97 protein-coding genes are annotated in these 109,431 nt (G+C 62.8%); 48 read left to right on the top strand and 49 right to left on the bottom strand.

The window, feature by feature from the left end:
• On the top strand, positions 1-835 hold an 835-nt coding region (locus CKO27_RS07450; RefSeq protein WP_200374242.1), incomplete at its 5' end, for an IS4 family transposase.
• A gap of 214 nt (positions 836-1,049) precedes the next feature.
• Here CKO27_RS07450 and CKO27_RS07445 read toward each other — a convergent pair.
• The 6 genes from CKO27_RS07445 to rpmH form a co-directional block, all read right to left on the bottom strand.
• Complete coding sequence (locus tag CKO27_RS07445) at positions 1,050-2,369, bottom strand: tyrosine-type recombinase/integrase (RefSeq protein WP_200374241.1); 1,320 nt, start codon at positions 2,367-2,369, stop codon at positions 1,050-1,052.
• Between the two features lie 345 nt (positions 2,370-2,714).
• Complete coding sequence (gene mnmE, locus CKO27_RS07440; RefSeq protein WP_200374240.1) at positions 2,715-4,052, bottom strand: tRNA uridine-5-carboxymethylaminomethyl(34) synthesis GTPase MnmE; 1,338 nt, start codon at positions 4,050-4,052, stop codon at positions 2,715-2,717.
• A gap of 19 nt (positions 4,053-4,071) precedes the next feature.
• The gene (gene yidC / locus CKO27_RS07435; RefSeq protein ID WP_200374239.1) at positions 4,072-5,745 is read right to left on the bottom strand and encodes a membrane protein insertase YidC; all 1,674 of its coding nucleotides are present in this window, start codon (positions 5,743-5,745) and stop codon (positions 4,072-4,074) included.
• The gene (gene yidD, locus CKO27_RS07430) at positions 5,738-5,974 is read right to left on the bottom strand and encodes a membrane protein insertion efficiency factor YidD (protein ID WP_207280642.1); all 237 of its coding nucleotides are present in this window, start codon (positions 5,972-5,974) and stop codon (positions 5,738-5,740) included. The genes yidC and yidD overlap by 8 nt, the downstream gene beginning before the upstream one ends.
• Positions 5,959-6,288 carry a ribonuclease P protein component gene (gene rnpA, locus CKO27_RS07425; RefSeq protein WP_242470782.1) on the bottom strand — a complete coding sequence of 110 codons (330 nt, stop codon included), beginning with the start codon at positions 6,286-6,288 and terminating at the stop codon, positions 5,959-5,961. The genes yidD and rnpA overlap by 16 nt, the downstream gene beginning before the upstream one ends.
• A 53-nt stretch (positions 6,289-6,341) precedes the next feature.
• Positions 6,342-6,476 carry a 50S ribosomal protein L34 gene (rpmH, locus tag CKO27_RS07420; protein ID WP_012972289.1) on the bottom strand — a complete coding sequence of 45 codons (135 nt, stop codon included), beginning with the start codon at positions 6,474-6,476 and terminating at the stop codon, positions 6,342-6,344.
• 280 nt (positions 6,477-6,756) lie between these two features.
• Between rpmH and dnaA the strand changes: the two genes are divergently transcribed.
• From dnaA to gyrB, 4 genes are all read left to right on the top strand, one after another.
• Entirely contained in the window at positions 6,757-8,112 is a 1,356-nt protein-coding gene (gene dnaA / locus CKO27_RS07415; RefSeq protein ID WP_200374238.1) for a chromosomal replication initiator protein DnaA, read from the top strand.
• Between the two features lie 195 nt (positions 8,113-8,307).
• A complete protein-coding gene (dnaN, locus tag CKO27_RS07410) occupies positions 8,308-9,408 on the top strand; it encodes a DNA polymerase III subunit beta (protein ID WP_200374237.1) in 1,101 nt (366 codons plus the stop codon).
• Positions 9,409-9,457: 49 nt separating this feature from the next.
• Positions 9,458-10,555 carry a DNA replication/repair protein RecF gene (gene recF, locus CKO27_RS07405; protein ID WP_200374236.1) on the top strand — a complete coding sequence of 366 codons (1,098 nt, stop codon included), beginning with the start codon at positions 9,458-9,460 and terminating at the stop codon, positions 10,553-10,555.
• A 274-nt stretch (positions 10,556-10,829) separates the two neighbouring features.
• Positions 10,830-13,235 (top strand): DNA topoisomerase (ATP-hydrolyzing) subunit B, encoded by a 2,406-nt coding sequence (gene gyrB / locus CKO27_RS07400; protein WP_200374249.1) that lies wholly within the window; start codon positions 10,830-10,832, stop codon positions 13,233-13,235.
• 98 nt (positions 13,236-13,333) lie between these two features.
• Here gyrB and CKO27_RS07395 read toward each other — a convergent pair whose 3' ends face one another.
• The 4 genes from CKO27_RS07395 to glyQ are packed head-to-tail and all read right to left on the bottom strand — an operon-like array spanning position 13,334 to position 17,631.
• Positions 13,334-14,050, bottom strand: coding sequence for a lysophospholipid acyltransferase family protein (locus CKO27_RS07395; RefSeq protein ID WP_200374235.1), 717 nt, complete (start codon positions 14,048-14,050; stop codon positions 13,334-13,336).
• Positions 14,047-14,619 (bottom strand): D-glycero-beta-D-manno-heptose 1,7-bisphosphate 7-phosphatase, encoded by a 573-nt coding sequence (gmhB, locus tag CKO27_RS07390; protein ID WP_200374234.1) that lies wholly within the window; start codon positions 14,617-14,619, stop codon positions 14,047-14,049. The genes CKO27_RS07395 and gmhB overlap by 4 nt, the downstream gene beginning before the upstream one ends.
• Positions 14,620-14,633: 14 nt before the next feature.
• Entirely contained in the window at positions 14,634-16,712 is a 2,079-nt protein-coding gene (glyS, locus tag CKO27_RS07385; protein WP_420825818.1) for a glycine--tRNA ligase subunit beta, read from the bottom strand.
• 13 nt (positions 16,713-16,725) lie between these two features.
• A complete protein-coding gene (gene glyQ, locus CKO27_RS07380; RefSeq protein ID WP_200374232.1) occupies positions 16,726-17,631 on the bottom strand; it encodes a glycine--tRNA ligase subunit alpha in 906 nt (301 codons plus the stop codon).
• A gap of 326 nt (positions 17,632-17,957) precedes the next feature.
• On the opposite strand from glyQ, the gene CKO27_RS24465 reads away from it, so the two are divergent.
• The 8 genes from CKO27_RS24465 to CKO27_RS07350 all read left to right on the top strand — a co-directional run bounded on the left by CKO27_RS24465 (position 17,958) and on the right by CKO27_RS07350 (position 24,595).
• The gene (locus CKO27_RS24465; RefSeq protein WP_338115933.1) at positions 17,958-18,239 is read left to right on the top strand and encodes a cation efflux transmembrane domain-containing protein; all 282 of its coding nucleotides are present in this window, start codon (positions 17,958-17,960) and stop codon (positions 18,237-18,239) included.
• Between the two features lie 4 nt (positions 18,240-18,243).
• Positions 18,244-18,504 carry a cation transporter dimerization domain-containing protein gene (locus tag CKO27_RS24925; RefSeq protein WP_276570137.1) on the top strand — a complete coding sequence of 87 codons (261 nt, stop codon included), beginning with the start codon at positions 18,244-18,246 and terminating at the stop codon, positions 18,502-18,504.
• Positions 18,501-18,845, top strand: coding sequence for a hypothetical protein (locus CKO27_RS24460; RefSeq protein ID WP_276570136.1), 345 nt, complete (start codon positions 18,501-18,503; stop codon positions 18,843-18,845). Before CKO27_RS24925 ends, CKO27_RS24460 begins: the two co-directional genes overlap by 4 nt.
• A 481-nt stretch (positions 18,846-19,326) precedes the next feature.
• A complete protein-coding gene (gene glnA, locus CKO27_RS07370) occupies positions 19,327-20,730 on the top strand; it encodes a glutamate--ammonia ligase (RefSeq protein ID WP_200374231.1) in 1,404 nt (467 codons plus the stop codon).
• A 152-nt stretch (positions 20,731-20,882) separates the two neighbouring features.
• Positions 20,883-21,401, top strand: coding sequence for a DUF4124 domain-containing protein (locus tag CKO27_RS07365; RefSeq protein ID WP_200374230.1), 519 nt, complete (start codon positions 20,883-20,885; stop codon positions 21,399-21,401).
• Positions 21,402-21,633: 232 nt separating this feature from the next.
• Positions 21,634-22,713: a nitrogen regulation protein NR(II) gene (gene glnL, locus CKO27_RS07360; protein ID WP_200374229.1), complete on the top strand. Its 1,080-nt coding sequence runs from the start codon at positions 21,634-21,636 to the stop codon at positions 22,711-22,713.
• Positions 22,706-24,157 carry a nitrogen regulation protein NR(I) gene (gene ntrC / locus CKO27_RS07355; RefSeq protein ID WP_200374228.1) on the top strand — a complete coding sequence of 484 codons (1,452 nt, stop codon included), beginning with the start codon at positions 22,706-22,708 and terminating at the stop codon, positions 24,155-24,157. Before glnL ends, ntrC begins: the two co-directional genes overlap by 8 nt.
• Before the next feature lie 21 nt (positions 24,158-24,178).
• Positions 24,179-24,595: a hypothetical protein gene (locus tag CKO27_RS07350; protein ID WP_200374227.1), complete on the top strand. Its 417-nt coding sequence runs from the start codon at positions 24,179-24,181 to the stop codon at positions 24,593-24,595.
• A gap of 119 nt (positions 24,596-24,714) precedes the next feature.
• Here the strand turns inward: CKO27_RS07350 and CKO27_RS07345 are convergent, their stop codons facing one another.
• Positions 24,715-24,939, bottom strand: coding sequence for a hypothetical protein (locus CKO27_RS07345; protein ID WP_200374226.1), 225 nt, complete (start codon positions 24,937-24,939; stop codon positions 24,715-24,717).
• Between the two features lie 105 nt (positions 24,940-25,044).
• Between CKO27_RS07345 and CKO27_RS07340 the strand changes: the two genes are divergently transcribed.
• On the top strand, positions 25,045-25,524 hold the full coding sequence (locus CKO27_RS07340; RefSeq protein WP_200374225.1) for a tRNA (cytidine(34)-2'-O)-methyltransferase: 480 nt from the start codon (positions 25,045-25,047) through the stop codon (positions 25,522-25,524).
• Between the two features lie 5 nt (positions 25,525-25,529).
• On the opposite strand, the gene CKO27_RS07335 is transcribed toward CKO27_RS07340, so the two are convergent.
• The 4 genes from CKO27_RS07335 to CKO27_RS07320 all read right to left on the bottom strand — a co-directional run bounded on the left by CKO27_RS07335 (position 25,530) and on the right by CKO27_RS07320 (position 28,066).
• Entirely contained in the window at positions 25,530-26,540 is a 1,011-nt protein-coding gene (locus CKO27_RS07335) for an NAD(P)H-dependent glycerol-3-phosphate dehydrogenase (RefSeq protein ID WP_200374224.1), read from the bottom strand.
• A complete protein-coding gene (secB, locus tag CKO27_RS07330) occupies positions 26,537-27,016 on the bottom strand; it encodes a protein-export chaperone SecB (RefSeq protein ID WP_200374223.1) in 480 nt (159 codons plus the stop codon). The genes CKO27_RS07335 and secB overlap by 4 nt, the downstream gene beginning before the upstream one ends.
• A 69-nt stretch (positions 27,017-27,085) precedes the next feature.
• Positions 27,086-27,517 (bottom strand): rhodanese-like domain-containing protein, encoded by a 432-nt coding sequence (locus tag CKO27_RS07325; protein WP_200374222.1) that lies wholly within the window; start codon positions 27,515-27,517, stop codon positions 27,086-27,088.
• Between the two features lie 180 nt (positions 27,518-27,697).
• Positions 27,698-28,066: an ArsR/SmtB family transcription factor gene (locus CKO27_RS07320; RefSeq protein WP_200374221.1), complete on the bottom strand. Its 369-nt coding sequence runs from the start codon at positions 28,064-28,066 to the stop codon at positions 27,698-27,700.
• A 131-nt stretch (positions 28,067-28,197) separates the two neighbouring features.
• Here CKO27_RS07320 and CKO27_RS07315 point away from each other — a divergent pair, with 131 nt between their 5' ends.
• The 16 genes from CKO27_RS07315 to gspD all read left to right on the top strand — a co-directional run bounded on the left by CKO27_RS07315 (position 28,198) and on the right by gspD (position 45,674).
• Positions 28,198-29,703 (top strand): murein hydrolase activator EnvC family protein, encoded by a 1,506-nt coding sequence (locus tag CKO27_RS07315; RefSeq protein ID WP_200374220.1) that lies wholly within the window; start codon positions 28,198-28,200, stop codon positions 29,701-29,703.
• Positions 29,700-31,031 carry a S41 family peptidase gene (locus tag CKO27_RS07310; protein WP_420825817.1) on the top strand — a complete coding sequence of 444 codons (1,332 nt, stop codon included), beginning with the start codon at positions 29,700-29,702 and terminating at the stop codon, positions 31,029-31,031. The genes CKO27_RS07315 and CKO27_RS07310 overlap by 4 nt, the downstream gene beginning before the upstream one ends.
• Positions 31,032-31,112: 81 nt before the next feature.
• Positions 31,113-31,667 carry a DJ-1 family glyoxalase III gene (locus CKO27_RS07305; protein ID WP_200374219.1) on the top strand — a complete coding sequence of 185 codons (555 nt, stop codon included), beginning with the start codon at positions 31,113-31,115 and terminating at the stop codon, positions 31,665-31,667.
• Between the two features lie 51 nt (positions 31,668-31,718).
• Entirely contained in the window at positions 31,719-32,765 is a 1,047-nt protein-coding gene (locus CKO27_RS07300) for an MraY family glycosyltransferase (protein WP_200374218.1), read from the top strand.
• Positions 32,762-34,651 (top strand): polysaccharide biosynthesis protein, encoded by a 1,890-nt coding sequence (locus tag CKO27_RS07295; RefSeq protein WP_200374217.1) that lies wholly within the window; start codon positions 32,762-32,764, stop codon positions 34,649-34,651. Before CKO27_RS07300 ends, CKO27_RS07295 begins: the two co-directional genes overlap by 4 nt.
• A gap of 28 nt (positions 34,652-34,679) precedes the next feature.
• On the top strand, positions 34,680-36,515 hold the full coding sequence (gene gspE / locus CKO27_RS07290; RefSeq protein WP_200374216.1) for a type II secretion system ATPase GspE: 1,836 nt from the start codon (positions 34,680-34,682) through the stop codon (positions 36,513-36,515).
• A gap of 69 nt (positions 36,516-36,584) precedes the next feature.
• Complete coding sequence (locus tag CKO27_RS07285) at positions 36,585-37,793, top strand: type II secretion system F family protein (RefSeq protein WP_200374215.1); 1,209 nt, start codon at positions 36,585-36,587, stop codon at positions 37,791-37,793.
• 87 nt (positions 37,794-37,880) lie between these two features.
• A complete protein-coding gene (gene gspG, locus CKO27_RS07280; RefSeq protein WP_200374214.1) occupies positions 37,881-38,309 on the top strand; it encodes a type II secretion system major pseudopilin GspG in 429 nt (142 codons plus the stop codon).
• Positions 38,300-38,782, top strand: a complete 483-nt coding sequence (locus CKO27_RS07275) for a GspH/FimT family pseudopilin (protein ID WP_242470781.1) — start codon at positions 38,300-38,302, stop codon at positions 38,780-38,782. Before gspG ends, CKO27_RS07275 begins: the two co-directional genes overlap by 10 nt.
• Complete coding sequence (locus CKO27_RS07270; protein ID WP_200374213.1) at positions 38,779-39,174, top strand: type IV pilus modification PilV family protein; 396 nt, start codon at positions 38,779-38,781, stop codon at positions 39,172-39,174. The genes CKO27_RS07275 and CKO27_RS07270 overlap by 4 nt, the downstream gene beginning before the upstream one ends.
• Entirely contained in the window at positions 39,171-39,887 is a 717-nt protein-coding gene (locus CKO27_RS07265; protein ID WP_338115929.1) for a prepilin-type N-terminal cleavage/methylation domain-containing protein, read from the top strand. The genes CKO27_RS07270 and CKO27_RS07265 overlap by 4 nt, the downstream gene beginning before the upstream one ends.
• A 38-nt stretch (positions 39,888-39,925) precedes the next feature.
• Positions 39,926-40,804, top strand: coding sequence for a type II secretion system minor pseudopilin (locus tag CKO27_RS07260; protein ID WP_242470780.1), 879 nt, complete (start codon positions 39,926-39,928; stop codon positions 40,802-40,804).
• A 298-nt stretch (positions 40,805-41,102) separates the two neighbouring features.
• The gene (locus tag CKO27_RS07255; protein WP_200374212.1) at positions 41,103-42,215 is read left to right on the top strand and encodes a PilN domain-containing protein; all 1,113 of its coding nucleotides are present in this window, start codon (positions 41,103-41,105) and stop codon (positions 42,213-42,215) included.
• Positions 42,212-42,823, top strand: coding sequence for a type II secretion system protein GspM (gspM, locus tag CKO27_RS07250; protein ID WP_200374211.1), 612 nt, complete (start codon positions 42,212-42,214; stop codon positions 42,821-42,823). The genes CKO27_RS07255 and gspM overlap by 4 nt, the downstream gene beginning before the upstream one ends.
• The gene (locus tag CKO27_RS07245; protein WP_200374210.1) at positions 42,820-43,410 is read left to right on the top strand and encodes a type II secretion system protein N; all 591 of its coding nucleotides are present in this window, start codon (positions 42,820-42,822) and stop codon (positions 43,408-43,410) included. The genes gspM and CKO27_RS07245 overlap by 4 nt, the downstream gene beginning before the upstream one ends.
• A 44-nt stretch (positions 43,411-43,454) precedes the next feature.
• Positions 43,455-45,674, top strand: coding sequence for a type II secretion system secretin GspD (gene gspD / locus CKO27_RS07240; RefSeq protein WP_200374209.1), 2,220 nt, complete (start codon positions 43,455-43,457; stop codon positions 45,672-45,674).
• Positions 45,675-45,848: 174 nt separating this feature from the next.
• Here gspD and CKO27_RS07235 read toward each other — a convergent pair whose 3' ends face one another.
• From CKO27_RS07235 to CKO27_RS07195, 9 genes are all read right to left on the bottom strand, one after another.
• A complete protein-coding gene (locus CKO27_RS07235; RefSeq protein WP_200374208.1) occupies positions 45,849-47,315 on the bottom strand; it encodes a glutamate synthase subunit beta in 1,467 nt (488 codons plus the stop codon).
• The gene (gene gltB / locus CKO27_RS07230; protein ID WP_200374207.1) at positions 47,308-51,963 is read right to left on the bottom strand and encodes a glutamate synthase large subunit; all 4,656 of its coding nucleotides are present in this window, start codon (positions 51,961-51,963) and stop codon (positions 47,308-47,310) included. Before gltB ends, CKO27_RS07235 begins: the two co-directional genes overlap by 8 nt.
• A gap of 586 nt (positions 51,964-52,549) precedes the next feature.
• Positions 52,550-53,638, bottom strand: coding sequence for a 3-dehydroquinate synthase (gene aroB, locus CKO27_RS07225; protein ID WP_200374206.1), 1,089 nt, complete (start codon positions 53,636-53,638; stop codon positions 52,550-52,552).
• A gap of 15 nt (positions 53,639-53,653) precedes the next feature.
• Positions 53,654-54,178 (bottom strand): shikimate kinase AroK, encoded by a 525-nt coding sequence (gene aroK / locus CKO27_RS07220; protein ID WP_200374205.1) that lies wholly within the window; start codon positions 54,176-54,178, stop codon positions 53,654-53,656.
• 351 nt (positions 54,179-54,529) lie between these two features.
• Positions 54,530-56,815, bottom strand: a complete 2,286-nt coding sequence (locus CKO27_RS07215; protein WP_420825819.1) for a type IV pilus secretin PilQ — start codon at positions 56,813-56,815, stop codon at positions 54,530-54,532.
• Positions 56,816-56,931: 116 nt separating this feature from the next.
• Positions 56,932-57,462 carry a pilus assembly protein PilP gene (locus CKO27_RS07210; RefSeq protein ID WP_200374203.1) on the bottom strand — a complete coding sequence of 177 codons (531 nt, stop codon included), beginning with the start codon at positions 57,460-57,462 and terminating at the stop codon, positions 56,932-56,934.
• Entirely contained in the window at positions 57,459-58,073 is a 615-nt protein-coding gene (locus CKO27_RS07205; protein WP_200374202.1) for a type IV pilus inner membrane component PilO, read from the bottom strand. The genes CKO27_RS07210 and CKO27_RS07205 overlap by 4 nt, the downstream gene beginning before the upstream one ends.
• Positions 58,074-58,119: 46 nt before the next feature.
• Complete coding sequence (locus CKO27_RS07200) at positions 58,120-58,737, bottom strand: PilN domain-containing protein (protein WP_200374201.1); 618 nt, start codon at positions 58,735-58,737, stop codon at positions 58,120-58,122.
• On the bottom strand, positions 58,738-59,811 hold the full coding sequence (locus tag CKO27_RS07195) for a pilus assembly protein PilM (RefSeq protein ID WP_200374200.1): 1,074 nt from the start codon (positions 59,809-59,811) through the stop codon (positions 58,738-58,740).
• Between the two features lie 504 nt (positions 59,812-60,315).
• Here CKO27_RS07195 and CKO27_RS07190 point away from each other — a divergent pair.
• Positions 60,316-60,930: a hypothetical protein gene (locus CKO27_RS07190; protein WP_200374199.1), complete on the top strand. Its 615-nt coding sequence runs from the start codon at positions 60,316-60,318 to the stop codon at positions 60,928-60,930.
• On the opposite strand, the gene CKO27_RS07185 is transcribed toward CKO27_RS07190, so the two are convergent.
• From CKO27_RS07185 to uvrD, 7 genes are all read right to left on the bottom strand, one after another.
• Positions 60,927-62,222, bottom strand: a complete 1,296-nt coding sequence (locus CKO27_RS07185; RefSeq protein ID WP_200374198.1) for a citrate synthase — start codon at positions 62,220-62,222, stop codon at positions 60,927-60,929. The genes CKO27_RS07190 and CKO27_RS07185 overlap by 4 nt on opposite strands.
• Positions 62,223-62,424: 202 nt before the next feature.
• Positions 62,425-63,357, bottom strand: a complete 933-nt coding sequence (gene mdh / locus CKO27_RS07180; RefSeq protein WP_200374197.1) for a malate dehydrogenase — start codon at positions 63,355-63,357, stop codon at positions 62,425-62,427.
• A gap of 98 nt (positions 63,358-63,455) precedes the next feature.
• A complete protein-coding gene (locus CKO27_RS07175) occupies positions 63,456-64,727 on the bottom strand; it encodes a malic enzyme-like NAD(P)-binding protein (protein WP_200374196.1) in 1,272 nt (423 codons plus the stop codon).
• Positions 64,728-65,101: 374 nt separating this feature from the next.
• Positions 65,102-65,302: a 50S ribosomal protein L31 gene (gene rpmE, locus CKO27_RS07170; protein WP_200374195.1), complete on the bottom strand. Its 201-nt coding sequence runs from the start codon at positions 65,300-65,302 to the stop codon at positions 65,102-65,104.
• 106 nt (positions 65,303-65,408) lie between these two features.
• On the bottom strand, positions 65,409-66,644 hold the full coding sequence (gene hemW, locus CKO27_RS07165; RefSeq protein WP_200374194.1) for a radical SAM family heme chaperone HemW: 1,236 nt from the start codon (positions 66,642-66,644) through the stop codon (positions 65,409-65,411).
• 25 nt (positions 66,645-66,669) lie between these two features.
• Positions 66,670-67,875: a 30S ribosomal protein S1 gene (locus tag CKO27_RS07160; RefSeq protein WP_200374193.1), complete on the bottom strand. Its 1,206-nt coding sequence runs from the start codon at positions 67,873-67,875 to the stop codon at positions 66,670-66,672.
• Positions 67,876-67,965: 90 nt separating this feature from the next.
• Positions 67,966-70,140 carry a DNA helicase II gene (gene uvrD / locus CKO27_RS07155; RefSeq protein ID WP_200374192.1) on the bottom strand — a complete coding sequence of 725 codons (2,175 nt, stop codon included), beginning with the start codon at positions 70,138-70,140 and terminating at the stop codon, positions 67,966-67,968.
• 696 nt (positions 70,141-70,836) lie between these two features.
• On the opposite strand from uvrD, the gene hemE reads away from it, so the two are divergent.
• Both hemE and CKO27_RS07145 read left to right on the top strand, forming a co-directional pair.
• Positions 70,837-71,901: a uroporphyrinogen decarboxylase gene (gene hemE, locus CKO27_RS07150; protein WP_200374191.1), complete on the top strand. Its 1,065-nt coding sequence runs from the start codon at positions 70,837-70,839 to the stop codon at positions 71,899-71,901.
• A 168-nt stretch (positions 71,902-72,069) separates the two neighbouring features.
• A complete protein-coding gene (locus CKO27_RS07145; protein ID WP_200374190.1) occupies positions 72,070-72,918 on the top strand; it encodes a peptidoglycan-binding domain-containing protein in 849 nt (282 codons plus the stop codon).
• 247 nt (positions 72,919-73,165) lie between these two features.
• On the opposite strand, the gene nhaD is transcribed toward CKO27_RS07145, so the two are convergent.
• From nhaD to glgC, 10 genes are all read right to left on the bottom strand, one after another.
• Positions 73,166-74,569 (bottom strand): sodium:proton antiporter NhaD, encoded by a 1,404-nt coding sequence (nhaD, locus tag CKO27_RS07140; RefSeq protein ID WP_200374189.1) that lies wholly within the window; start codon positions 74,567-74,569, stop codon positions 73,166-73,168.
• A gap of 229 nt (positions 74,570-74,798) precedes the next feature.
• Positions 74,799-76,199 (bottom strand): FAD-dependent oxidoreductase, encoded by a 1,401-nt coding sequence (locus CKO27_RS07135; RefSeq protein ID WP_200374188.1) that lies wholly within the window; start codon positions 76,197-76,199, stop codon positions 74,799-74,801.
• Positions 76,200-76,422: 223 nt separating this feature from the next.
• Complete coding sequence (locus CKO27_RS07130; protein ID WP_200374187.1) at positions 76,423-77,229, bottom strand: ABC transporter permease; 807 nt, start codon at positions 77,227-77,229, stop codon at positions 76,423-76,425.
• The gene (locus tag CKO27_RS07125) at positions 77,226-77,852 is read right to left on the bottom strand and encodes an ABC transporter ATP-binding protein (RefSeq protein ID WP_200374186.1); all 627 of its coding nucleotides are present in this window, start codon (positions 77,850-77,852) and stop codon (positions 77,226-77,228) included. The genes CKO27_RS07130 and CKO27_RS07125 overlap by 4 nt, the downstream gene beginning before the upstream one ends.
• Entirely contained in the window at positions 77,852-78,550 is a 699-nt protein-coding gene (gene trmB, locus CKO27_RS07120; RefSeq protein ID WP_200374185.1) for a tRNA (guanosine(46)-N7)-methyltransferase TrmB, read from the bottom strand. Before trmB ends, CKO27_RS07125 begins: the two co-directional genes overlap by 1 nt.
• Complete coding sequence (locus CKO27_RS07115; protein WP_200374184.1) at positions 78,537-79,799, bottom strand: DNA cytosine methyltransferase; 1,263 nt, start codon at positions 79,797-79,799, stop codon at positions 78,537-78,539. Before CKO27_RS07115 ends, trmB begins: the two co-directional genes overlap by 14 nt.
• Positions 79,796-80,224, bottom strand: coding sequence for a very short patch repair endonuclease (locus CKO27_RS07110; protein ID WP_200374183.1), 429 nt, complete (start codon positions 80,222-80,224; stop codon positions 79,796-79,798). The genes CKO27_RS07115 and CKO27_RS07110 overlap by 4 nt, the downstream gene beginning before the upstream one ends.
• A gap of 130 nt (positions 80,225-80,354) precedes the next feature.
• On the bottom strand, positions 80,355-81,152 hold the full coding sequence (locus tag CKO27_RS07105) for a thiazole synthase (RefSeq protein WP_200374182.1): 798 nt from the start codon (positions 81,150-81,152) through the stop codon (positions 80,355-80,357).
• Between the two features lie 59 nt (positions 81,153-81,211).
• Entirely contained in the window at positions 81,212-81,412 is a 201-nt protein-coding gene (gene thiS, locus CKO27_RS07100; protein ID WP_200374181.1) for a sulfur carrier protein ThiS, read from the bottom strand.
• 108 nt (positions 81,413-81,520) lie between these two features.
• On the bottom strand, positions 81,521-82,792 hold the full coding sequence (gene glgC, locus CKO27_RS07095) for a glucose-1-phosphate adenylyltransferase (protein ID WP_200374180.1): 1,272 nt from the start codon (positions 82,790-82,792) through the stop codon (positions 81,521-81,523).
• 317 nt (positions 82,793-83,109) lie between these two features.
• On the opposite strand from glgC, the gene glgB reads away from it, so the two are divergent.
• From glgB to moaE, 5 genes are read left to right on the top strand one after another with little or no spacing between them, the layout of a single operon-like run.
• Entirely contained in the window at positions 83,110-85,362 is a 2,253-nt protein-coding gene (glgB, locus tag CKO27_RS07090; protein WP_200374179.1) for a 1,4-alpha-glucan branching protein GlgB, read from the top strand.
• Positions 85,349-85,693 (top strand): DUF2288 domain-containing protein, encoded by a 345-nt coding sequence (locus CKO27_RS07085; RefSeq protein ID WP_200374178.1) that lies wholly within the window; start codon positions 85,349-85,351, stop codon positions 85,691-85,693. Before glgB ends, CKO27_RS07085 begins: the two co-directional genes overlap by 14 nt.
• Entirely contained in the window at positions 85,654-86,106 is a 453-nt protein-coding gene (locus CKO27_RS07080; protein WP_200374177.1) for a YaiI/YqxD family protein, read from the top strand. The genes CKO27_RS07085 and CKO27_RS07080 overlap by 40 nt, the downstream gene beginning before the upstream one ends.
• A gap of 58 nt (positions 86,107-86,164) precedes the next feature.
• A complete protein-coding gene (locus tag CKO27_RS07075; RefSeq protein WP_200374176.1) occupies positions 86,165-86,737 on the top strand; it encodes an NnrU family protein in 573 nt (190 codons plus the stop codon).
• A 6-nt stretch (positions 86,738-86,743) separates the two neighbouring features.
• Positions 86,744-87,232, top strand: a complete 489-nt coding sequence (gene moaE / locus CKO27_RS07070; RefSeq protein WP_200374175.1) for a molybdopterin synthase catalytic subunit MoaE — start codon at positions 86,744-86,746, stop codon at positions 87,230-87,232.
• A 26-nt stretch (positions 87,233-87,258) separates the two neighbouring features.
• Here the strand turns inward: moaE and CKO27_RS07065 are convergent, their stop codons facing one another.
• From CKO27_RS07065 to CKO27_RS07040, 6 genes are read right to left on the bottom strand one after another with little or no spacing between them, the layout of a single operon-like run.
• Positions 87,259-87,606 (bottom strand): Na+/H+ antiporter subunit G, encoded by a 348-nt coding sequence (locus tag CKO27_RS07065; RefSeq protein ID WP_200374174.1) that lies wholly within the window; start codon positions 87,604-87,606, stop codon positions 87,259-87,261.
• 57 nt (positions 87,607-87,663) lie between these two features.
• Positions 87,664-87,933, bottom strand: a complete 270-nt coding sequence (locus CKO27_RS07060; RefSeq protein ID WP_200374173.1) for a K+/H+ antiporter subunit F — start codon at positions 87,931-87,933, stop codon at positions 87,664-87,666.
• Positions 87,927-88,421 carry a Na+/H+ antiporter subunit E gene (locus CKO27_RS07055; RefSeq protein WP_200374172.1) on the bottom strand — a complete coding sequence of 165 codons (495 nt, stop codon included), beginning with the start codon at positions 88,419-88,421 and terminating at the stop codon, positions 87,927-87,929. The genes CKO27_RS07060 and CKO27_RS07055 overlap by 7 nt, the downstream gene beginning before the upstream one ends.
• The gene (locus CKO27_RS07050) at positions 88,418-89,959 is read right to left on the bottom strand and encodes a monovalent cation/H+ antiporter subunit D (RefSeq protein ID WP_200374171.1); all 1,542 of its coding nucleotides are present in this window, start codon (positions 89,957-89,959) and stop codon (positions 88,418-88,420) included. Before CKO27_RS07050 ends, CKO27_RS07055 begins: the two co-directional genes overlap by 4 nt.
• Positions 89,956-90,297 (bottom strand): Na+/H+ antiporter subunit C, encoded by a 342-nt coding sequence (locus CKO27_RS07045; RefSeq protein ID WP_200374170.1) that lies wholly within the window; start codon positions 90,295-90,297, stop codon positions 89,956-89,958. The genes CKO27_RS07050 and CKO27_RS07045 overlap by 4 nt, the downstream gene beginning before the upstream one ends.
• Entirely contained in the window at positions 90,298-93,108 is a 2,811-nt protein-coding gene (locus tag CKO27_RS07040; protein ID WP_200374169.1) for a monovalent cation/H+ antiporter subunit A, read from the bottom strand.
• A gap of 90 nt (positions 93,109-93,198) precedes the next feature.
• On the opposite strand from CKO27_RS07040, the gene CKO27_RS07035 reads away from it, so the two are divergent.
• Both CKO27_RS07035 and CKO27_RS07030 read left to right on the top strand, forming a co-directional pair.
• On the top strand, positions 93,199-93,696 hold the full coding sequence (locus CKO27_RS07035) for a hypothetical protein (RefSeq protein WP_200374168.1): 498 nt from the start codon (positions 93,199-93,201) through the stop codon (positions 93,694-93,696).
• A gap of 76 nt (positions 93,697-93,772) precedes the next feature.
• On the top strand, positions 93,773-94,846 hold the full coding sequence (locus CKO27_RS07030; RefSeq protein ID WP_200374167.1) for a glycosyltransferase: 1,074 nt from the start codon (positions 93,773-93,775) through the stop codon (positions 94,844-94,846).
• Positions 94,847-95,190: 344 nt separating this feature from the next.
• On the opposite strand, the gene CKO27_RS07025 is transcribed toward CKO27_RS07030, so the two are convergent.
• Both CKO27_RS07025 and CKO27_RS07020 read right to left on the bottom strand, forming a co-directional pair.
• Positions 95,191-95,901: a helix-turn-helix domain-containing protein gene (locus CKO27_RS07025; RefSeq protein ID WP_200374166.1), complete on the bottom strand. Its 711-nt coding sequence runs from the start codon at positions 95,899-95,901 to the stop codon at positions 95,191-95,193.
• Positions 95,902-96,157: 256 nt separating this feature from the next.
• Positions 96,158-96,424 (bottom strand): glycine zipper 2TM domain-containing protein, encoded by a 267-nt coding sequence (locus tag CKO27_RS07020; RefSeq protein ID WP_200374244.1) that lies wholly within the window; start codon positions 96,422-96,424, stop codon positions 96,158-96,160.
• A 481-nt stretch (positions 96,425-96,905) separates the two neighbouring features.
• Here CKO27_RS07020 and CKO27_RS07015 point away from each other — a divergent pair, with 481 nt between their 5' ends.
• From CKO27_RS07015 to CKO27_RS06980, 8 genes are all read left to right on the top strand, one after another.
• Entirely contained in the window at positions 96,906-97,094 is a 189-nt protein-coding gene (locus CKO27_RS07015; protein WP_200374165.1) for a Thivi_2564 family membrane protein, read from the top strand.
• A gap of 40 nt (positions 97,095-97,134) precedes the next feature.
• Complete coding sequence (locus CKO27_RS07010; protein WP_200374164.1) at positions 97,135-97,353, top strand: hypothetical protein; 219 nt, start codon at positions 97,135-97,137, stop codon at positions 97,351-97,353.
• 69 nt (positions 97,354-97,422) lie between these two features.
• Positions 97,423-98,508, top strand: coding sequence for a DUF2333 family protein (locus CKO27_RS07005; protein WP_200374163.1), 1,086 nt, complete (start codon positions 97,423-97,425; stop codon positions 98,506-98,508).
• Positions 98,509-98,673: 165 nt separating this feature from the next.
• Positions 98,674-99,135 carry a carboxypeptidase-like regulatory domain-containing protein gene (locus CKO27_RS07000; RefSeq protein ID WP_242470779.1) on the top strand — a complete coding sequence of 154 codons (462 nt, stop codon included), beginning with the start codon at positions 98,674-98,676 and terminating at the stop codon, positions 99,133-99,135.
• Positions 99,136-99,243: 108 nt separating this feature from the next.
• The gene (locus CKO27_RS06995; RefSeq protein ID WP_200374161.1) at positions 99,244-99,420 is read left to right on the top strand and encodes a Thivi_2564 family membrane protein; all 177 of its coding nucleotides are present in this window, start codon (positions 99,244-99,246) and stop codon (positions 99,418-99,420) included.
• A 109-nt stretch (positions 99,421-99,529) separates the two neighbouring features.
• Positions 99,530-99,817, top strand: coding sequence for a sll1863 family stress response protein (locus CKO27_RS06990; protein WP_200374160.1), 288 nt, complete (start codon positions 99,530-99,532; stop codon positions 99,815-99,817).
• A 146-nt stretch (positions 99,818-99,963) separates the two neighbouring features.
• The gene (locus tag CKO27_RS06985) at positions 99,964-100,275 is read left to right on the top strand and encodes a BON domain-containing protein (protein ID WP_200374159.1); all 312 of its coding nucleotides are present in this window, start codon (positions 99,964-99,966) and stop codon (positions 100,273-100,275) included.
• A 61-nt stretch (positions 100,276-100,336) separates the two neighbouring features.
• Positions 100,337-109,069 carry a glycoside hydrolase family 94 protein gene (locus CKO27_RS06980; protein WP_242470778.1) on the top strand — a complete coding sequence of 2,911 codons (8,733 nt, stop codon included), beginning with the start codon at positions 100,337-100,339 and terminating at the stop codon, positions 109,067-109,069.
• The last annotated feature ends 362 nt before the right edge of the window (positions 109,070-109,431 follow it).

The following is a 109,431-nucleotide window of genomic DNA, read 5'->3' as shown; positions in this document are numbered from 1 at the left end:
GGAACCGCCTTGGGTGCTGACACTCGATCGCACCAACTGGAAACTCGGGCGTGCCGAGATCCATCGACTGGTGCTCGGCGTTGCCTATCGTGGCTTGTCCATCCCGCTGTTTTGGAAGGCGTTGCCCAAGGCGGGCCACTCCAACACGCACGAGCGCATCGCGCTGATGGATCTCTACTTCGACACCTTTCCTTGCAAACCAGTGGCTTTCCTCTTGGCCGATCGCGAGTTCGTCGGGCGCGAATGGCTGAAGTCTCTCTTGCAACGGGAGTTGCCGTTTCGCGTGCGCCTAAAGACCAACGTCAACCTCACCTCCATCAAGGGCACCTACCCACGGCTGCGGGAGTTCCAGACGCTAGCGGTCGGCAGCACACGGGGGCTGCGTCAGCCGCGTCGGCTCTGGGGGCAGAAGGTCTTTCTCAGCGCCAAACGCTTGGAGCCCAATGAATGGCTGATCATCGTCAGCGAGTCCTTCAGTCGCCAGGCCGTGGAGGAGTATGCCCAGCGCTGGACGATCGAGACCTTGTTTGCCGCTTTGAAATCCTACGGGTTTCACCTCGAAGAGACCCATCTGACCCAGCCCGAGCGCCTTGAGCGACTGTTCGCGCTGCTGACGCTGGCCACTCTGTGGGCCGTTCATGCCGGAGTCTGGGCGCATGAGCAACAACCGATTCGCCAAAAAAAACACTCCAGCGCCCTCAGTTCAGCTTCTTTCGCTATGGGCTCGATCTCCTTCCGCGTCTCATCATCAAGCAGGCTAGCTTCGGCGCCGAACGGCTCTGTGTCCTCGGATTCATGCTCGATGGACGACCGTTCAAGGTCGAGCATGACATGAGGCTCGTGCTGTATTAGCTAGGCGAGGCTATTCGTTTTGTACTGTACTGAGAAGAAATACTTTAAAAACAGTAGTAATAAGGGCTGTGCACATGTGAGTAAGCGATAAACCTTTATTTCAGTCATCGGCTTACACCACGCGAGCCGTGCCCGACAGCTCTGGTGAACCTGTGGATAACCCTTGCTGGAAATCGCCGCTCAAAACGACACCCAGCCTATCCACATTCTCGGCGGTAGCTTTCCCCGAACCGCCCGATGATGACCTTACGCCCCTCCTCGATCTGGGCATCCACGAAATTCGCCCACCACTGCAACATTTCCCGCCGCTGGTCGGCGTACTGCGCCCGGTTGTAGACGCCGCGAATGCCCCTGGTCTCATGGGCCAGGGCCTTTTCGATCCAGTCGGAGTTGAACCCGGCTTCATGCAGATGGGTGGAAGCCGTGCGCCGGAAGTCATGAATCACGAAATCCTGAACATCATGCGTCAAGGATCGAATGGCCGCGTTCAGGGTGCTATGGGCAATCGGCTTGCTCAGGGTATTGCGGCTCGGGAAGACCCATTCCGAGCCGCTGGCCAGCCCTTTCAATTCATCGAACATGGCCACGGCCTGCCGCGACAGAGGCACCCAATGTGGCTTGTCTTTCTTCATCCGCTCGCCGGGGATGAGCCACTCGGCCTTGTCTAAATCAACCTCTTCCCAGCGCGCCCCGATCAGCTCGCCCTTACGGACCATGCAGAGGATGAGCAGATGCAAGCCCAGCTTGTTGGCGCGATTCATTGAGGACACGTAGATCGCCCGCAGTAGCCGCCCAGTCTCATCCGACGTCAGGGCCACATCGCGGCTTCGAGCGGTCGCGATGTACTTCGCCTCGACCGCCGCCGCTGGGTTGAAGGTCGTCTTCCCCCGCGCAATGGCATAGGCGAACAGCCGTTTCAGCACGTTGCGGGTTTGCAGGGCCATCTGATCGGAACCGCGCGCCTTGATCGCGTCGGTAATCAGGAGCACGTCGTCAATCGTCACATCGGTAATCGGCCGGATGCCAATCGCCGGGATGACATCCTTCTCCAGCACCCGCTTGATGTTCCGGGGATTGCTGTTGTTGGGTTCAACTACGTCCCGATACCAGCGCCAGGCGAAGGGCTCCACCGTATCAGCCGCCTTCGCTTCCGCCGCTTTTGCCTTGACCTTCTGCACCGCCTTCAAGCACCAGTTTCGGATGAAGGCGTGAGCCATTTCCTTGGCCTCCGGCTTGGCGTCCTCGGGGATCGGGTCGCCGCGCTTCAAGGCCATGGGAGACAGGCCGCGTTTCACCAGCGCCGCGCAGTCATCCCGCCATTGCCGGGCTTCCCCCAGTGAGTAAGCGGGATATTCCCCTAGCGTAGCCTTGGGCTGCTTACCAGCCAGGCGGTAGCGGTAGCGCCACGGCATTGAGCCGCCCGGCATGATCTCGACAAACAACCCATCCTCATCGGGCACCTGGTAAGGCTTATCACGGGATTTCAGCTTCCGCAGCTTGGTGTCCGTCAGCGCCATGATTCCCCCCTCCTATCCAAATGTGCCCATGGAAATCGGGCTTCCATGGGCACACCAGCGACCATGGGCACAAACGCCTAAAAAGCCTTATAAGGCATCTGCTTACAAGACATATAGACAGCCGTCTGTGCCCATGGAAATCTGATTTCACCGGCATCCGAGAAGCGTCTAGGGCACAAATTTTGTGCCCATGGGCACAGAGCCTAGACGCCATGGGCACAATCATGGGCACAAGTTTATGCGGATTCCCACGGAACACAAAGGACGATTGCGGAACAAAAAGCCCGCAATGACGAGGGCTTATGTGGATCTTGTGGAAGGGGGCGGAACGCCCCGGAAGGGTTGTTACTTGCCGATACAGAATCCGGAGAATATCCGGCCGAGCAGATCATCGGACGTAAATCGCCCCGTGATCTCGCTGAGCGCCCGTTGGGCCAGATGCAATTCTTCCGCGACCAATTCCGCCCCCAATCGCTGATCCAGATTCTCGGCGGCGGCCTCGAGATGTCGAAGCCCTTGATCGAGGGCGTCGACATGGCGACGACGGGCGATGAAGGCACCCTCTGGATGCGCCCCTAAACCAGCTCGGCTCTTGAGATGCGCCTTTAAAAAATCCAGCCCTTCGCCAGTCGTCGCTGAAAGCGAAATCTCTGGGCCGTCCTCGGACTCGGTGATCCGGGCCTTTTCGCCGAGGAGATCGATCTTGTTGCGAATCCGGGTCATGGGGCAATCGTCGGGCAGGCTCGCCCGAATAGCCTCGTCGGAGCCGTCGGAGGCATCCTGGACCCAAAGGACCAGATCCGCCCTGACCAGGGCCTCGCGTGCGCGTCGCACACCCTCCTGTTCGACCGGATCCTCGGTGTGACGGAGACCCGCCGTGTCGACGATGCGGATCGGAAGGCCGTCGACCTGGATGTCGAATGTGAGCAGATCGCGGGTGGTCCCCGGAATCGCGGTGACGATGGCGGCGTCGGATCCGCACAACAGATTGAGCAGGCTTGATTTGCCGACATTTGGAGAGCCCGCGATGACGACCGCCAAACCCTCGCGGATGACCTGCCCCTGATGCGCGTCCGAGAGAATCCGGCGAGTCGCCTGGATGACCTCGGAGAGGTCGACCGCGACGGCGGTTGCCGCAGCCGGATCGATCTCCTCATCCGGAAAGTCGAGGGTCGCCTCGACATACACCCGAAGTTGGATCAGGTGTTCGATGAGGTCGTGAATGCGTTGGGAGAAAACACCCTGAAGGCTACGTCCGGCGAGCCGAACCGCCAATGCGGTGGAACCCTCGATGAGATCGGCGACCGCCTCGGCCTGAGCCAGATCGAGCTTGCCATTCAGAAAAGCGCGTTCCGTGAACTCGCCGGGGCGCGCCGGGCGCGCGCCCAACTCCAGGCAACGCCGCAACAGGAGATCCATGACGATGGGGCCACCATGTCCCTGAAGCTCAAGCACGTCCTCACCGGTGAAGGACTTGGGGGCCACGAAACAGAGGGCCAATCCCTCGTCGATGAAACCGCCATCCGCTTCGCGGAAACAACCGAAGGCGGCGACTCGGGGCTCGAGCAACCGACCAAGGACCGCTTGCCCAATCCTTGGCGCGAGAGGTCCACTCACCCGCACGATGCCAACGCCTCCGATCCCTGGTGGCGTGGCGACAGCGGCGATGGTGTCGGGCGTCATGCGCGCAACCGGGTCGACATTATCTCCGGCGCTTGATGGCGGACTTTTCGATCTCGCGGGTGATATGCCATTGCTGCGCGATCGAGAGGAGGTTGTTCACCGTCCAGTAGAGTACCAACCCGGAGGGGAAAAAGGCGAAGAATACGGTGAACACGAAAGGCAAGCTCATCATGACCTTGGCCTGAATCGGGTCCGGCGGGGCTGGGTTCAGCTTCTGTTGCACGAACATGGAAACACCCATGATCAGCGGCAGAATGAAGTAGGGATCCGGCGCCGAAAGATTATTGAGCCAAAGCACGAAGGGCGCCTGACGCATCTCCACGCTTTCGAGCAATACCCAGTAGAGAGCGATGAAAACCGGAATTTGAATCAGGATGGGTAGACAGCCGCCGAGCGGATTGATCTTTTCCGTCTTGTACAGTTCCATCATGGCCTGGTTCAGACGCTGTTTGTCGTCACCGTAACGATCCTTCAGCGCCTGAAGCCGCGGCGTCAACTGCCGCATGTTCGCCATGGATTTGTAGCTCGTCTCGGACAGCTTGTAGAAGGCGAGTTTGATCAGGATGGTGAGCACGATGATCGACCAGCCCCAGTTGCCGACCACCGCATGGATCCAGCTCAATAACCAGGAAATCGGCTTGGCGATGACGGTCAGCCAACCGTAATCGACCGCGAGTTCAAGGCCGGGAGCGATTTTCTCCAAGGTATCCTGGAGCTTGGGGCCCACGAAGAGCTGATTCTCGAAGGTGTGCTCGGCACCGGGCGCGATGCTCACCGCCGGCGAGTATTTGCCGATGATGTAACGCGAGTTATTCAACGCATTCGAATAGAAGGACTCTTGAACGCCACGCGGCGGAATCCAGGCCGCCAGAAAATAATGCTGCATCATGGCGATCCAGCCATCGGTGACCGCGCGGTCGAGCTTGCCCTTCGCCATCTCCTCAAGAGAAACCTTTTTATATTTCTCCTCCGGGCTGTAGTAGACACCTCCGGTGAAAGTCTTGACGAAGCGGGGCTCGTTGGAATCGTTCAGCTCGGTGCGCTGAAACTGATTGTACTCACGGGCGATGAGCGGCGCCTCGCTTCCATTCGTGATGATTTGGCGCGTCTCGATCAGATAGCTGCCACGCGTAAAGACGTAGATCTTCTTGACCTGGATCCCTGTCTCGCTACTCCAGGTCAGGGTCACCTCTAGCCGGTCGACACCTGGTTCCAGTCGATAGCTGGACGCCTCGCTTGTGAACTGGGCCTCGTGTGTCGGCAGTGGGGAAGAATCCTCGCTCAGCAACCCCGACTGGACGATGAACATGTTCGGCGGAACCGGCTTCAGGAGTTGGAATTTTTCGTCCGGACGTTCCGGAACGATCACGTAATCGAGCAGCCAAGCCGCGCCAATGGCGCCTCCACGCGGAGATATCTGGATCTTGAGAAGATCCGTTTCGACCCGAATGGGCGAGGAATCCAGCGCATCCACCATGCCGGGGCCGACAGGAACCTCAGCGAGAGTGGTGGCGACCGCCGGAATATCTTTTAACGTATTCGACGTAGGACTAGGTATGGCCGCGCTCGACGGGCTTTGCGCTTGCGTAATCGCTGGCGCGGCGGCGCGTCCGTAGTCTTGCATCCAAGACTCATAGATGAGGAACAGCACCGCGGCAAGTGCAAGAAAAAGAAACAGGCGCTGGTTATCCATGAATCGTGGTCTGCCTTTCTTGAGGGACTGGATCGATACCACCCGGATGCCAGGGATGACAACGGGACAAGCGGCGCAGGGCCAGGTAACTCCCGTACACTGGCCCGTGGCGCTCGATGGCCTCGACGGCGTAGTGGGAGCAGGAAGGATAGAACCGGCAGTGCGGACCGAGGAGCGGGCTGATCAGGTATTGGTACACCTTGATCAGGCCGATCAAGATTCGACGCATGATGATTTCCTGATGGTGGCCCAGGCTTGCTCCAAGGCATCGAAAAGGCGGCGATTGGGTTCCGCGGTCGCACCGGCCGAACAGAGCACCACGATATCGACGCCGGGAAGCGTCGAACAGTGAATCCGGAAACTCTCTCGGGCAATGCGTTTCAGCCGGTTACGGTCGACGGCTCGTCGGGCGCGCTTCTTGGCTATGGCAAGACCGAGACGCGCCGCGTCCAGACCGTTTGGCCTGTACAGCACGACGAATCCAGACCTTCCAGTACGTCTAGGCTCGGCGAAAACGCGACGAAACTGGTTCGCATTGGTCAACCTCCTCTCGCGCGCGAAGCCCTGCTCGCGGAGGCCGGCTGTCTCCTCGGGGCTCAGGGAATCAGGCGGACGCGGCCCTTGGCGCGACGAGCGCTCAGAACCTTCCGGCCATTGCGGGTGGCGCTGCGGGCGCGAAAACCGTGGGTACGAGCCCGCTTCAGCCGGCTGGGTTGAAAAGTGCGCTTCATGAACGGTACTCCAGAGAACTCGATGGGGTGGGGCCAAGGCCGATAAAACCGGCTGGAAAAGGGCCGAGAATGTATGCAATTTCACGGGGGAAGTCAATGCTTGATAAGGAAATAGATCCTAGCCAAGGTTGTGGATAAGTGGATCCGAGGGCGCTAGACTCATGAATGGCTCAGGGACCGAATCCTCGTCCGGCACCTCTCTTCGGACACCCAATCCAAATTCTTCGCAATCCTCCGGGTGGTGGCCTTGCGCCAGTCCCCGAATCCAACGAGACGACGCATGTCGGCAAAAGCTGTGAGTGTATGGGAGCAATGTATCAATCAACTGAAGGGAGAGTTGACATCGGCTGAATACAATACCTGGATTCTACCATTGCAAGCACGGGTGGATGGCTCCCTGCTTCGGTTGCTTGCTCCGAATCGTTTCGTGCTGAATTGGGCGCAAGAACATTATGAGGAGCGTTTGCTCGAGCTATGCGCCCGCTGCAGCCATGGCCTGGTGTTGCAAATCCGATTCGAGGTCGGCGCCTTCGATCGGGAAACCGGGGGGGAGGGCACCCGAGGAGGTGGCTCGATCGAGGCCGTCCCCGGCCCCGACCTTGCGGAGCGGCGCGCCTCGGCCAACCTGAATGCCGATTTCAATTTCGATACCTTCGTCGAAGGCAAGTCCAACCAGTTGGCCCGCGCCGCATCGATTCAGATCGCGCGTAACCCGGGGACGGCCTATAACCCACTGTTCATCTACGGCGGCGTTGGGCTGGGTAAGACGCATCTGATGCATGCCGTGGGCAACATCATCCTGGCCTCGAATCCGAACGCGCGCGTCGTTTATCTGCATTCGGAGCGGTTCGTCGCGGAGATGATCAAGGCGCTGCAGCACAACCGGATCGATGAATTCAAAAAAACGTATCGTTCGCTCAATGCGCTGCTCATCGACGACGTTCAGTTCTTCGCCGGCAAGGAACGCTCCCAAGAGGAGTTTTTCCATACCTTCAACGCCCTGTTCGATTCCCGCCAGCAGATCGTGCTCTCCAGCGACCGTTTCCCCAAGGAGGTCGCGGGACTGGAAGAACGCTTGCGGTCGCGTTTCGGTTGGGGCCTGACGGTCGCGATCGAACCGCCCGATCTGGAGACCAGCGTCGCGATCCTGCATTGCAAAGCCTCGCAACTCGGGGTGGAACTCCCGGAGGATGTCGCCTTCTTTGTCGGCAGGAGGATTCGCTCCAATATCCGCGAGTTGGAGGGAGCGCTGAGACGTCTGATCGCGAACGCCCAGTTCACCGGAAAACCCATCACACTCGAGTTCGCCAAGCACGCGCTTCGGGATGTGCTCGCGGCTCAGGACAAGCAGGTCAGCATCGAAAATATTCAAAAAACAGTCGCGGAATATTACAAACTCCGCACTTCCGAACTTCTGTCAGCCAAGCGAAGCCGATCGCTCGCCCGTCCAAGGCAGATCGCCATGACACTCGCCAAGGAACTCACGAAACACAGCCTGCCGGAGATCGGAAACGCGTTCGGCGGTCGCGATCATACAACGGTTCTCCACGCCAACCGAAAGATAAAAAGCCTGCGTGAAAGCGATGCCGTGGTCGAGGAAGACTACAAAAACCTGTTGAGAATACTGACCTCATAGCTGTGGAGAAGATGTGCGGGACTGGATCGCGCTCGATCGGGGCCATCTTATCCACAGCATCACCAAGCGATGTCCATAGCCCTGGAGACAGGTATGTCAATGTTTTGGCGTATATTCTAAGGCTCTCATGGGTTATCCACAGCCCTTATCATTACAGATAATATATATATATTTTACTTAGCTATGGAGCAACCGATGGAATTCGTCGCCAACCGAGAAGTTTTTTTACCCGCGCTCAACAAGGTCATTGGCGTTGTGGAACGGCGACAGACCCTACCGATACTGGGAAATCTTCTCATTGTTGGACGGGAGGGGCGGGTGACATTGACCGGGACGGACCTGGAGGTCGAGGTCAACACCAATTTTGCCGCAGAGATCCAGAGCGAGGGCGAAACCACGGTCCCGGCCCGAAAGCTTGCGGATATTTGCCGCAACCTGCCAGAGGGAGCGGACATCCGGATGCGCGTCAAGGATGAACGCTGCGTTGTAACCTCGGGGCGCAGTCGGTTCTCCCTGGGATTATTGCCGGCGGTCGATTTTCCGACGATGGACGTGGAGGAGGGAGGCTTTCCGTTCCAGATCAAGGAAAGCCAGTTGAAGCGACTGCTGGACAAGACCGCTTTTGCGATGGCGCAACAAGATGTCCGCTATTACTTGAATGGCCTCTTGATGGAGCTGAATCCAGCGACACTGGTGGCGGTTGCCACGGACGGCCATCGGTTGGCGAAATTCGCCAGTCATATCGCTCTGGCGCTGGGCGAGTCGAGGCAGGTCATCGTGCCTAACAAAACCGTCCTTGAGTTAAGACGGCAGCTAGGGAATTCGGACGAGGAGGTAGCCGTCAGGTTGGGTGAAAAGAGCCTGCGGGTTGTCGTGGGGCTGATGACCATGACGTCGAAGTTGGTCGATGGACGTTATCCTGAGTATGAGCGGGTGATTCCGGGAAATATTGGGCGGATGGCGACGATCGAGAAGGAGTCACTGAAACGAGCCTTATCGCGAACGGCCATTCTTTCCAACGAGAAATACCGTGGAGTTCGGTTGAATTTCGATCAAGGCAATCTGAAGCTGCTCGCGCACAATCCGGAGCAAGAGGAAGCCGAGGAAGAGATCGAAATGCTATATGAGGGGGATTCTATTTCCATCGGCTTCAATGTTGCTTATCTGATGGACGTGCTGGCCGCTATTGACGAAGAGTCATTAGCGGTTCATTTCCAGGATGGAAACAGCAGCTCGATCTGGCGGGGCCTTGGAGTGGAGGATGAAACCTTCGTTGTCATGCCCATGCGGCTGTAAAGGCGTAGCGGAAACAGGATCAAGTGTCAGATTTGATTGAGTGTTTCGGATGGAAATGGCTCGGTCGATCGGCGCGATTCGTTCGCTGAAGATCGAATCGCTCAGGAATGTTGAGCGGTTTGTGCTTCAGTCCGAATCGCCAGCGATCCTGCTGACTGGCCTTAACGGCGCTGGAAAGACGACCATTCTGGAGGCGATCTACCTACTTGCGCGTGGTCGCTCGTTTCGTGGAAAGAAGGCCGGCGCCATCACGACCCGAGGCGAGCCTCACACCCGAATCGAGTGTCTCTACGACAAACACGATCAACACCCTCTGAAGGTTCGCTACTTTCGCGATTCTGCGGGAGTCCTCCGGGACTTCAGTCCGCCCTCCTGGCCGAAGGGCACGGGGGACTGGCTGGCCCCGTTGCAAGTCAAGCTGATTGGAGAAAACTCACAGACCCTCCTTGAAGGGGAGCCGAGTCTTCGTCGTCGCTTCCTGGACTGGAATGTGTTCCACGTGGAACCTCGGTTCGCTCAACTCCACAAGGATTTCCATCGGATTTTGATGCAGCGCAATTCAGCCATCCGCTCCGGCCACGGTCAGAGGCCGGCATGGGACAGGCTCTATCTTGAGTTATCGGATGAGATCGATCGGCTGCGTCGAGATTTCCAGGAGGAATGGCGCACGAACTTCAAGGAGATCCGATCCGATTACCCGTTCCTACGAGATGCGGAGATTAAGTATCAAAGAGGCTGGCCGGAGGGCATGACACTTTCGGAGTCGCTGGATGTGCTTCGAGATCAGGAGTTGGCACGCGGATATACCCTGTCCGGGCCGTCAAAAGCCGATTTCCACATAATCAACGGAACAGTTCGATCGGGCTTTTCACGAGGCCAAGCGAAAATCGTCGTTTCTCTTTTGCAACTCGCGGCTGAGAGGGTTCATCTTGCCCGTGGTCGCGATCCTACGGTTTGGCTTCTGGATGACCTGGAGGCCGAACTGGACATGGGCATGGCCGAAAGACTCTGGAATGCGTTTTGCTTAACGGATAGTCAGATTTTTGCGACACGCGTGTCCTCTGGACGGGATCCAGGTGTATTCGCTTGCTCTCGCACAATCGAGATGTTTCACGTGGAACATGGGGCGATGGTTGATGCGTCCTAGCGCGAACAGGCGGCGGACCTCCTTTTCGGACTCGGATTCCCGCCTGAAGGTGGCTGAGATACGAGGCCGGATGATCATCGTTAACCTGCTTGGAACGTTAGCTTTTTCAATCATTTAAACTCGATCACTCGGGTTCCCGTATAATGCCGGTGACCAACCTGGTAACGGGTGGTTGCCCCTCGGATATGATTGGCGTGTCCCACACGCATCCGCTTCACCCCTAGGACTCGACAGAGCCTCGCCTTTTTCCTCAATCACGAATGACTTAGATCCAATGACGTACGATTCCACGAATATCAAGGTACTCCGAGGACTGGACGCGGTACGTAAACGTCCTGGTATGTATATCGGCGACACCGATGATGGGACGGGGCTCCATCACATGGTCTTCGAGGTCGTGGATAACTCGATCGACGAGGCTCTTGCCGGTCACTGTACCAACGTTTCCGTGACGCTCCACAGCGATGGATCCGTCTCAGTGTTGGATGATGGTCGGGGCATTCCGGTGGATATCCACGCCGAGGAAAACCGATCCGCCGCAGAGGTCATTCTGACGATTCTTCATGCTGGCGGTAAGTTCGACGACAACTCCTACAAGGTTTCGGGTGGGTTACACGGGGTAGGCGTTTCCGTCGTCAACGCTCTCTCCGAGCGTCTATTGCTCAGGATCTATCGCGGCGGGAATGTCCACTCCCAGGAGTACAGGCTGGGTGTGCCCACGCAGCCATTGGAAGTGGTCGGTGAAACCTCTCGAACCGGAACCGAGATTCGGTTCTATCCCTCGTCGGAGATCTTTACGAACCTGGATTTCCACTACGACATTCTGGCCCGTCGGCTCCGCGAACTGTCCTTTTTGAACTCCGGCGTGCGTATCTCCTTGACCGATGAAGCCACGGGGCGAAACGACGTCTTCGAGTACCAGGGCGGGATTCGTGCCTTCGTCGAGCATTTGAATCAGAACAAGGAACCCGTTCATCCGACGGTTATCTATTTCAGTTCGGAGCGCCAATCCATCGGAGTCGAGCTTGCGATTCAGTGGAACAACAGCTATCAGGAAACCATTTTTTGCTATACCAACACGATTCCGCAAAAGGATGGCGGTACCCATTTGGCCGGGCTCCGGGCGGCCTTGACCAGGACACTTAATTCCTATATCGAACGTCAAGGTCTGGATCGCAGTCAGAAGGTTCGCCCGATCGGAGACGATGCGCGCGAGGGGCTCACGGCTGTGCTCTCGGTGAAGGTTCCGGACCCAAAATTTTCTTCCCAGACGAAAGACAAGCTGGTGTCATCGGAGGTGAAGGCGGTCGTTGAATCCCTGGTCGTCGAGCAGTTGGATATGTTCCTGGAGGAGCAACCCAACGAGGCGAAGGTGATCGCCAATAAGATGCTGGAGGCCGCCCGTGCGCGTGAAGCCGCTCGCAAGGCGCGTGAGATGACCCGCCGCAAAGGGGTTCTCGATGTCGCCGGCCTGCCTGGAAAACTGGCGGATTGTCAGGAGAAGGATCCGGCTAAATCGGAGCTTTACCTGGTCGAGGGCGATTCCGCCGGTGGTTCCGCCAAGCAGGGCAGGGATCGCGCGTTCCAGGCCATCCTGCCGCTCAAGGGAAAGATCCTGAATGTCGAAAAGGCCAGATTCGACAAGATGCTGTCATCCGCCGAGGTCGGCACGCTCATCACGGCACTTGGGTGCGGGATCGGGCGTGAAGAGTACAACCCCGATAATCTGCGCTATCACCGAATCATTATCATGACGGACGCCGACGTCGACGGCGCCCATATTCGCACCCTGTTGTTGACCTTTTTCTACCGTCAGATGCCGGAACTGGTCGAGCGGGGGCACATCTTTATTGCCCAGCCACCGCTGTTCAAGCTCAAGAAAGGCAAGCAGGAAGACTACCTGCTCGATGAGGCGGCCCTCAATGCCGCGATGTTGCAGGCGGCTCTTGATGGCGCCAATCTCCATGTGACGGTCGATGCTCCACCACTCGCCCGGACCGCGTTGGAATCCCTGGCGAAGGATTATCAGGTTTTCGTCGGTATCGTGAGAAGGCTGGCCTCGCGTTATGACGCGGACTTTCTCGGAGAACTGATCACGACGTCGCCGATGGACGATTCGATTCTGTCCGATGAGGATCGTCTCACTCACTGGTGTCGGTCCGTGCAGGCACGTCTGAATGTCGCGGATTCGGTCTCGCTACGTTACGAGGTGCGTGTCGCGGAAAGGGGTGCGACGAAGCCGACCGCTATCGAGCTGATTCGGCTCATTCACGGAATTCCCGAGACCCGAATCATTCCCGTCGATTTCTTCCTGACCGCCGATTACGGCAAACTCCGTGAATTCGGTATCAAGCTCGATGGGTTGATTCAACCGGGCGCCTATGTGCAACGCGGAGAGCGTCGCAAGGACATCGCAGATCTCGGGGATGGAGTTCGTTGGTTGCTGGCCGAGGCGCAGCGCGGTTACAGCATGCAGCGCTACAAAGGGTTGGGTGAGATGAATCCGGATCAGCTGTGGGATACCACGATGAATCCAGAATCACGCCGACTCTTGCGGGTCACCATCGAGGATGCGGTTGCCGCCGATCAGATCTTCACGACGCTCATGGGAGATCAGGTGGAGCCCAGGCGACTGTTCATCGAGCGCAATGCCTTGAGCGTCGGGAACCTGGACGTTTAGCGAGGCTAGACTTCGAACCAATTTCCAGTCGCGCGGCTGGATCTGGATAGGGCCGCGCGCTTCGCTCGTCTTCCGCATCCGATCGCCGCGATGCAGGATCAGGCTTGCGGAAGACCAGCCACTGCCCGTTCGATCCATTGCTCGGTGGCGGCATTGATCTCCGTGGCCTTGCTTTCCCGCGTATCAATCACGGGGCCGATGACGACATCGATGGTTCCAGGGCGTTTGATCAAGCTACGACGTCCCCAGAAGACCCCGGCGTTGTGCGCGATCGGAACGACTGGCCGACCGCTGCGTTCGGCGAGCAAGGCCCCGCCGATACCGTAGGTTTGGCGAGTGCCAGGCGCGACTCGGGTTCCTTCGGGAAAGACGATGACCCAGCGTCCGGCGTTCAGGAAACGGAGTCCCTCGCGAATGAGCTTGGTGATCTCGCGACGACCCACCGAGCGATCGATTGGAATCGGTTGAAGGTGCCTCAGCGCCCAACCGAAAATTGGAATTCGCGTCAATTCCTCCTTGAGCACCCAGGACTGGTCGGCCGGGAGAAAGGCTCGTAGTGCGATGATATCCCACGCGGATTGATGCTTGCAGAGCACGATCGCATTCTCCTTGGGCAAGTGCTCCAGCCCCTGGACACGGTAATCCAGCCCGCATATCGTTTTCAACGCCTTGAGATTGAGCCTGGCCCAGGATCGGCCAAGTCGGGAGACGAAACGGCTCGGCATCCACCATCCGACCATGAGGATCGCCAGCGAGTAGAGCAGACTCGATCCGATAAGAACCAGTTGATAGAGCAGGGAACGCAAGAAGATCATAGTCGACCTTGGTTGTTGATGAGTGCGGTGGCGGCGGCGTCGAGGTCCAGATAGACCGGAACGCCGAGCAGTTCCGAGCCTGCTCGTGGATCGCCGATGCTGGCCAAGGTACGTTCTCCCTTTCCGGATCGGACCAGCCAGGGCGCCGCGCCGACCGCGCGAGCGGCGCGGATGTCGCTGATGGAATCGCCAATGAAGGGCACGTCCGCGAGATCCGCTCCAAGCCGATAGGCGATTTCTTCAAGTAACCCCGTTCGGGGTTTCCGACACCGACAGCCATCGTCCGGTCCATGCGGACAGAAGGCGATGACTTCGATGCGTCCTCCCGGCGTAGCCACCAGTTGCCAAAGCCGCTGGTGCATGGCATTGAGCGCCGCGAGACTGAAAAGTCCGCGCGCCAATCCGGACTGGTTGGAGGCGATCGCTACCCGATAGCCCGCTTGCGAGAGCCGAACGATCGCATCGATACTTCCCTGGATGGGTTTCCATTCGTCCAGGGATTTGATGTAGGCGTCCGAGTCCTGATTGATGACCCCATCCCGATCCAGAATGACGAGTCGATCCGGCATGGACGAAACTCGTGTCACTGGAGCCTTGAGATATCCGCGACCCGCAGGAAGAGGGCCGACAGGTCTTGGAGCAACTGGAGACGATTGTGGCGCACGGCGATATCCTCCGACATCACCATGACATCGGTGAAAAAGGCATCGACGTCGTCCCTCAGATCGGCCAGGGTTTCCAGAACGCCGACGTAATCCCTCGCTTCCGCTAGCGGTTCGATAACGGAACTGAGTTGCATAACGCCTTCCGCCAACCGTTGCTCGGCCGGATCGGAGAGCAGATTCGGGTTCAGGACGCCGTGCGCGGTGTCTTCCGCCTCGGCCTTCAGCAAGATATTGCGGATCCGCTTATTGGCGGCGGCCAGTGATTCGGCTGCGGGAAGCCTTCTGAATTCCGTCACGGCCGAGATCCGGCGATCCAAATCCCAGGGATTGGTGACGCCGGTCTGAATGACCGCCTCGACCGTATCCACGGCAAGGCCCCGGTCGCCATGGTAGCCTCTCAGTCGCTCCAGCATGTAGGTCAGGACGGCCTCGACCGTGTCATCCCCGAGGAGTCCGGCTGGAAACCCATCGGCCGCGGTTCGCAATAGGTCACGAAGATCCAGATCCAGCGGCGTTTCGATCAATAGACGCAGAACGGCGATCGAGGCGCGTCTGAGCGCGTAGGGATCCTTGGCGCCGGTCGGTCGCAGTCCGATTCCAAAGACCCCGACCAGGGTGTCGAGGCGGTCCGCGATGGCGAGCGCCTGCCCGCAGCGGCTCGCCGGGAGCGCGTCGCCCGCGAAACGGGGGAGGTATTGATCCTCCATCGCGGCGCACACGCACGGATCCTCATTCGCGCGTTCCGCGTAGTAGCGCCCCATGGTTCCCTGGAGACCAGGAAACTCGAACACCATCGAGGTCACCAGATCGCACTTGGCGAGCGCGGCGGCGCGCTCGATCAGTTCGGGACCGGTTCCGAGCGCCGGCGCCAGGTACCGCCCGAGCCGCGCGACACGCAGGCTTTTCTCGGCCAGGGTGCCGAGCTTATCCTGAAAGACGACCGTCTCGAGCCGCGCGGCATGGGCGGCCAGGGGTTGCTTCAAATCCTGTGACCAGAAGAAGGCCGCATCGGCGAAGCGCGGGCGGATCACCCGCTCGTTGCCCGTGCGTACCTGATCCGGTTCACGGCTCAGGATGTTGGCGACAGCGATGAAGCGAGCCTGAAGGCCACCCTGGGCATCCTCGACCGGAAAATATTTCTGGTTGCTCTGCATGGTCTCGATCAGAACCTCGGGAGGAATCTCCAGATAGCGTTCCTCGAATCGACAGAGCAACGCCTGGGGCCATTCCACCAGCGCGGTGACCTCATCGAGCAGGCCGGGGTCGATGCGCGCCCTGAGTCCAGCGGATCGCGCCACGGTCGTGACTTGTTCGCGAATCCAGTCGCGTCGGCGCGCGAACGAGGGCTCGACGCAGCCCATCGTCCTCAGTTTCTCCGCGTACGCCTCCGCCGTGTCGATCCGGATCCGTTCCGGATGATGGAAGCGATGTCCGTGGGTATGAGGCTCGGCCTTCACACCCATGACGGTCCCTTCGATCGCCGTCGAACCCATGACGAGACAGACCCAATGGACGGGGCGCACGAACTCCTCGCTACCGGCCCCCCAGCGCATCCGTTTCGGGATGGGCAGGTCGGCCAGGGCGGCCTCGGTCATTGTCGGCACCAGTCGCGCGGTCTCCCGACCAGGGGTGACGCTGCGAAACAGCAGCCAGCTTCCCTTGTCCGTCTCTTCCCGTTCCAGGGTTTCGATCTCGACGCCACAGGAGCGCGCGAACCCGAGCGCGGCCTTGGTGGGCTGACCCTCGGCATCGAAGGCGGCCTGGATGGCCGGACCGCGCCGGAGGGATTCCTGGTCGGGCTGTTGGGTCGGAAGACCCTTGACCAGGAGCGCCAGGCGGCGCGGCGCGGCGAACGGCTCGATGGACGCGAAGTCGATACCATGCGTCAGAAGCTGGTTCCTGAATCCTTCCTCGAAGGCACGGGACAAGCTGGGCAGGGCGATGGGCGGGAGTTCCTCGGTCCCAATCTCGACCAGTAGATCAGTCAACGTATCCAACATCGTCTCCCGCTTAGCGTTTCAGCATCGGGAAACCCAGGGTCTCCCGTTTTTCGTAATAGGACTGGGCGACGGCGCGCGACAGGGTCCGCACCCTTAGGATGAACCTTTGCCGCTCGGTGACCGAGATGGCGCCGCGCGCATCCAGGAGATTGAAGGTGTGGGAGGCTTTCAAAACCTGCTCGTAGGCCGGCAGCGGGAGGCCCTTCTCGACCAGTTCCGCGCTGATCCGTTCGTGGGTATCGAACTGCGCGAACAGGGCGCGCGTATCGGCGACCTCGAAGTTATAGACGGATTGTTCGACCTCGTTCTGGTGGAAAACGTCGCCATAGGTCACGATCCCGTTGGGGGTGCGGCTCCAGGTCAGGTCGTAGACGCTCTCGACATCCTGCAGATACATGGCGATCCGCTCCAGCCCATAGGTGATCTCACCCGTGACCGGTCGGCAATCGAGTCCTCCCACCTGCTGGAAGTAGGTGAACTGGGTGACCTCCATGCCGTTGAGCCAGACTTCCCAGCCGAGCCCCCAGGCGCCGAGCGTCGGGGACTCCCAGTTGTCCTCCACGAACCGGATATCATGCACCAGTGGATCGATTCCAAGCCGCCGCAACGAATCCAGATAGAGATCCTGGATCTCGAGCGGGGATGGCTTGAGGACCACCTGGTACTGATAATAATGTTGTAGCCGATTGGGGTTCTCGCCATAGCGCCCATCGGTCGGCCGACGCGATGGCTGAACGTAGGCACCGCGCCAGGGCTCGGGGCCGATCGAGCGCAAGAAGGTCGAGGGATGGAAGGTGCCGGCCCCCACCTCCATGTCGAGGGGCTGGACGACGACGCACCCGAGGTCCGCCCAATAGCGCTCGAGCGCAAAGATGAGACCTTGAAAGGTCGAGACGTCCTCGGATTCGCGACTCAAGATGGACTCCTGCATGGTCATGATCGGTAAAGTGACACAGTATATTCGGTCATTCGCAAACCTGCCCCTCGCGTTGAGTTTGCTTGGGTCGAGCGGCGCCCCAAGGCCCAGGCCGCGCCATCGCGTAGCCGGCCTCTAACCGGTGGCCAATACGTGACGCCTCATCCAAAGGCCACCCTGGACCGCGGCCAAGCCATCACCCGCACGTCCATTGTCGGGGCCGCCCTCCAATCTGTTCCTGTCCGTGGTCAAGATCGTTTCGGGCATCCTGGGTCACTCCCAGGCGCTCGTCGCCGACGGCATCCGACCTCCTGTCCGATGTCCTGGTGTTCATCGCTGACCATCACGCCAGCCAGCAACCCGATCAAAAGCATCCCTACGGACATGCCCGGTACGAGACGGTCGCGACGCTGGCCCTGGGTTTTCTGCTCTTGCTGGTCGCGATCGGGATCGGTTGGAATGCCGTACAACGGCTCTTCGCTTCCGATGAACTCTTGAGCCCGGACGCCCTGGTGCTCGCGGCGACGCTGGTGTCGATCGGGTCGAAGGAATGGCTCTATTGGTGGACCCTCGGTTACGCGAAACGGGTTCGCTCGGATCTGTTGTGAGCGAATGCCTGGCATCACCGCAGCGAGGCGATTTTATCCCTCATCGTGCTGGTCGGGATCCTGGGAGCTTGGCTGGGAGGCAACCAACGAACTGGTGGACACGGGGCTCGCGCTGGATCGGATCGCCGAGGTCGCCCAAACCATTCGCTCGGTCGGCGGCGTATGCGACATCCATATGCTTCGTACCCGCCGCTCGGGCGGCCAGGCATCGGCCGATGTCCATGTGCTCGTGGATCCCTATGCTGCGTCACCGAGGGGCACATGATCAGCGTCCTGGTCGAACAGCGCCTGAAACGAGAGATCCCGGAAATGACGGACGTGACGGTCCATATCGATCCGGAAAACGACGAGGCCAAGCCCAGTTGCTCCCCGCTGCACGCCGAGGCGCTCGCGCGTCCAGCCTCACTTTGGCCATCGATCCCGGCGGCGAACGAGCGTCAACGCATCCTGTTTCACTATCTCGGCTGCCGGATCGACGTGGAGGTCTGCTTTCCGATGACCGCCTGTCTCCGCGATGGATCGGATCCCGAGGCTCTGAGGGATGAGCTTGCCGCGGCGATGCGGGAAGACTCGGTGTTTCGCGAACTCCGCGTCTACTTCGGGTGATCGTTCGCGCTATATTGGTGCGCTCATGCCCGTTTTTCGCCCATTCGGGTGCGGCTCCTCGTTTCCGGATGTTCTGACGAGGGCTTCCCCTGAGCTGTCGTCGCCTCTCGATCAGGCCAGGCAGCCGCGAGAGGGCCGCCGGATATTTTATAAGTCACTGGATAATTGTCGTTTTTTATGAGTTGCCGAAGCGGGATCCGGTTATGCCCCAGGAGCGACTCGATCAATTTTCTTTTTGGCTTATTGGTTGCATACGGGCTGCGAGGCGTTTGTAAGCGCCATCCGATTCCGGAACCTCATGACTTGGCGGAAAACCTTCTTCGGCCAGATTCGTGGGGCCGCGAGACGAGTCGTGCAGCGCCATCCATGACCTGTTACGCTCCGGCGCCGGACGTAAGGTTCTCGGGCGAAGCGCCCGCGCGGGTAACGCGCATCGCATTGGCCGGCCAAGGTTTTCAGACAGAGTAGCGGAGACAATTCAATGACTGACGTCATTAAGATGATCAAAGACAATGAAGTGAAGTTCGTCGACTTTCGCTTCACCGACACCCGTGGCAAGGAGCAGCATGTCTCCGTGCCCGCCGGCACCATCGACGAGGACGTGTTCAAGGACGGCAAGATGTTCGACGGTTCGTCGATCGCCGGCTGGAAGGGGATCGAGGCCTCCGACATGGTCTTGATGCCGGAGTCGGACACCGCCGTGATGGATCCGTTCGCCGATGAGAACACCCTGATCCTCCGCTGCGACATCCTTGAGCCCGACACCATGACGGGCTATGAGCGCGACCCGCGTTCGCTCGCCAAGCGCGCCGAGGCCTACCTCAAGTCGACCGGCATCGCCGACGCCGCCTACTTCGGTCCGGAACCCGAGTTCTTCATCCTTGATGACGTGCGCTGGGGCGCGGACATGAGCGGCGCCTTCTACAAGGTGGACTCCGAGGAAGCCGGCTGGAACTCCGAGCGCGTCTTCCCGGACGGCAACATGGGTCATCGTCCGGGCGTCAAGGGCGGTTATTTCCCGGTGCCGCCGGTCGACTCGCTGAACGATCTGCGTGCCGCCATGTGTCTGACGCTCGAGGATATGGGTGTCCCGGTCGAGGTTCATCACCACGAGGTGGCCACCGCTGGCCAGTGCGAGATTGGCACCCGGTTTTCGACGCTTGTCGCCCGCGCCGATCAGAATCAGATCATGAAGTACGTCATCCAGAATGTCGCTCATGCCTATGGCAAGACGGTAACCTTCATGCCCAAGCCGCTGGTGGGTGACAACGGTAGCGGCATGCACGTTCATCAGTCGTTGAGCAAGGACGGACAGAACCTTTTCGCGGGCGACAAGTACGGCGGTCTGTCCGACACCGCCCTCTACTACATCGGCGGCATCATCAAGCATGCCCGCTCGCTGAATGCGCTGACCAACGCCTCGACCAACTCCTACAAGCGCTTGGTGCCGGGCTTCGAGGCGCCAGTCATGCTCGCCTACTCGGCCCGCAATCGCTCCGCCTCCATCCGCATCCCGCATTGCGCCAGCCCGAAGGGTCGTCGCATCGAGGTTCGGTTCCCGGACTCCACCGGCAATCCTTACCTGTCTTTCGCCGCCATGATGCTGGCCGGTCTGGACGGTATTCAGAACAAGATCCATCCTGGCGACGCCATGGACAAGGATCTGTATGACCTGCCGGCGGAAGAGGCCAAGTCGATCCCGACCGTCTGCTCCTCGCTTGAAATGGCGCTGGAGGCGCTCGAGAACGATCGCGACTATCTGACCGCTGGCGGTGTCTTCACCGACGACCTGATCGATGCCTACATCGCCCTGAAGATGACCGAAGTCACCCGAATTCGGATGACCACGCATCCGGTCGAGTTCGATATGTACTACAGCCTCTAGGGAAAAGCGGCGGGTCGCTTCGACTCGCCATGGCGCAGGGACGCGCCGATCATCGCGACGCATCCAAGGTTGAGCCATCACCGACTCCGACGGTCTTGTCCCGCCGTGAACCTATTGTTGTTCGGTGTCGGTCGCTCGACTATTCTATGGTCATGCTCCGAATCACGCTGACAATCTGCCTTCTTATCCAGTGTTCCGCGATCAACGCGGAAATCTACCGTTGGGTGGATCAGGATGGTCGCGTGCATTTTTCCGACCGACGGATTCTAGGATCGGAAAAAGTCGGAAGCGGTCTTCCCGCGCCCAGTGGCGAGGAAAAGGCATCGCCGCTCGGTCCGACTTCACCCGACGAGGTCTATCCTGGGCCGTATTCGGAATTGGAAATTCTTTCTCCGACCGCCAACCAAGCCTTCACGCAGGAAGCCGATGGCCTTCCCGTCAGCCTATTGATCAACCCGGCGCTGATCGAGGGTCATCAAATGATCCTGCTTCTGAACAGCACCGAACTCCCGATCAAGGACGCCTCCACCCAGTTCAAGTTGACCGGTACCAGCGTCGGCAGCCACCGTCTGCAACTTCAGATTCGAGGCGCCGACGGGCATCCGCTGGCCCAAAGCGCCCCCCGCGCCTTCCATCTCCGCAAGCCGAAGCTTCCAGGCCAATTACCCTGAATTCCGTTTGCTTCCTCTCCCGATAGGCTTCGGATCCCTATCTGGCCAAGTACGGCCTGTTTTTATATCGTCTGGCATTTATTTTGCTTATATGATCGTAAAACCGGACGATGGCGCCTAGCCTGTGTTGAGCCTTTCAACGAATCCGGAGGTTCGCGTGACGATCGATCTCTTCGCGCGATTTGGTTTCCCGCGTCCGGGTGTGGCAAGTCATCCATTTGGATCAAGATCAATGACGATTCCCGCGCCGAAACCGGCTCTCGAACGGATGATTTTGGATCATCTGAATACGGCCGTGATGCTGTTCGACACGCATCTGTACCTGAAATATCTCAATCCAGCGGCGGAAGTGCTTTTCGAAGTCAGTTCACGCCATTTGGTGGGGCAGCATGCGTCCAGTTTGCTGCCTTGTCCGGATAACGCCGTCGAGGAACGCCTAGCGGCGGCCTTGTCGTCGCGGCACCCATTCACGGAGCGAGAGATCAATGTAGTGGTTGGGGATGGCCGCACCAAAACAGTGAACTGTACCGTGCTCCCTCTGCATCATTTTGATGCGGCAAAGGAGGTTCTGGTCGAACTCTACCAAGTCGACCGCCAGCTTCGCATCACGCGCGAGGAACAACTGCTCTCCCAGCATCAGGCGAGCCAGGCGCTCATCCGGGGTCTGGCGCACGAGATCAAGAATCCGCTGGGTGGACTGCGCGGCGCGGCCCAACTCCTGGAGCGCGAGCTTCCGGATCCCTCGCTGCGCGAATACACCCGAATCATCATCGACGAGGCCGACCGCCTGCAGTCACTGATGAACCGGATGATCGGCCCCAATCTCATGCCACGCCGAGGGTTGGTGAATATCCATGATGTCCTGGAGTATGTCCGCGGACTCATTCTGGCCGAATCTCCCCGAGGTCCGCAGGTCCGGCGGGACTATGATCCGAGCATTCCGGACTTCGTGGCGGACCAGGATCGCTTGATTCAGGCATTCCTGAATCTGGCGCGGAACGCGGCGGCGGCGGCGGGTGTCGATGGCGGCATGGAACTGAAGACCCGAGTCCTGCGCCAATTCACGATCGGGAATCGTCGCCACAGGCTTGTCCTGCAAGCCCTGGTTCGCGACAACGGAGTCGGCATTCCCGATGAGATCCGTGACCAGATCTTCTTCCCCATGGTGTCTGGCCATCCAGGCGGGACCGGACTCGGGCTGTCGATCGCCCAGGAGCTCATCAATCAACATGGCGGACTGATCGAATGCGAAAGTCGTCCGGGGGACACGACCTTTTTCGTCTATCTCCCATTGGAGCCTAGCCATGACTAGAGAGCCCAATGTCTGGGTCATCGACGATGACCGATCGATTCGCTGGGTACTCGATCGCGCCCTGCGCAAGGCCGAGATGCACGTCACCTGTTTCTCCAATGGCGTGGGGGTCATGGATGCCCTGCACCGAGAGCAGCCCGACGTCATCCTGACCGACATTCGGATGCCGGGCATCGATGGTCTCGAACTCCTGCGGCAGGTTTCCGACCGCTACCCTGGTCTGCCGGTGATCATCATGACCGCCCATTCCGACCTGGACAGCGCGGTCTCGGCCTTTCACGGCGGCGCCTTCGAGTATCTTCCCAAACCCTTCGATCTCGACGAGGCGGTGTCCCAGGTCAGTCGTGCCTGTCGTCGCGGTCGCGACGATCGCCCGGAGGAGGTCGTCGTCGCGCAGGGGCCGGATATCATCGGCGAGGCGCCGGCGATGCAGGACGTCTTCCGCGCGATCGGGCGCCTGGCTCGCTCCAACATCACCGTACTGATCAACGGGGAATCGGGGACAGGGAAGGAACTGGTCGCCCATGCCCTGCATCGTCACAGTCCGAGGAGCGATCGCCCCTTCATCGCCTTGAACATGGCCGCCATTCCTCGTGACCTGCTGGAATCGGAGCTATTCGGACACGAGCGCGGATCCTTCACCGGCGCCCAGACCCGACGCGAAGGGCGGTTCGAACAGGCCGATGGGGGTACGCTCTTTCTCGATGAAATCGGTGACATGCCGGCGGAATTGCAGACCCGGCTGCTGCGCGTCCTGGCGGACGGCGAGTTCTATCGGGTCGGCGGCATCGCCCCGATCAAGGTCGACGTGCGGATCATCGCGGCCACGCATCAGAATCTCGAAAACCTTGTCCGTCAGGGCCGTTTCCGGGAAGACCTTTTCCATCGGCTGAATGTCATCCGCATCCACCTTCCGGCACTGCGTGACCGGCGCGAGGACATTCCCGTCCTGATGCGGCATTTTCTCGCTCAGGCCGCCAAGGAACTGAGCTGCGAACCGAAGATCCTGCTGCGCGACGCGATCGATCATCTTCAGCGGCTCGATTGGCCGGGTAACGTCCGGCAACTGGAGAACACGGCGCGCTGGGTGACCGTCATGGCCTCCAGCAAGCATATCCACGCCGAGGATCTACCCCCCGAACTGAGCGCCACCCTGAGCGAATCCAGTCGGGATGATCCATGGGACAGCGCCCTGCGTCGGTGGGCGCGCCATAGCCTCAAGCAGGGACAGGAGGGGATTCTCAACACCGCCTTGCCCGTTTTCGAGCAGATCCTCATTCAGACGGCGCTTGAGCATACCGGAGGCCGGCGTCAGGAGGCGGCCAGGCTCTTGGGATGGGGGCGCAATACCCTCACACGTAAGATCAAGGAATTGCGTTTGGAGGGAGAGGAGGTCGGCAGCGACCTGGACGCGCCCTCCGAGTCGCGCCCCGATACGCCCTGATGTCATTCCCAGGAGGTTCGCTTGGACAGTACCAATATTGATCTCAATGGCTCGGAGATCGAGTCGATCACAGTCGCGGAGGGCCGTCTCGACATTCAGTTCTCGCGCGCCTATCTGGTCAAGACCATGACCGGGTCGGAGGAAAGGACGCGCTGGTGGCAGGCCGGAAGCCTGATGATCGATGAGGTCGAGATGCCGTCACCGCTACCCGAGGCTCCGCTGGTCTGCGCCGGGGGTGATCTCGACGAGAATATCTACACCTATCGCGACATGATCCCCGTTCCATTCGAAAGTCGGGGCCATATCCGCTGTGAACTCCGTTTCCAGGGCACCGACGAAACGCTGCTCGCCATCGGAACCTCGGTGCGTCTGACGATGCGCGATACCCCGAAATACATCGAGCATCTGCGTTCGGGACAAGCCGCCTTGTCCGGTTGACGGGCTCGCCAACGCGATCGCGGCAGCATGAGTCCACGAATAAAAACCCCGCGCTTTAGCGCGGGTTTTCGTTCCCAGAGCCGATCCGCCTGGTCGCGGATCGCACCGACCAACCGGTCTCAGAGTCTGGATGAGCCGACGATCTCGTGGGCAAGATCCACGACGCGATTGGCCATATCCATGTATTCCTGACGATAATCCGCCAGCATGCCTTCGGAGGATGCCCAATAGTCCTTTCCGGAGACGCCGTTCTGGTGTTCGTACTCGATGAACTGCTTCTGCATCTCCAGCATCTTGTCGATCAGTGCTTGCTTTTCTTGTTTTAGCGCGGCGATATCGCTCATGAAGGTGTCCCCCAATTGAAATGGGCCGATGATGCCGGATGGCTTCAGTAGTTACGAATTTCTTAATATAGCATGTGACCGAGAAAAGGAGTCAACCGTCAAGCCATGTTCGACATCATTCTCCACGAGCCGGAAATCCCGCCCAACACGGGTAATGTGATGCGTCTGAGCGTGAACATCGGGGCGCGTCTGCATCTGATTCAGCCCCTTGGGTTCTCTCTCGACGACCGACTCTTGCGACGCGCCGGACTCGATTACCGGGAGTGGGCGGATGTCCGCGTGCATGAGTCGCTGGATGCCTGCCTCGATCGGCTTGGGCGTCCAAGGATCCTGGCCATCAGTACCCGTGGCCAGAGGGCCTACGCGGACGTCTCATTCCAGCCGGCCGATGCCTTTCTGTTCGGTCCCGAGACACGGGGCCTGCCTACGACCATCCTGGATTCCTTGCCGGAAGATCAACGTCTCCATATCCCGATGCGTCCTGGAAACCGCAGCCTCAATCTCTCCAACGCGGTGGCCGTACTGCTCTACGAAGCCTGGCGTCAGCAAGGGTTCGCCGGAGCGGTTAGCCCTTGGCCGGGATAGTGCGCTCAGCCGAACTCCGGTTTTGGCTCGCGCTCCAGCAGGGCGCGGGTCGCCTCCACCGGCGATACGCCCTCATAGAGCACGCGGTAGACCTGATGGCTGATCGGCATCTCGATGCCGAGCCGGTCGGACAGCCGCTTGACCGCCAGCGCGGTAACCACGCCCTCGACCTCCTGGCCGATCTCCGTCTTGGCCTCGTCCACCGTCTTGCCGCTCGCCAAGGCGAGCCCCATGCGACGGTTGCGGGATTGATTGTCGGTACAGGTCAGCACTAGATCGCCGAGTCCGGCCAGCCCGGTGAAGGTCTCGGCCCGCCCACCCAGGGCGGTTCCGACCCGGATCAGCTCGGCCAGGCCGCGCGTGATGAGGGCCGCTCGGGTGTTGGCGCCGAAGCCCAGGCCGTCCGCGATGCCGGTGGCGATGGCGAGCACGTTCTTGGCCGCGCCGCACACCTCCACGCCAATCATGTCCGTGCTGGTGTAGGCGCGGAAACTCCGACCGTGAAGCCGTCCGGCGATCCGCCCGGCGAAATCCATGTCATTCGAGGCGACCGAAACGGCGGTCGGCAGCCCCTTCGCCACTTCACCAGCGAAACTGGGACCAGAGATCACCGCCAGTGGTCGGTCGCCGAGTTCCTCCTGGGCGATCGTGTGAAGCAGTTGTCCGCTCGCGACGTCGAGCCCCTTGGTCGCCCAAGCGACACCGAAATGACTGGGCAAGCGGTCGGCTAATTGGCGCGCCACCGCTCGAAAGGCATGGCTCGGGACGACCACCAGGCAGTCGGTCGCCTCGCTCAGGGCAACGTCCAGTGAATCCGTGGCCTCCATGGCCGGGGGGATCGGAAAGCCGGGGAGGAAGTGCCGGTTCTCGCCCTCGCGGCGAATGGCCTCGATCTGGGCCGATTCATGTCCCCAGAGTCGCACTTCATGACCATTGCGACAAAGCAGCAGACCCAGGGCGGTTCCCCAGGAACCCGGCCCGAGCAGCGCGATTCTGGCTGGGGCGCTCGCGCTCAATGATGGCTCGGCTTGTCGCCGCCTGTTTCAGCCGGCCCGGCGGCCTGCTGTTGGTGTTGGGCGAAGAGGACGTCGAAGTTGACATGCTGCAGCACCAGTTGCGGGAAGCTGCCCTTGACCACCAGGTCGGACACCACCTCGCGCGCGTAGGGAAAGAGCAGGGTCGGGCAATAGGCGCCCAGCAGGGGGCCCAGTTCCGCCTCGGAGAAGCCCTGTTCGGTGAAAATCCCGGCCTGATGCACCTCGACCAGGAAGGCGGTTTTCTCCTCGACCTTGGCCGTGACCGTCACCGAGAGCACGACCTCGTAGACATGCTCCTCAAGCTGGTTGATCTTGGTATTGAGGTTCAGCTCGTGACGCGGCTTCCAGTCGCCCCTGAAGATCTCCGGCGCGTTTGGCGACTCGAAGGACACATCCTTGGTGTAGACGCGCTGAACGGAAAACTGCCGTTCGGAATTTTGTTGCTCTTCGGCCATGCCAGTTCCTGATAGCTAGTTTCTGGGGGAAAGTGATCGGCGACCGCGCGACGAATATGGGCCGCCGGGTCAGCGTTTTTTACGGGTCAGTGGCAGACTCGCGGACTCCCAGGCCATGATGCCGCCCTGGAGGTTGTAGACTTCCTCGAACCCGGCCTTGCGAAGCTGGCCGCAGGCCACCGAGGATTGCGCTCCTGACCGGCAATTCACGATGATGGGTTTGCCCTTGTGCTTGTTCAGGGTGGCCATTTGATTCTTGAATCCGTTCATCGGGATGTTCAGGGCGTTGATGATGTGTCCCCGCGCGTAATCCGCCGCCGGGCGCACGTCGATCACGACCGCGTCGCGGTGGTTGACCATCTCCGTGGCCTGCAGCGGACCCACGCTACCCTTGCTCCCAACGATGAGATTGTGGGTCAGCAGTCCGAGAATCACGATCAGGGCCAGGAAGAGGTACCAGTTATTTCCTACGAACTCGACGAGTTGTTCTATGAACGGCATCGGTTGGCTGTCTCGCTCAGGGTTGTGGCGCCGCGCGGGAAGAGGACGGAATGTCGACGCGGGCGCGCGGCGGTTTCGGGGTCGGCCACCGCATCCAGAATTTCCGTAACGGTCAGAGGCGCAAGAGTATAAGGATCACGCGCCCAGGCGTCATCCCGGATCGGCGGGGTCGAGCGGATGTTAGCGGGCGTGGTGGCAAAAAACCTCGCGCATCATGCCGATCAATTGCAGCGTGCGCCCGTCGCTGACTCTGTAATAGACGCGATTGGCGTCCTTGCGCGAGGCGAGAATACCCTTGTCGCGCAGGATCGCCAGATGCTGCGAGATGTTGCTTTGGGAGGTTCCAACGTGGTCGACGATTTCCTGAACGCTGATCTCCTGGTCCCCGAGCGTGCAGAGGATCTTCAGGCGTAGCGGATGGGACATCGCCTTGAGGGAGCGTGAGGCGCGCTCGATATCGGCATCATCCGCGAACAGATCCATCTCCTCGTGGCCACTCTCGGGAAAGCTTAGTATCGGACGGGAAGGATGACTCAGGTTGGTTACCATTGAATCGCATCTAATCGATTTATCACCATACAATAATAAACTCTTTCTGGTTCGACTGCTAAGCGTTCGCGCCAACGCCATCGATCCATGCCCAGGAACGCCAGTCGATCCCATCAACTCGGACGCCATTGATGCCTAGCGCCCCCGCCGACTCGAACCGGACAACGCCCATCGGATGCCGCGCGCGCGCGCTACCGCCCGGCCTGTCCACTCGCGCGGCATTCCTTTACGCTTGCTTGCTCCTGTCGAGCGGTGTTCCGCTGCTTGGGCCAACCGAGGCGGTGGCCGAGGCGCCATCGGATCCGACGCTCGAGTTGCGCCGCCAGGATCTGAGCGACATCCAGATCAAGGCCGAGACCCTCGATCGGGAGCTGATCGGCCGTCAGGAGGATCGGCGCGCGCTCATCACCGAACTGGAGGCGCGCGAGCGCAACGTGGCCGAACTCTCGCTGGCCAACCGCGAGTTGGTTCGTCTGGTCAAGGAGCAGAGCCGCGTCGCCTCAGAGCTGAGGTCGCGACAGGCCGAGGAGCAGGAGGCCCTCGGGAAGGAAATCGAGCTGTTATCCGAATTGCTGCGAACGGCCTATGTGATGGGCCGGGCGGATCGGTTGCGTCTTCTGCTCAACCAGGAGGATCCGACCCAGGCCAGCCGGGTCATGTCCTATTTCGCCTTTTTCAACCGCGAGCGGATGAACCGTATCCAGGCCGTCCAGGAACGAGCCGAGCGGCTGGATACCCTGGCCCGCAATGCCGAGGAGGAGGCGCACCGCTTGGCCGAGTTGGCCAAGAGCCAGGAGACCACGCGACGCCGGCTGGAGGCGGCCAGGGAGCATCGGGGCCGGGTACTGAGGCAATTGGAGAGCACCATCGCCAGTCGGGCGCAAACCCTTGAGGGGCTGAAGCGGGATGCCGAATCCCTGCGGCTGTTGATCGAGCACCTGAGACAGCGCGCCCAGATCCGCGCCGAGCTGGACATCCAGCGCGACTCCTTCGCGACGCTCAAGGGCCGGCTCGCCTGGCCGATCGTGGAGAATCGCGTCCTGGCGGCCTTCGGTACGCGCAAGGAAGACTCGGATATCGATTGGGACGGGGTTCTGCTGGCGGCGCGCGAGGGCGAGGAGGTCCGGGCCGTCAAGGACGGGCGCGTGGTGCATGCCGACTGGCTCAGGGGCTTTGGTTTGTTGATCGTTCTCGATCATGGAGACGGCTACATGACCCTCTATGGTCATAACGAGGCGTTGCTCAGGGAGGTGGGTGAATGGGTCTCGACCGGCGACGCCATCGCGCTCAGCGGTAACAGCGGGGGACGAGACAAGGCGGTGCTCTATTTCGCGATCCGTCACAATGGCCGGCCGCAGGATCCGGCCACCTGGTGCGCCAGCTATCGCCGGCAGGGTCGCCAGGCCAGCCCCGATATTCCTCCCCAGGCCCCGTCCATGTTCGGCGGTCCGCGTTGGGGAGCGCCAGGGATCGAGACGACCACCGGTGTCGCCTTGGGTCCAAGCCTGTCGAACGGGACCGAAACATGCGATCCTTTGGGATCCGTGGATCGCCGCTCGTCACGGCCGGCGATGCTGGAGGCGCGCCGCTCGCCCGCGCGTCCGTTCCGAAGAACCCCCGTCAGTCAGAGATCATGATGATGCGCTTCCAATTCGCCTTGCTGCTGTGCCTCGGGACCATCGTCGGCCTTGCCGCCACGGCCGCCAGCCTTGCCGACGAACCCGTGACCGCGAAACCAGCCGCGAAACCGGCACAGGCCGAGCAGGATCTTCCCCTCGACGACCTCAGAACCTTCGCCGACGTCTTCGGACGCATCAAGGAAGACTATGTCGAGGAAGTCCAGGACAAGGCGCTGATCGAGAACGCGATCCGCGGCATGTTGTCCGGACTGGATCCGCATTCCTCCTATCTCGCCGACGAGGAGTATCGGGATCTGCAAGTCGGTACCAGCGGTGAATTCGGGGGTCTGGGGATCGAGGTCGGACTGGAGGACGGTTTCGTCAAGATCATCGCGCCGATCGACGACACGCCCGCGCATCGCGCCGGTTTGCAGGCCGGCGACATCATCATCCGCATCGACGAGAAACCGGTGAAGGGCCTGGCCTTGAACGAGGCCGTCAAGCTCATGCGCGGCAAGCCCGGCACCAAGATCGAGCTCACCATCCTGCGCGGAACCGACCAGAAGCCCTTCGAGGTCGTCATCGAGCGCGCCGTGATCCAGGTGGCGAGCGTCAAGAGCCGAATGCTCGAGCCGGGTTTCGGCTACCTGCGCCTGACGCATTTTCAAGCCCATACCACCGAGGACATGCTCAAGGCGCTCGACGAACTTAAGCAGGCGAACGCAGGCGACCTGAAAGGTCTCGTTCTCGATCTGCGCAACAATCCCGGCGGCGTTCTGAACAGCGCGGTCGGCGTCAGCGACGCCTTCCTCACCGAGGGGCTGATCGTGTACACCGAGGGGCGGGTCAACAACAGCAAGATGCAGTTCAAGGCGGGGCCGGACGACGTGCTCGGTGGAGCCCCGATCGTGATTCTGGTCAATGGCGGCAGCGCCTCCGCCTCCGAGATCGTCGCCGGTGCCTTGCAGGATCACAAACGCGCCATCGTCATGGGCACCCAGACCTTCGGCAAGGGCTCGGTGCAGACCATCGTGCCGATCGACGACGCCACGGCCCTGAAGCTGACCACGGCGCGCTACTACACGCCATCGGGGCGCTCGATCCAGGCGCACGGTATTCCGCCCGACATCACCCTGGAGCGCGGCGAATTCAAGCCGATCCTCGATCAGGATCCGGGCTCGTTGAAGGAGGCGGATCTGGTTCGACACCTCGATGAGAAGACACCGGCCAGTGGCGAGCCGACCGAGGAATCGAAGAAACCGCTGGCGATGGAGGATTTTCAACTGTCGGAGGCGCTCAATGTCCTCAAGGGTCTGACCATCCTCGGCGCGACCCGCAAGCCATGATCGTCCGCTGGCCTCCGGGCCTCGCCGGGTATCCCGCGCGCGCGCCAGCGACGCGCATCACGACCAATCGGAGAACCAGGAATGCCTAGGGTATTGGTACCTCTCGCGCCAGGCTGCGAGGAGCTCGAGGCCGTGACCATCATCGACCTGCTCCGGCGGGCCGGGATCGAGGTCGTGAGCGCCGGACTCGCCGAGGGCCCCGTGAAGGCCAGTCGCGGCACGGTCCTGCTGCCGGATACCACCCTGGAGGCCGTCGAGGACCAGGATTTCGACATGGTGGTCCTCCCGGGCGGTCTGCCCGGCGCGCGTTACCTTGAGGAGGATCCGCGCGTCGGCGCGATCCTGCGCCGTCATGCCGAACGTGGCGCCTACACGGCGGCCATCTGCGCCGCCCCCAAGGTACTGGCGCGCGCTGGCCTGCTCGATGGCAAACGGGCCACCAGCTATCCGGGCTCGGTCCTCGCGGAGGACTTCCCCAGGGTCGATCTCCTGGATACCTCGGTGGTGATCGACGGTCGGGTCGTCACCGGCCGCGGCCCCGGAAGCGCCATGGACTTCGCGCTGACGCTCATCGAACTCCTGGCCGGCCGGGAGCCGTGCGAGCAGGTCGAGGCGGCCCTGGTCCGCCCGCTCTGAGGAGCGCCCGGAGCCCCGTTCATCGCCGCTTCACGGCCAGACACCCGCCCGATGCCTTCCCAATCCCCGCTGCTCGTCGCCATCCCGCTCGTCGCCCTGACCGTCAGCCTGCTGACCAGCCGATGGCTGGCGTCGCGGGCCGGTTCGCGGCTGAGTCCACTCGATCATCCGAACGAGCGCTCGCTGCACTCGGCCCCCGTGCCCAGATCGGGCGGATTGGGTCTGCTGACCGGCCTGGCGATTCCGCTGCTGGCGGCCATGGCTCTCGGTCCGATCGTCGGAGAACTGGCCTGGATGGTCCCGGCCCTGACCCTGGTCGCCCTGGTGTCCTTTCTCGACGACCTCGGCGACATCTCCCCGCTGACGCGCCTGGCCGCCCATCTCCTGGCGGCCGGCCTGCTGATGGTCGGCGGTTTACAGTGGACTCATCTGGATCCGCCGGGCCTGGCCGTCCATTTCCCGGCCTGGATCGCCATCGGGCTGACCGCTCTGTTCGTCGTCTGGATGATCAATCTTTATAACTTCATGGATGGCATGGACGGCTTCGCCGGCGGGATGGCGGTCGTGGGTTTCACCGCGCTGGCCCTGCTGGGCTGGCGCGGCGGAGAGCCGCTCTATGCCCTGGCCTCCCTCTGTGTCGCGGCGTCCTCGGCCGGATTCCTCGCGAGCAATTTCCCGCCCGCCCGTCTCTTCCTGGGCGATGCGGGTTCGTCCAGCCTGGGACTGCTGGCCGCCGGCTTTTCGCTCTGGGGCACACGACTGGAACTATTTCCCTTGTGGACCGCCTGGCTGGCGTTCTCGCCCTTCATCGTCGACGCGACCTGGACCCTGCTGACCCGGATCGCCAGGCACGAGCGAATCTGGGAGCCACATCGCTCGCATCACTATCAACGCCTGGTCCTGGCCGGTTGGAGCCATCGCAAGACCCTGTTGCGCGGCTATCTGGTGATGGGCGCGGCGGCGGCCTGCGCGGTGGCCTCGCCGGGTCTGTCGCCCCCGGATCAGTGGATGCTGCTCGGCGGCTGGGCCATGATCTACGGTCTCATTCACCTCAAGGTGCGGCTGGTCGAGCAGGGCTTCCCGGTGGAGCGACCATGAACCCGATCATCGACCGACTGCGCTCGCGCACCGCCGCCCTCTCGCACGATCTGCTGACGATTCCCGCGGCCTGGCTGCTGGCCTATTGGCTGCGCTTCAATCTCGATCGGATCCCGGCCGAGTTCATCGCGGGCGCGCTCCAGGCTTTGCCCTGGGTCATCCTGATCCAGGGATCCGTCTACTGGCTGTTCGGGCTCTATCGAGGGGTCTGGCGGTTTGCCTCCCTGCCTGACCTGGTGCGCATCACCAAGGCCGTTCTGGTCGGCACGGCGCTGGTGGTCGTGATGCTCTTCATCATCAACCGCTCCGAGAATGTGCCACGCTCGGTGCCGGTGCTCTATTTCGGCATTCAGCTCCTGATGCTGGCCGCCCCGCGCCTGCTGTATCGCTGGATGAAGGACCATCGGTTCAATCTCTCCTCGGGTCAGCGCGTGCTCATCGTGGGCGCCGATCAGGCCGGCGATCTGCTCGCACGGGCCATGCTGCGCGACCCTGGGCGTGCCTATTTCCCGGTGGGTTTCGTGGACGACAAGCTTCGGCGTCAGGGTGGAGAGGTCCAGGGGCTGCCGGTTCTGGGTCCGACGGAGGCCATCCCCGAGATCGTCCGTGAGAAGGATATCGATCTGCTGATGCTCGCCGTGCCGGGAGCCTCGGCCATCGAGATGCGCCATCTGGTCGATCTGTGCGAGCAGACCGGGCTGCCGTTCCGAATCCTGCCCGAGCTTGGTGGCCTCATGACGGGCCAGGTGGACATCGGACGGATCCGTCCGGTCTTGATCGAGGATCTGCTCGGCCGCGATCCGGTCGAACTTGACTGGCGGGGGATCCACGCGGGTCTGGCCGGACGCGCCATCCTCATCACCGGAGCCGGCGGCTCGATCGGCTCGGAGCTGACGCGACAACTGGCCGCCATGGGTCCATCCCGCCTGATTCTGGTGGATAACGGCGAGTTCAATCTCTATCGCATCGAGATGGAGCTGACCGAGCGCCATCCTCAGCTTAGGTTCGCGCGACACCTCCTGGATGTCACGGACGCGACCGCCATCGCGGGGCTCTTCCGCGACGAGCGTCCGGCGATCGTCTTTCACGCCGCCGCCTACAAGCATGTGCCGCTCCTGGAGAATCAGTTACGGGCGGCGGCCAGGAACAACGTGATGGGGACGCGCCTCGTCGCCGAGGCGGCGGCGTCCAGCGGTTGCGAGCGGTTCGTCCTCATCTCGACCGACAAGGCGGTGAATCCGAGTAACATCATGGGCGCGACCAAACGGATCGCGGAGACCATCTGCCAGGATCTGGACGGGCGATCGGAGTGTCGCTTCATCACCGTTCGGTTCGGCAACGTGCTCGGCTCGGCGGGTAGCGTGGTGCCCCTGTTCCGTCGCCAGATCGAGCAGGGTGGTCCGGTCACCGTCACCCATCCCGACATCGAGCGCTTCTTCATGACCATCCCGGAGGCCTGTCAGCTCATCACCCAGGCGGCGGTGATCGGCGACGGGGGAGAGATCTTCTTACTGGACATGGGCGAGCCGATCAAGATCCGCTACCTGGCCGAGCAGATGATCCGGCTCTCCGGCCGTGAGCCGGGCGAGGATATCGCCATTGAGTACGTGGGGCTGCGTCCGGGCGAAAAGCTCTACGAGGAGTTGTTCCATGCCTCCGAGGAACTGGTCGCCACGCCTCACCCCAAGATCCGGATCGCCCGGCAGGCGAATGGTCTTTCCAGTCAGGAGCTGCGTCGAAGTCTGACGGCCCTGGAGGAAGCCGCCAACCGATCCGATCAGGACGCCATGCGGCGGGCTTTGCAGGCGCTCTTGCCGGGATGGCGGCGCGAATCGGAAGAAGCCCGCACCGCCGAGGATCCCGATGCCCGAACCCTTGATGCTTGATCCAGGCTCCACCAGAGGAATGCGCTCGATGCAAGAAGACGCCATTCTAGAGGCCGCGCCGCACATCCACGCCACGCGCGACGAGCCGGACGGGGTCATGGCCGACACCGCGGCCGAACCGCTCCTGGCCACGCCGGCTGATGATGAAGGTGCCGCCGCGGTCGATACGCCCGCCGAGGCGCGCGCGCCGACCCCCGAGACGCGGGTGGTTGCTCATCTCCAGGGTCATGGCAAGCTGACCTCGGCCGATCTGGCGCGCGCGCGGCGGCTGGCCGAGGACTCGGGAGACCTGTTGCTGCCGATGCTGGTACGCCTGGGCCTCATCTCGGAACGCGACATGGCCTTCGCCATGTCGGAGGTTCTGGACCTGCCCCTGGCCACGGCCGCCGCCTTCCCCGAGGAGCCGGTGCGCGAGGATCTCTTCACGCTGCGCTTCATGAAGGACGCGCGAGTCCTCCCGCTGGAGGAGGACGAGGAGCGGATCCAGGTGGCGCTCGCCAATCCGATCGACGACTTCGTGCTCTCGGCGGTCCGTATGGCGGCGGGCAAGCGGGTGGAGGCCGCCGTCGCCTTGCCCTCCGAGATCGAGCTGGCCATCGAGCGTCTCTACGAAAAGGTCGAGGAGGCGCCCAAGGAGGCCGAGGCGGATTTCGGCGATTTCGACGAGGAAGACATCGAGCATCTGAAGGATCTGGCGAGCGAGGCGCCGGTCATTCGCATGGTCAATCAGCTCATCCAGAAGGCGGTCGAGTCGCGCGCCTCGGACATCCACATCGAGCCCTTCGCCGACGAGCTGAAGGTACGCTACCGGGTCGACGGCATCCTCAAGGAGGTCGAAGCCCCGCCGGTGCGCTCGACCGCCGCCGTCATCTCGCGTATCAAGATCATGGCCAAGCTCAATATCGCCGAGCGCCGGCTGCCGCAGGACGGCCGTATTCCGATCCGCATCCAGGGCAAGGAACTGGATCTGCGCGTCTCCACCGTCCCGACCATGTTCGGCGAGAGCGTGGTCATGCGTCTGCTCGACAAGGAGAGCGTGCGTTTCGACCTGGATGCGCTCGGCTTCGATGGTCCGCCGCGCAAGCGTTTGAACGCCATCCTGGAACAGCCCTACGGCATCCTGCTGGTCACGGGACCGACCGGCTCGGGTAAGAGCACGACCCTCTACACGGCGCTCAGCCGGCTCAACACCCAGGAACGCAAGATCATCACGGTCGAGGATCCGGTCGAGTACCAGTTGCCGGGCATCAATCAGATCCAGGTCAAATCCGCGATCGGCATGACCTTCGCAGGGGCCTTGCGCGCCATCGTCCGCCAGGATCCGGACATCATCATGGTCGGCGAGATGCGCGACCTGGAAACCGCGCGCATCGCGGTCCAGTCGGCGCTCACCGGACACGTCGTACTCTCAACCCTGCACACCAACGACGCCGCCAGCGGCGTGACCCGACTGCTGGACATGGGGGTCGAGGACTATCTGCTGACCTCCACCATCAACGGTATCCTGGCACAGCGTCTGGTTCGCCGCCTCTGCCCCCATTGCCGCGAGTCCTATCGCGCCGTGCCGGAGCTGGCCGGGCGCTTCGCGCACATCAAGGGCATCCAGGGCGATGTCGATCTGCAACGCGCCGTGGGCTGCGACGCCTGCAACGGCAGCGGCTACCGGGGTCGGCTCGTCATCACCGAGGTTCTGCTCATGTCCGAGTCGATCCGCAAGGCCATCCTGGCGCACGCCACGGCCACGGAGATTCGCCGCATCGCGGTCGAGGAAGGCATGGAGACCATGTATCAGGACGGGTTGCGCAAGGCGCTCGATGGTCGCACGACCATCGAGGAGATCCTGCGCGCCGCCGAGGCGGATTAAGGCCCCGTCACCCGCTTCCCGCCGCGAGCGGACAGGCGACCCTGGCCATTCATTGATCGAGAGGCCCCGATGCCGAAGTATTTCTATAAGGCGGTGAAGCCGGATGGCGAGTCCGTGGAGGGCGAGATCGAGGCCGTCGACGAGGCCACCGTCATCCGCCAGCTCCAGGCCACTGGGCTGATTCCGATCGAGGCCCGCACCACCAAGAGTCTGACCGCCAAATTCGGTCGCGCGCGTCGCCGGCGTCTAAGTCAGAAGGAGATCGGCATCCTGACCCGGGAGCTGGCGACCCTGCTGGAGGCCGGCATGACGCTGGATCGCTCGCTACAGATCCTGCTCGACCTGACCTCCGAGGAGCATCTGCTGCGGGTGCTGTCCGACCTGCAGGAGCGCGTTCGCGGTGGAGCGACCTTTTCCAGCGCGCTCGATGCCCAGGATCACCAATTTCCCAGGCTTTACATCAACATGGTTCGGGCCGGGGAGGCGAGCGGGGCGCTGGACCAGGTGCTCGACCGCCTAGCCGATTATCTGGACCGCCTGGCCGAGTTGCGTCAGACCGTGACCTCCGCCCTGGTCTACCCATCGGTGCTCCTCTTCGTCGCCGGACTGTCGGTGATTCTGCTGCTGGTATTCGTGGTTCCACAGTTCACGGTCCTGTTCGAGGACATGGGCGAGGCGCTGCCGCTGCCGACCCAGATCGTCGTGGCCGCGGGCGACCTCTTTCGCTATTACTGGTGGGCCATGTTGTGCGTCATCGCGCTGGCCGCCGTGATGATCGAGCGCTGGCTTCAGAACCCGGAGGCGAAGGCGCGCCTGGATCGCAAGGTGCTTGATCTGCCGCTCTTCGGCGATCTCATCTGGAAAATGGAGACCGCGCGGCTCTGCCATACGCTCTCGACCCTGCTAAAAAACGGTCTGCCCTTGCTGAGCGCGCTGAACTTGGCGAAGGAGGTGGTCTCCAACCAGAAGCTGTTCGGTCTGCTGAACGAGGCGGGCGAGGATCTCAAGCATGGACGCGGCATCGCCGGCCCCCTGGCTCGACTGGAAGCGCTGCCGGATCTGGCGCTGCAGATGATCCGGGTCGGCGAGGAGTCGGGAAGCCTGGACGCCATGCTCGCGAAGGTCGCGAACATCTACGATCGCGAGACGCGCACCAGCGTTCAGCGCATGCTGACGCTGCTGGAGCCGATCCTGATCATCGGTCTCGGCGTGATCGTGGCCGGCATCATTCTATCCATCCTGATGGCCATCCTGGGGGCGAACGAGCTGGTCTTCTGACCCTCGGGAGGCTGGTCGTTGGTAAGCGCTCGCGCGCGGCATACAATGGCGCCGCGCTCGACCAATCATGGAAAACGAGGTACAGAGATGCGTTCAATGAAATCCAGGCGTCGTGGCGGCTTCACGCTCGTCGAGCTGCTGGTCGTACTCGCCATTCTCGGACTGCTGGCCGGTCTGGTCGGCCCGCAGGTGATGAAGTTCCTGGGCAGTTCCAAGACCAAGACGGCCAAGCTCCAGATCGATGACATCTCCTCCACGCTCGATCTCTATCGGCTGGAGCTCGGGCGCTACCCGACCGAGAGCGAGGGGCTGAAGGCGCTGGTCGAGAATCCGGGCGGAATGGCCAACTGGAACGGACCCTATCTCAAAAAGAGTCAGGTGCCGAAGGATCCCTGGGGTTTCGAGTTCCAATACCGCTTCCCGGGCGAGAACGGGAGCTTCGATATCTGGTCGCTGGGCGCCGACAATAGCGAGGGCGGCGAGGGCGAGAGCGCCGATATCAAGAGTTGGGAATAAGCCGTTCCCGCCAGGCCCGTCGCCGATCCCGGCGCGGGGGCTTTACCCTGGTCGAGCTGCTGGTGGTGATGGCCATCGCCGCGGTCATGATGGCGGCCGTGCCCACGCTCTTCTCGGCCGCCTTTCCCGGAATCGAGATGAAGGCGGCGGCCCGTCGGACCGCCGCGACGCTGCGTCTGGCCCGTGAGTCCGCGATCCGCAAGGGCGAAGATACCCATGTGCTGGTGGATCTTGAGAACCATCGCCTGACGCTCGCGGGCTACCGAAGTCTCACGCTTCCCCAGCGGCTCACGATCCAACTCGACGGGGCCGGGAGCGAAATGCTGGACGACCAGCGCGGGATGATCCGCTTCTTCCCCGATGGATCCTCGACCGGTGGTCGGGTGATCCTTTCCCACGGCGATCACGGGTATCAGGTCGGCGTTACCTGGCTTACCGGACGCATCGAGCTGGAGTCCTGGTCGGCGCCATGAGCATCGGTCGCCAGCGAGGCTTTTCGTTGCTTGAGGTGCTGGTCGCCTTCGCGATCCTTGCCCTTTCGCTCGGCGTTCTGATGGAGATCTTTTCACGCGCCACCCTGACCACCATAGCCTCCGCGCAATACAGCCAGGCGGCGACCATCGCCGAATCCCTGCTCAACCAGGTCGGTTTCGAGATCGACCTGGAGGAGGGCTCGATTTCCGGCGATACCGAGAGCGGATTCGCCTGGGAGGTGACGATAGTCGCGATCGACGTCCAGGACGAATTTCCGACCGAGCCGCCAGCCACGCCCTATCGGGTGGACGCGACGGTGCTCTGGTTGGACGCCCGACGGGCGCGGCGACTGACGATCTCGACCTTAAGACTGGGAGAGACCCTCCAGTGACCTGGCGACTCATGCGCCCAGCACCCAAGGGAAAGGGCAGGCGTGGCTTCACCCTGATCGAGATGGTCATCGCGCTGGCGATCATCGGCTTGATCTCGCTGCTGCTGTTCTCCGGCCTGAGGCTTGGCTCCCGATCCTGGGAGGCGGTGGAGAAGGTCAGCGACCAGATCTCCGGTCCGCGGCTCGCCGACGGCTTCCTGACCCGAACGCTGAGTCAGGTCAGGCCGGCCAGCGCCATCTTCGACGGCGAAACCATCTTTGTTTTCGTGGGGGATGCCGAACGGCTCGAATTCGTCGCGCCCCTGTCGGAGCATGTTGGGATCTCCGGGCTCTATGTCTTGCGTCTGACGCTGGAGGAGCGGGGCTCGGAGTCCGCGCTGGTCTTGACGCGCTGGCTTCTGCATTCCGAGGTTCTGGAGGGCGGCGACGAGTTTCCGCCCTGGGAGCCATTGGAGAAGGATGGCGGCAAGGCGTTCGCCGATCTTCCCTGGAACATGGACGCGGCCGATGGAGCCTTTGGGCGCACCCTCCTGCTCGAGGAGGCCAGTCGCTTCGAGGTGTCCTACCATGGCCTGGTGGACGGAGAAACGGATCCCGCATGGCACGAGGAATGGCTGGAACAGACGCGCTTGCCCGAACTGGTTCGAATTCGCCTGGAGACGAACAGCCAATCATGGCCGGATCTCGTGTTCGCCCTGCCCAGTCAGCCCTGATGATGTCCCGGAGGCACCGCCAGCGCGGTATCGCTCTGATGCTCGTGATGTGGGTACTGACCCTTTTGACCGTCATGGCCGTGAGTCTGACCGCCTCTCAACGCACCGAGTCGTCCTTGACCGAGAATCATGTCTCGGCCGCGCGCTTTCGCGCCCTCGCGGATGCCGCCATCGCCTACACCGCGCTGCACTTCATGACTCAATCCGCCCTGGTCGAGGAGGAGACCGGAACCCTCTGGCGGCCTAGTGGAAGCCCCAGGACCTGGAGCTTCGCGGGATCCGACTTGAGCATCGTCGTATACAACGAATCATCGCGTTACAATCTCAATCAGGTGCAGCCCGAGGTGCTGGCCAATCTGCTGGAGGTGCTCGGGGTCGAGACCGAGGAGGCGAGCGCCCTGGCGGCGGCGATCGTGGATTGGCGCGACGAGGACGATCTGGCCTTGCTCGATGGCGCGGAAGACGCCGACTACGAGCAGGCGGGGCGCGCGATCGGCGCCAAGGATGCCCCCTATGAAGCGGTCGAGGAGCTGAGACAGGTTCTGGGGATGACCCAGGATATCTATCGGCGGCTGGCTCCGGAGGTCACGGTCGACGCCAATTCGGGACCGGAGGAGCGTTTCGCCTCGCCCGCCGTCCTGGCGACCTTGCGGGGCGTCTCACTCGATGAGGCCCTTGAGGAGATCGCCGAGCGGGATCAGCCCAGGGTGCCGGACGCGACCTCCGCGCTCGCCGTGGATCGTGGCGGTCCACTCTACCGGATTCGGGTGAGCGAGGGCGATCCAGGCGGATCCGGTCAGCGAATGGAGGCCCTGTTCCAATTGTTCTCGGGCCAGCAGCCGCCCTACCAAATCCTGTGGCGCCGTTATGGTGTCGGAGCCGCGGAGGACTGGAGGCCAAGCGAGATCGAGGAATAGCCGGCTAGCGTCGGCGCGAAGGCGCGTTTTACGTTCGAACCCGAGGCCGGAGAGGGCTGTCCGCCCCCATCCCGCTTCGATCCCCGAAGTTCTTTCGGCGTCTGTCCAGGGACTTCCGCGATTCTTTCATTTTCACCGGCAGGCTGTGATTGACAATAGGTTCTCCTTGATGCGAGCCATGAGCGCGCGATCCGAGAGGGCCTTTCCTGGCGCTTCGAGCCCGTCGCGGCGGCCGGAACCCACACGGCTCGGATCGAGGGACCGCCCTCGTCAGCAGACTGGATTCTGAAATCAGATCATGACTCTCACTGAACGCTTGACCCTGCTCGCGAAGGGACTGCCGATATCCGGCCCAGGGGCCAGGCTGTTTCCAGAGGATCTCCAGGAGCGTTTCCTGACCTGTCTGCCCGATTTCGCGCGAGGCGTGCTGGCGCGTCACAATCGCCGGCTGATCATCGAGGCGGAGGGCGAGCTGGGTCGACTCAGCCTGATCACGGGCCTGGAGACACATCCGCTGGGCGAAATGGACCTCACCCAAACGGCTTCGCTGCCGGAAGCCCTGGCCCAGCGCGATCAGGACCGAGCCCACAAGACCGAGCTGCGGCTACCACGCGGCGCCGTGCTGACGCGCTCCGTGTCCTTTCCGGCGCGGGTGCGGAGCAACCTGCCGCAAGTGATCCGTTATGAACTCGATCGTCTGTCGCCTTTCCAGGCAAAGGATGTCGTGTTCGATTTCATGACCCATGGCGGCGCCAAGTCGGCCGACCGCTTGAGTCTCGACCTGGCGCTCTGCCGACGCGATCTGGTCGAGGGCTGGATCAAGCGGCTCGCGGAGCTTGGTTCGCCGATCGATCGCATCAGTTGGGAAGGCGCCTGGTCCGGTGCGAATCTGCTGCCGCTGGAGCAACGTCCACACCGGCGGCGGGTACGTTTCAATCTCGGCACGGCCTCGATCGCGGCCTCGGTTCTACTGGCCCTGGCGATCGGCCTCACGCCATTGTGGCAGAAAAACCATCTGGCCCAAAAACTTGAGGCGGAGTTGAGCCGTGTCCGCGCCCAGGCCGTGGCCGTGGACGAGTTGCGCCAGGAGCTCGAGCGCGTCCGCCAGGGCAGTACACTGGTGCTTCAGCGCAAACTGGACCAGCCACCGATCCTGGAGATGCTGCGCGATCTGACGGATCGGCTCCCGGAGGATACCTGGGTGCAAAATCTGGAATTCAACGAAGGACAGGTGGATATCCGCGGCGAGTCCGGTCAGGCGACGGCCCTGATCGGAACCCTGGAGCAAGCGCCAGGTATCGACGGTGTGTCATTCGGCTCACCGGTGACACAGATCGCCCGCACCGGCAAGGAGCGCTTCAACATCGCATTCCGCTACACAGGATCGGAATCGGGGTCAGAATCGGAATGACGACAAATCCTCCTTCCAGGCTGCTATGCCTGAGCGTGCTGGCGGCCGTGTTCGTCCTGCCGCTGCTGCTCCTGGCGGCGGTCGCGATTCCATGGGCGACGCGCGTCTCCGAACTCAACGAGACGATCGCCACCCACGAGGATCAATTGCGCCGCTATCGGCGCTTGGTCCAGAGCCTTCCGACGTTGCAGGCCGAATTGGAGCAGGCACGAACCAACAATGCCTTCGAGGCGTTCTATTTCAAGGCGCCGACCCAGGCGCTTGCCGGCGCCCAGCTCCAGGGGCTCGTCCAGGAGATCGTCAGCGGATCGGCGGGCCGTTTGATCAGCACCCAAATCCTGCCGGAGGAAAAGAAGGACGATCCGCCTCTGGTCCGGGTTCGGACCCAGATCCAGGGATCGACGGAGACCTTGCTCGAAGTGCTTTACCGTCTCGAACAGGCGCGACCCTTCCTGTTCGTCGAACGTCTCTCGATCCGCTCCTCCGCGCGGCCCACCATGCCCGAGGATAACGTTGGCCGAGCTCGCCGCCGCGTGATCGCCAATCAAGGGGGCGAGCTGACCGTGCGACTCGATATTCACGGGTTCGTCCTCGGGGGTGGTTCTTGACGAAGTATCTGCCCGGACTGATCGCCCTGGCCTTGCTCGGAATCCTGGTGCTCCAGTGGACGGGTTGGCCACCGCCCACCATCTCTCCGGAGCCAGACCCAGAGGCTGGCGTGGCGACCGATCCCGCTTCGGCTTCATCGTCACCGGATCTCATGGCCCGCCTGGAATCCAAGGACTCCAAGGATTCCAAGGACAACTACGCCAGTATCATCGAACAACCCTTGTTCAGGCCGGACCGCAAGCCGGAACCGCCGCCCGATGAAGACCCAGCGTCCGCCACCGGCCCCGAGGAGAACGTCGACCTGAAGGCCCTGGATTTGAACGCCGTCCTGATCACCCCCGCCCTGGCGTCCGCCTGGATCAGGGATCCATCCCAGCCCAAGCTCCGTCGTCTCCGCATTGGAGACGATTTACAGGGCTGGTCGGTGCGCGACATCCTGGAGGATCGCGTCCTGCTTGAGCGACAGGGTAAGCAGGATGCGCTAATATTGCGCGACTACGTCCAGACGCCGCCCGCTCCCGCGCCGACCGCCAATCCTCGGCGCCCGCCTCGCGCACCCGTTCGCGCGGCCCCCCCGAAGCCATGAACATCGTCCGGTCGAATAGAATCGACCCTCGCTATCGAGGCGCCATGCATTCCCACCACAGATTCAATCGCCGTCACCGGCTCGGTCGCTGGCTGCGAGTCCTTCTGCTTGCCGGTCTTGTCGTCGAACTGTCCGGGTGCGAGCGGGCCTATTGGGATCCAACCGTCAAGGTCGGTGATCCCGAAGGCCACGTCATTGATCCGGAGCAGGTTCGCAAGCGCGAGGACTTCAAGCAGCGCGGCGGCACCAAAGCCGAAACCATCGGGATCGGCGACGACGACAAGCCCAGCAAGACGGTCGATTCGCTTCAGCGCGGAACGGGAGCCTTCGTCCGCAAGGTCACGCCGCCCGAAGTGGACACCACCCCCGGCGACGTCACCCTGAACTTCGATGGCACGGATATCCGCGAGGTGGTCAAGGTGATCCTGGGCGATCTGCTCAAGGTCAATTATGTCCTGCATCCCGGCGTCCAAGGCGTGACCTCCCTGCAAACCGGAAGACCCCTGCGCCGAGAGCATCTGGTTTCCACCCTCGAGACCCTGCTGCGGATGAACAACGCCGCGCTGGTCTATCGGGACGGTAGCTATGAAGTGGTGCCGCTCGCCAATGCGGTCCAAGGCAAGGTGGTTCCCCAACTCGGTGAATCGACCCGCGCCCTGCCGAATGGCTACAGCGTTCAAGTGGTGCCACTGAGATACATTGGCGCCGAGGAGATGAGCAGCATCCTCCAACCCCTGGCCCCCGAGGGCAGCGTCATCCGGGTCGATAACCTCCGCAACCTTCTGGTGATCGCCGGTACCAGCCCGGAGATGGGCAACCTGCTGGACACCATTCGGGTCTTCGACGTGGACTGGATGTCCGGGCTTTCGGTCGGTTTCTTCGTGCTCGAATACGCCAAGAGTCAGGATGTCGTCGGTCAGTTGGAAAGCCTGCTCGCCGACGAGGGCGGGAATCCCCTGAAGGGTATTTTCCGCTTCGTGCCGATCGAGAGCGCAAACGCTCTATTGGTCGTTTCGCCCCAGGAGAGCTATATCCAGCAGGCGCGCAACTGGATCGAACGGCTGGACATGGCCGAGGCCAGCGGCGATGCCTCGGAGCGTCTCTTCGTCTATCGGGTGAAGCACAGCGACGCGGAGAGCCTCGCGGATATCCTCTCGCAGCTCTTTGGCGGATCGAGCGACAGCTCGAAAAAATCGGTCGGTAACGTGGCGCCTGGCTTGGGTAAGTCCAGCATCGGTTCACGCAACAGCCAGTCGCGTAACGAATCGGGCAATCGGGAGTCGAGCAATCGTGAGTCGAGTTCCGGCATCGATCAGTCCAGTTCCAAGCCGACCGCCTCGTCGCGCGAAATCGAGATGTCCTCGAGCGTCAACATCGTGGCCGACGGCGTGAACAACTCACTGCTGGTGCGAGCCAGCCCGCGCGACTACAAAAAGATTCTGGATGCCCTCAAGCAGCTTGATATCGTCCCTCTTCAAGTGCTGGTGGAGGCCACTATCGTTGAGATCACGCTGAGCGGCAATCTCAAGTACGGCGTTCAATGGGAACTGTTCGGGACGGCATCCAAGGGCCAAAGCAACGCGACCCTTGACGGGACGCTCGACAGCTCGGAGACGTCGGGAATCAATACCGCGTTTCCTGGTTTCAACTGGTCCGTCATTTCCAGTCCGGATCTCATCAAGGCCACGCTGAGCGCCTTGGCGGGGGAGAATCTCGTCAATGTCCTGTCCTCGCCCTCGGTGATGGTCATGGACAATCAGACCGCGAAGATCCAGGTTGGGCAGGAGGTGCCTATCGCCACCTCCACGCAAGAAGGCACCTCGACGACGGATCGCTCCATCAGTACGATCGAGTACAAGGACACTGGCGTCATGCTAACGGTCAAACCGCGCGTGACTCCGGGCGGCCTAGTGCAGATGGAGATCGAGCAGGAAGTCAGTACGGTCGCGGTCACCACCAGCTCGACGCTCGACTCGCCGACCTTCCAGAAACGCAACATCACCAGCTCGGTGGCCGTACGCTCCAATCAGGCCGTCGTCCTGGGCGGTCTGATTCAGGATCAGCGATCCGATGGTAAGTCGGGCATTCCTGGGCTCTACGGCCTTCCCTTCGCGGGAGCCCTGTTCGGCGAACGCTCGAAGTCGTCGAACCGGACGGAACTGGTCGTCGTCCTGACTCCCAAGGTCATCTCCAGCGATCAGGATATCGAGGCCGTCACCGAGGACTTCCGAGGCAAGGTGCGCGGTTTGAACTTCGCCTTCTAGCCTGAAAGAGGCTAGCGCCTGGAGGCCGGGGCAACCTCGGCCTCTTGTATTATCCTGGCTCCAATCGTCGAATCGCCATGGCGGCGTCACCATGCTCGGGACGCTTGAGCACAAAAAAGCGGCCGTCTCCGGCCGCTTTTCCCGATCCTCAATCCGGCCTCGGGCCAGATCGGATCACTTCGGCAGATCGGACTGCCCCATGAGCCATTCATCGACCGCTCGGGCGCATTGCCGTCCTTCCCGAATGGCCCATACCACCAGCGATTGACCACGACGCATGTCGCCCGCGCAAAAGACGCCGTCGACCGAGGTCCGATAGGCATTGGGGCCGTCCGTGACGCCTTTCACGTTGCCCCGTGCATCCAGTTCCAATCCGGAGCCCTGTTTAAGCTCGTCGATCAGGCCCTCATGCACCGGATGGACGAAACCCATCGCCAGCAGGATCAAATCGGCCTTCAACTCGCCCTCGCTATTCGGCACTTCCTCCATCCGCCAGCGGCCATCGGCCGCCTTCTCCCAACGCACCAGTACGTATTTGAGCGCCTTGACCCGGCCCTGGGCGTCGCCGATGAACTCCTTGGTGGCGATGTTCCAGAGCCGCGTGCAACCCTCTTCCTGGGAACTGGAGGTACGCAGCCGGTTTGGCCAGTCCGGCCAGGTCAGGGCCTTGTCTTCCTTCTCCGGCGGGCGGTCGAGGATCTCGATCTGAGTGACCGACGCGGCGCCGTGCCGATTGGAGGTGCCGATACAGTCTGAGCCCGTGTCGCCGCCACCAATGACCAGGACATGCTTGCCCTGGGCGCTGATGAAGTCCTCGTCGGACACATGGGAGCCTTGCACCCGCTTGCTGTTACGGGTCAGGAAATCCATCGCGAAATGGATCCCGGACAATTCGCGTCCAGGGGCTTCGAGGTCGCGTGGTTGCTCCGATCCGCCGGCCAGCACCAGGGCATCGAATTGCGCGCGCAATTCGCTCACCGGGATAGCCGCGCCGATGTGCGCATTGGTCAGGAACTGGACGCCCTCGGTGCGCATCTGGGCGATGCGTCGGTCGATCAGGGTCTTGCTCAGTTTGAAGTCCGGAATTCCGTAACGCAACAGACCACCGATGCGGTCCGCCTTTTCGAACACGGAGACCTGGTGGCCGGCCCGCGCCAGTTGTTGCGCGGCGGCCAGTCCCGCCGGCCCCGAGCCGACGATCGCGACCCGCTTGCCGGTGCGCCGCTCGGGCACTTGCGGCTTGATCCAGCCGTCCTTCCAGGCCCGGTCGACGATGGCGCACTCGATGGTCTTGATCGTGACCGGAACGTCATCGATGTTCAGGGTGCAGGAGGTCTCGCAGGGCGCGGGACAGATGCGGCCGGTGAACTCGGGAAAGTTGTTGGTCGAGTGCAGGACATCGATCGCCGCCTTCCAGTCGCCGCGATAGACCAGGTCGTTCCAGTCGGGAATGATGTTGTTGACCGGGCATCCCTGGTGACAGAACGGAATGCCGCAATCCATGCAGCGGGCGCCCTGCTGGGCGAGTTCGGCCTCGGTCAAGGCGATGACGAATTCGTCGTAGTGAACCACCCGATCCCCGGCCGGCGCGTAGCGCCGGTCACGACGGGGGTATTCCATGAAACCGGTCGGCTTACCCATGTTCAACGATCCCCTTCAACGGCTTGTTCGCCCTTGGCGGCCGGCTCTGGTTGGCCTGCATCTCCTCAAGCGCGCGTCGGTAATCGACGGGCATGACCTTGACGAACCTGGGCAGATAGCTCGACCAGTCCGCGAGGATACGACGCGCCACGGCCGAATTCGTGTAGTGAAGATGCTTTTCGATCAGTTGCTTGAGTCGGCGTGCATCGTAGCGCGTCATATCGCGACAGAGTTCCACCCGCCCATGCGTTTCCAGATCTCCGCCCTGGTGATCGAGCGCCTCCAGTGCGTCGTCTTCCTCCGCGATCGGCTCCAGTTCGACCATCGCCAGGTTGCAGCGATCGGCGAAGCCGCCATCGGCGTCGAGCACATAGGCCACGCCGCCCGACATGCCGGCGGCGAAATTGCGACCCGTGGCGCCCAGAACGACCGTGACGCCGCCCGTCATGTACTCGCAGCCGTGATCGCCCACGCCCTCGACCACGGCCAGGGCCCCGGAGTTGCGCACGCAAAAACGCTCGCCGGCCACGCCGCTGAAGAAACATTCACCCGAGATCGCGCCGTAGAGCACGGTATTGCCGACGATGATGTTCTCCTCGGCCGCGCCGATCGCTGAATTGGCCGGGGGATAGATGATCAGCCGTCCTCCGGAGAGGCCCTTGCCGACGTAGTCGTTGCCTTCCCCTTCCAGTTCGATGGTGACGCCATGCGCCAGCCAGGCGCCGAGCGACTGACCCGCCGTGCCGCTCGCCTTGATGTGGATGCAGTCATCGGGCAGGCCCGCGTGACCGTAACGCTCCGCGACCCGTCCCGATAAAAGCGCGCCCAGGGTCCGGTTGAAGTTGCGCACGGGCGTTTCGATCCGCACGGACTCGCCACGCTCGAGCGCGGGTCGCGCCTGTCGGATCAACTCGTGATCGAGTGCCTTTTCGAGACCGTGGTCCTGGGACTCGCAATTACGGATGGCCACGTCCGTCGCGACCTGGGGCTTGGTCAGGAGCTTCGTGTAGTCCAGACCGTGCGCTTTCCAGTGATCGATGGCGCGGCGCATTTCCAGCCGGTCGGATTGGCCGATCATGTCTTGCAGGGTGCGGAAGCCGAGCCGGGCCATGAGCCGGCGAACCTCCTCGGCGACGAAGAAGAAGTAATTGATGACGTGCTCGGGCTTGCCGGTGAAGCGCTTGCGCAGTTCCGGATCCTGGGTCGCGACGCCGACCGGGCAGGTGTTCAGATGACACTTGCGCATCATGACGCAGCCTTCGACGATCAGCGGCGCGGTGGCGAAGCCGAATTCGTCGGCCCCGAGCAGCGCGCCGATGACCACGTCGCGTCCGGTCCGGATGCCGCCATCGACCTGTACCGCGATGCGCCCGCGCAGACGGTTCAGGACCAGGGTCTGATGCGTCTCGGCGAGACCGATTTCCCAGGGCGAGCCGGCATGCTTGATCGAGGTCAGGGGACTGGCGCCGGTGCCGCCATCGTAGCCCGCGATGGTCACATGATCCGCGTGGGCCTTGGAGACGCCCGCGGCGACGGTGCCGACACCGACCTCGGAGACCAGCTTGACCGAGATCCGCGCCTTGGGATTGACGTTCTTCAGGTCGTGGATGAGCTGGGCCAGATCCTCGATCGAGTAGATGTCATGGTGCGGCGGGGGCGAGATGAGGCCGACGCCAGGCGTGGAATGACGCACGCGCGCGATCTGGGCGTTGACCTTGTGTCCGGGCAACTGACCGCCTTCGCCGGGCTTGGCCCCCTGCGCGATCTTGATCTGGATGTCGTCGGCGTTGACCAGATACTCGGTGGTGACGCCGAAACGGCCGGACGCGACCTGCTTGATGGACGAGCGCTCGGGATTGGGCGAGCCATCGGCCAGGGGCAGATAGCGCTCGGGCTCCTCGCCACCCTCGCCGGTGTTCGATTTGCCGCCGATGGCGTTCATCGCCTTGGCGAGCGTCGAATGCGCCTCGTAGCTGATCGAACCGAAGGACATGGCGCCGGTGGCGAAGCGTTTGACGATTTCCTTCGCGGGTTCGACCTCGTCGAGCGGAATCGCCTGGTCGGCGAAGCGGAAATCCATCAGGCCACGCAGCGTCAGCAGATGCTCGTTCTGCTCGTTGATCAGGCGGGCGTATTCCTCGTAGGTCTCCCAATTGTTGGCGCGCGTGGCGTGCTGGAGCTTCGAGATCGTCTCCGGGGTCCAGGCATGGTGTTCGCCGCGCAGCCGGAAGGCGTAATCGCCACCGACATCCAAGTGCGTCTGGTAGATCTGCTGCCGGCCATACGCCTGGGCATGCCAACAGACCGCCTCCTCGGCCACCTCGCTCAGCCCGATTCCCTCGATCTTGGACTGGGTGCCCGTGAAGTATTGCTGAATGAAACGGTCATTGAGGCCGATCGCATCGAAGATTTGAGCGCCGCTGTAGGACTCCAGCATGGAGATGCCCATCTTGGACATCACCTTGAGCAGGCCCTTGCCGATCGCCTTGATGTAACGCTTCTGAGCCTCCTCGAAGCTCAGGGATTCGGGCAGTCGCGGGAGCAGGGACTGGATGGTATCGAAGGCGAGATAGGGGTTGATCGCCTCGGCGCCATAGCCTTCGAGGGTCGCGAAATGGTGGACCTCCAGGGCCGCGCCGGTCTCGACCACGATGCCCGAGCTGGTGCGCAGTCCGCGACGGATCAGGTGATGATGCACCGCCGAGGTCGCCAGCAGCGCCGGAATCGGAACATGATCGCGATTGGTGTCGCGGTCGGAGAGGATCAGGATGTTGTAACCGGCCAGCACCGCCTGCTCGGCCTGGTCGCAGAGCCGGTCCAGTGCCGGCCCCATCCCCTCCGCGCCCTCGGTGGCGGGGTAGACCATGTCGAGGGTACGGGTGCGAAAGGCGCCGCCGGCGCTGTACTCGATATGGCGGATCCGTTCCAGATCCTGGTTGGTCAGGACCGGCTGGGGGGTTTCGAGCCGCCAGTGCTCACCGGCCTCGTTGATTCCCAGGAGGTTCGGGCGCGGCCCGATCATGCAGACCAGGGACATGACCAATTCCTCGCGGATCGGATCGATCGGCGGGTTGGTGACCTGGGCGAAGTTCTGCTTGAAATAGGTCGAGAGGTGCTTGGGTCGATTGGAGAGCACCGAGGGCGGATTGTCGGCGCCCATCGAACCGATCGCCTCCTGCCCGGTGAGGACCATCGGAGCCAGCAGGAACTTGAGGTCTTCCTGGCTGTAGCCGAACGCCTGCTGGGCTTCCAGGAGGGTGGCGTCGTCCGGAGACATGGGGCCGACGCTGGTCGGGAGTTCATCGAGCCGGATCTGGGTCTTCTTGAGCCATTCGCCGTAGGGCTTGGCCTCCGCGAGCTGGTTCTTGATCTCGGCGTCGTCGATGATGCGGCCCTGCTCCAGATCGATCAGGAGCATCTTGCCTGGCTGCAGGCGCCACTTCTTGATGATGCGCTCCTCGGCGATGTCGAGCACGCCCATCTCGGAGGCCATGATCACCAGGTCATCGTTGGTGACCAGATAGCGCGCGGGCCGCAGACCATTACGATCGAGCGTGGCGCCGATCTGGCGCCCGTCGGTGAAGGCGACCGCCGCCGGTCCGTCCCAGGGCTCCATGAGGGCGGTGTGGTACTCGTAGAAGGCGCGACGCTTCTCGTCCATCTGCCGGTTGCCGGTCCAGGCTTCCGGGATCAGCACCATCATGGCGTGAGCCAGGGAATAGCCGCCCATCACCAGCAGTTCGAGCGCGTTGTCGAAGCAGGCCGAATCGGACTGGCCTTCCGGGATCAGAGGCCAGATGGTATCCAGGTCCGGGCCGAGGACATCCGAGCGCATGGTGTGCCGGCGGGCGGCCATCCAGTTGACGTTGCCGCGCAGGGTATTGATCTCGCCGTTATGGCAGATCATGCGGAAAGGGTGCGCCAGATCCCAGGTCGGGAAGGTGTTGGTCGAAAAGCGTTGATGAACCATGGCCAAGGCCGATTCGAAACGCTCGTCACGCAGGTCGAGGTAATACTTGCCGACCTGAGCGGCCAGCAACATACCCTTATAATTCAGCGTCCTGGAAGACATGGACGCCACATAATAATCGGTCTTGCCGAAGCCGGCGTCGCGAATCTCGTTGTCGATGCGCTTGCGAATCACGAACAGGCGCCGCTCCAGGCTGTCCTGGTCGGGACAGTTGTCGCCGCCCGCGATGAAGACCTGGCGCACCAGCGGCTCGGTTGGAAGCACGCTCTGGCCGAGGTCACTGTTGTCGACCGGCACGTCACGCCATCCCAGCACCCGCTGTCCGTCCTCCTCGAGACGACGCTGGATCGTGTCCTGCATCGTCGCGCGCGCTTGGGCGTCCCTGGGGAAAAAGACCATGCCGATGCCGTAGGCGCCGGGCGGAGGCAGCTCGAAGTCGAGGACGGAGCGGAAGAAGGCATCGGGTATCTGGACCAGGATGCCGGCACCATCGCCCGCCTTGGGATCGGCGCCCACGGCGCCGCGATGGTTCAATCGCTCCAGGATCTCCAGACCCTGCCGGACGATGGCGTGGCTCTTCCTGTTCTTGATATGGCAGACGAACCCGACGCCGCAAGCGTCGTGTTCGTTCGATGGGTCATAGAGACCCTGCGCGGGGGGTAGGGCACGAAGGCTCATCGCCGACCTCGTTGATGCCTGCGGTCAATAGTTCCGATTGAAGACGCTTCCCGGTAGCCGTCCCCGTCCAGGCATGGAACGAAGGATGATCCGCCAGGAAATATCGACATTTCAATCCTGTGGTCCTAGATCCGGGTGTGTCTTGGCCGCCGGGTTCTCGGAGATACCGAAGGCGCTCGATCCAGGGTAAGTAGACTTCAGCGACCAGGTCCGAGCCGCGGCCGCACGGCATGGTTTCGGCGACAAGGCCCTGGGAAACCTGACCGGGTTGAAATCGCGAACCCCGAATCATAGCGCCGTTGCATTGGCCATGCCAGCACTCAGGCGATGGGGAATGAAGGATTTAGCCGAGAATTCAAGGCGAACCCATGGAGGCACGCACCAATCTGGTGCCCGCCGCCTTGCCGGAGGGCATGAATCGCGCCTGTCGAGGCCGCGCGAGCAGGCCCGCTTCCGTGGGAGCGGCTTCTAGCCGCGACGCGCGGCGGCGTTTCGGCTCAGTCGCCGGCGCGGGGTTCTTCGCGGCTACAAGCCGCTCCCACGGTCATGCGGTCGCTCGCCATCATCTTGAGCAAAGCCGCTGGTCTCATCGGGTCATGGGACCGGCCAGGGTCGCGAGGAGGTGATCCCGGTCGAAGTCGCTGGTAACGACCGCTTCGCCGAGTTGTTTGAGCAGGACAAGACGCAACTGACCGGCGATCACCTTCTTGTCAACCGCCATGAGTTCCAGCATCCGCTCCGGGGAGAGTTCCCCCGGTGGCTCGGTTGGCAGATTGGCGCTAGCGACCAGGCGGCGCACGCGCTCAACATCCGAGTCGCTGAGCCATCCGAGCCGAGCCGATAGATCGGCCGCCATACGGATACCCGTGCCGACGGCCTCGCCGTGCAGCCAGGCGCCATAGCCCATGCCAGTCTCGATCGCATGCCCGAAGGTGTGACCCAGATTCAGCAGGGCACGGCGACCGGACTCGAATTCGTCATCCGCGACGATCAGCGCCTTGATCTCGCACGAACGCTCGATCGCCTGGGCTAGGGCCTCCGGATCCCTGGAGACGAGTTCGGTCATGTGGGATTCGAGCCAGTCGAGAAAGGCCGGATCGCGGATGAATCCGTACTTCATGACCTCGGCGAGCCCCGCCGAGAGTTCGCGCTGGGGAAGCGTGACCAGCGTATCCGTGTCGGCGATGACCGCGCGCGGCTGGTGAAAGGCGCCGATCATGTTCTTGCCGGCCGGATGGTTGAGACCCGTCTTGCCGCCGACCGATGAGTCCACCTGCGCCAGCAGCGTGGTCGGCACCTGGATGAAGTCGACGCCGCGCTGGTAGCAGGCGGCGGCGAAGCCCGTCATATCGCCAACGACGCCACCACCCAGGGCGATCAGGGTAGCGTCGCGCGAGAATCGCTCCCGCAACAGGGCATCGAAAATCCGGTTCCAGACCTCCAGCGTCTTGTAGACCTCGCCGTCGGGCAGGACGACATCCCGGACCCGATAGTCCCCACCCAGGGTTTGGCGAACGGCTTCCAGATAGAGTGGCGCCACCGTTTCGTTGGTGACGATCATGAGTTGCGAGCCGCGAATGTGCGGACGATAGCGATCCGGATCGGTCAGCAGGCCGGAGCCGATATAAATCGGATAGCCGCGATCGCCAAGCTCGACGGTCAGTGTCCTTGCCATGTTGGATCCCGGGATTCAGATGTCTTCGGACTCGATGCGACGGCAGATCTCCTTGACCACCGAACTGGTGCCGCGTTTCTCGGTGGAGACCACCATGTCCGCCACCTGACGGTAGAGCGGCTCACGCTCGGCCATGATCTCGCGCAGACGATTGAGCGGATCCTCGGTGTCCAGCAGGGGGCGATTGCGATCGCGCGCGGTGCGCGCGAACTGTTGTTCCGGGCTGCAATGGAGATAGATGACGACACCGCGCGCGGACAGATCCTGGCGATTCTCCGGGCTCAGCACCGCGCCTCCGCCGGTTGCGAGCACGATGCGCTCCTCCGTCACCAGTTCCTCGATGACCTGGCGCTCACGGGCGCGAAAGCCGGCCTCGCCCTCGAATTCAAAGATCGTTGGGATGTCGACCCCCGTCCGGCGCTGGATCTCCTGATCGCTATCCTTGAAGGTATAGGAGAGTGCCTCGGACAGTTGTCGTCCAACCGTGCTTTTGCCGGCGCCCATTGGGCCGACGATAAATATGTTCTGTGCTCGCATCATGGCGAAAGGTATGCCAGATTTTGAGCGCTTGGGCAAGGCCAGTCGGCCCGGACCCTCGCGCGTTTGGCGGATTGAATCGGTGATGGGTAGCGGCTAGAACTTGACCCTGGATTCGGCGACTCGAACCGCAAGGGTGCGATGGACGCTAAATAGTACAAAGACTTGCCGGTCTACCCTGTGTCACCGCCTGGGGACGGATCGCCATCTCGGAACCTCGTGCCGGGATGGGATGCCTCCTGTGTGACAGCCTTTCCGCCTCGACGATCCCGTCCTTGGAAGGCGAAGTCAGAGGGTGGGAAGACTTCCGGCGAGACGCCCTTGCCGTTTTCCGGGGGCGTCTCGCCATGCCTGTCAGCGCTGAATGACGTCGGTTTTCAGAATCTTGGGCGTGACGAAAATCAGCAGCTCGGAATTGGTGTCCTGGCGGGCCTCCTGTTTGAACAGACGACCCAACACCGGAACGTCTCCTAGCCAGGGCACCTGTTCCTTGCTGAAGGTCTTTTCACGCTCGAAGACGCCGCCGAGCACCACCGTCTCGCCATTGTCGACCAGGACATTGGTCTTGACCGATCGGGTGTCGACCGGCGGAACACCCAGCACACTTTGAGAGTAGTTGGGGGCGTCCTTGTTGACCTCCAGATCCATGATGATGCGATCGTCGGGCGTGATCTGGGGCGTGACATCGAGCTGGAGCACCGCTTCCTTGAAGGAGACGGTGGCATTGCCTTCGCCCGTGGCCTCCTGGTAGGGAATCTCCTGACCAACCTTGATGGTCGCCTGATGTTTGTCGGACGTAATCACCCGCGGACTGGAAACGATCTCACCGCGGCCCTCGCGCTGCATGGCCGAGAGTTCCAACTGGATCAGATAGGAGCCTACCTTGCCGATCAGGAAATCAATCGATCCGGATGGGTTGAAGAGAGTGCTGGCGGGCAGGTTGGTGATAAGGGTGGCGTCGCCATCATCATCCGTCAGGGTCGAATTGTAGCGGGTTCCGGTATCGGTATTGAGTCCAAAGGGACCTGAATCATAGCCCCCGACCGCGTTGTTTCCGTCCTGGCCGCCACCAATTAGGAGCTCGTTGTCCTTGAAGGATCCCATGGAGCCGGAAACACCGAAGCGGACACCCAGGTCGCGTGCGAAACTGTTATTCGCGATGACGACTCGGGACTCGATCATGACTTGGCGAACCGGCACGTCGAGTAAACCGATGACTCGGCGGATTTCCTCAAGATTCGCCAAGGTGTCCTGCACGATCAGCGTGTTAGTACGATCATCGAAGGTAACCGAGCCACGAGGCGACATAACCCCCTGCACTCGGCCGGAACCAGCCGCACCGTCCGGTAGGCTGGGTGTCGAGCCAGAGCGGCCACTGGCTCCGGGCGATCGCGATGTGCTCGGCGTTATCGCTTTTACAGCACTGGCCAGGCTGATCGTTCCTTTCAGGACGGCGGCTATCTCCGATGCCTTGGCATAGTTGATCTGGATGAACTCGGTGCGAAGTGGGGCCAACTCCTCGATCTTTGCGTTGGACTCCATCTCAAGCTGTTCCTGAGCCGCGAGTTCCTGCGCGGGTGCCACCATGACGACGTTTCCGTTCTGGCGCATCGCCAAACCCTTTGTCTTGAGAATGATGTCCAGGGCCTGATCCCAGGGCACGTTCTTCAGACGCAGGGTGATGTTTCCCTGTACGCTGTCGCTGGCCACGAGATTCAGATCGGTGAAGTCGGCCAGCACCTGAAGAACCGCGCGCACCTCGATATCCTGGAAATTCAGCGAGAGTCGGTCGCCTTCATAAACGACCTTTTGCCTGGCGATATCTTCCTTCTCGGCCGGCGTCAAGGGCCGGAAATCGAGGGTGAACATTTCGTCGGTCTGGTAGGCCATGTAATCGAAATCCCCCTCGGTCTGGACCTCGATTTCCACGTTGCCTCCATTGGGCCGCGATTCGACGGCCGTCACCGGAGTGGCGAAATCGATCACGTCGAGTCGGCGGAACAGCCGCTGCGGCAGGGATGTCTCGTAGAGATCCACATAGACTCGGCTGGCCTGCTCGCGCACGGCCACCCGCGTATTGGAACTTGGCAGCCGGATCATGACCCGACCCTCGCCACTGGAGCCGCGACGAAAATCGATGTCACGCACGGCGGGTCCGGTCCCGGCGGCCCGGCGGGCCTGGGCTGGATAGCTCCAAGCGGGAGGCTCGGCCGCGCCGGCTTGTTGGGCGGCGGCCTGTGTCGGGGGAGCCTCGACCGGGGGCGGAGGCGGCGCGGGCGCTACAACGGCGGCCTTGCTCTGATTCGCCACCTTGATCGTCACCCGGTTACCGGAGGCGCTGACCTCGTAGGGAACCGGATCGGTGAGATTGAGCACCACGCGGGTCCGATCGCTGGCCTCGACGGCGACCAGGCTGTGAACCGCTCCGATTCCGATGGGCACCGATTTGCCTTCGAGCTGGCTGGTCACGCCCGGAAAATCCATGGCGATGCGAGCGGGGGACTCGGTGGCGAAGGTCTCGGGCGTGGAAACGGGTCCGGTCAGGTTCAACTGAATTTCGACCTGACCGCCAGGAAGCGCGGCGAACTGGACATTCTGTAGATCCGTGGCCCACGCCGGCATCACCAGGGCCAAGAGCATGGCGGTCCACCCCAGGCGTCCCGCGAATGCCAGGGCTTGGGTTTTCAGCCTGGGGCACGGCCTGGCCAGCCGGCCTCTTTGGTATGGGCTGTTCATCGCAGTCTTCCCTCCACGGATCATTGGGTCAGCGCAACCGTGGCCGCGCGTTCGCGCCATTGGCCAGGCGCATCGGAGACGATTTCAGTCAACTGGATCGCGTCTTGCCCGATCACGGTGATCCGGCCGTTATTCTGTCCCAGGTAGTTACCGACCTTGACGCGATGCAGAATCCCCTCCTTGGTCCGGATCAACCCCCAGCGAGCATTCTCAAGCTCAAGGGTTCCAACCATGCGAAGGGAATCCAGCGGATAGCTTTCAAGCTCTTCCTTCCGGCGCGTCTGGTCGGGAGCCAGCCCATTGTCGAGCGCGACCTCCTCATCCGGAGCCGTTTGAGCGTCCGGCATGAAGGGGTTACGCCGCTCGCCCGGCTCGTAGACAAAGGTGTCGACCGGCTGGATCTCGGGCAATGGCTCGATCGGACCTGGAGGCCGTGCCTTGACGGTCTGGACATAGGTCTCGAGATCTCCCATGTTGTCGCCGCCGCATCCGGCGAGTGCGAAGACGGGAAGGAGCCACGCGAGTTGCTGCATATTCCGACGACGTCTCATTGAGCCGTCTCCTCATCCAGATAGCGATAGGTCTTGACAGTCGCCTGGAGGGCCAGCTTCTCGTCCGCGGGCGCTTGTGTCGGCGACTTGCTACCGGCACCGACGATTTGCACGTCATGGATGGTCACGATGCGCGGCAGCGCGGCCAGCCCGCTGATGAAGCGACCGAAATCATGGTAGGTGCCATTCACCTTGATGCGGATGGGAAGTTCGGCGTAAAAATCCTTCCCGAGCTCGCTCTCGGGTTGGAAAAGCTCGAATTCCAGTCCATTCGCCAGCCCCGTCTGAGACACGTCGACGAGCAGGGAGGCGACCTCGGTCCGATTGGGCAACTGCCGCAGCATGGCGCCGAATGATTCCTTCATCTCCGCGAGCTGATTACGATAGGCTTCCAGATTCGCCGCTTTCTGCTGCTTCACCTCGAGGGTGGAGCGCAACTCCTGCTCGCTGGTCTGCTCGCGCGCGAGTCGGTCGCGCTGATCCTTGGTGTCGAGGTAATAGGTCAAGCCCCCGACCGCGAGACAGGCCAGCAGGATGGCGACCGCCTTAACCGGCGTCGGCCACTCACCGAAGCTGTTCAGATCGAGTTGGTTGAGTTCATTCAGGTCCATGAGCCGATCCCGTTCGGATTGCTTGGTGCCTCACCTTGGAGACAGGTTAGGTCTTGGCCTTGGCCTTAGGCGCTGGTTTGCGTGCCGCCGGTTTCGCGGACGCTTCCGCCTCGTTTTCCGCGCTTTGGCTGACCTGGTCGAAAGAGAGGCGGAAATGGCTGAGGCCGGTGCCTGTCTTGTCCTTGTTCTCGATTAACATCAGTCGGGGCTTACCGATCGCTTTAGAGCCCTCGATCCGACCCATGAAGGCCGAGACACGCGCATTCGACTGGGCTCGTCCCTCCAGCACGATGGATTTGCCGGTCTGCTCGAGCTTGGTCAGATAGACGCCCTCCGGTATGGCGGTCACCAGTTCATCGAACAGCCGCACGATCTCCGGACGACTCTTCTGGAGCCGCTGAATGATCTCCATGCGTGCCAGGAGGTCGGCTTTGGTTTTCTCCAGCTCCTGGATTTCCTTGATCTTGCGATCGAGACCGGCGATTTCGGTCTGGATGTATCGGTTCCTGGCCTGCTGGCCGCTGATCCGGTCCTCGAAGTAGAAATGCGTCAGCACCGCGAACGCGAGAGCCACGCCCAGCGCGATTCCCCCGGCGACCAGAAAATCCTGCTTGCGTTGCTGGCGCGCGGCTTCGCGCCAGGGGAGTAGGTTGATGCGCGCCATCTAATCGAACCCTCGCAGGGCAAGGCCGACCGCGACCATCATCGCGGGAGCCTCGCGCATGAGTTGCTGGGACTTGATGTCCGGTGAGAGCGACATCTGGTCGAACGGATTGGCGACCATGGTGGGGATCTTCAGCCGGTCCTCCACGAGTGCGTCGATCCTTGGAATGCTCGCGGGGCCTCCGGCCAGGAGGATCTGATCGACCTTGTTGAAGGTCGTGCCCGAGTAGAAGAACTGGAGCGCCCGACCGATCTGCTGGGCCAGGGCTTCCTTGAAAGGATTCAGGACGTCGATTTCGTAATTTTCCGCGACGTCGCCATCGAGTATCTGCTGTGTCGCCTGCTCGCTCGTCAGGCTATAGCGGCGCTGAACCTCTTCCTTCAGTTGCCGACCCCCGAAATTCTGCTCGCGGGTATAAATGATCTGGCCCTTGTTCAGAACGTGGAGCGTTGTCGTCGAGGCGCCCACGTCCACCACGGCGGTGATCTGGGTGGTCCGTTCGTCCGGCTTTCCACGCTGCAGGAGCGAGCAGGCGTTCTCCATGGCGTAGGCTTCCACGTCGACCACGATGGCCTCCAGGCCGGCGATATCGAGGGCGCTCACACGGTCATCCACGTTCTCCCGCCGCGAGGCCGCCAGCAGTACATCGACCAGCTCCGGACTGTTCTGGGACGGGCCGATGACGTTGAAGTCGAGATTGACTTCCTCCAACGGGTAGGGGATGTACTGATCGGCCTCGAGCTGGATCTGGTTCTCCATCTCGGCATCCGTGAGGTTCGCCGGTAGCGTGATCACCTTGGTGATGACCGCCGACCCCGCCACCGCGATGGCGACTCGCTTGTTCTTGGTTCCCGCCTTGCTCAAGGCCTTGCGGATGCACAGACCCACCGCCTCCGGTTCGGCGATCTTCTTTTCCACGACGGCGTTCGCCGGAAGAGGCTCGATCGCATAGTGCTCGACGCGAAAATGCGTCGCCTGCGATCCCAATGTCCGGGAGAGTTCGACCAGCTTGATGGCCGTCGAGCTGATATCGATGCCCAACAGGGGGCTATTCTTGCGAGTGAGACCAAACATAGTTATCTCGCTGGGCCGTACCCGTCGCGGAGTAAGTGATCTGGATTCGCGTGCCGGCCTCGAAAGATACCAAAGATTGCCGATGGCGTAAGGAACATGATGCGGTAGCCTCCATTCTGCGTGCCAGGCATTGGTCTCCGCGGAGTCGGTCGAGCGAGACGGCGGAGACGATCGCGGTCGTGGGGTGCGGGGATTGGCGCGGCCGTTGCTGGCTCGGTAGACTAGGGATCATGGGTTCGCTTCCCTGATTCAATTCCTCGATCTCCATGTGATCCCTTTCGCCCTAACACCCTAGGGTATAACGGCTAGGAAAAGCTGCGATCCATTATAGCCACATCGACGAGGTGTCGTGCTAGTCCCGCGATGAGTCTGGAATCCCGGAAGCGGTCTCCGTCGTTACATTCAGGGCCTCGGCCATCGGAAGGCCGGCGGGTCGGATGCCCTGGTCCATTCGTGATCGTCATGGGGCCGTGAACGAACATCGACAGCGGAGGAAATCTTCAGATGTCTGGGCGCGACCGTTCGAGTGTGATGAAGGAACGCCTGGCTTACGAGGCCGCCCGGATCATGGTCGAGCAGGCGTTGCCCGATTTCGAGTCGGCGCGGCGTAAGGCGGCCGAGCGGACCGGCGTCCTCGACCGGCGACACTGGCCATCCAACGAAGTGATCCGGGACGCGGTGCTGACGCAGCGCCGGCTGTTCCTGGGATCGGCCCAGGCGCGCGAAAGTCAGACGCTCCGGCGCGAGGCCGTCCAGGCGATGCGGATGTTCGAGGATTTCCACCCCCGGCTGATCGGCTCGGTCCTGATGGGAGTGGGCGATCGGCACGGCGGCGTCGAGCTGTTTCTATTCGCCGATCGCCCCGAGGATGTGCTCTTCGTCTTGGCCGAGAAGCGGATTCCCTGGCGGGAAGCCGAGCGTGCTCTGCGCTATTCCGGCGGCCAGCGCGGCACTCACCCGGCATTTCGTTTCATGGCCGGCGAGACGCCATTCGAACTCATCGTACTGCCGGCGCGCGCGCGCCGGCATCCGCCCCTGGATCCCATCACTGACAGACCGCGACTGGGCGCCGACCTCGCGGAGGTGGAGCGGATGCTCTCGGAAGCGGATCCCGGCTAGCGTTTCGAGATCGGCAGATAGTCGCGCTGGCTCGGTCCGCGGTAGATCTGTCTGGGCCGGCCGATGCGGTTGTTGGAATCCGACATCATCTCCATCCAGTGCGAGACCCAGCCCACCGTGCGTGCGACCGCGAACATCACGGTGAACATATTGCGCGGAATCCCGAGTGCCTGATAGATGATGCCGGAATAGAAGTCCACGTTCGGGTACAGCTTACGCTCGACGAAATACTCGTCGCTCAGCGCGATTGCCTCCAGTTCCATCGCCAACTCGAACAGCGGATTATTGGCGTCGGCCAGCTCTTCCAGAACCTGATGACAGACCTCGCGGATGATCTTGGCGCGCGGATCGTAATTCTTGTAGACCCGGTGCCCGAAGCCCATCAGACGGAATGGGTCGTCCTTGTCCTTGGCCTTTTCGATGTAACGCTGGACATTCTTGACATCGCCGATCTCCAGCAGCATGTCCAGCACCGCCTCGTTGGCGCCGCCGTGCGCGGGGCCCCACAGCGAGGCGATGCCGGCCGCGACGCAGGCGAAGGGATTCGCCCCCGAGCTGGCCGCCAGGCGCACCGTCGAGGTACTGGCGTTCTGCTCGTGATCCGCGTGAAGGATGAAGAGGAGATTCATCGCCTTCTCGGCGATCAAGCCCGGCTTGTAAGCCTCGCAGGGCGTGGCGAACATCATCTGGAGAAAATTGGCGCAGTAACGCAGGTCGTTGCGCGGGTACATGATGGGCTCGCCAACGCTGTGCTTATAGGCCGCGGCGGCGATGGTCGGCAGCTTGGCGATCAGGCGGTGGGCCGAGATCTCGCGGTGTCTCGGATCATTGACGCTCAATGAGTCGTGATAGAAGGCCGACAGGGAGCCGACGACACCGACCAATATCGACATCGGGTGGGCGTCGTAGTGGAACCCGTCGAGAAAATTCTTCAGGTTCTCGTTGAGCATGGTGTGATGCATGATCATCTTCTCGAAGCTGACCAGGGCTTTCTCGTCGGGCAGATCGCCGTAGAGCAGCAGGTAGGCGACCTCGAGAAAACTCGCCTTGGTGGCCAATTGATCGATCGGATAGCCGCGATAGAGAAGCACCCCCTCCTCGCCGTCGATGAAGGTGATGCTGCTGTTGCAACTGGCCGTCGACATGAAGCCCGGATCGTAGGTAAAGAAACCGGCTTCCTTATACAGCGACGAGATATCCACGGCGGCCGGCCCCAGGGTGCCTTGCCGAAGCGGGAAATCGTGCCTCTCGCCGGTGGCGTTGTTGATGACGGTGATGGTTTCGTTCGTCATAAGCTCGCTCCTGGCCAATCCGTTCAACGGATGTCACCCCCTCGTCGAACGGTGCCTGTTGATGATCGAGTCGGGGATTATGTTCGTAAGACGGCGATAAAGCGAAAACTCGCCATCCTGGCCCGGCTATCGCGCGGGATAGGGCCGGCGTACTCCGAACGCCGCTGGCCCTGACGATCTGGATCGACGCCTGTCCGGCGCCCTAGTGGATATCCGTCAAACGCTCGATCTCCGCGCGCACGGCGACGACGGATTGGTCGAAATCCGCCCGTTCTCGCGCGTTGAGATCGAGTTCGACGATCGATTTGATGCCCTGTTCGCCAAGTACGCAGGGGACGCCCATGGCGATATCGGTCTCGCCGTATTCGCCATCGAGCAAGGCCACGCAGGGTAGCAGCCGTCCGCGGTCGTTGACGATCGCATCCACCATGGTGGCGACGGCCGCGCCTGGGGCGTCATAGGCGCTGGAGTTCTTGCGCAGGGCGAGGATTTCCGCGCCTCCCGTGCGGGTTCGCTCGTTGATCGCCTCGATGCGTTCTTCCGACAGAAAATGGGAAATGGGGATGCCGTTGATCGTGCAGAATCGCGGGACCGGAACCATGGTATCGCCGTGACCGCCCAGCACCATGGTCGTGATGTCCAGGGCGGAGAAGCCCGTTTCCTGGGCGATGAAGGCCGCCATGCGGGAGGCATCCAGAACGCCGGCCTGTCCGAACACGCGCCCGCGCGGCCAGCCGGTGCGTCGAGCGGCGCGATAGGTCAGGGTATCGACCGGATTGGAGACCATCAGGATCATGGCCTCCGGCGCGAAGGCCAGGATGTGATCGGTGACCTCGTCGATGATGCGGACATTGCTCTCCAGGACGTCCGCGCGCGACATCCCCGGTTTGCGGGGAAAGCCGGCCGTGATGATCACCAGTTCGGAATCGCGCAGGATCTCGGGATCGTTGCCGCCGCGCACCAGGCAGTCGAACTTGAAAAAAGGCGCGGCCTGGAGGATATCCAGCGCGACGCCGTCCGGCACGTCCTCGCGCACGTCGAACAGGGCGATTTCCCGGCAATACTCCTCTTCGGCGAGAATCTGGGCCGTGGTTTCGCCGACCCGGCCCGCGCCTACGATGCTGATCTTCTTCACGTCTCCACTCCTCCGGTCAAGGATGGTTGGTTCCGTCGGAAACCCACGGCATCGAGAAGTGATTGCGAGGACAGTCGTCTATCCGAGCCTCCGGTCGATCATATGGCCCGCCCAGTGGACTCCGAAATCCTGGCAACCCCGCTCGCTATGGCGGCCCGAGCGACGGCGCTCGGAACGCGCTCGCGAAGCCGAGGATCGAATGGCTTCGGAATGATGTAATCAGGACCGAACCGCAAGTCCTTCAGTCCGTAAATCTCCAGTACTTCCGATGGGATGGGCTCGTGCGCGAGGGTACGCAAGGCCTCGACGGCGGCGACTTGCATCTCTTCGTTGATGCGCGAGGCCCGGACGTCCAGGGCGCCCCGAAAGATGAAAGGGAAACCAAGCACATTGTTGACCTGATTAGGATAATCCGAGCGTCCGGTCGCCATGATCAAGTCATCACGGATCTCCATCGCCAGCGACGGACGGATCTCGGGAACCGGATTGGAGAGGGCGAACACAACCGGGCGAGGCGCCATGGCGGCCAGCATGCCCGGTGCGACCAGATCCGGACCCGACACCCCAATGAAGACATCGGCCCCTTCCATGGCTTGCGCGAGGGTGCGTCTTGGCGTGTCGGCGGCGACGCCGAACTTGTAGGGATTCAGGTCTTTCCGGCCGAGATGGATGATGCCCTGACGATCGACGCAGAGGATATTGTCGCGATGCGCCCCCAAGGTCATCAGCAGGCGGATCCCGGCGATGCCGGCGGCCCCGGCGCCGAGGACCACGATGCGCGATTCGGCCAGCGTCTTGCCTTGCAGCTCAAGGGCATTGAGAAGACCTGCCGCGATGATGATCGCGGTGCCGTGCTGATCGTCATGAAAGACCGGGATGTCGAGCTGCTCGATCAGCGCCTGTTCGATCTCGAAGCAGTGAGGCGCCGCGATGTCTTCCAGGTTGATGCCGCCGAAGGTCGGCGCGATCCGCGCGACGGTCTCGATGAACTCCTGCGGAGTCTTGGCCTGAACCTCGATGTCGAAGCAGTCGATATCGGCGAAGCGCTTGAAGAGGACCGCCTTGCCTTCCATGACCGGCTTTCCGGCGAGCCCGCCGACATTGCCCAGTCCGAGCACGGCGGTGCCGTCCGTGATGACCGCCACCAGGTTGCCCTTGTTGGTGTACTCGTAGGCCAGTTGGGGATCGGCGTGGATCCGGCGGACCGGCTCGGCGACGCCGGGGGTATAGGCCAGCGAAAGGTCATGCTGGGTTTCCGCCGGCTTGGTGAGCTGGATGCCGATCTTTCCAGGCTGCGGATGCGCGTGATAATCCAGCGCCTGGCGGTTCAGGTCGGCATCCGGGTGGGCAAGGCTCTCGGGATCGGTCACTGTGGTCTCCGCGTCAGGATGGGGCCGACCGGGGCCGACCAATCGGCCGCCGTTTCGGCGTGGCGCGCCCGACCGTGACGACCTTCCGGAGCAACATCGAGGCGGCGGCGCGGGGGATGGCGTACTGGCGAGGGTCAGCCGCCACCATCGACTCAGCGTAAGCTGACGAGTCAAATGATCGCGATGCCTTCGCGAGGCAAGCGCGGAACGAAATCGGTCCAGGATATAGACTGGCTCGATGGGTGAACCTGGCCGGGGCTTAGGGCGACCAGGTCAGCGGCTCGGGATGGTTCATCCGGAGCCGTTTCAAGGATCGCCGGAGACTATGGGCCCGTGCGTCCGGATCGAACTCGATTCCGCGGCTCGCCCCGGCGTCAGCGTGCATACCTGCGACGGAATTTGTCCACGCGGCCGCCCGTGTCGAGAACCTTCTGCTTGCCCGTGTAGAAAGGATGGCAGGCGGCGCAGACTTCCACATGCATATCGCTTCCCTTCGTGGAGCGGGTCGTGAACTCGTTGCCGCAGCTACAGACCACCTTCACTTCATTGTAATTGGGGTGGATGCCTTCTTTCATGATGACCCTTTGGCCCACTCGGGCGTTGAAAATCTTGGAAAACGCGCGAGGATACCAGCTTGGTCGCCAGGTTGCAACGCGGATTGACTTCTGTACCGACCATGCGTCATGGCCTGTCAGGGCTTTCGCGCGCGAGCGGAAGGAAGCGTGCGATCAGATCATCGAGGAAATCCTGTCCCAGCGGAGTGGGTTTTACGACGTCCTCGGTGAGTATCAATAAACCATCCTCGACCGCGGCTTCCAGGTAAGGCGCGATTCTGGACCAGGGGAGCCCCGTTGTCGCGGTGAAGAGCGCCGGCTCGAAGCCATCGGTGAGACGCAGCGCGTTCAAGGCCAGCTCAAGGATGGTATCCGAGGCGCTCAACGCCTGTCGCGAGCCGATCGGGGCCTTGGGATCCGCGCCCAGATAAACCTTGGGATCCGACGGCTTCTCGGAGCGCCAGATCCGCCATGGCGCCCCCTCGGTACCCCTCTGGGTCAGCTTGCCGTGCGCCCCGGCCCCGAGGCCCAGATAGTCGCCAAAGCGCCAGTAGTTGAGATTATGACGGCACTGTCTGTCCGCTTGCGCGTAGGCCGAGACCTCATAGCGACCATAGCCGGCCGCTTCCAGACGCTCCGCGCCCGCGAACCCCATGTCGGCGGTCAGATCCACGTCCGGGCGCTCGGGCGGTTGGGCATGGAAGAGGGTATTGGGCTCCAGCGTCAATTGGTAGTAAGAGATGTGCTCCGGCGCCAGCGCGATCAGCGCCTCGAGATCCGCCCTGGCCGCCTCCAGGGTTTGTCCGGGAAGGGCGAACATCAGGTCCAGATTGATGTTGTCAAAACCCAGCTCGCGGGCGATCCGAAGCGCGGCCCGCGCCTCGTCCGGGCCATGAATACGACCCAGCCACTCCAGGCTGTCCGCCGATAGGCTTTGCACGCCGATGGACAGCCGGTTCACTCCGGCCTCCCGATAAGCGGCGAAGTGACGGCTGTCCACCGTCCCTGGATTGGCCTCCAGGGTGATCTCGGCCTGCGGATGCAGCTCGACCCTGGCTCTTACCCCATCGAGCAGACGGCGGATGGCCGCGCCCGGAAAGAGGCTCGGGGTTCCGCCGCCGATGAAGATGGATCGCAGCGGACGTCTGGCGGCCGGCGAGCGGAGTTCCATCTCCAGATCCGCCAGAAGCTGGGTGACATAAGGCTCGAACGGCGGCGCGCCGGCCCCAGCGTGCGAATTGAAGTCGCAGTAGGGACACTTGCGCGCGCACCAGGGGGTATGGATGTAGAGCGTCAGCGGCGGCAGGGGTGCCGGTTCCCTGCTTATGCTCGACGCTCCAGGCGATTCGCTGGCATGCCTCATCCGTCGTTGATCAAGGAAGTCTCGTTCAACGTCCCTTCCGCAGGCTCTCCTGCAACAGCGCGCCGAAGCTGCCCATGGTCGGCTCGGCGGCCGGCTGGGGCGCGGCGCTGGCGGCGCTTGGGGTGGCGGCATCCACCTGGCGGTTCTGGTCGAGCGAGAGGCTGATCCGGTGGCGTTCATGATCGACGCCCAGGACGGTCGCCTCGACGCTGTCGCCCAGATTGAGGATATCGCTCGGATGATTGATGCGTCGATCCGCTCCCAGCTCGCTGATATGCGCCAGTCCGTCCACGCCGGGAGCAAGTTCGATGAAGGCGCCGAAGGGCTGGAGTCGCGCGACCCGGCCGGTGACGCGCGTGCCGGGCGGAAACTGTTCGATCGCGTCCAGCCAGGGATCGCGGCTCAGGGCGCGGATCGAGAGCGCGATCTTCTCGCGCTTTTTCGGATCGGTGGCGGGCTCGATCCGCAGCACGCTAACCTCGACCTGCTGGCCGACCTGCAACACTTCGCTGGGATGCTTGATATGTCCGAAGGCGAGCTGACTGATATGGATCATGCCCTCCAGACCGCCGAGATCCACGAAGGCGCCGTAATCCTTGAGCGAGGAGACCGTGCCGCTGAGGACGACGCCCTCCTTGAGCTGGGCGCGAGTCTCCTCGGCCTTGATTCGCTGTTCCTCTTCCAGCAGGGCGCGGCGCGAGACCACCAGATTGGGCCGGCGTCCACCCTCGAACTTGGTGATGCGAAAATCCAGCCGCTGACCGACGAACTCGGCCAGATCCTCGATGAAGCGGATATCGATCTGGGAGGCCGGGCAAAAGGCGCGCAGTCCGGCGATCTGAACCTCCACCCCGCCCTTGACGGCCGAGGTGACCTGACCCTGAACCGGCAGCCCCTGCCGATAGGCGCGCTCGGCCTCGTCGACGCCATGGTATTTATGCCCATGCTGACTGCCGAGCAGCAGCATGCCGCTCTCCTCGTCCTTGCCGGTCACATGGGTCTCGATCGAGTCGCCGACGGCGTATTTGAACTGACCCTCGGCGTCCCTGAGCGCCGCCAGATCCAGTCGGCCCTCCGCCTTCGCGCCCAGATCGACGAAGGCGAATTCCTCGCCGATCGCGATCAGGGTGCCCGTAACCTTGTAGCCCGCAGCGGGTTCGCCTTTCCGGGTCTGGGGGTGGGCCTGATCGAACTGTTTGAGAAGGTCTTCGAAACTATCGGAATCGGACATGGGTAGGTCGCGGACGCAGAGTTAATGAACCGACCTATTGTAGGTCGGAATGGCCGCCTGCCCCAATCAGGTTTGGCGGTCTCGGGCCGATCAACCCGTCGGCTCAAGGCGAGCATAGGCCAAGACCAGCCACTTGGTGCCGACATCCTGGAAATTGACCTGGATGCGGGCCTGGGGGCCGCTACCCTCGCTGTTGAGTACCAGGCCCTCGCCGAATTTGGGATGACGCACCCGCTGGCCGAGTCGAAAGCCCTCGGGCGCCTTGGCGGCTGAAAAGCCCGAGTGGACAGGGGGCGGATGGCGCGCCGGCCGGGCGACCCCGCCGCCACGGACCTCCTCGATCAGATTGGGCGGGATCTCCCGGATGAAGCGCGAGGGGGCCGGATACTCCTCGCGTCCGTAGAGCCGCCGGCTCTCGGCGTGCGTGACATAGAGCTGTTGCATGGCGCGCGTCATGCCGACGTAGCAGAGTCGGCGTTCCTCCTCCAGCCGCTCCGCGTCCTCGGCGGACAGACTGTGCGGAAAGAGCCCTTCCTCCAGACCGACCAGGAAGACGATGGGGAATTCCAGACCCTTGGCGCTGTGCAGGGTCATGAGCTGGACGCTGTCCTCGAACTGATCGGCCTGGGTCTCGCCCGCCTCCAGCGCGGCATGGGCGAGGAAGGCGCTCAGCGCATCGCCTTCCTCGTCCTCCAGTTCCTGCTGAAAACGCGCGACCGTCGCCACCAACTGCTCCAAGTTCTCGATCCGGTCCTGGCCCTTGCCGTCCTTGCTTTTTTTGTAGTGCTCAATCAGACCGGCCGCCTCGATCAGGCGGTTGCTGGTATCGGCCAGCTCGAATCCGGCGGTCGACAGCCGCTGGCCTTCGATCAGGTCGAGAAAACCGCGCACCGCGGCGTTCGCCCGCGGCCCGAGACCTCCTGCCGTGCCCAGATCCTCGGCCGCCCGCCAGAGCGAGACGCGCGACTCCCGGGCCTGCTGGCGCATCAGCTCCAGCGTCCGCTCGCCGATGCCGCGCGTTGGCGTATTCACCACCCGCTCGAAGGCGGCATCGTCGTCGGAATTGGCCAGGAGGCGCAGATAGGCGAGGGCATCGCGCACCTCGGCACGCTCGAAGAAACGCAGTCCGCCATAGACCCGATAGGGGATCTTGGCCTGGAACAGGGACTCCTCGAACAGCCGCGACTGGGCCGAGGTGCGGTAAAGGATGGCGCACTCGTCGCGCCGATAGCCTTCGGCCTGGGTGAAACGGCGGATGCGTTCGACGACGAAGCGTGCCTCGTCGACCTCGTTGAAGGCGCTGTAGCGTCGGATCGGTTCGCCCTCGGCGTCCTCGGTCCAGAGGTTCTTGCCGAGACGGGTCGGATTGTTGGCGATCAGCGCATTGGCGGCGGCGAGGATGTTTCCGGTCGAACGATAGTTCTGCTCCAGCCGAACGATGCGCGTATTGGGATAGTCCTGCTGGAAGGACTGGATGTTCTCGACCCGCGCCCCGCGCCAGCCGTAGATGGACTGATCGTCGTCGCCGACCGCGAAGAGGTTGTCGTTGTTGCCGGCCAGCAGGCGCAGCCAGGCGTACTGGATGGCGTTGGTGTCCTGGAACTCGTCGACCAGGATGTGACGGAAGCGTTGCTGGTAGTGATGCAGGATGTCCGGGCGCTCGCGGAGCACCTCCAGGGCGCGCAGCAGCAGGTCCGCGAAATCCAGCAGACCGGAGCGGATCCGCGTTGCCTCGTACTCGCGATAGACGGCGACCATCTTCTCCATGAAGAAATCACCGGCGCTGTCCAGGTGCTCCGGCCGCAATCCCTCGTCCTTCTGCTTGTTGATGAAGCTCTGGACCTGACGCGGCGGCCAGCGGGATTCGTCCAGTTGCATCGCCTTCAGAATGCGCTTGATCAGCCGGGACTGATCGTCCGAATCCAGGATCTGGAAGTGCTGGGGCAAGCCGGCGTCCTGCCAGTGGGCGCGCAGGAAGCGATGGGCGAGTCCGTGAAAGGTGCCTACCCACATGCCGCCGACGGGAGTGCCGAGGAGTTCCTCGATGCGCCCGCGCATTTCGCGCGCCGCCTTGTTGGTGAAGGTCACCGCCAGAAGGCTCCAGGGCGGCACCTGTTCGACTTGCAGCAGCCAGGCGATGCGATGAACCAGCACGCGCGTCTTGCCGGATCCGGCGCCGGCCAGGATCAGCAGGGAACCGGGCGCGGCCGAAACGGCCTGGCGTTGCGGCTCATTCAGTGAATCGAGAAGGTGGGATACGTCCATCGGAGGATTCTAGCAACCTCCGCCCAGTGGCCCTAACCCCATTCCCTGCCGATCCCATCCGTGGACGGATAAGCCTTGTCTCCCGAGGATGTCCGGCTTGATGGATTAAAATCCATTAAAACAAAGGTTTGCTTCCGTGAGGATCCGGCTTGTCGCTAGGAGCGGCGCGCGCGGATCATCATCGACTTTGGTCCGATGTCAGCAACTAGCCGCTAATAATTTGTTTTTGTGAGATTTTTAAGCCTTCGCGAGCGATAGCGTGAAGGCGACCGCCTGACGGCCGAGGTGTCCGAGAAATCGGCCAAGAAGGCGACTTTTATATTTATTAATAAGATTTAAAAATAATAGTAATAAGCCCTGTGGATAAGCCGATTTTTGCCGAATCGCTTGTACATACAATTTGTTGGAGTCAGAAATTCGGCACTCGAAACTGTGGATAAGCCGTGCTCAAAAAGCGCCTCGCTTTCCACGCACATTTTTTCCACATCCAGGGACGTCTACTTATCAACAGCTTGTTAGTTTTGTAAGTGTCTGATTTTGCTTGTCCGGCCATCGGGCGTCGGCCAGCGCCGATGGATCGCCTGGATTTCGCTCCGACCCCTTCGTCCGAGCAGGCGCCCCGATCGTCGTCGGCGTAGTAGAATGCGGGGCTCGAACATTCGGGTTTTTCACCACATTCAGATCGGGCACCGCTTCATGAGCCAGTTGACCAACGACACCTTTCTCCGTGCGCTGATGCGCGAACCTGTTGATTACACTCCGGTTTGGATGATGCGTCAGGCCGGGCGCTATCTGCCGGAATACCGCGCCACGCGCGAGAAGGCCGGCAGCTTCATGGCTCTGTGCAAGAACCCGGAACTGGCCTGCGAGGTCACCCTGCAACCACTCGAGCGCTTTCCGCTTGATGCCGCGATCCTCTTCTCGGACATCCTCACGGTACCCGACGCCATGGGGCTCGGGCTTTATTTCGCCGACGGGGAAGGGCCGCACTTCGAACGTCCGGTGCGCACGGCGGCCGACGTGGAGCGGATCGCGGTCCCGGATCCGGAAGGCGAGCTCAAGTACGTGATGGACGCCGTTTCCACCATTCGGCGCGAGCTCAAGGGCCGGGTGCCGCTGATCGGTTTCTCCGGCAGCCCCTGGACCCTGGCCACCTACATGGTCGAGGGTAGCGGGAGCAAGAATTTCTCTCACATCAAGGGGATGATGTTCGACCGTCCCGACCTGCTGCATAGCCTGCTGGCCAAGACCGCCGATTCGGTGGCTTCCTATCTCAATGCCCAGATCGCCCGCGGCGCGCAGGCGACGATGATCTTCGACACCTGGGGCGGGTCACTGGCACCGGCCAATTACCGTGAATTCTCCCTGGCCTACATGCAGCGTGTGATCGAGGGGCTGACCCGTGAGTCCGAGGGACGGAAGGTGCCGGTGATCCTCTTCACCAAGAACGGCGGCCAGTGGCTGGGCGACATGGCCAAGACCGGTTGCGACGCCCTGGGCGTGGACTGGACGACCGACCTGTCGGATGCCCGTCGCATGGTCGAGGATCGGGTCGCCCTGCAAGGCAACCTGGATCCCTGCACCCTCTACGCCTCGCCCGAGCGCATCCGCGAGGAAGTCGCGCGCGTCCTGGCCAGCTATGGGCATGGGAATGGGCACGTCTTCAACCTGGGTCACGGTATCACCCCGGATGTGAATCCGGAGCATGCCGGCGCCATGGTCGCCGCCGTGCATGAACTGAGTCGGGCCTATCACCTCTGATGGGGCTCCGCGCCTAAGCGGAAACCCGCGCGCGCCAGGCCGGTTCGGAGCATGAAATCCGGCCGGCGGGGCGCCTGGGTAAGTCCGCGCGATTGGCGATTCCGGCGCTCCTGTCCTAGAGTCCTATCCGTACGATAGGTTTCTCTAGGTCCACCTAAGGAGGTCGCCATGGCGCGAATGCTGGCTCGTGGAGCCACTGGTTCGGACGTTCGAGCCTTGCAGGATGTCCTGAACTACCACATCCGACGGGGCGATCCGCTCGTCGTCGACGGGATTTTCGGTCCCAGGACGGAGGCGCGGGCGCGGGAGTTCCAGACCGCGAACGGACTCAAACCGGACGGTCTCGTGGGACCGCTGACGCAGGCGCTTCTGTATGAAGTGACCGAGGTGACGATCCCGCTTCTGTTCCTCCCCCGGCTCGAACTCGACAGGCCATCGCTGGGAAGCGATGGTCCGGGAGGCCTTCAGCCGCCTCGGCTCATCCCGCCGCTGCGATGGTCCGGTCCGCCGCTGCCGCCTCTTGGATCCTTCTCCTTCGGCTCATCCTTTCGCCTGAGCCCAAATGGGATCGCCGGGCTTCCAGCCTTTTCATCACCGGTCAACGCGCTCGGTTTCAAGCTCCGCGTGCCCACTCGCCAGGATCCTCTGGATCCCAGTGTGCGCAGCTATCGCAACATCATCGCCTTGATCGACGACCTGCCGATCGACTCGAAGCTACGGGTGTTCCTGACCAGCAAGGTGCCGAACCCGGTCAAGACGATTTCCCCGCCGGGAACCGGCTTCGACTGGGGCGTGCAACCGCTCTTCAATCCGTTGGATCCCACGGGGTTCGGGGCCAAAGGGAACGCCCGTTTTACCGTGCGTGTCTCCGAGGGTCGCGATGGCCGGCCTAACCTGGTGTTTGGGGCCTGGGGCGACGGTCGTGTGTTTCTCGATTTCTCGAAGAAGCAGGGGCAGGCTCGACCCAAGGTTTCGGGCGAGGGACAGATCTTTCTCGGAGCGATGGGCGTTTTTTAGCCCCGGAATCAGGAGGGTCAAGGCCCCGCGCGCCTGGGCGCTGGTCCCGATGGGAGGCTTACTCTCGAAAGGACGGGCTTTTCATGATGGCCTCTCCCTTCGCTGTCAACGCGAACATTCAAGCCGGTGGCCGGGTTCGTAATTTCGCCTGGACGTTGATCATGGTGGTTTCATACCACGTCCAACGCCCAGGCGACTGGCTCTAAATCACTTTGTGTTCTTCGCGGTTCAACGGCTTTTTTCAGGTTTAACCATTGAGCCACATATGCACGGCGATACTCGCCAGGAACCCAAGCGCGATCGCGGGCGTCCATTCGAGATGCGCGAAGAAGGTGTACTGTCCGCGCGCCTGTCCCATCAGGGCCACGCCGGCCGCCGAGCCAATCGACAGGAGCGAGCCACCGACCCCGGCGGTCAGGGTGACCAGGAGCCATTGGGTCTCGTTCATATCCGGGTTCATGGTCAGTACGGCGAACATGACCGGAATGTTGTCTATGATGGCCGAGAGAACGCCAACGGCGACATTCGCCAGGGTCGGTCCCCATTGCTCATACATCAGCTCCGAGGCCATCGCGAGATAGCCGAGCTGCCCAAGTCCGCCGACGCAGAGCACCACGCCGTAGAAGAACAGGAGCGTATCCCACTCCGCCCGCGCGACCTTGTTGAAGACGTCGAAAGGCGTCATGTCTCCAACCAGCGTGGCGCGATCCTCGTTGCGCTGCCGCCAATTGTGATGGGTCATCCGCAGGAAAAAGCCGAAGAACTGCAAGAACCCGAGTCCGGTCAGCATGCCGATGGCCGGCGGCAGGTGCAGGAAGTTGTGGAAGCTGACCGCCGTGGCGATGGTCAGCAGGAACAGCAGCATGATGCGCTTGGCGCCCCGTTTCATGTGCCTGTCGGCCGATTTGGTCTCTGGCTTCAGGTTCGGAACCGCGAACGACATGAGAATCGCGGGAACCAGAAAATTGACGACCGATGGTATGAACAGCTTGAAGAAGTCAAAGAAATCGAGAACTCCCTTCTGCCAGACCATGAGCGTCGTGATGTCGCCGAAAGGACTGAAGGCACCGCCCGCGTTGGCGGCAACCACGATGTTGATGCAGCTCAAGGTGACGAAGCGTTTGTTGTCGCCGCCGACCGCCATGACGACGGCGCACATCAGCAGCGCGGTGGTCAGGTTATCGGCGACCGGCGAGATCAGGAAGGCGAGGGTGCCGGTCATCCAGAACAGCGCCCGAAAGCCGAACCCCTTGCTGATGAGCCAGCCACGCAACGCATCGAACACCCGGCGCTCCTCGAGGGCGTTGATGTAGGTCATGGCGACCAGGAGGAACAGCATCAGCTCGGCGTATTCGAGTAGCGTGTGACGGACCGACTCCCCGGCAAGTTCTGGATAGCCTTGCTGGGCGTAGACATAGGCGATCAGACACCAGATCACGCCTGCCGCGATGATCACGGGTTTGGATTTTCGAAGATGCAGGAACTCCTCGGCCATCACCAGGACGTAGGCGAGGACAAAGATGGCGAGCGCGGCATAGCCGACGGGGTGAGTCGTCAGATCGATGGAGTGAGCGGTGGAATCCGCCGCGAATGCAAGGGTCGGCACGAGGAGCGCCAGGATACCGATGAGGATGCGTTGAGCGGGGAGCATGCTGGAGCCTCTGTGTAGGGAGCTTGTTCGGCTTGGGACTGAAGGGCCGTCACGCACGATACCCGCCACGGGCGAAGGCGCCAAGTCATGGGGTTCGATTCAATACCTATTGATAGCATTGAACGCGTGGAAGGCCCGCGCTTCCGCGCGGCCCCTCGCGATCACGAGGGGCGCGTGTTCGGTGGCCAGATTGCCCTTGATTATTGACCGCCCGCCTGGCCTTGATGGATCAGGCCGCGTGTTCCTCGGCCTGTCCCTTGTGCCCGCGCGTATCCTCGTGGCCCATCAGCAACTCGCGCTCGAAGGTACGCTCGTCGATGCGGGCGCCCAGGTGGCCCGCGATCGAGCGCATGTCGGCCTCGCCGCTGCCCAGGCAACTGGTGCCGCCGGGAGAGGGCGTCATATTGAAGATGATGCCGTCGCCGTCGGTGAACTTAGCCTCGCCCATGCGCAGTTTGCGCGCCTCCTTGTCGATGAGCTGGGGACGGATGCCGCCGAAACCCTCGGCATAGCTGATGTCCGCCACGGTCATCGAGGGGACGATCTTGCGGATCTCCTTCACGAACAGCGAGCGGTTGAGCTTGGGGATCTCGTAGAGAAAGTTGCGCAGGATGTAGTCGCGGATGTCGGGAACCTTGAGCTGATCCCAGACCACATTCGCCACCTGGCGATCCAATCGCAGCACCTTGAAGAACTCCTTGATCGAGGAGCGATCGTAGCGCTCCAGCATCGGCAGCATGAGCGCGGTCGGTCCGAAGCGCGTCTTGCCGCGTTCCTTGACGTCGTGATCGCCGTGGACGGCGGCGAAGGGCAGATTGGGGTTCTGGACCGTGTAGACCTTGCCGTTCAGCGCCTCGGGCGCGAAGTAGAAGGAACCGGCGACCGGCAGACAGGAATAGTTCAGCCCAAGCCCCATTTCCTGGGCCATCAGCAGCGAGTGTCCGCCGGCGCAGACCACGACCGCGCGCGCCTGGATCAGACCGCGACTGGTCGAGAGCACATAGCCGTCGTCGTCCTTGCGGATGGCGTCGACCTTGGTCGAGAAGAGTTGGGTGATCTGCTTGTTGGTGGTGCGATCCATCCGCACGCACTCGCGCGAGAAGGACTGGGCCAGGGCTTGGAAATCGACCGCGCAGTAGTCGTCCGGCGTCCCGGTCGCGACGATCTCCTCCTTGCGCCAGGTGCCATCGACCAGGGCGACGTTCGGCTCGATGTCGGCGATATCCTGGCGCTCAAGCAAGCGCATGCGCGGAAAGAGCTCCTTGAAGGTCTCGTAGCGCTGGCGGATGTAATCGCATTCCGTCTTGCCGACGCCCAGCACCATCTTGGGCATGCGAAAGATGATCTGGTCGCGCTCGCGCGTCGGGAGCTTGGTCGCGTAGTTGATCACCATGGAGGCCACGCGCTTGACCGCGCCGGCCTTTTCGGGTGTGTAGTTGGTTTCGATATCGCCGCAGTGGATGGTCTGGCTGTTGCTGTGGGCGTGCGAATTGACGCTCGCGATGCTGTCGTATTTCTCGACCAGACAGAGCCGGTTGAGGTCGGTGAACCTGGCCAGTTCGTAGAGTAGCGCGGTACCGGTGACGCCGGCTCCGACGATCAGTACATCATAGTGGGTCGAAGCGGACATGGTTTCGGTCTCCAAAGGTGGCTTGAGGCGCCCTAGGACCTGGGCGGACCGCGCGACCCTATTGTGCAGCGCAGCATAAATTTCACCTTAGCCGAAGTCGAGACCGGAAAGAACCTTGGGGTTCGGATTTAATGCATTAAAATGGTCAATTATAGGGGGAGGGCCGTTGTCAGTTGTCAGAAAGAGTTTGGCCGTTGGCGACGCGGATGCTAGACGGAACTGTTCAGTTTTTGGTTGCGCCCCGGAGCCGATCGAGCCGCAGGCGCTGGCGCTCGTCGAACAGTCGCCGCGAACCCATCCAGACCGCCGCCATCGCGCCCAACCCGGTCCCGGCGGCGATCAGGAACATGATGAGCAACTGATATTTGGCCGCCTCCATGGGCGGACTGCCGGCGAGGATCTGCCCCGTCATCATTCCCGGTAGGCTGACCAGCCCCGCCGTGCCCATGGCGTTCACGATGGGGATGAGACCCGAGCGGAGCGCCTCGCGGCGGATGTCCTCGATCGCGGCTTCCCAATTCTGGCCGGCCAGTAAACGCGCCTCGATCTTGCCGCGCGCTTCCCAGGCGTTGCGGGTGAGATTGTCGAGCGCGATGGCGATACCGCTCATGGTGTTGCCGAGCAGCATGCCGAGCAGCGGGATGAGGTATTGGGGCTGATACCAGGGCTCGACCCCGATGACGAGGGTGAGCGCCAGGAGCGTCACGCTGAAGGAGGAGAGGAACATGGAGAGCGAGCCGATCCCATAGCCCCAAGGCCCGCCGAAGCGGCGCGTCTGGCGCTGCATCACCTCGAACCCCGCCACCGAGAGCATGACCAGCGCCATGAGTCCGATCAGGGGGAGACTGGTCTGGGCGAACAGTACCTTGAGCACCAGGCCGACCAGGGTCAACTGAACGGCGCTGCGGGCCGCCGCGATCAGCACGCGACGCTCGACGCCCAGGCGCAGCCGCCAGGACATTCTGGCCAGAAGGAGCACCAGCAGCGAGGCGAGCGCCAGATCCCAAGGCGAGAGTTGGATCATGCTCATGACTCGGACTCCAGCCGACCCTCATGGAGACGGTAGGAGCGCCCGCCCAGTCGTCGCCGCTGCTCCGGATCGTGGCTGACCCAGAGCACGGCCACCTGGCGTTCGCGCCGATAGCGCTCGATCAGGGTCTCGACCTGATCGCGATTGGCGGGATCCAGGTTGGCGGTCGCCTCGTCGAGCAAGAGCGCCTCCGGGGTTTGCGCCAGCAGCCGGACCAGCGCTAGCCGTTGTCGCTCGCCAGTCGAAAGACGCTTGACCGACCAGTCGAGCACCTCGGGCGCGAAACCCAACGCGGTCAGCCAGTCCGCGATGGGGGTCTCGGCTCCCGTGCCGTTCGTCCGGTCGGACGGCAGGTGCTCGCCGACCGTCTCGCCCCACCAGAAGGACTCCGCGGGCAACAGCCCCACCCGCCGACGCCAGAGCGGTGGCGCCATGCTCGAACGGGCCTCGTCCCCGAGCCAAGCCTCCCCGACATGCGGATCCAGGTCCGCGATGGCTCGCAGCAGCAGGCTCTTGCCCGATCCCGAGGGTCCGGAGAGAAAGACCAGCTCACCCGCTTCGAGCCCGAGATCGAGGGGCGCGAGCGACCGATGGCCGAGGCCCGCGAGACGCAGACCGGCCATCAGCGTCGACGGTAGATGAGGTCGTGGACCGGATGCCCGAGCCGTTCGCCGCGTCGCTCGAACTTGGTCAGTGGGCGCGCGTCGGGTCGCGGTGCGTACTGGCCAGGACCGGCGCTGTTCTCGAAGAGATCTGAGGCGCCGTCCAGGGTTTCGAGCATCTGCGCGGCGTAGGGCGGCCAATCGGTCGCCGCGTGGAAGGTTCCGCCAGGGCGGATGGCGCGCGCCAAGAGTGCGATCAATTCGGCGCTCAGGATGCGGCGTTTGTGGTGCCGTCGCTTCGGCCAGGGATCGGGAAAGAAGAGCTGCACGCCATCGAGCGCGCCGGGGGCGATCCCCTGGGTCAGCACCTCCACGGCATCGTGGCGAATCACCTTCAGATTTCCGAGGCCAAGCCGCTCGATCAGCAGCAGCAAATGACCCACGCCGGGGCGATGGACCTCGATGCCCAGCCAGTTGCGCTCCGGGTCGCGCTCGGCCATCGCGGCGAGCGACTCACCATCGCCGAAGCCGATCTCCAGCACGACCGGCCGCGAGTCGCCGAACAGCGCGGAGAGATCGATCCGCTCGCCGGGCGGCCAGTCCACTCCGAAGCGTGGCCAGAGTTCCAGGAAGGCGCGCTCCTGCGCGCCGGTCAGTCGACCCTCGCGCAGCACGAAACTACGGATCGGACGATGGGGTGGAAATTCAGTCGAGTGCAAGGCGCGTGTCTCCGCGGGGCGGATTATTTCGCGAATAGTCGCGAGTCTTGGGGGCGAACCGCTTAGCGATTTCGTCGCGCGGCCGGCAGTGCTCCGCCACGGATGCCGCGACCCGGCGAGCCAGGGCGACGGGGACGGCGTTGCCCAGTTGTCGCATGGTTTCCGTCCAGGAGCCATGGAAGATATAGCCATCCGGGAAGGTCTGGAGGCGCGCGGATTCGCGCACGCTGAAATAACGCGGGCTGGCGTCGTCCAGCACCATCATGTTCTCGCCGCCAGGAACGCCATGGTCGCCGGCCTTGAGCGTCTTGGCGGGGAGATCCAGCGGACTGCCCGTATGTCCCTTGTAGGTTCTGGCACCATCCTGAAAGCCATGATTGTGGAGTCCGTGCGCCGCCGATGTCCCGCGAGGGTCCGGAATGTCCACCAGTGCGTCCCGAACCGTCCGCCAGGGGTTTCCTTGCAAGGATGGAAGCACGGTGCCCAGATTCTGGATGCGCGCCTTCAGCGTTTCAGGCGCGTCCGGCCGCCGGGTTCTCGGTATTCCGTGTCTGATCCAGTATTCCCCGGAAACCCATTGAGAATAGAGGAGCGCGTCGAATGAATGGGTTGGACGCGGAAATGACCACTCGATGGCGAGGTCGGAGCGGAAGCCGACGATGAAAACCCGTTCGCGTTTCTGCGGAATCCCATGGTCGGCGGCGTTAACAAGCGTGGGCACGACCTGGTAAGTCAGCCCCCGGCGATGCAGGACGCCCGAGGTTTTCTCCGCTTGCAACCGGCGCAAGTGACTCGTCCAGCTTTGGTCGCGCCCGCGCGTGACCTTCGGAAACTCCAGTTGAAGCAGGATGTACTGGTAATAATTCGCGAAGCTCGATCGCGTCAGACCCTTCACGTTCTCGATGATGAAGGACTTCGGCTTGAGCCGGCGCACCACATCCACGGCGCAGGGAAACATGTCCCGTTCATCGCCATAGGCCCCGTGCTTGCCACCCATCGAAAAAGGCTGGCATGGCGGCCCCCCGGAAACCAGGTCGATTCCTTCCGGGATACTCGACCAATCGAAATCCCGCACATCGCCTTCCCAGAGCGGCCAATCCTGGACCAGCGGGAATCCCCGCCGTTGGTTCTCCCGGATGGTATCGCAGGCCCACCGATCCCATTCCAGCACGGCCAGGGATTCGAATCCCGCGAGGGCGGCCCCCATGGCGAGACCGCCGGCACCCGCGAACAGCTCGATCGATTTCATTCTCCGCCGCCCTCTTCTCCCCGCAGAAACTCCTGAACGATCGACGATACCTCGTCGAGATTCGTCATTTGACATTCCCAGACGACCAGCACGCGCCATCCCAGGTCCAGCAAGCGTCGTTGATCGCGTAAATCCCGTTCCCGGTTGGCTTCCAGCTTTGGCCGCCAAAAATCCAGTTTCGACTTCGGCAGTCGCGCGAGCTTGCATTCCGGGTGGCGATGCCAGAAACAGCCATGCATGAAGATCGCCGCGCGTCGTGAAGGGAACACCAGGTCCGGGGTTCCAGGCAGTTTCTTGACATGCAGTCGATAACGAAAGCCCATGCGATGCACGAGGCGGCGAAGCTTCATCTCCGGAGCCGAACCCGCGCCCCGGATGAGCGACATGCGTTTGCTGCGCTCTTGCGTGGATAGGGTATCCGTCATGGAAAGCCTTGGGCGAACGATGGCCGATCCGGACGTCGCGAATGGCCAGACCGTCGCGCTGAGGACGCAACGCCCGAGCCTCCCGCACGGCGGCCAGTCTTTGGGGTCGCGCCTTGCGTCGATCGATGGGCTAGAAGAACAACCCCTCGATCGGGGACGAGGCGGAGGCGAAGCGTTTGGCCGGCATGCGTCCGGCGCGAAACGCCTCGCGTCCGGCCTCGATCGCCTTGCGCATGGCGCTGGCCATCAGCACCGGATCCCTGGCCGCGGCGATGGCGGTGTTCATGAGCACGCCGTCACAGCCCAACTCCATGGCCTCGGCCGCGTCGGAGGCGGTGCCGACGCCCGCGTCCACCAGGACCGGAACCTTGGCGTTCTCGACGATGGTGAGGATGTTGAGCGGGTTGCGGATGCCGAGACCGGAGCCGATCGGCGCGGCCAGCGGCATCACGGCGATACAGCCGATCGCCTCCAGTTCGCGGGCGACGATGGGGTCGTCGTTGGTGTAGACCATGACATCGAAGCCATCCTTGACCAGGATCTCGGCCGCTTTCAGGGTCGCGATCACATCCGGGAACAGGGTTTTCTCGTCGCCCAGCACCTCCAGCTTGACCAGCTTGTGGCCGTCCAGCAGTTCGCGCGCCAGGCGGCAGGTGCGCACGGCGGTTTCGGCGTCGTAGCAGCCGGCGGTGTTGGGCAGGATGGTGTAGCGATCGGGCGGGAGCACGTCCAGGATGTTGGGCTCGCCGGGGTTCTGCCCGAGATTGGTGCGGCGGACCGCGACGGTGACGATCTCCGCCCCACTGGCCGCGATGGCGCTGGCGGTTTCGTCCATGTCCTTGTACTTGCCGGTGCCGACCAGCAGGCGCGAGCCGTATTCCTTGCCGGCGATGATGAGGCGATCGGAGTTCTGGGTGTCTGTGGACATGACAATTCCGTGCGTATTGATGACGATTGAGGCGTGGCGGATGGGCGAGACCGGCGGGTCTAGCCGCCGCCGACGGCCTGAATGATTTCGATCCTGTCGTTTGGAGCGAGCCGGTGCTCGGCGAAGCGACTGCGCGGAACCAGCTCCGCGTTGACCTCGATGGCGAAACGCTGGCCGGCGAGGGCGAGCGTTTCGACAAGATCCGATAGGCGCGTGCTTTCGGCGATCTCCTTGGGTTCACCGTTCAGGGTGATGTTCATGGTGCGTGGGGCCGCTCCAATCTGAAGGTTGGATGAGGTTTGAGCCGATCGTCCTTTTTTCTTGGGCTTCGGAGTTGGGAGGATGGGTTTCGCTTTGCTCTACCCATCCTACCGAACGTGATTGGCGTCTTGTCCGAGCATCTCCGGGGTGACCAGGGTGATTCCGCCCTCGCTCACATGGAATCCGGCACGGCGATCGGCCTCGGGGTCGACGCCGATCTGAATACCCTCCTCAAGCTGGCAATAACGGTCGATGACGGCATTGCGGACGATGCATTTACGGCCGATGTCGACGTCCGGCAGGATCACCGAATCCGAGATCTGGGCGTAGGAATTCACCCGAACGTTGGAGAACAGCAGGGAGTGACGTACCGTGGCGCCGGAGATGATGCAGCCGCCGGAGACCATGGAATCGACCGCCATGCCGCGTCGGTCCTCGTCGTCGAAGACGAACTTGGCCGGCGGCAGCTGCTCCTGATAGGTCCAGATCGGCCAGCTCTTGTCGTAGAGATTCAGGGGCGGGGTCACGCCGATCAGCTCCAGGTTGGCCTCCCAGAAGGCGTCCAGCGTGCCCACGTCGCGCCAGTAGGCCAGCTCGCCGCTGCGCGGATCGCGGAAGGTGTAGGCCATCACCCGGTAGAGCTTGATGACGTTCGGGATGATGTCCTTGCCGAAGTCGTGGCTCGACGAGGGCGTGTCGGCATCCTTGTAGAGCTGCTCGAACAGGAAGCCGCGATTGAAGACGTAAATGCCCATGGAGGCCAGACAGCGGCCGGGCATGCCGGGGATGGTCTCGGGGGTATCGGGTTTCTCGGCGAAGCTTCTCACCCGCTGTTCACCATCCACGGACATGACGCCGAATTCGCGCGCCCGCTCCACATCCACCTCCAGGCAGCCCACCGTCATGTCGGCGCCGCTCTCGACGTGGTAGGCGATCATGGCGCCGTAGTCCATCTTGTAAATGTGGTCGCCAGCCAGCACCAGGATGTACTCGGGGTTGTGATCCCGGATGATGTCCAGATTCTGGAAGACCGCGTCCGCGGTGCCGGCGTACCAGGCGGTCTCGGCCACGCGCTGCTGAGCGGGCCAGAGTTCGACGAACTCGCCGAACTCGCCGCGCAGGAAGCCCCAGCCCTTCTGGATATGCAGGATGAGCGAGTGGGCCTTGTACTGCGTCAACACGCCGATGCGGCGGATGCCGGAATTGATGCAGTTGGAGAGCGGGAAGTCGATGATGCGGAACTTCCCACCGAAGGGAACGGCGGGCTTGGAGCGCCAGGCGGTCAAGTGCATGAGCCGCGAACCCCGTCCCCCGGCCAGAATCAGCGCCAGGGTGTTTCGGGTCAGGCGACTGATGAACCTGGGGTTCGTATGGGGCATGAGTTCTCCTGTCATGAGCGACGCGTCGGGGTTTATCAGAACGTCCTTATGATACCATCAAGACATATTACAACCCCCAGCGTTCGGGCTTGATGGCGGCATTCGGGGCCAGGCTCCGCCGCCTGGCTCGGGATGGACGTTGACGCGATGAACCCAAGCGACGCGTCCGAGGATGGACGCCCGGTGGACCTCCCTTCATCGGCGCCGGCGAGCGGGAATCATGTAGCCCACCGCGGTCGCGACCCGTCCGGCTCCAACCTGCTCGCATGGGCCTTCCGCCAATACGAATCGCTGATTTCAAGAGGAACAAGAACGAGATGGCAACCGCGACAGGCTCCGCACTCAAGCTCCCGGACCACTTGCAACGCATCGTCGAGGCGCGTCACCACGACCCCTTCGAGGTTCTGGGGCGCCATGAGGAGGACGGCAAGGCCGTCGCGCGGGCCTTCCTGCCACTCGCCGAGAGCGCGAGGCTGGTGGAGGTCGGCGAGCCGATGCAACGCATCGAGGGTACCGACCTCTTCGTTTGGGAGGGCGATCCCGCGCGGCTTCCCGAACGTTACCGGATCGAATGGGAAGACGCGGCCGGCGCGCTCGCCTGCGCGTACGATCCCTACTGTTTTCCAGCCCAACTCTCGGATTTCGATCTCCACCTGTTCGGCGAGGGCAAGCACTGGCATGTCTACCGGCTCCTGGGTTCCCACGCGGTCGAGGTCGAGGGGATCGCGGGCGTGCAGTTCGCGGTCTGGGCGCCCAACGCCGAGCGGGTCAGCGTCGTCGGTGACTTCAACGCCTGGGACGGGCGCGCCAACCCCATGCGGGTGCGGGGCGGCACGGGCGTCTGGGAGCTCTTCGTGCCTGGCCTGACGACCGGGGGTTACTACAAGTACGAGATCCGGGATCGGGCCACGCATGTTCACATCAAGATCGATCCCTACGCCCAGGCCTTTCAGTCGCGCCCGCTGACCGCCGGACTCATCGCGCCGGAGAGCCGTTACGCCTGGGACGACAAGGACTGGATGCTGGAGCGCGCTCGGACCAACTGGCAGCATCGGGCGATGTCCGTCTACGAGGTCCATCTCGGCTCCTGGCGGCGTGATCCGGATGGAAATTTCCTCAACTATCGGGTGCTCGCCAAGGAGATCGCCGCCTACGTGACGGAGCTGGGCTTCACCCATATCGAGCTGATGCCCATCACCGAGCATCCGCTGGATGCCTCCTGGGGCTACCAGTGCACCGGCTACTTCGCGCCCTCCGCCCGCTTCGGCTCGCCGGACGATTTCCGTTTCTTCGTCGATCACCTCCACCAGCAGGGCATCGGCGTCTTGCTGGACTGGGTGCCGGCCCACTTTCCCAAGGATGCCTACGCGCTGGCCCGTTTCGATGGCTCCGCGCTCTATGAGCATGCCGATCCGCGCATGGGCGAGCACCGCGATTGGGGCACCTTGATCTTCAATTTCGGCCGCAACGAGGTGAAGAACTTCCTGCTCTCCAGCGCCCTCTACTGGCTGGAGGAGTTCCACATCGACGGTCTGCGCGTCGATGCCGTCGCCTCCATGCTCTATCTGGATTATTCGCGCAATGCCGGCGAGTGGATCCCGAACAAGTACGGCGGCAACGAGAACCTGGAGGCGGTGGACTTCATCCGCGAGCTGAACATGGTGACCCATGAGCAGCATCCGGGAACCCTGATGATCGCCGAGGAATCCACCGCCTGGCCGGCGGTCTCGCGTCCGACCTATCTCGGTGGACTTGGCTTCAGCATGAAATGGAACATGGGCTGGATGCACGACACCCTCTCCTACATGCAGAAGGATCCGATCTATCGGCATTTCCACCATGACCTGCTGACCTTCGGTCTGCTCTACGCCTTCACCGAGAATTTCGTGCTGCCCTTCTCGCACGATGAAGTCGTTCACGGTAAGAAGTCCATGCTCGACAAGATGCCGGGCGACGGCTGGCAGAAGTTCGCCTGTCTGCGTCTGCTCTACACCTTCATGTTCAGCTATCCGGGCAAGAAACTCCTGTTCCAGGGCTGCGAGTTCGGCCAGGGCAAGGAGTGGGATTTCGCCGGCGAGCTGGATTGGGATCTGCTCGAACGCCCGCAGCACCAGGGGGTCAAGCAACTGGTCTCGGATCTCAACCGGATCTATGCCGAGCGTCCGGCCCTGCACGAGGTGGATTTCGATGCCTCGGGCTTCGAGTGGATCGACTGTCACGACAGTTCGCAATCGGTTCTGAGCTATATCCGCAAGGATCTGACCGGCGATTCCATCGTCGCGGCGGCCTTCAACTTTACCCCGGTTCCGCGCACCAACTACCGCATCGGCGTACCCGAGCCGGGTTTCTATCGGGAGGCGATCAACTCGGATGCCGCGCTCTACGGCGGCAGCAACGTCGGCAATCAGGGCGGCGTGGTGTCGGAGCCGGTGAGCTGGATGGGGCGTCCACACTCGCTGATGATCGCGCTGCCGCCGCTGGGCGGGCTGATCCTGGTACACGAGCCCCTGGCCGAGACTACGTCCGAGGACGCCGAACCCGAGGCGGACGAGGCCGATGACGCCGAATGAGGATCCGGACGGGATCGAGCGGGCCAGACTCAACCAGGAAACGGCTCGGATCCCATGGCGTGAACTCCAGCGCTTCTTCGCCCAGGGACGGGTGATCGAGGTCGCCCAGGGGCTCGATCTCATCGAGGTCGGTCTCTGTCTGGCGCGCGACGAAGCCGCAACCGTCGCCGCCGAACTGTCGGCGGGGCGGATCGTGCCGGTCGGTGACGCGCAGGCGCGCGCCTGGCTCGCGGCGGACGCCGAGGTCTGGGCGCTCGTCGTCAAGCCCTGGATTCTGGTTCAGGAGGCCCTATGCGCATCTGGGTCGACGCCGACGCTTGCCCAAGGGTGATCCGGGAGATCCTGTTCCGGGCGGCCGAGCGGGTCGAGGTTCCGGTCACCCTGGTCGCCAATCAGCCCCAGGTGCTTCCGCCATCGCGTTTCATCCGCGCGATTCAGGTCTCGTCTGGATTCGATGTCGCCGACAACGAGATCGTCAAACGCCTCGCCCCCGGCGATCTGGTGATCACCGCCGACATCCCGCTGGCCGCCGAGGTCATCGCCAGGGACGCTCACGCCTTGAATCCGCGCGGTCAGGTCTATACCAAGGACAACATCCGTGAGCGCCTGAACATGCGTGATTTCATGGAGACCCTGCGCTCCACGGGCGTGAACACGGGAGGTCCGGCGGTCATGGGCGACCGTGACCGTCAGTCCTTCGCCAATGCCCTGGATGCCTTTCTCGCCAGGCACGCGCCCCGTTGATCCAAGGGAGCCTGTCCTAAGTCAGCCGTCGCCAGCCTTTCATGGGAGCAGTGATTCAATGGCCCTACTTATCCTCGGACTCATTCTCTTCCTCGGGATGCACTCCATCTCGATCATCAAGCCCGGTTTACGGACAAGCGTCGTCGAGCGTTTCGGCGTCATCCCCTGGCAGGCGGTCTACGCACTGGTGTCCCTGGTCGGCTTCGTGCTGATCGTCCAGGGCTACGGCGCCGCCCGTCTGTCACCCGTTGTCCTCTACGATCCGCCGACCTGGTTCCGTCACATCAGCCTCTTGCTGATGTTGCCCGTCTTCCCTTTGCTCCTGGCCGCCTACCTGCCCGGCCGCATCCAGACCGCCGTCAAGCATCCCATGCTGCTCGCGGTGAAGATCTGGGCCTTCGCCCATCTGTTTCCCAACGGAACCCTGGCGGATCTGCTGCTGTTCGGCACTTTCCTGGCCTGGGCCGTCGCGGATCGCGTTTCGCTCAAGCATCGCGTCGGCCCCCTGGTCCAGGGCGCTCCTCCGAGTCCGATCAACGATGCCATCGCCATCGTCGGCGGACTGGGCCTCTATCTGCTCTTCATGTTCTGGCTGCACCGCGTTCTCATGGGCGTCGCGCCCATCGGGTGATGCCGCATGGCGCGAATCCTCGTCCAGACCGAGCCCTTCGATACCGCCGCCGAGCAGGATGCCCTGTGGCGGGGCCATTCCAGTGTCGGCGCCTTGGTCACCTTCGTCGGTTTGATGCGTGATCTCAACGAGGACGTCGGGGTATCCCGGATGACCTTGGAGCACTATCCCGGCATGACCGAAAAGGCACTCGGCGCGATCGCCGAGGAGGCCGTATCACGCTGGAGTCTTGATGGCCTCACCATCATCCATCGGGTTGGAAGGCTCGAACCACAGGATCCCATCGTCTTCGTGGGTGTCGCCAGCCGGCACCGAGGCGATGCCTTCCGTGCCTGCGAATTCCTGATCGACTATCTCAAGACCCGCGCGCCCTTCTGGAAGAAGGAGCGCACCGAAGAGGGCGAACGTTGGGTCGAGGCGCGGGAGTCGGATGATGCGGCGGCGGGGCGCTGGGGTGAATCCGAGGATCGTGTTGGAGAGGCCGGAAAGCGGTAGCGCCAGGATCCGCGTGAGCTGGGTGGTTAAGGCGTTCCTGCTCCATCCGCGTCCGCCCGTTCCACCTCGGGTGGCGGCTTGGACAATGACTCGACCCCCAGGTGCAACGCCGCCTTGGACAACAGATGGGCGCTCACCGGCGCGGTGATGAAGAGGAACAGCGTCACCAGGATCTCGTGAAAGCTGACGCCTTGGCCCTGGGTGCTGAAATAGATCATGGAGGCGATCAGCAGGCTGCCGACGCCCAGGGTCGTCGCTTTGGTCGGACCGTGCAGACGGGTGTAGAAGTCGGGCATGCGAACCAGTCCAAGCGACCCGATGAAGGTGAAGAGCGCGCCGATGATGATGAGAGCGGAGAGCGTGATTTCCAGCATCTTAAGACCCTGCTTCTTGAATCGCCGTGGTTTCGAATCCCTGGTTTCCCGATATCCCTACTCGATGATGTCGCCGCGCAGCAGGTATTTGCAGAGCGCGACGGTGCCGACGAAGCCCATCATGGCGATCAGGATGGCCGCCTCGAAATAGAGCGCGCTGCTCAAATGCATGCCGAGCAGGACCAGCAGGGCGATGGCGTTCACATAGAGGGTGTCCAGCGCCAGGATGCGGTCCGGCGTGTCCGGTCCGGTCAACAGACGCCAGAGGGTCAGGCCGATGGCGGCCGACACCAGCGCGAAGGCGATCAGGATGGCGGTGCTCAACATGACTCGAAGACCTCCAGTAGCGGCGCCTCGTAGCGGCCTTTGATGGTGTTTATCAATTCGGCCGGATCCTTCACGGAGAGCCCCTGGACCACCAGACGGCGGCGATCCGGACTCAGCCAGGAGGAGACCGTGCCGGGCGTGAGTGAAATGACATTGGCCAGCAGACTGATGCCCAGGTCGGAGCGCAGCGCGAGCGGCACCACAACGAACGCGGGCCTGATGTGATGGCTCCCGCGCAGGATCAGCCAGGCTACCGCGAGATTGGCGACCAGGATGTCATAGAGCACCACGACCAGAAAGCGGAGCAAGGTCGCTGGTTTGCGGATGGTGACCCGCTCCGGCCAGAAGGGCCGGGTGAAGATGGGGATGATCCAGCCCAGCAGCAGTCCGAGCAGAATCTGTCCGGGTGACAGGCTGTTGGACAGAAGCACCCAGATCAGGGCCAGGATCGGCGTCAGGATCGGATGGGGCAGCAGCCGTCTCTTCATCGTTCGTCTCCAGCGCCTGGCGGCTCCAGTACCGCCTGGATATAGCCTTGCGGATCCAGCAACTGATCGGCCATGGCCGCGCAATACTCCAGCGCCGGCCCGGACCAGGCCAGCAGGATCAGACCGAGGGCGAGCAGGCCGAGCGTTGGCCAGGCGCTCCCGCCCGACTTCCCGGGCGAATCCGAGGGAATCGAGTCGCCCTGGTTGGTGGCTCCCTGGGTTGCGAAGAACAGCAGGCTTCCCGAGCGCCCGAGCGCGATGATCCCCAGCAGCCCGGAGGTCAGGATCACGGCCATCACCCAAGGCCAGCCCGGCGTTTCCAGCGCGGCGCGCAGCACCAGGAATTTTCCGACGAATCCGGGTAGCGGTGGCAGTCCCGCGACCAGCAGCGCGGTGAAGAAGAAGAGACCGCCGAGCAGTCCGACGCGCCGCACCGTTGGCCCCGGAACCAGTCGGTCGGCCAGGGATCCCCGTTCCTCGGCGATCAGATCCGCCAACAGGAAGAAGGCCGCCGCCGCGAAGGTGGTGTGGACCAGATAATAGAGTCCGGCCGCGATGCCGGCCGGGGTCGCGAGACCGAAGGCGCTCAGCAGGAGCCCGACCGAGACCACCACCAGATAGGCGACCTGGCGGCGCAGCTCCGTCGCGGCCAGCGCGCCCAGGGATCCCAGCAGAAGCGTCAGCAGGCCCAGGGGCCACAGCCAGTCCGCGTAGAGTCCCGCCAGCTCGCCCGCTCCGGCGCCGAAGATCAGGGTCTCGACCCGCAACAGACAATAGGCGCCAACCTTGGTCATGATGGCGAAGAGCGCCGCGACCGGCGCCGAGGTCGATGAATAGGCCGCGGGCAGCCAGAGGTGCAGCGGGACGAGCGCGGCCTTGAGCGCGAAGACGGCGAGCAGCAGCAGCCCCGCGGCGCGCACCGGACCCAGATTCTCGGGCGGCAGCGCGGCGACCTTCACCGCCAGGTCCGCCAGGTTGAGGGTTCCCAGCACGCCATAAAGGGTTCCGGCGGCAAAGAGGAACAGCGTCGATCCGACCAGGTTGAGCACCACGAAGTGCAGCCCGGCCTGGACCCGCCGGGCGCCGCCGCCATGCACCATCAGCCCGTAGGAGGCGAGCAGTAGAACCTCGAAGAAGACGAATAGATTGAAGAGATCGCCGGTGAGAAAGGCGCCGTTCAGCCCGAACAACTGCAACTGAAACAAGGTGTGGAAGTGTCGGCTGCCCCGGTCGGTTCCACGCACCGCATGGAGCAGGGCGAAGAAGGCCAGCAGGGCGGTGATCAGCAGCATCCAGACCGACAGCCGATCCGCCACCAGCACGATCCCGAAGGGGGCCGGCCAGTGACCCAGGTTGTAGGTCAGGATCGCGCCGCCGTCGACCAGCGTTAGCAACCAGACCGCCAGCGCCACCTGACCCGCGACGGCGGCCAGATTCAGGCCGCGTCTGACCCCAAGCGGCAACAGGGGCCGCGTCAGCAGAAGCAGGATCCCGGCCAGCAGCGGCAGCAGCACGGGCGCGATGACGAGGTGCGTCATGGCTGGTCTCCCGGTGTCTCGCGCCCATCGACATGATCGTTACCCAGCTCGGCGCGGGCCTTGAGCGACAGCATGATGACGAAGGCGGTCATGGCGAAGCTGATGACGATCGCCGTCAGCACCAGGGCCTGGGGCAGGGGATCGGTGTACTGGGTCGCCTGCGTGTCGATGATGGGTGGCGCGCCGATCGTCAGACGTCCGCTCGCGAACAGGAAGAGGTTCACGCCATAGGTCAGCAGGGTCAGTCCCAGCACGACCGGAAAGGTGCGCGCGCGCAGCAGCAGATAGACGCCGCAGGCGGTCAGCACGCCAACGATGAGGCTCATCAAGGCTTCCATTCAGAGCGACTCCTCGCCTTGGTTCGGTCCGGGGTGGCTGGCCTGATGCATCAGACCGAGATGGATCAGAATCAGCAGCGTTGCCCCGACCACGACCAGGTAGACGCCCAGATCGAAGATCATGGCCGAGGCTAGTTCGAAGTCTCCGACGATCGGCCAGTGAACGTGGGTATAGGCGGAGGTGAGGAAGGGGTAGCCGAACACCAGGCTTCCCAGTCCCGCCAGGGTGGCGATCAGCAGGCCGGCGCCGATCAATGGGTACATGTTTCCGGACAGACGGCTGTGCGTCCAGGCCACGCCATTGGTCAGATACTGCATGATGAGCGCGACGGCGGTGATGAGCCCTGCGATGAAGCCGCCCCCCGGCTGATTGTGTCCGCGCAGGAAGATGAACACGGACACCAGCAGCGCCAGCGGCAGCAGCAGTCGGGTCAGCGCGGCCATGATGCTGGGGTGAAGATCCCAGTTCCAGGGCCGTCCCTCCGCGTCCCGCTCCAGTCCCGGCAACCGTAGATCCTTGAGCAGGGCATGGATGCCGAGCCCCGCCAGCGCCAGGACCGAGATCTCGCCCAGGGTGTCGTAGCCGCGGAAATCGACCAGAATGACATTGACCACGTTCGACCCGCCCCCGCCCGGCAGGCTGTTGGCCAGGAAATAGTCCGAGATGGAGTCGAACGGGCGGGTCAGGATCGACCAGGTCAGCGCCCCGGCCCCCGCTCCGGCGAGGATGGCGACGCCGCCGTCGCGCAGGCGTCGCGCCCAGCTCGATTCGTCTGGGCTGTGCTGGGGCAGGAAATAGAGCGCCAACAGCAGCAGCACGATGGTCACGATCTCCACCGAGAGCTGCGTCAGGGCCAGGTCCGGCGCGGAGAACTTGACGAAGATCAGGGCCACCAGCAGCCCCATGGCGCCGACCACGATCAGCGCCGTGAGCCGCCGCCGATGCAGGACCAGGGTGGCGGTGGCGACCAGGATCAGCATCGCCGTCATGAAGAGACTGACGCCATCGATCGGCAGGATGGCGCGCGGTCCGGTCAAGGGCGAGCCGTCGTCCAGGAAGCCGACCAGACCCAGCGCCAGCACCGAGAGGACGAGGGTCAGCACCAGCCGTTGCAGCGAGCCCGAGTCCAGCCACCGGGTCGCCAGCGCCGAACCGTGGAGGAGTCCGGCGAGGATCCAGTCATGGAGCGCCTTGGCCAGGAGTTGCCCTTCCACGCGCTCGGCGAGCTTGAACAGCGGTCGGCGCGTCGTGTAGACCAGCACTCCGCCGAACAGCGCGATCAGACTCATGACCACCGGCAGGCCGAAGCCGTGCCAGATGGCCAGATCGAAGGCTGGTGGCGGCGCCTGCAGGACGGCGGCGACGACGATCTTGAGCAGGGGCGCGACGGTCAGGGCGGGCAGGACTCCCACCAGCAGACAGATGGCCACCAGCACCGCCACCGGCGCCTTCATCCAGAACGGCGGTTCCTGCGGCGTTTTCGGTAGATCGATGGGGTCGCCATTGAAGAAGACATCATGGATGAACCGCAGTGAGTAGGCGACCGCCAGCACGCCCGCCAGACCCACCAGGGAGGGCAGGATCCAGCCGTACTCGAATCCGGAGGAAAAATCGGCCGTCTCGGCGAAGAACATCTCCTTGGAGAGAAAACCGTTGAACAGCGGCACGCCCGCCATCGAGGCCGCCGCCACCATCGCCAGCGTGGCGGTGTAGGGCATGAATTTCCAGAGACCGTTGATCCGGCGCATGTCGCGAGTCCCGCACTCGTGGTCGATGATGCCGGCCGCCATGAAGAGCGACGCCTTGAAGGTCGCGTGATTGAGGATATGGAAGACGGCGGCCACCGCCGCCAGCGGGGTGCCCAGGCCGAACAGGAGCGTGATCAGCCCCAGATGGCTGATGGTCGAGTAGGCCAGCAACCCCTTGAGATCATGCTTGAAGAACGCGATTCCGGCCCCGATCAGCAGCGTGGCGAGACCCGTGCCGATCACCAGCCAGGTCCATTCCGGGGTTCCGGACAGCACCGGAAAGAGCCGCGCCAGCAGAAAGACCCCGGCCTTGACCAGGGTCGCCGAGTGCAGATAGGCGGAGACCGGCGTCGGCGCCGCCATGGCGTGCGGCAACCAGAAATGGAAGGGAAACTGCGCCGACTTGGTAAAGGCGCCGAGCAGGATCAGCACCAGCATGGGGGTATAAAGCGGATCCGCGCGGATGGCGTCGCCCTGGGTCAGGATCACCGAGAGTTCATAACTGCCCGCCATCTCGCCCAGCAGCAGGAAACCGCCGAGCATGGCCAGGCCGCCCAGTCCGGTGACCGTGAGCGCCATGCGCGCGCCGGTCCGGCTTTCCTGCTTGCGATAGGCGTAGCTGATCAGCAGGAAGGAGGACAGACTCGTCATCTCCCAGAAGATCAGCAGTTGGATCAGATTCTCCGAGAGCACGATGCCGAGCATCGAGCCCATGAACAGCAGGAGATAGGCATAGAAACGTCCGAGCCCATCGCGTTCCGGCAGATAATAGCGGGCGTAGAGAACGACCAGCAGGCCGATCCCCAGGATCATGATGGCGAACAGCAGCCCCAGGCCATCGAGCCGGAACGCCAGATCCAGCCCGACCTCCGGGATCCAGGGCCAACGCCGCACCACGACCTCCCCCGCGAAGGGCGCCAGCGCGGAAGGCGCCAGACAGGCCAGGGAGAGGAGCGTGAGGCCCCCGGTCATCCAGGCGGATTTCATGCGGCCGAATCGGGATATCCAGCCGGTCAGCCCCGCCCCGACAAGTGGGACGAGCACGACGAGTAGCAGATTCATGCGGAGGATTTCCGTGATGGATCACCGTTTCAAAACCAGGCGGTAAGGATACCATCGATTTTTCGTGCCTCGATCCAAACCGGAATCGCCATGTTTTCAGTCATATCCAGTCGCCAGGGTGCCGCCGGACTCATCCTGGCCGCGTCCGCCCTGTATCCGCTCGCGCCTGTCCAGGCCGGGGAGAGCCGCGTCGAACTGACCGATGGCAGCGTCATCAGCGGCGAGTTGCTCTCGATCGACGGCGGGCGCTACCGCCTGCGCAGCGCCACCCTGGGCGAGGTCATCCTCCCCGAGTCCAGCATCCGCGCGCTCCGGCCCGGCGCCGAGTCATCGGACCCCGGCGCGCCGGACCGCCGAGCCGACGAGATCGCCGACATTCAGAAGCGACTGGTTCAGGATCCAGGACTGATGGACGGGATCACCGCGCTCCAGAACGACCCCGAGATCCAGGCCGTTCTCGCCGACCCCGAGCTGACCCGACTGATTCTCGCCGGCGACATCGAGCGTCTGCGCGCCGATCCCCGCATCCAGCGTCTTATGTCCCACCCGGCGCTACGGGCCATGGTGGGTCGGGCGATGGGTCCATGAAGAGGCCCAGCCTGGGACGGGTGAATGGTCCAGCGAGCCGATCACCGGCTTCCGAACCCCGGCGCGGCGCCCTCGCATGACGGATCCCACCACCCTGCAAATGGTCGCCAGCAAGGCCCTCGGCGGCGCCGAGCGCTGGTTCATCCGTTTCAGCGCCGCGCTCGCCGAGCGTCAGGCCCCGGCTCAACTGGCGATCCGCGACGGAGGCGCCCTGGATGGACTCGATCTGGGTTCATTGCCGGTCCATCGCCTGCCCTACCGCACCACCTGGGATCCCTGGTCCCGGCGCGCGGTCGCCCGGCTGATCCGCGCGCTTCAGCCAGGGATCGTGCAGACCTACATGGGGCGCGCCACCCGGCTCGCCCATCTCCCGACGCGGGGCGGTCCCATCCATCTGGCACGCCTCGGCGGCTACTACGCCCTGGATCCCTACCGTCATGCCCACGGCTGGATCGGCAACACCAAGGGACTCTGCGACTGGATGGTGCTCAACGGACTACCCGCCGAGCGGATCCATCACATCTACAACTTCGCCGACCCGGCGCGCCCGCTCGACCCGATGCTGGTCGCCGAGCGGCGCGCCGGCCACGCCATTCCCGAAGACGCCTGGGTGCTGACGACCCTCGGACGCTTCGTTCCAGTCAAGGGCCAGCGCTATCTGATCGAGGCGATGGCTCGGCTGCCTGAGACCATCGCCGGCCGGCCGCTACGGCTCCTCATGGTCGGCGATGGCCCGCTTGGCTCCCAACTGCGGAGCCAGGCCGAGTCGCTTGGACAGGACGGCCGCATCCTCTGGGCCGGCTGGCAACGCGATCCCGCGCCCTATCTGCAAATGGCGGATCTGGTGGTCTTTCCCTCGCTCGACGCCGAGACCCTGGGCAACGTGATCCTGGAGGCCTGGGCCTGGGGCAAGCCACTGGTGACGGCGAGCTTCCGAGGGGCGCGCGAGCTGGTTCGTCACGGCGAGGATGCCTGGAGCGTCCCCTGCGAGGACGCCACCGCGCTGGCGCGGGGAATCCGGCTGACCCTATCGGATGACGGTCTGATGGCGGCGTTGGTGGAGCGCGGACGGGAACGGGTGGAACTGGAGTTCGGCCGGCGGGCGATCATGGATCGTTATCTGGAACTCTATCGCGCGCTGGCCGGCTGAACGGCCCTTGCGAGAGATCGAGTCAGCCAAGTCAGCCAGGAAGCGGCTGGCCTAGGAGCAGGGGTAGCGCCCCAATCGATAGGATTTCGTGGGAGCGGCTTTTAGCCGCGATGAGTGCCGACGCGAGATTGTTCGCGGCTGTAAGCCGCTCCCACCCACGCCACGGGACGGCTCGTTTGTCGTCATCCTACGAATCAAGGCACTACCCGGAGCAGGCTTAACGTGCTTCCTGCCAACGCTGGTCGAGCATCCGCGCTTTGGCGCGAATGTCGCCGGTGGTCGCCCGCGCGCCGTCGTCAATCAATCTCGGCCGCCCTATGTGGCGTCTCGGCCGGTCCATCGCATCAACCCATGATCCGTTCATACATGGCTTCCGTCGCCCCGTAACAGCCACAGGCGGCCTCGATCAGCCGCGCGCGGTCGAGAATCTCGATATCCCCTCGGCGATAGTGGATCAGTCGGCGCTGTTGCAGCGCGCTCGCCGCCTTGGTCACGCCGACGCGACGCACCCCGAGGATCGAGGCCAGGAATTCATGGGTGATGTGGAAATGGTTTGAACGTGCACGATCCTGGGTCATCAATAGCCACCGGGCGAGGCGCGCCTCCAGGACATGGAAACGGGTGCAGGCGACCATCCGCTCGACCTCGTTCGTCAACACGAACAGATAGCGATTGAGCACGGTCCGGAACGCGCGGCTCTCGGTGAGTGCGTCACTGAATCCCTTGGGGGTCATGCGCCAGGCGAAACCCGCGCCCTGGACAAGTGTGCGCAGCAGCGTCACCTCCACCCCCAGGATGAGTGGGGTTCCGATCATCCCTTCGTGACCGACCAGCCTCACCTCCAGACCGGCGTGCCCGTCGGGCGGGGTCAGCATGGACACGAAGCTGTTGGTCGGAAAATAAACGTGGTCAATCCGATCGCCGGGTTCGCTGATCACCTCGGCCAGGTGAAGCTCGACGGGCTCGCAACTCGCCAGGATCCGCTGACGATCCGCGTCGGGCAGGGTCGCCAGGAGACGATTGACAAAAAGGACGGGGTTCTCGACAGGCAGCACTCGCGTTCTCTTCGTGGGTCAGGGCGACGCCCGAACGGACGGCATGGGTAGCGTCGAAAGTAGGTTGAAACATCCGCTCGTTCCGTGCGCTGGCAAACATAAGGCGCGATTAACCAGCCTTCGGTGTCGCGAGGCGGCGGCGGGGAGGGTACGTCGCTCGGTAGTGCTCCAAGTCGTGGATGGGCACGGCGAAGCGTGCCCATCCTTCATGCGCCGATCCTCTCGATTGGGGCACCACCGGCTCGGATAGCGGCTATCACCAGTAGCGGCCATCGCTTCCGGCGTGACGTTCGTTGTCGTACCGGTTAGCCCTATTGTATTCGCCATCATTCCTATAGCGTCTGTCATTCCCGTATCGGACATCGCGTCTGTCATTGTCCCTGTCGTTGCCGACTTCATGGCCGATGACGCCACCGACCGCCGCCCCACCGATCGTTCCAACCGCGCTGCCATCGGTCAGTAATGAGCCGGCTACTCCTCCGATGCCAGCCCCCGCCAGGGTGCTTTGTTCCTGTCTTGACATTCCGCTACAGCCAGCCAGGCCGATCACTAAGGTCAAGGCCAATAAACCGCTCGTCTTGCTCGTACTCGTGTTCACTTGAGTCTCTCTCGCTGATGCTGATGGACAGGTGTTTCCTGTGTGTTGACGACCGAGTCAAAGCGGATCCGGTCGGATTTCGATGCTGGGATACGGCTGTTCGGGACGAACAACAAGTCACAAAACGATCGAAGCATGGAAAACAACCTATAGGAAAGATCATGGATCCGTCGGTGCGCTGGCAAACATAGGGCAAGGAACGCTGATGAGTCGAACGGCCTATGTGCGCTGCCGTACAGAACCAGCCAGGATTTATCCGTAGCCTAGCGAGTGGACGCTGAACGTGGAACGCGGTGCGCCGGGCCAGCGTCGACCATCGTTGTGTTCGCCAGCGAACGGACGCCCGCCGGGCCGAGGACTATCGTTGAAGCCTCGTCACACAAACACTGAATGAAGGAAATTTGCCATGACTTTAATTTCATTGGTCGTCACCCTGGTGGTCGTGGGAGTCATCCTGTGGCTGATCAATAACTACATCCCGATGGACGGCAACATCAAGAAAATCTTGAATGTGGTCGTCATCATCGTCGTGGTTCTTTGGCTGCTGACCGCTTTTGGGTTGCTCGGTCCCATCTCGGGGATACGAGTCGGGTAGTGAACCGACGAATCGGATAATCATCGCGGGAGCGGAAAACATGAAAGCATTGAATCTTGCGGGCATCGCGCTGATCGTGGCCGGTGGTTTAGGTTTGGCGTATGGCGGCTTCAGTTATCCAACCGAGACTCAGGAGGCCAGGATCGGTCCCCTTGAATTGACGGTTCAGGATCGGGAGACGGTCAATATTCCAGTATGGGCTGGCGTGGCGGCGATCCTGGCGGGCGCGCTTATGCTGATCGTGCCTAAATCCGGCTAGCGTCCAGGTTTTCGGTCGTCAATGGTCACCCTAGCGACTCCCTCTCCACGGAGGGAGCTGGAGAATGCAATGAATGATCTCTCATCACCATACAGAGTTTCAGGCAAGGGACGCCTGACCAAGGGCGTGACGAAGGTTGTCACCTACTATGATCCGCGCACCTGGAAAGAGAAGGGATTCTGGTGGACCGGCGGTCTGTTTCTGATCACTTATATCGTCGTCGTCATCATTCTCGGGCTGGTCTGGTCAGGATCGCCCGCGACGTTCGAGGTACGTGAGAATGCCTTGTCTCTGGTCAATAACGACGAGAGCAAGCTGGTTCCAGGCGTCACCACCACGGCGACCGCCATCCGGATCGCCGAGACCCTGCTCGATAAACCCGGTGGCTATCTGACCAACGACATCAGTGTGCCCGGTCTCTATCTGGACAATATCCCGAACTGGGAATTCGGAGCCTTGACCGAGATGCGAGACCTGGTGCTGGCCCTGCGTAACGATTTCAGTCGCGCCCAGTCCCAGTCGGTCGAGGACAAGGATCTGGAAATCGCGCAGCCCCATTTCAATTACCAATCGGATTCCTGGATCCTGCCATCCACCGAGTCGGAGTATCGAAAAGCCACGGACGCCCTCTATAGCTATTTGGGCCGGCTGTCCGACGAGCGAGCCTTGGATGGACAGTTCTTCGCGCGCGCCGACAACTTGACCGCCTATCTCATCGTGGTGGAAAAACGATTGGGAAGCTTGGCGCAGCGTCTGTCCTACGCGGTCGGTCAGGCCCACCTTAATACAGCCCTGGCCGGCGAGCCTAGCGCGCGTCAGTCGACACCGGTCCCGGCTCAATCGAAGACCAAGACGCCCTGGCTCAAGATCGACGATATCTTTTTCGAGGCGCGGGGCTATACCTGGGCGTTGCTGCATACCCTGCAGGCGATGGAGATCGATTTCGAATCGGTGCTCAAGGATAAAAATGCCCTGGTGTCCCTGCAGCAGATCAACCGTGAATTGCAAAATACCCAGAACGCCGTCTGGAGCCCGATGATCCTCAATGGTACCGGCTTCGGGCCGATGGCCAATCATTCGCTGGTGATGGCCTCCTATGTCTCGCGCGTCAATGCCGCGATTACCGACCTGCGTAGTCTGCTGCAGGAGGGTTGAGCCGCGACCTGAATCACGCGACGTTCGATGCCTTTCAATAACTAAAAAGAGCTCGGTTACATGGTAAAAATACAGAAATTCCGCTTGATGACAATGGGCCTGATACTCGGTTGCGGTGGCCTCGCGGGGCCGTCGTTTGGCGCCTGGCACACCTATGAGGCTCCGTTGCGACTGATACACACGGATGGTGCCTTGCGGTTGGCCGAGGCCCAGACGACCTATGGCATTCGCCCGGCCGATGGCGCCAGCGCATCACCTTCTTCAATCCCGTCGTCATCCGTGATCAAAAGCGAGGGCGGTATTCCTTATGTCTCGGGTGGCGTCGGCGAAAGTGAACGCAGCGAACTCAAGGCACTCGCCAGTCAGTTCAATCTGCACCTGCTCTTCGCCACGCAAGGCAGCGGCGAGTATCTCTCGGCGGTGCGGGTGAACATTCTGGATGCGCGCCGTGAGTCGGTCTTGACCGCCGAGTCGAAAGGCCCCTGGTTCTACGCCCAGTTGCCGCCAGGCGACTACAGCCTGGAAGTTACCCCGACGGGGCCACGCGGTCAGGACGAAACCCAGCGAAAAGACGTCCATCTCGGTGCCTCGGGCCAGTCGCGCGTCGACTTCTACTGGAAAAAATAAGCGCGGCGGCGCACCGGCGTCTTTCTGGCGCCTCCGTGCGCTAGCGTACAGACACCTGTCCGGGGGTGTCCTAGGCTGACCCTAACCTCATATGAAAGGACGAATGTCATGGCCTATATTCAATTGGTGATCAACCTGGTCGCCTTCGGAGCCATTCTCTGGGCGGTCAATGTTTACATTCCGATGAACGCCACCGTCAAGAAGGTCGTGAATGCGATCGTGATCGTTGTCGCGATTCTTTTCGTGCTTAGTGCCTTCGGATTCTTTGGTCCCATCGCATGGTGAGTCAGTGGGCCGGGTGATACATACCGATCCCTTGACCGGGCGATGATGAGTCGGCGGTTGAATTCCGGCATTTCGCCGGGCGAACGATCCAGAACAGGAGCAAGATCCCATGTTGACGAAAGACGAATATATCGCGGAAATGAAGACGCGGCTTGATGCCTGGAGCGCGGAAATCGACAAGCTTCAGGAGAAGGCGCATGAAGTCAAGGAGGACGCCAAGGTGAAATACGAGGAGCAGCTCGTCGCGCTACGTGAAAAGCGTGCGGAAGGCGAGAAAAAGCTGGATGAGATGCAGGCCGCTACCGAAAGCAACTGGGAGCAGCTTAAGGTGGAAACCGAGCACGTCTGGGAGGCGTTCAAGGATTCCTTCAATACGTTCAAATCGCATTTCAAGTAATCTTTCGACCCGTCGCCTTACAGGCACTCGCAAAGAGTGCCTGTAAGGCGAGGTTCCGGCCCCTGTCAACACCAGCGGATGACAGGCGATTCGGCGACAGCTCATCAGGAAGACCCTTCCCAAACGAATACAGCCGGAGTTCCATCATGAGAATCTTCAATCGACTCGCGGCGGTCTTCTCCGTCATCCTGCTTGCGTCGCTCCTGGGCTGCGCCGCGACGGCCACGCAACAAGCCACGGGTGAGTACGTGGACGATGCCGTCATCACCACCAAGGTCAAGGCGGCCATCTTCGACGCCCCGACCCTGAAATCGGCCGAGATCAACGTCGAAACCTTCAAGGGCGTGGTCCAGTTGAGCGGTTTCGTCAACTCCAAGGCGGATATCAACCAAGCGGTTCGGGTCGCGGGCGCGGTCCCAGGCGTGGTGTCCGTCAAGAATGACATGCGGCATAAATAAGGGGACGGCCGTTTCTCGCGGATGATCTCCGGACAGGGGGTCCGGGGAGGTTGGCGTCTCGATGCCGGAGATTGGACAGTTGAAGGAGAGTCATTTGGCGATTCGTGAAATCCTGCTCAAGTTAAGGAGACGGCTTCCCGGCAAGGGTTTGATCAAAACCTCCGTCGGCGACGAGTCTCCGCTGCGCTCGGAACTTTTCAGCGCGGTGCAGATGGAAGAGCACGGCAAGCGGCTCGCCGACACGCACGCCTTGATGCCCGGACATCCTCCGGACCGCCTGTTGGCGCGACTCAACGAGAATGAAACCATCCTGATCGGCGTCTGCCGCCTGCTCATGGCCGCCGTCACGGAGAACCGCCGGATCGCCCCGGCCGGCGAATGGCTGCTCGATAACTTCTATCTGATCGAAGAACAGATCCGCACCGCCAAACGGCATCTCCCCAAGGGTTACAGTCGGCAACTGCCGCGTCTGAGCCGGGGTCCATCGTCCGGTCTGCCGCGGGTCTATGACCTGGCGCTGGAGATGATCGCGCACGGCGATGGCCGGGTGGATCCGGAGAATCTCAGCCGGTTCGTCGTCGCTTACCAGACCCTCAGTACGCTCAAGCTGGGTGAGTTGTGGGCCATCCCCATCATGCTGCGGCTGACGCTGATCGAGAATCTGCGCCGGGTCGCGGCCCGCATCGCGGTGAGCCGAACCGATCAGAATCTGGCCGATGGCTGGGCCGATCAACTGACCGCGATGGCCGAGAGCGATCCGAAGAATCTGATCCTGGTGATCGCCGACATGGCGCGCTCGAACCCGCCCCTGTCGGGCGCCTTCGTGGCGGAGCTGGCGCGCCGGCTGCAGGGCCAGAGTTCCGCGCTGGCCCTGCCGCTGACCTGGATCGAGCAGCAACTCGCCGAGTCGGGCCTGACAATCGAGCAATTGGTGCGCGTGGAGAACCAGCAGCAGGCCGCCGATCAGGTGTCGATCGGCAACAGCATCGGCAGTCTTCGTTTCCTGGGCGCGATGGACTGGCGCGAGTTCGTCGAGACCATGAGTCTGGTCGAGCGGACCTTGCGCGAGGATCCGGCCGGGATCCATGGCCGGATGGAGTTCGCCACCCGCGACGGTTACCGCCATGTGGTGGAGAAGGTCGCGAGGAACAGCCAACTGTCCGAGGTGGAGGTGGCGCGCCACGCGATCGAACTGGCGCGCGAGGGCGCGGACGCGGCCCCGTCCGGTGAGGACGCGCGCACGGCGCATGTGGGTTATTACCTCATCGATCGGGGATTATCCCAGCTCGAACGCCGGGCGCGGGCGCGTTTGCCTCTGTTGGCGTCACTGCAACGACGGGGCCGCCGGATCCCCTTGGTTCTGTATCTCGGCGCGATCATCCTCTTGACGCTGCTCTTCGCCGGGGGACTGCTCACGCAGGCGCGCTCCGATGGCGTGCCGGATTGGCTGCTGGCGCTCTTGGGGCTGCCCGTCGTGCTGGGTGTCAGTCAACTGGCGGTGGCGCTGGTGAACTGGCTGGCCACGCTGCTGGCGACCCCCGAACCGCTGCCGCGTCTGGATTTTTCAGCCGGAATTCCGAGCGAGTCACGCACCCTGGTGGTCACGCCGACCATGCTCACCAGCGAGGCGGGCATCGAGTCGCTGATCGAGGCGCTGGAGGTCCGTTTCCTGGCCAATCGCGACGATAGCCTGCACTTCGGCCTCCTGACCGACTTTCGCGATGCGCCATCGGAAACCCTGCCGGAAGATGCGTCACTGGTGCGTCTGGCGGCGCAAGGGATCACGGCGCTCAACGCCAAGTACCCGCGCGACGGCGGCGACACCTTTTTCCTGTTCCACCGCCCGCGTCTCTGGAATCCGCAAGAGCGGATCTGGATGGGTTACGAGCGCAAGCGCGGCAAGCTGGCGGATCTGAACGCCCTGCTGCGCGGCGACGCCGGCGATCGCTTCGCGCGGGTCGTCGGCGCGACGGACATCCTGCTCGGCGTGCGTTACGTCATCACCCTGGACACCGACACCCAACTCCCGCGCGACGCCGCCCGCGAGCTGGTCGGCGCGCTGGCGCACCCGCTCAATCGGGCCTCCTACGAGGCGCGCCGACAGCTCGTCACCGCCGGCTACGGCATCCTCCAGCCGCGCGTGGCCGTGAGTCTGCCCGGCGCGAACCGCTCCCGTTACGCGCGCCTGCACGGCAACGATGCCGGCATCGACCCCTATACCCACGCCGTCTCCGACGTCTACCAGGATTGGTTCCAGGAAGGCTCCTACATCGGCAAGGGGATCTACGAGGTCGATGCCTTCGAGCAGGCGCTCGGCGGGCGTTTTCCCGAGAACCGCATCCTCAGCCACGACCTGCTGGAAGGCTGCCATGCGCGCTCCGGGCTGCTTTCCGACGTGCAGTTGTACGAGGAGTATCCCGCCTGCTACAGCGCGGATGTGAGCCGGCGCTACCGCTGGATTCGCGGCGACTGGCAGGTGGCCTGCTGGTTGCTGCCGCGCGTCCCCGGTCTCGACGGACAGCGGCGCAGGAACCCGCTCTCGGCGCTGTCGCGCTGGAAGCTGGCCGACAACCTGCGGCGCAGTCTGGCGCCGGCGGCCCTGACGCTGCTGTTCGTGCTGGGCTGGACGGTCACGGAGTCGCCTGGGCTCTGGACCCTGGCGGTGCTCGGGATCTCAATGATTCCGTCCCTGCTGACCGCGCTCCTGAGCTTCCTGCAAAAGCCGGGCGATGTGCGCTGGCGTCATCACCTCACCGCGGCGCTGCGCGCGGCGGGCCGGCAACTGGAACAGGCGGTATTCACGATCGTCTGTCTCCCCTATGAGGGATTCTTCAGCCTGGACGCCATGGTCCGCACCCTCTGGCGAACGCGCGTCAGCCACCGACGCCTGCTCGAATGGACCTCCTCGGGCGATCTGGACCGCGCGGGTCGGGGCCTCGTCGACTTCCATCGGATGATGTGGATCGCCCCCGCGCTGGCCCTGGTCACGGCGCTGGTGCTGGCCCTCTCCGAACCGGCCGTGCTCCTCGTGGCGGGTCCGATCCTGCTGCTCTGGCTGGCCGCGCCCAGCCTCGCCTGGTGGATGAGCCGCCCGCTGACGCGCCGCGAGGCCCGTCTGACGGCCGAGCAGTTCCACTTCCTGCGCGCCATGTCCCGCAAGACCTGGGCCTTCTTCGAGCAATTCGTCGGCCCCGACGACCATTGGCTGCCGCCGGATAATTATCAGGAGCATCCGGTGGCGGTGGTCGCGCATCGCACCTCGCCGACCAACATGGGGCTGTCGCTGCTCGCCAATCTGGCCGCCCATGACTTTGGCTATCTGACGACCGGCGGGTTGATCGCGCGCACCGCCGGCGCGCTGGACACCATGGCCGGCCTGGACCGCTATCGCGGTCATTTCTTCAACTGGTACGACACCCAGACGCTCAAGCCGCTGGCCCCGATCTATATCTCATCGGTGGATAGCGGCAACCTCGCGGGTCATCTGCTGACCTTGCAGCCGGGTCTGCTGGCACTGATCGACGCGCCCATCCTTAACCCGCGCTGGCTGGATGGGATCGAGGACAGCTTCGGGATTCTGCGCGACGGGCTGGATGGCGGTTCCGCGCCGCATCGCAAGCACGCGCCGCCGGCCGTGCTCACGCCATTCCAGCGGACGCTGACGTCGGCGATCCAGTCGCCGCCAACCGGGCTCGCGGCGGCCCGCGACTGTCTTGAGTCGCTGGCGACGGCGGCCGAGTCGGCGGCGCTGGATCTGACCGAGGACGCCGCGCACGCCTGGGCCATATCGCTGGCCCAACAATGCCGCGCCATCCTGGATGATCTGCGGTTTCTCACGCCCTGGCTCGCGAACCCGGCTCCGAATCAGTTTGATGAGGTTCCCACACTGCGGGAGTTGGCGAGGGTTGAGCTGGCGTTGGAAGACAACACGGACGTCAAGGACAACAGGATCCGGGAGGCCAGCCAGCGCGCCCGCGAGCGGATCGCCGCGCTCGAACGCCTGGCCCTGCAAGCCGGCGAACTGGCCCGGATGGACTACGACTTCCTGTACGACGAGTCGCGTCATCTGCTGGCGATCGGCTACAACGTCACCGATCACCGACAGGATGCGAGCTACTACGATCTGCTCGCCTCCGAGGCCCGTCTGGGCAGTTTCGTGGCGATCGCGCAGGGTCAACTGCCGCAGGAAAGCTGGTTCGCCCTGGGACGCCTGCTGACGGTCGCCGCCGGCGAGCCGACGCTCCTGTCGTGGAGCGGCTCCATGTTCGAATACCTGATGCCGCTGCTGGTGATGCCGACCTACGATCACACCCTGCTCGATCAGACCTATCGCACGGCGGTCGCCCGGCAGATCCAGTATGGCAAGCAGCGCGGCGTCCCCTGGGGCGTGTCGGAGTCCGGCTACAACACGGTCGACATCCATCTCAATTACCAGTACCACGCCTTTGGCGTGCCCGGTCTGGGACTCAAACGCTGGCTGGCCGAGGATCTGGTCATCGCCCCCTATGCCTCCGCGCTCGCCCTCATGGTCGCGCCCGAGGCCGCCTGCCAGAATCTCCAGCGCCTCGCCGCGAGCGGATTCGAAGGCCGTTACGGCTTCTACGAGGCGATCGACTACACCACGTCGCGCCTGCCGCGCGGGCAGTCGAGCGCCGTGGTGCGCTCCTTCATGGCCCATCACCAGGGCATGAGCTTCCTGTCGCTGGCCTATCTGTTGCTGGATCGTCCGATGCAGAAACGCTTTGCCTCGGCCCCTTTGTTCCAGGCGACCGCCCTGCTGCTCCAGGAGCGCATCCCCAAGACCCCATCGTTCTATTCGCACGCCACCGGCGAGCCGACCGACATCCGCACGACGGACAGTGATCAGGAGTCGCAGATTCGCGTCTTCACCAGCCCTCACACCGCCATCCCGGAAGTCAAGCTACTGTCGAATGGCCGCTACCATGTGATGGTCACCAACGCCGGCGGCGGCTCCAGTCGCTGGAAGGATCTGGCCGTCACCCGCTGGCGCGAGGACACCACCCGAGATCCCTGGGGCAGCTTCTGTTATCTGCGCGACCCGGCGAGCGGCGACTTCTGGTCGACCGCCTATCAGCCGACCCTCAAGACGCCGGACAGCTACGAGGCGATCTTCTCGGAGGGCCGTGCCGAGTTCCGCCGCCGCGATGGGGGGATCGAGTCCTATACCGAGATCGCGGTCTCGCCCGAGGACGACATCGAGCTGCGCCGGGTGCGCCTCACCAACCGAGGCCGCACCCGTCGGGTCATCGAGATCACCAGTTACGCCGAGGTCGTGCTCGCCCCGCCCGCCGCGGACGCGCTGCATCCGGCCTTCAGCAACCTCTTCGTCCAGACCGAGATCCTCGATCCGCGACCGGCGATCCTCTGCACCCGCCGGCCACGCTCGCGCGACGAGTCCTCGCCCTGGCTGTTCCATTTGATGGTGGTGCGCGGGGCCGAGTGCGGCGCGCCCTCCTATGAAACGGATCGGATGCGCTTCATCGGGCGCGACCGCACGGTCACCAACCCCCTCGCCATGGATGGGGATGAGGCGCTCTCGGGCCGCGCGGGTTCGGTGCTGGATCCGATCGTCGCCATCCGCTACAGGATCACGCTCGATCCCGATCAATTCGCCACCATCGATCGGGTCACCGGCATCGGCGACAGCCGCGAGATCGCCGTGGGTCTGGTCGAGAAATATCAGGATCAGCGCCTCGCCGATCGGGTCTTCGATCTGGCCTGGACCCACAGCCAGGTGGTGCTGCGCCAAATCAACGCCAGCCAGTCCGACGTGCAGCTCTACGGACGCCTGGCCAGTTCGATCCTCTATGCCAATGCCTCGCTGCGCGCCGAGCCGAGCATTCTCAGCCAGAATCGGCGCGGTCAATCCGGACTCTGGAGCCACGCGGTCTCGGGTGATGTGCCGCTGGTGCTGGTGCGAATCGGCGACCCGGCGAACATCGAGCTGGTCCATCAACTGGTCCAGGCCCATGCCTATTGGCGTCTCAAGGGACTGACCGTGGATCTGGTGATCTGGAACGAGGATCGCGCCGGGTATCGGCAACTCCTCCATGACCAGATCCTGGGGCTGATCGCGGCGGGCGCCGAGGCGCATGTCATGGATCGCCCCGGCGGCATCTTCATCCGACCCGCCGATCAGATCTCCAACGAGGATCGCATCCTGTTCCAGACGGTGGCGCGGGTCATTCTCAGCGACACGCGGGGCACCCTGGCCGAACAGATCAAGCGGCACGGTCCGCTGGAAAAGCGCATGCCACGTCTGCGCCCGACCCGCTCCCGCTTTGCCGAATGGAGTCGGGGCATCGAAAAAGTCGACAGTCGACAGTCGACAGTCGACAGCGAGGCGCTTCCCGATCGACTGTTCGACAACGGGCTGGGCGGCTTCAGCCCCGATGGACGCGAGTACGTCATCACCACCGCGCCCGGCCAGACGACGCCCGCGCCCTGGGTGAATGTCCTGGCCAATCCGCACTTCGGAACGGTCCTCTCGGCGAGCGGCATGGCCTACACCTGGAGCGATAACGCCCATGAGTTCCGGCTCACCCCCTGGCACAACGACCCGGTGACCGACGCCAGCGGCGAAGCCATGTATCTGCGCGACGAGGACAGCGGCCATGTCTGGTCGCCCACGCCGCTGCCCGCCACGGGCGAGACGCCCTACGTCAGCCGGCATGGGTTCGGCTACAGCCTCTTCGAGCACACCGAGGACGGCATCCAGTCCGAGTTGTGGGTCTATGTCGCCCTGGACGCGCCCATCAAGTTCTCGGTGCTGAAGGTCACCAACCGGTCGAATCAGGCGCGTCGGCTGTCCGCGACCGGCTATGTGGAATGGGTGCTCGGCGATCTGCGGCCCAAGTCGACCCTGCACGTCCTGACCGAGATCGATCCGACCAGCGGCGCGCTCTTCGCGCGCAATCCCTACAACACCGAATTCGCCGACCGCCTGGCCTTCTTCGACGTGGACGATCCGGCGCGCACCGTCAGCGGCGACCGGGCTGAATTCATCGGGCGCAACGGCAGCCCGAGCGCGCCGGCCGCGCTGACCCGGACGCGGTTGTCCGGCAAGGTCGGAGCCGGGCTGGATGCCTGCGGCGCGATCCAGGTGGCCTTCGATCTGTCCGCCGGAGAAGGGTATGAAATCGTCTTCCGGCTGGGCGTGGCGGGCCGGCGTGGCGCGGATGACGCCAGCACCCTGGTCCATCGCTACCGCGGCGCGCTCGCCGCTCGGACCGCGCTGGAGGCGGTGCGTGGCTATTGGACGCGGACCCTGGGCGCCGTCCAGGTGGACACGCCCGATCCCTCGCTCAACGTCCTGGCCAACGGTTGGCTGCTCTATCAAACCCTGGCCTGCCGTCTCTGGGCACGCAGCGGTTACTACCAGTCGGGCGGCGCCTTCGGCTTCCGCGACCAGTTGCAGGACGCCATGGCGCTCGTCCATGCCGAGCCCGGATTACTGCGCGAACATCTGCGGCTGTGCGCGGGGCGTCAGTTCCGTGAAGGCGATGTGCAGCACTGGTGGCATCCGCCTTCGGGCCGGGGGGTGCGCACCCGGTGCTCGGACGATTACCTCTGGCTCCCGCTGGCGATCTGCCGCTATCTCCAGGCCACCGGGGATGTCGGCGTGCTGGAGGAGACGACCCACTTCCTGGAGGGACGCCTGGTCGGTGGAGAGGACGACTCCTATTACGACCTGCCCGGTCAGTCCGACGAGTCGGCGACTCTCTACCAGCACGGCGTGCGCGCCATCCTGCACGGTCTACGCTTCGGCGAGCATGGCCTGCCGCTGATGGGTTCCGGCGACTGGAACGACGGCATGAACCTGGTCGGGATCCAGGGCCGGGGCGAGAGCCTCTGGCTGGGCTGGTTCCTTTACGAGGTACTGACGTGCTTCAGCGAGGTCGCGCGCGCGCAGGGTGATCAGCCCTTCGTCGAGCGCTGCCAGCGGGAGGCCGAGCAACTGCGCCAGAACATCGAGGCGCATGGCTGGGATGGCGGCTGGTATCGGCGCGCCTATTTCGATGACGGCACGCCGCTGGGCTCGGCGAGTCAGGTCGAATGCCAGATCGACTCCATCGCGCAAAGCTGGTCGGTGCTCTCCGGGGCCGGCGATCCGCAGCGCTCACGTCAGGGGATGGACGCCCTGGATGCGCGTCTGGTGCGTCGCGAGGCCGGATTGATCCAACTGCTGGATCCGCCCTTCGACACCTCGGAGCTGAATCCCGGCTATATCAAGGGGTACGTGCCCGGCGTGCGCGAGAACGGCGGGCAGTACACCCATGCCGCGATCTGGGCGACGATGGCGTTCGCGCGCCTGGGCGATTCGGCGCGCGCCTGGGAACTCTTCTCCATGATCAACCCGATCAACCATGGTCGCTCGCCCGAGGACATCGCGACCTACAAGGTCGAACCCTATGTGATCGCGGCCGATGTCTACGGGGTCGCGCCGCATGTCGGACGCGGCGGCTGGAGCTGGTACACCGGCTCGGCGAGCTGGATGTATCGGCTGATCCTGGAATCCCTGCTCGGTCTGCGTCTGGAGGTCGACACCCTGCATCTGGCGCCCTGTCTCCCCGCCGATTGGGACGGCTTCAAGCTGCGCTACCGCTATCGGGAGACGCTCTACCAGATCGCCGTGACCCAGATCGCCGGCGAGGAAGGGGAGACACGGATCACGCTGGATGGTGTCGCGCGGGACAAACCGAGCATTCCGCTGGTGGACGATCATCAGGAACACCGGGTCGAGGTGGTCATCCAGGGTGAGCGACTGGAGTGAGCCGCCCACCGGCGTCTTCCGAGAAAAACATCCCTCGTCGATGGGCATCGGTTCCTGAATGTTCATCCATCGAATGCGTCGAAGTTCTCCGCTGAAAATTCGCTCGAATTAGCCATTCTCGGCCCGTTCATACACCAACGCGACGCTAATCCAGTTGCATGAACGAGCCTTTGTGCAACGAAGTCCTAGTCCGTCAAAAAAGCGGCTTTCAGCGTTGCAAAAACCGGTAGTACCCGAATGGCACTAAGATAAGTCTCTCGATTTTTAAAAACAAACAGTTACAACCGCTGATGCGGTTTGCGGAATCGGTGTCCTCAGCGCTGTTTCTTCGGGTGGCCATGGTTACGGACCTCTTCCTGTGC

It is taken from the genome of Thiocystis violacea (genome assembly GCF_016583575.1).
GTDB classification, from domain to species: domain Bacteria; phylum Pseudomonadota; class Gammaproteobacteria; order Chromatiales; family Chromatiaceae; genus Thiocystis; species Thiocystis violacea.
The sequence above is the reverse complement of the archived record's forward strand: the minus strand, read 5'-3'. Positions and strand labels throughout refer to the sequence as shown.

Bases quoted from the DNA above. Each gene is read 5' to 3' on its own strand.
- CKO27_RS07310 (WP_420825817.1), top strand. From the start codon at position 29,700: ATGATGATGCGCTTCCAATTCGCCTTGCTGCTGTGCCTCGGGACCATC.
- CKO27_RS07145 (WP_200374190.1), top strand. From the start codon at position 72,070: ATGGCGCGAATGCTGGCTCGTGGAGCCACTGGTTCGGACGTTCGAGCC.
- CKO27_RS07235 (WP_200374208.1), bottom strand. From the start codon at position 47,315: ATGGGTAAGCCGACCGGTTTCATGGAATACCCCCGTCGTGACCGGCGC.
- CKO27_RS07305 (WP_200374219.1), top strand. From the start codon at position 31,113: ATGCCTAGGGTATTGGTACCTCTCGCGCCAGGCTGCGAGGAGCTCGAG.
- CKO27_RS07295 (WP_200374217.1), top strand. From the start codon at position 32,762: ATGAACCCGATCATCGACCGACTGCGCTCGCGCACCGCCGCCCTCTCG.
- CKO27_RS07345 (WP_200374226.1), bottom strand. From the start codon at position 24,939: ATGAGCGATATCGCCGCGCTAAAACAAGAAAAGCAAGCACTGATCGAC.
- gmhB (WP_200374234.1), bottom strand. From the start codon at position 14,619: ATGCCGGATCGACTCGTCATTCTGGATCGGGATGGGGTCATCAATCAG.
- gltB (WP_200374207.1), bottom strand. From the start codon at position 51,963: ATGAGCCTTCGTGCCCTACCCCCCGCGCAGGGTCTCTATGACCCATCG.
- gspM (WP_200374211.1), top strand. From the start codon at position 42,212: ATGACGACAAATCCTCCTTCCAGGCTGCTATGCCTGAGCGTGCTGGCG.
- hemW (WP_200374194.1), bottom strand. From the start codon at position 66,644: ATGAGGCATGCCAGCGAATCGCCTGGAGCGTCGAGCATAAGCAGGGAA.
- CKO27_RS07135 (WP_200374188.1), bottom strand. From the start codon at position 76,199: ATGTCCGCTTCGACCCACTATGATGTACTGATCGTCGGAGCCGGCGTC.
- glnA (WP_200374231.1), top strand. From the start codon at position 19,327: ATGACTGACGTCATTAAGATGATCAAAGACAATGAAGTGAAGTTCGTC.
- moaE (WP_200374175.1), top strand. From the start codon at position 86,744: ATGGCGCGAATCCTCGTCCAGACCGAGCCCTTCGATACCGCCGCCGAG.
- CKO27_RS07300 (WP_200374218.1), top strand. From the start codon at position 31,719: ATGCCTTCCCAATCCCCGCTGCTCGTCGCCATCCCGCTCGTCGCCCTG.
- CKO27_RS06990 (WP_200374160.1), top strand. From the start codon at position 99,530: ATGTTGACGAAAGACGAATATATCGCGGAAATGAAGACGCGGCTTGAT.
- ntrC (WP_200374228.1), top strand. From the start codon at position 22,706: ATGACTAGAGAGCCCAATGTCTGGGTCATCGACGATGACCGATCGATT.
- nhaD (WP_200374189.1), bottom strand. From the start codon at position 74,569: ATGCTCCCCGCTCAACGCATCCTCATCGGTATCCTGGCGCTCCTCGTG.
- CKO27_RS07110 (WP_200374183.1), bottom strand. From the start codon at position 80,224: ATGACGGATACCCTATCCACGCAAGAGCGCAGCAAACGCATGTCGCTC.
- CKO27_RS07035 (WP_200374168.1), top strand. From the start codon at position 93,199: ATGTTTTCAGTCATATCCAGTCGCCAGGGTGCCGCCGGACTCATCCTG.
- CKO27_RS07255 (WP_200374212.1), top strand. From the start codon at position 41,103: ATGACTCTCACTGAACGCTTGACCCTGCTCGCGAAGGGACTGCCGATA.
- dnaA (WP_200374238.1), top strand. From the start codon at position 6,757: ATGTCGGCAAAAGCTGTGAGTGTATGGGAGCAATGTATCAATCAACTG.
- aroB (WP_200374206.1), bottom strand. From the start codon at position 53,638: ATGGCAAGGACACTGACCGTCGAGCTTGGCGATCGCGGCTATCCGATT.
- secB (WP_200374223.1), bottom strand. From the start codon at position 27,016: ATGGCCGAAGAGCAACAAAATTCCGAACGGCAGTTTTCCGTTCAGCGC.
- CKO27_RS06985 (WP_200374159.1), top strand. From the start codon at position 99,964: ATGAGAATCTTCAATCGACTCGCGGCGGTCTTCTCCGTCATCCTGCTT.
- CKO27_RS07055 (WP_200374172.1), bottom strand. From the start codon at position 88,421: ATGAAGAGACGGCTGCTGCCCCATCCGATCCTGACGCCGATCCTGGCC.
- CKO27_RS06980 (WP_242470778.1), top strand. From the start codon at position 100,337: ATGCCGGAGATTGGACAGTTGAAGGAGAGTCATTTGGCGATTCGTGAA.
- CKO27_RS07205 (WP_200374202.1), bottom strand. From the start codon at position 58,073: ATGGACCTGAATGAACTCAACCAACTCGATCTGAACAGCTTCGGTGAG.
- CKO27_RS07210 (WP_200374203.1), bottom strand. From the start codon at position 57,462: ATGAGACGTCGTCGGAATATGCAGCAACTCGCGTGGCTCCTTCCCGTC.
- recF (WP_200374236.1), top strand. From the start codon at position 9,458: ATGGAAATGGCTCGGTCGATCGGCGCGATTCGTTCGCTGAAGATCGAA.
- CKO27_RS07325 (WP_200374222.1), bottom strand. From the start codon at position 27,517: ATGCCGTTCATAGAACAACTCGTCGAGTTCGTAGGAAATAACTGGTAC.
- glgC (WP_200374180.1), bottom strand. From the start codon at position 82,792: ATGCCCCATACGAACCCCAGGTTCATCAGTCGCCTGACCCGAAACACC.
- CKO27_RS07020 (WP_200374244.1), bottom strand. From the start codon at position 96,424: ATGTCAAGACAGGAACAAAGCACCCTGGCGGGGGCTGGCATCGGAGGA.
- CKO27_RS07045 (WP_200374170.1), bottom strand. From the start codon at position 90,297: ATGGAAGCCTTGATGAGCCTCATCGTTGGCGTGCTGACCGCCTGCGGC.
- CKO27_RS07185 (WP_200374198.1), bottom strand. From the start codon at position 62,222: ATGACGAACGAAACCATCACCGTCATCAACAACGCCACCGGCGAGAGG.
- CKO27_RS07085 (WP_200374178.1), top strand. From the start codon at position 85,349: ATGACGCCGAATGAGGATCCGGACGGGATCGAGCGGGCCAGACTCAAC.
- CKO27_RS07130 (WP_200374187.1), bottom strand. From the start codon at position 77,229: ATGAGCATGATCCAACTCTCGCCTTGGGATCTGGCGCTCGCCTCGCTG.
- CKO27_RS24925 (WP_276570137.1), top strand. From the start codon at position 18,244: ATGCCTGGCATCACCGCAGCGAGGCGATTTTATCCCTCATCGTGCTGG.
- rpmE (WP_200374195.1), bottom strand. From the start codon at position 65,302: ATGAAAGAAGGCATCCACCCCAATTACAATGAAGTGAAGGTGGTCTGT.
- CKO27_RS07125 (WP_200374186.1), bottom strand. From the start codon at position 77,852: ATGGCCGGTCTGCGTCTCGCGGGCCTCGGCCATCGGTCGCTCGCGCCC.
- CKO27_RS07050 (WP_200374171.1), bottom strand. From the start codon at position 89,959: ATGACGCACCTCGTCATCGCGCCCGTGCTGCTGCCGCTGCTGGCCGGG.
- aroK (WP_200374205.1), bottom strand. From the start codon at position 54,178: ATGATGCGAGCACAGAACATATTTATCGTCGGCCCAATGGGCGCCGGC.
- CKO27_RS07080 (WP_200374177.1), top strand. From the start codon at position 85,654: ATGCGCATCTGGGTCGACGCCGACGCTTGCCCAAGGGTGATCCGGGAG.
- dnaN (WP_200374237.1), top strand. From the start codon at position 8,308: ATGGAATTCGTCGCCAACCGAGAAGTTTTTTTACCCGCGCTCAACAAG.
- rpmH (WP_012972289.1), bottom strand. From the start codon at position 6,476: ATGAAGCGCACTTTTCAACCCAGCCGGCTGAAGCGGGCTCGTACCCAC.
- CKO27_RS07260 (WP_242470780.1), top strand. From the start codon at position 39,926: ATGCTCGTGATGTGGGTACTGACCCTTTTGACCGTCATGGCCGTGAGT.
- hemE (WP_200374191.1), top strand. From the start codon at position 70,837: ATGAGCCAGTTGACCAACGACACCTTTCTCCGTGCGCTGATGCGCGAA.
- yidD (WP_207280642.1), bottom strand. From the start codon at position 5,974: ATGCGTCGAATCTTGATCGGCCTGATCAAGGTGTACCAATACCTGATC.
- yidC (WP_200374239.1), bottom strand. From the start codon at position 5,745: ATGGATAACCAGCGCCTGTTTCTTTTTCTTGCACTTGCCGCGGTGCTG.
- CKO27_RS07015 (WP_200374165.1), top strand. From the start codon at position 96,906: ATGACTTTAATTTCATTGGTCGTCACCCTGGTGGTCGTGGGAGTCATC.
- gspG (WP_200374214.1), top strand. From the start codon at position 37,881: ATGCGTTCAATGAAATCCAGGCGTCGTGGCGGCTTCACGCTCGTCGAG.
- CKO27_RS07285 (WP_200374215.1), top strand. From the start codon at position 36,585: ATGCCGAAGTATTTCTATAAGGCGGTGAAGCCGGATGGCGAGTCCGTG.
- CKO27_RS07320 (WP_200374221.1), bottom strand. From the start codon at position 28,066: ATGGTAACCAACCTGAGTCATCCTTCCCGTCCGATACTAAGCTTTCCC.
- CKO27_RS07065 (WP_200374174.1), bottom strand. From the start codon at position 87,606: ATGCTGGAAATCACGCTCTCCGCTCTCATCATCATCGGCGCGCTCTTC.
- CKO27_RS07190 (WP_200374199.1), top strand. From the start codon at position 60,316: ATGTCTGGGCGCGACCGTTCGAGTGTGATGAAGGAACGCCTGGCTTAC.
- CKO27_RS07060 (WP_200374173.1), bottom strand. From the start codon at position 87,933: ATGTTGAGCACCGCCATCCTGATCGCCTTCGCGCTGGTGTCGGCCGCC.
- CKO27_RS07010 (WP_200374164.1), top strand. From the start codon at position 97,135: ATGAAAGCATTGAATCTTGCGGGCATCGCGCTGATCGTGGCCGGTGGT.
- gyrB (WP_200374249.1), top strand. From the start codon at position 10,830: ATGACGTACGATTCCACGAATATCAAGGTACTCCGAGGACTGGACGCG.
- CKO27_RS06995 (WP_200374161.1), top strand. From the start codon at position 99,244: ATGGCCTATATTCAATTGGTGATCAACCTGGTCGCCTTCGGAGCCATT.
- CKO27_RS07270 (WP_200374213.1), top strand. From the start codon at position 38,779: ATGAGCATCGGTCGCCAGCGAGGCTTTTCGTTGCTTGAGGTGCTGGTC.
- gspE (WP_200374216.1), top strand. From the start codon at position 34,680: ATGCAAGAAGACGCCATTCTAGAGGCCGCGCCGCACATCCACGCCACG.
- CKO27_RS07340 (WP_200374225.1), top strand. From the start codon at position 25,045: ATGTTCGACATCATTCTCCACGAGCCGGAAATCCCGCCCAACACGGGT.
- CKO27_RS07005 (WP_200374163.1), top strand. From the start codon at position 97,423: ATGAATGATCTCTCATCACCATACAGAGTTTCAGGCAAGGGACGCCTG.
- CKO27_RS07215 (WP_420825819.1), bottom strand. From the start codon at position 56,815: ATGCTCTTGGCCCTGGTGATGCCGGCGTGGGCCACGGATCTACAGAAT.
- CKO27_RS24460 (WP_276570136.1), top strand. From the start codon at position 18,501: ATGATCAGCGTCCTGGTCGAACAGCGCCTGAAACGAGAGATCCCGGAA.
- CKO27_RS07030 (WP_200374167.1), top strand. From the start codon at position 93,773: ATGACGGATCCCACCACCCTGCAAATGGTCGCCAGCAAGGCCCTCGGC.
- CKO27_RS07115 (WP_200374184.1), bottom strand. From the start codon at position 79,799: ATGAAATCGATCGAGCTGTTCGCGGGTGCCGGCGGTCTCGCCATGGGG.
- glnL (WP_200374229.1), top strand. From the start codon at position 21,634: ATGACGATTCCCGCGCCGAAACCGGCTCTCGAACGGATGATTTTGGAT.
- uvrD (WP_200374192.1), bottom strand. From the start codon at position 70,140: ATGGACGTATCCCACCTTCTCGATTCACTGAATGAGCCGCAACGCCAG.
- glgB (WP_200374179.1), top strand. From the start codon at position 83,110: ATGGCAACCGCGACAGGCTCCGCACTCAAGCTCCCGGACCACTTGCAA.
- thiS (WP_200374181.1), bottom strand. From the start codon at position 81,412: ATGAACATCACCCTGAACGGTGAACCCAAGGAGATCGCCGAAAGCACG.
- CKO27_RS07105 (WP_200374182.1), bottom strand. From the start codon at position 81,152: ATGTCCACAGACACCCAGAACTCCGATCGCCTCATCATCGCCGGCAAG.
- CKO27_RS07160 (WP_200374193.1), bottom strand. From the start codon at position 67,875: ATGTCCGATTCCGATAGTTTCGAAGACCTTCTCAAACAGTTCGATCAG.
- CKO27_RS07200 (WP_200374201.1), bottom strand. From the start codon at position 58,737: ATGGCGCGCATCAACCTACTCCCCTGGCGCGAAGCCGCGCGCCAGCAA.
- mnmE (WP_200374240.1), bottom strand. From the start codon at position 4,052: ATGACGCCCGACACCATCGCCGCTGTCGCCACGCCACCAGGGATCGGA.
- gspD (WP_200374209.1), top strand. From the start codon at position 43,455: ATGCATTCCCACCACAGATTCAATCGCCGTCACCGGCTCGGTCGCTGG.
- CKO27_RS07445 (WP_200374241.1), bottom strand. From the start codon at position 2,369: ATGGCGCTGACGGACACCAAGCTGCGGAAGCTGAAATCCCGTGATAAG.
- CKO27_RS07315 (WP_200374220.1), top strand. From the start codon at position 28,198: ATGCCTAGCGCCCCCGCCGACTCGAACCGGACAACGCCCATCGGATGC.
- CKO27_RS07365 (WP_200374230.1), top strand. From the start codon at position 20,883: ATGCTCCGAATCACGCTGACAATCTGCCTTCTTATCCAGTGTTCCGCG.
- CKO27_RS07195 (WP_200374200.1), bottom strand. From the start codon at position 59,811: ATGTTTGGTCTCACTCGCAAGAATAGCCCCCTGTTGGGCATCGATATC.
- CKO27_RS07395 (WP_200374235.1), bottom strand. From the start codon at position 14,050: ATGATCTTCTTGCGTTCCCTGCTCTATCAACTGGTTCTTATCGGATCG.
- CKO27_RS07040 (WP_200374169.1), bottom strand. From the start codon at position 93,108: ATGAATCTGCTACTCGTCGTGCTCGTCCCACTTGTCGGGGCGGGGCTG.
- CKO27_RS07075 (WP_200374176.1), top strand. From the start codon at position 86,165: ATGGCCCTACTTATCCTCGGACTCATTCTCTTCCTCGGGATGCACTCC.